Origin of the sequence: Methylotuvimicrobium buryatense 5G (assembly GCF_000341735.1) — a bacterium.
In the GTDB taxonomy this organism is placed as follows: Bacteria; Pseudomonadota; Gammaproteobacteria; order Methylococcales; family Methylomonadaceae; genus Methylotuvimicrobium; species Methylotuvimicrobium buryatense.
In genome coordinates, this window is the sequence record NZ_KB455575.1 from 4,672,844 (window position 1) to 4,784,035 (window position 111,192).

Consider the following 111,192-nt stretch of genomic DNA (forward strand, 5'->3'; position numbering starts at 1 on the left):
TCAGCTTGCTGAAGCCAATTGTCCGAGCAGTGGCCAGTCGTAGCCACTTCTGCGGGACGGGTTATTTAACCCGTCCCCAACGTTTCGGTTTGCCCTAAACATTTCGGCTGACTTCGGCCAAAATCAAAACGTTTAGGACGGGGTTGAAAACCCCGTCCTGCTAGGGATATGCTGGTTTTTTTTGGGCTTTAGCTGAAGAAACTTGCTAATCAGGAAAAAAGTTAAAATAGAGAATATATCGATAACTATCATTGTAACTATTCAGACCTCCAGAACCACTGGAGGAAATTTTGGAATCTGCCGTTCGGTCGTAATTATTCACATCCTCCTATAGTTCCCACGCAGAGTGTGGGAACTATAATTGCTGGGGGACTGAATAGTTACATCATTGGTAAAACGTTAATAAAATAAATGTTTTCTATTTCATTATCCCGTTCTTAAAAAATTTCAATCACATATACTTATCATGAGTTTACTTATCTGCACTAGGCACCTTGTCTAAACAGCAAATAAGAAAGCTTGCTCTGCAATAATTCTTTAACGCTCGGCGCATCGTGTCGAGCGTTTGTCTTTTTCTGCCGGATTGTAGTCTTGGTTTTCTTGGTGCGCTGTTGAGTGCCGTTAACTTGGATTGCTCTCCGGCATTTTTGTTTAGGAGTATTCGTGATGAGTATGCAATGTCCTATCTGCCGATCCGAGCAGGTGATTACGTTAGACCGTGCCAAGCGCATTGGTGGATTAGTGGGTACTGTCGGTGGCGCCATGAGCGGGTGGGCGGCCTCAAGATCTGCAACAATAGTGGGCGCAGAGATTGGGAGTGCTGTCGGCTTGGTTGGTGGACCGGTCGGTTCGGCTATTGGTACCGCCGGTGGCGCATTAATGGGCGCTTTGATATGGGGGGCAACCGCCGGCCTGACCGGTGCAAAGCTAGGTCAAGTCATCGATCAGAAAGTGTTACACAACTACGTGTGTCAGGACTGCGGACTGCAGTTCGGCGATATTCACACCGATCAACCATTAGACTAAATTCGGAGGTATTACGATGGCACATTTAGTTGAACAAATGGCCTATGTCGGGGCGCAACCCTGGCACGGCTTAGGTAATCTGTTAGCGCCTAAACAACCCTTAGAGGTTTGGGCGAAACAAGCCGGCATGGATTGGCAAATCAAAGAAACGCCGGTGCAATTTATGACCGATATCCCCGAATATATGGGCGGGCTTCATCGATTTGAAGAGCAAAAAGTATTGTACCGCTCAGATAACAAAAAAGCTTTGTCGGTGGTGTCCAAGCGTTACCAAGTGGTGCAACCGCAGGAGGTATTGGAGTTTTACCGGGATCTAACCGAAGTCGCAGGTTATCAGCTGGAAACCGCAGGAGTCTTGAAAGGCGGCAAAAAGTTTTGGGCGTTGGCTAAAACCGGACAGGCGACGGCGTTGAAAGGCAGCGATCTGGTCTATGGCTATTTACTGCTCGCCACCTCCTGTGATGGGACGTTGGCCACGACCGCTACGCCGACCACGATCCGAGTCGTCTGCAACAACACGCTGAGTATTGCGGTCAACGGTGCCAGCCAAGCGATCAAAGTGCCGCACAGCACCAAGTTCGATGCCCAAGCGGTCAAGCAGCAATTGGGTATAGCGGTTTCGCAATGGGATACTTTTATGTATCAGATGCGTACTTTGTCAGAACGCAAAGTGAAATCACACGAAGCGACCAACTACTTCCTTCGGGTATTGTGCGACGTCCCCGCCGCCAATGGCGAACCAGTCGTTTTGAATAACGAGCGAGCGCTAAAAAAGGTGCAAAGCTTGTACGAAGGCCAAGGTCATGGCGCCGATTTGGAATCGGCGAAAGGCACGGCTTGGGGCTTGCTCAATGCCGTGACCGAGTATGTCGATCATGAAAAGCGGGCGCGCAGTACCGACCACCGGATGGATTCGGCCTGGTTCGGTCAAGGTGCCAACCTCAAGAAAAAAGCGCTGGATGCCGCTGTGCAATTGGCGGCTTAGCCAGGTTGTTTCCCTACTGGGTTTGCGTCACGCAATCCTCTGTCACTTAATACGGCATCATTAAGCCGACACCCTACTTGTCACCCACTCACAAAACGCCTGATCGGTTCTCCGGTCGGGCGTTTTTGTGTGTGGCTACGAGTCAGGGCAGTTCGGTTATATATGCTCCCGCGATATCAATACAATCTGATGACCCTTCAGAAGGAGGTCTTATGACACTCTCGCTTGTTAAACCTAAACCCACGCGTAAAGCACCATCGGCCTTACGTTTAATCAATACCCGGAATTTACCTCACGCTGATTGGTTGGATATCCGTAAACGCGGCATCGGTAGTTCCGATGCCGCTGCTGCGGTGGGTTTAAATCCTTATCAGTCATCTCTGGAATTGTGGCTCAACAAAACCGGTCGGGACGGTAATCTGCCCAAGATCGATCCCAACGACGAAACTAGCCCGACCTATTGGGGGCATTTACTGGAGCCGATTGTCGCAGCACATTACAGTCGTCGCACCGGGCATAAAGTCCGCCGAGTCAATGCGGTATTACAACATCCTCATCCCGAATTGAGCTGGATGTTGGCTAATATCGACCGGGAAGTGGTCGGTACGGATGATGTACAGATTCTGGAGTGTAAAACCGCCGGAGTCCAAGGTGCCAAATTATGGCGGGACGGTGTGCCGGAATACGTACAACTGCAGGTACAGCATCAATTGGCCGTGACCGGCAAACACACAGCGGACGTAGCGGTATTGATCGGTGGTCAACAATTAGAGATTCATCGTATCGAACGCGATGCCGTCTTGATCGGTCGGTTAATCGAGTTAGAAAAAGCATTCTGGCGTTACGTAGAAACCGACACGCCGCCGCCGGCGGACGGTTCGGACTCTGCGGAGCTGGCTTTGCGGTGTTTGTATCCGCACGATAGCGGCCGGAGCATAGATTTTCGCGAGGACGTCAGCTTATCCGCTACTTTTGCCGATTTGGTGCAGGTGCGGCAAAGCCTGGAAACTCTCGAAAAACAAGAAGCCCGCTTTAAGCAAGCCCTACAGCAAGCTATGGGTGCCGCCAGTTTGGCTCACTTTGAATCCGGCACGGTCAGTTGGAAGAAAGCAAAAGATAGTCAAGTGTTGGATCACAAACGGTTGCTACAAGATCAGCCTGCGCTATTACAACAGTATGCCACCACCAAAACCGGCAGCCGGCGTTTCATTGTTCGGACAGCGGATTAACGAGAGCGACAAACGGTCAAGTTGTGCCCCCGTTATGTATTTCCAATAACCAAATCAACATACAACACAAAAGCCTTGAGCGGGGATACCTCCCCACTCAAGGCGCTATGCATGCAATGTAGAGTCAAAAACCCACAGGAGATCATTATGTTAAAAGGTTTAGCGATAACCCCGCCCGTCCTTGGGCGAATTTCCATCGGTAAGATCGTCGAAAAGGACGGCAAGCGCTTACCGATGAAAGAAGATCAATTCACGATAACCAGTCAATTACAGTGCCGAGACGGTTGGATATTACATCCCTTCGACAACACTTTGCGTACCGAGCAAGGAGGCAAAATCCGCAGTATACCGATTCGGTTGCTGTTCAACGAGCCGGATTTAAACTTTCGGGCCGAATACAGTTTGTTCGATCGAAAAACCGGTCGTCCAATGTGCGTCGGTAACGGTGAAACCTGCCGGCGCAAAACGGATGCGGGTATTGCCAGTCTGCCGTGCCCGGCCCCGGAAGGTTGCGGCTTGGCTCAAGCGGGGGCTTGTAAGCCTTACGGTCGTCTGAATGTGCTGATTGGCGATGACGATCCCTTAGGCAGCTTCATCTTTCGTACTACCGGTTTCAACAGTATCCGTACCTTGACCGCACGCTTGCAATACTTCAAAGCCATTTCCGGCAATCGGCTGTCGTGCATGCCATTGGAATTGAAACTGCGTGGCAAAACCACCCGACAAAGCCATGGCTCGGCAATCTTTTATGTGGATATCACCTTACGCGGCGATCAAAGCATTGAAGAGGCCATTAACGACGCTAAGCGGATCGAAGAACAACGCCAATCGGCAGGATTCGATCAAACGGCGCTGGATCAGGTCGCGCGATTAGGGTTCGGTAATGGTGCGTTTGAAGACAATGAGGATGATGGCTCGGCGGTCGTGGAGGAATTTTTTCCGGAACAGCAGAAAGAAGCCAGCGATGCTCAGCCAACGCCACCGACCTCTCTAGCTACAAAACTGGACGCGAAAGCGCGGCAATTGTCGTGGCAAGCGCCGGCTGATGCTAAGCCGGCATGAGTGACGAAAGGGAAATGCAACGCGCTAAAACAAACCGCTTCTTAGTCGCATTGGCCTAGCCAGTATCAACCTTTTCGAGGCGATGGACCGTTGCTGTGACGGCGGACGACACTGGAGGGAAACGCTGTAGACGTTTCCGTTATTTTTTAACAATCCTTCCGGGGAAATCCTTTCCCGTAAGGGGAGGGCATTGCTCCGGTTTTCATTATCACGGGAGAAAGCCCATGTTATTCATTCGAGGAACCAATAATCGTTACCGAGTGGCAAATGAAGAAGATGTGATCTTCGAGGCCATCCAGATATACAACCGATGTTTCAGCAAAGGCGAGCCCTTGACCAGTCCGGAAAAAGCGAGGGACTGTATCAAATTGAAACTGGCGCCGTTCGAATACGAAGTTTTTGCGTGCGTGTTTTTGGATAATCAACACAAAGTCATCGCCTGCGATGAGTTATTCAGAGGCACGATCGACAGCGCCAGCGTGTATCCGCGCGAAGTCGTCAAAGCCGCACTGAAATATAACGCGGCGGCGCTGATCTTGGCGCACAATCACCCGTCCGGCATCGGCGAACCCAGTCAGGCGGATAAGGCAATAACCGACAAACTCAAAGCCGCGTTGGCTTTGGTCGATATTCGAGTCCTTGATCACTTCATTATCGGCGAAACCGTCTATTCCTTCGCAGAGAATGGTTTATTGTGATGGATCACGATCACTGACTTTGGCGTTTTATTTTCAACCCATCGGGGAAAATACTCTAATAAGTATTTTCCTCTTTTAATGTATATGATTCCGCCGCGAATCAACACGGGGGGCTTATTATAAACGTTGTCAAAATCCGGCTTCGGTGAAGGCCGGAAGATACTTTATGCAACCGATCTTGATGCAAGCAAACACATCTCATCAAGATCCTATTGTCAACCCGACCGGGGAAATGGATCCCCGGCGGGATCGTTGTTTCTCCGGTTTTGAATCAGAGAAACCGTATGAAAAACCATGATCAAACCAGCAATGTTCCTATTTTAGTTTGGGATACCTGCGATATCGCGTTACAGCAAGCCCAGTTCCTGGTCGAAAGCGGTGAAGCAAGCGATCAAGACGAAGGCTTTACCGAAGCTTGTGCGGACAGCGACCTATTCACATTCGAATGGGAGGCCTTGACCGATTGTCTGACGGAAACCATGACATCGACCAATCCCGATGGTCATTGGCATGCCGAGGTCGAAAACTTCGGCTGGCGAAGGCAAAATGGAGGTAAGTATTTCAAGGCAGAAAACGGCCGCGAATTATTGCACGAGCTCTTACCAAACACCGAATGCACGTTCAAAATTTTTTTGGAAGATGGCCGACTTCGCATCCAAAACTTTCACCACGACGCGCCGACCGGAAACGAATGGTACACGGTTCGGCCTGTTGCACCGTAAGCCGGCCGTTTAAAAGGCTCAACGATTGGGATGTCATCTTTCGGGTTACCTCGTTCTGTCATGTGCCGTTAATTAACAACGCAGCCGAGCGGTTATTGCGGCATTGGGTGTATGGCACTCGCACCGAGCAAGGCTCGCGGGTATTCGCCATTTTAATCAGCGTGATCGAAACCTGCCGTAAAAGACAACAATCCCCTTGGCTTTATTTGGCTGTAATCATTGATCATCAGCGGACCGGGCGGCCGATTCCAAAATTGCCTCCAGTGGCCTGGGGGTCTGAATAGTTACGTTACACCTGATTTAGGCCCGGCCAAACACTACCATTAGACCAAACGTAGATATCTTTTTCATACGCAATATCGTCTATAGGCATCCGTCCTTCCGCTACCATAGCTTGAAAACGTAAGACTAAATTTTCGCCATCAACGAACACCATCATTCTACCCAGGTTAGGAAGAGCAACTGGTTCGTGTTTCATAAAATTTCCTACTGGTATTGGGATGAATGTCATAAAAAAATATCGTTAGAGCTGCGCGGCGCAAACGAAGGGCAGCGTAGTTTACGTCCGAACTAGCGATTTGTTAGCCATGCATTGCGATTTCAGCAATCTTCTGTGCCTTTTCTATACTGATACCTAAAAGAAGTTCGAGGCACAGCTTTGTCAGCGCAATGTTCCGGCAACGCTGTGATTTTCAAAAGCGGCTTCAGTATTATCTGGATTTTTGAAGCAAACCAAATCATTGACGACAATGAGCCAGTTTTCAGTCAGTGGCCAATGAGTGTTCTGTGGCAGTAATATGGTCTAGTTACTCAATAATAATATCATTTTGCTCGCCCAATACCTGACAGTCATCAGGGGCCTGATAGCGTTTATGATTGCACGACTAAGGTAGGCTTTCCATAGCCTTGATGCAGCGTTGGCGAAATCGAGGGTATCGGCCTTCGAATCTTCGATTCCATCGAGGCTATTTACTTAGGTCAATGCTCTGAACTTCATCAATAGCTATTGATTCTTGATCAATACATTCAGAAAATTCATCCATATTTATTTTGTCCCGATCAATAGTGATTGATACCGCTCCGGTTACAATAACTTCAAACTCATCCTCCGCTTCAAAGTAGTGATCATTATGATCCGTTACCGAAGGCCCATCATCCATACAATAGTAATCAGCCTTATATATGTAATAAATAGCACTGACCATTGTTTTCAAACTAAATGGAAATCCAAACTGACCATTTCCATAATATGCCAACTCAGTAAAATCAAACTCTATCTCATCTGCACTATCGTACCCATAAATGGTTGCTTCATTATTATCATCTGGTATAGAAGGGTCACTAATCTTCCTGCCTACTATTGCTTCGCCCACATCACTGGATATTCTTGTGGAAATATCACTGCATTCATCTTCATAGGCTTGGAGAGCGAGTTTAATTTCTTCTATATTGCCAAGTAAATCAATGTCTTTAAGTTCATTTTGAATTATTTCTGATTCAATGAAATCCGATAAATCTTTATATACGGTAACAGATTTTCTTTCAGAGAAGGCGTCTCTTACTTTCTTGTCACCAGCAACTAAATGTATGTCACCATTTTCAAGACATAATTTGTTAATGGCTTGTACGACAAAGCTGTCTGGTATGTCGTCACGAATTTTGGGTGCCTTGAATGGAGGGAAACCATGAAAATATGCTTCAAGAGCAGTATGGGCCTGATCTAAGCATAAAGGATATCGGTTTGCATCTATGCTTTCAGCCCAGTCCGCAAGCTGTTTCTCGGCGTCTAATAGAATATTTTCCGATTCAGCTTCAAGTTGAGCTTTTAATAAATTTATTATCTCTAGCACTTCTGGCGACAACTGTTTTCTTGATAGACAAGATAGACCGGATTGCGCTTTTTCTAAGTCTTTTGAGTAGATTTCGCGTTGTTGAGTTTGGAACTCGCGCTCAACCACATATGGTATATGCAGTTTGAGCCACCCAGCGTTTGCTAATTTTTCAATAGCTTGGAAATTTAGATTATTCCTGCTCGGATTACTTCTGTATATATTGGTATCCAACACTACATGAATCAAAACAATATCTCCAAAGTGCTTAACCTTACCCTTGGCTGGGCCTCATTTGTAAACACCGACCAAACAGCACGCGCGCTAATTCTTATCACGCCAGTCTCTATTGTAAAGAAGATCGTTGTGACTCAGCTTCAAGACCGTAAATTTCTTGATTAACCCTTCTGTTTGAAGGCCAAATTTCTTTGCCTCATCAAAAGATAAGAAAATTTGCTTTGACTTTGTGGAGGCCATAATTCTGAGTATTTTTTGTATAGCGGCTATTTCAATGTTCTTGTAGACCACCGAGTCATGAATAACGAAAGGTAAGCGGGTTAAAGATAGCATAGCCCTATCAAAGCCAATCAATCCAGCATAGGACTTTCCTGTTCCTGTATCACCTGGGGAAGTGAAGCTATAAGAACTTGAGCTTTTAATTCTTAACTCTGAGCTGTTTCTAGTCGGGCCGTAAACAACCTTGTTAAATCCCTTTAGCTTCAAATTAAGTCTCCCTTCAATATCAAGAAATATTTGAGAAAAAATATCATCCAGTCGACTACCTGAAATTTTTATAGCTTCCTCAATCTGTGCCTTTTTCTCAAAAAATTTATTTTCTTCACTTGCCTTATCGGTGATCTCCTTCAATTCAAATACTCGCTTAAACAAGTCATCGGGCATTCCTTTTGATTTTAATGCTGTTTGGATTTGTTGCTCTAAGGACATAATCTCGTTCGTAAGAGTAGATTCTTTCAATTGAGCTGTTGCAAGTTCGTCCTTGAGTTCCTTCTTAACGATACGCCCAATATTCTGATGAAAGGCCTCTACTTGCTCTAGTCTATCTACGTTTACGGAGGGAAAGAACTCAGTTACAAGTTTAATGTTTTCTGCAACTCGTGGCGTTATACCGGAAAGTTCCCTTTGCAATCTTTTTACTTTGCTCTGAAGCTCGCTTCTAAACTTTATAAGCTCGTTCTTTCGCTGATTCAAACTTTGTAAGTTTTTATCAAACAGAGCCTCATAAGCATTAAGTGTTCCACTAAAACCCTGTTTGAGTTGCTCAATTTGTACAGCGTTTTCTGCAATAATATTTTTGTTGGCTTTGTACTTGGTTTTATTTATATTTGGGATAATATTCTCAGTCATTGAGCCAGATATTAACTTCTTACGCTCTCTATACTTATCAATTACCTTCTTCTCAGCTGCAATTTCCCCTCTACGCTCAAAGAGATCAATCAATCGGCTAATTGCAGTTCCAGAAGGCTCTTTAAGGGCGGATATGAATGGTTGGTCAGGTTCCAAACATCCTTTCTTCCATATTCGAGCGAAAGGGCTAACAATAGAGCGAAAAGAACTTTCAAGTTTTGCTAATCCATAAAGTTCTTTAAGTGTTCTGCAATAATCCTCAACAGATACTTCATCATGCCTGACATAGCTTTCGTTACAGACGTAAACCAAATCTGAGGGATCGGTCGAGCGCGAGAAGTAATACGATTTTCCTGAAAACTCGAAGGAAAAATTATAGTGGTGATGACCAAGTGCATTAATAGCTCCAGCTTCATCTTTAAGGAAGCTACTTCCTCCGTATATGAAGTCTATAACCATCAAAGCCGTAGACTTTCCAATTGAATTCTTTGCATCATCATCACCTAATATGATGTTGAGTCCTTGGTGAAAGGTAATGCTGGAATGATTAAAAAAAGGGCAGTGAATTTCTTTAAGCATACTCAACTAAGCCAGTCTTATTATTTATATTCAGTAAACCCAGAACATACAAAACATCAAGAGCATGAATAAATTCGGAAACATCGTAGAAAGAATCCTTGGTTCTAATATATACATCAAGAACTGTTTCGACTTCATTTTTATCTGCCAGAATGCACTTCATCTTGAAAATAGTAGATTCTTCAAGCCTTGTAAATTTACTCGGTACCAGCATCAAAAACCTCACAATTCTGGACAAAAAAAGAAGTCAATACCTTTGCGGCCAAAATGGGTTTGTTGGATTTTGAGCTGATCCATTGAGCAACATAATTGAATACAAAATCTTTGTTTTCTGGATTTTGCTTATTCATAGCAAGATAGTATGAGTTGATTTGATTCTGAAGAATTCTTACTGATGCTTGGTCTTGCTGTTCTAGGATACGGATATGATCCCGTATTCGCACATAGAAACTAATTGCATACATCTTGATTTCACTTTTTTGCAGTGGGCTCATACCTGTCCTTAGTTTTTTGTCGACTGTTGAAACATCGAAATTAGTTGAGCTAAGTGACGTTTCATCAAAATCAAACGAGGCAATTGCATCTAATATTTCGTAGACTTCCTCTTGAATTGTATGCTGCGATGCCGTTTGCTTTGCCCTCGCTTCACTCAAATATCCATCCTTAATTTTCCTAAGTTTTATAAGCTCATCAAGCTTGAAATCTTTGTCATATTTGGTATGGCATGTTGGACATAATGCAATAACGTTCTCAAGAGCATTTATATCAATAGGAGTCGGATACCCGATAAGAGCAGTAGCTTGAGACGGCGTAGGATTCAATGGATAGATGTGGGCAACTTCATAGCCCTTATTTGGTTTTGTTGAACCCTGTTTTTTAAAAAGAATTGGCAGTGTGCAGAGAGGACAGCATCCGCCAGTTTCCCCGTAAAGAATGCTATGCTCGTTGTCACTGTATCCATCTCTCTTTTTTGCTGCCATATTAAAGACCTTTGACTTTATTTAAACTCACTGCTGCCATATTTTAGGGCCGTAGGCTGGGTGGAGTGGCAGCGATACCCCGCTTTAATGATTTCTAGCTGGGTTTCGTTATCATTTAACCCAGCCTACTTCTACAAACGCAGGTTTAGCTTATTATCCCTTGGCGGTCATTCTAAAGCTCAAACGACTGTCTCTCTTGGGACGGTTTAAGACGCTCAAGCTTCATCAATCTTGCCAGCAAGTGAAGTGAAGTTTAAAAATAGATCAAACGTCGAAAAATTCTTCGTCCACTTTCCGGATGTGAATCGTATCTTCAATCCTGCAACCGACGTTATACCGGATCATCAGTTTTGCAAGTTGAAGGTTGTCGATTAGCACAATTCTTTTGCTCAGGAATTCCGCTGTTTCCTTGGCGGACAGTGAAAACGTCGAGGTCGTCACAAAAAGTCCCTTTGTAGCCTTATGCCGGTCCAGACTGCCGAAGAAATCTCGAATTGCACCTGCTCCAACCGAGTTGCCTTCGGCATAGCGCTTGGCTTGAATATAAACACGGTCGAGACCGAGTGCATCTTGGTCGATGACGCCATCTACACCATTATCACCGCTCTGGCCAAGCGCTTTTCCGGCTTCGGCCTCGGTGCCACCATAGCCCATACTTAACAACAGAGTAACGATCAGTCGTTCGAAGAAATCCGGCGGGGCTTTACGAATTCGGTCCAATAAGTCTTGAGCAAGTGAAGCTTCGATCTTGCGGTATGCTTCCCGCATAATCTCATCGGGGGTTTGTTTTTGGTCGTCAAAACTGACACTCTCGCCTGAATTACCGGTTTCCGTTGAATTGGTTTTTTCCCTGAATTGATTGAATTCCTCATATTGGGACAAGAATTGATTATCAATCTGTGGCGGGTTTGATTGTAATGCCTCGCGGCCGCGCGGCGTGATCTTGAAATGGCCGCGACGGGTAATTTCAACAAGTCCAGCTTTGTTCAAATAGGTCTTGGCCCAATGGACACGATTGCTGAAAAGCGTCTGTTTTCCTGACGGCAAAAGCTCAGTTCGTTCGTCTTGGGTTAGATCCAGTTTATTGGCCAATTCATCAACAGCCTGCCCGATCCGGATTTCGCCGTTGGCGGAAATTTTAAGAACTGGGAGCATAAGGGATTGGTAATCAGGGATAGCCATGTCAAACCGCCTGTATAGTCATAGGTCCTTCCGGTTGCTTTGTGGGGATTTGGTTTTATTAAAATTCATTTAACTGTTTTGAAGTCTAAAACGGTTACCAACCCTTGCTCAGCAAACTAACAATATCCCTACGTGATAAAACTTTCTCGCAACGCTCCCAAAGATTGGCATTGGGATCAACGGTCGCGCTGTACTTTAATTCAAACGCATTTTTGGCGTCATCCCGCTCATGGATGTATTGCTCCATACGCTTTTTTAATTCTTCCTCGCTGGCTATCCAATCATCTTCAATCGTATCGGGTAAGCTGCCAAAAATATCGTAAGTATCTTTCAGTCGCTCGGACAGCACTTTATAGACCTTTTCATCCTGGGTTTCGCTATAAACCAAATTCAGCATATCAACGCCTTTTCTGGCTTGTCCAAAGCGCTTGATTCGGCCAAGCCGTTGTTCTAGCTTCGACGGATTCCAAGGTAAATCGACATTGATTAACGTACCGAGTGCTTGCAGATTTAATCCCTCACAGGCTGCATCCGTTGCGACGACTAATCTAATTTCCCGGTTTCTCACGGCTGTCTTGATGGTTTCCCGTTCAACCGCGTTAAATTGGTTATTTAAGATTAATCCGCTTTTCCCTTGTCCAGCATAGACTGCCACAATTTCATTGTTTAACGATTTCGCCAATTCCCTGGCCATCCATTCAGCCGTGTCGTAATACTGACTAAAGATGATACATCCATGCTCAAGCCACGTTTTACCATCGGTTCTAAACTCGGTTAAAAACCATTTGACCGTTTGCAACTTGGAATCCACCGCTTCGGGCCTGGACAATTGGCTTTCGATTTCCCGTAAGCAGTCCACTTCATTGGGTGACATGTTGGATAGCAAGGTCTCAACGGTTTCAGCGTTATCCTCGTCTTCGTTGGCAACCGTATGTTGCAACATTCTTTGTGCCGTCTTCTTACCGGACTCAAAACTTGAACAAATACGTTGCAGCATCAACGATTTCATGAACCCACCTGCTTTGGTTCGCGCATTTAACAGCTTGCTGAACTTTTCCGCACTCTCGTAGGCGACTTGGAACGGATGATTGGTCGGGATGCCCAGCTCAATAAACCGGGATTGATATAAACTGCTTTTGCCGGGTAATGGATGAGCACTAACACTCACTTTTTCCATCAACCCCATATCTTCAAGCTGTTTTCGTTTTCTTAAAACGGTGTGCCTTAATACCGGATTGCAGGCATTGAAAAATGAAGCATCCAGACATTCCGACAACCACATGCTCTGTACAAAATAATCCAGGTTGTCAAAGTTATGTGAACAATGAAAATCATCATTCGCCATCCCTAAATTATCCCGGATGTTCTGAACGGTAGGGTTTTCACCTGACGGCGGCAAAGGGTTGCGCAATAACGCCCAAGCCTCTCTTTCATCAATTGGCCGACTTTTTCCAGTCACCAAAGCAGTCGCCATTTCGGTGTTGTGCCACAATGACAAGGAATCGCCTAAAACGAATTCAGCACCACTATTCAGAATTTTCAGTAATTCCCACAGTTCGTCCACATGGGTCTGTATCGGTGTTGCGGTGCCCAAGATCAGATGCCGGGTTCGATGCCCCATTTCGCGCATAAAACGCAGCAGATTATTCGGTTGGTTCGCGTTCTCGCCCAAACCACCTTTGACTCTAGCTTTATGCGCCTCATCCAAAATCACGCAGCCATAGCGGTTTTTCAACAGCAAACCGGCTTCCTTGACGAACTCACCATTGTCACACTGATGCATGATCAAACCCGTCGAGAGTATGCCGATTTTATTAGGGCATTTTTTGATTGATGAGGCTTCTCCGGGCGGAGACAACATTTGGCCTTCATTGCCAAGCCAAACCTTTTTTTGCGATGACCAAACGGCGCTTGGAATCCCCAACTTATCTTGCATTTCTATTTGCCATTGCATCGTCAGGGTTGACGGTGACAAAATCAGCACCGGTCCATCATCCATTAACGCACTAACTAATGCGCTGGCGGCCATGGAAAGCGTCTTGCCGACACCGACCTCATCGGCCAACAACAATCGGGCTTTGCCGTAGATTTCCCGATGTTGTAAAAACAAGGTGACAAAAGAACGCTGCCACGGCTGTAATTGTTCACCAGCCCGATAAATGGGCGCTTCCGCCAGTGCCGCTGCGGGTATATCAGCGGGTTTTAGCGCATCGATAGTTACTTCTTGCCGGTGCGCGACCCGATGAACTTCCGCGATGACCACTTCGGGAAGTGGAATGCCTTCTTGCCATAACGCCCAAAATTCTTCTTCTACCCAATCGGCGCTATCGCTATCTTCATCTTGCCAAACCAATTCATAATTTTTGGCAAACGCGCTTTTAGAATCATTGACCGAACCGATAAAGGCTTTGCGCGTACCATCCGGGTAATGAATCGATCCCGCTTTGCCATGCAGAAATAAGCGCTCTTTGGGCACGACCCGAATTTCGACATTGCCCTTTCTGAGCAACGCATCCAGGATTTGATAGCGATCTTTGTTTAACAAGGCTTCGGAGGCCACATCCACATCGTTCCAACGCTCCTTGATGGCAATGTCTCGATGGGTTGCCACCTTAAAATCGACCCAATTCAATTCGGAATTACAGATGATTTTGACTTCAGGTATCTCGGCAATTTCTTCGCCAATCAACTCAAAGATAGAACTACGAAAATATCCCGCAATGCGGAAATATTTGCTGGCGCCTGTCAGGGCTTTGGCTAGAAACTCGCTATCCAGCGCGTGGGTTCTTGATGAAAATCGGCTCAAAGTCATGTCAACGTCCTTGCTCTGTTATCAAGCAATCGTATGGGTTAATCAAATTACACCCTTTGATTACGAATCGCTTCCGCCAAAATACGTGCCGCGCTGGCTTCTTGGTCAGGTTTAAAAGTCTTGCCGGGTTTTAGCGTTCCGCGTTTTTCTGCCAGGTAATCGGCCATTTTGGCTAATAGTTTTTTGTTCGCTAAATAATTCGGACAGTTTTCCATCAAGTGTAACAACACATCCTCCACTTCAACGTCTTTTTGAATTTCAAACAAGGCATACAGCAAAGCCCGCATCGGCGTGTTAGCCATTTCCGCGTTACCCGACATCAAATGACCTTTCATTTCCGCGCCTAACTTTAACCGTGCCGAATTGGCTTTCGATGAATCGCTCATCAGTTGGTCGAAATGATGCACTTTGAAGGCCTTGGCAAAATTTTGGTAATTATCCAAAGTCTTCAAATTCTGATGCTCCATCTCCGCCATTTTCAGGTAAAACCGTTCCACTGCCGTCATTTTTTGCCATTCGCCTTTGTCAAAACCGACCGGTACCAAAAATTGCACGGCGGTTTGCACGGCAAAATCGATCAATTCATCGACAAAGGTTTTGATTCCTTTCCGGCGCGGCTGCTCGGATTCGACCACCATATCCTTGCCGTCGATCACCGAATACGCGGTCAGCACTTTGAGCGCTGCCGCATAGCCTGCCATTTGCAGATCGGCATCGGTATACAGTCCTTCGGGATGATGGGCGCGAACCGACTGATCCAGGCCAATCAAGGATTCGACTTGCTGTTTCACTGCGTCTTCAATTTCCCAGCCTAAATCATCCCGAAAGGTCTCCAAATGCTGATGACGCTTGCGCAGAATCAAGATAATCGTGCCTTTGACATTCGCGCCCTGGCGTAAAGCCGAGTCGGTTTCGGTGACCACATACCAGGCGGCAGTCACTTGTAGACCACTCGCCCAGATAATAGTGGTCATGTCCGACCAAATCGCGCCGCTTTGATGGGTGAACATCAATACCTGAAGACCATGATCCGGCATGTGCTGCGCCATGTTCCGATACGCGGCAATCATGCCTTGCCGAAAGCCTTCGTCTTCGCCTTTGATGGCTAACGAGCGGCGGCTGTCCCAGGTCCAATGAGCAAACTCAGCGGGCGGATTTTTACGCAGCCAGGCAATGAAGAACTCGGTGATTTCTTCGTATTTGACGGCATCGCCGTATGGCGGGTCCGTTATATAAATATCATTTTCTATATTAAGATGTTGTGCCGAATGACATTTTACAGACTTTTTTGAATAAGTAGGCAACGTCGAGGAATTGGCTTTCGTCAAAAGCAAGTTCGAGATAGAACCAGTTGACCTTACTGGATAGTTATACAAGGTATTTAGAGCTTGATTATCAAATGTTGCTGCTGAGCCACCACCACCACCAGCTTGTGGGCGCCATCGTGTAAGTTTAGACATGTGATTTAACGCTTGGAAAAAATTATATTTTCCCGTTGCATCAGATAGCTCATTAACTAATTTGTGAAAAAGCAACTGCCGCGCATTAAACAAATGATGCCAATGCGTCCAGCCTCTTGTTCGGATAGGCTCATCCGTTTTATCGCCCGCTTCAATCACACTATCCGGTATAAAACCCTGTTCTTGCCAATCGGCTAACTGTTTGGCGACATAATCGATGACGATGCGTTCCCGTTTCAGGTCATCTTCGGATACCGCCCGGAATTGATATTCAAATTGCTTGCTGTTCGGTTTCGGTCTCATCCATTGCACGCAATATAAGCGTTCCTGAAAAATATCATCAGGGCGCGGCATAAAATCGGATTTTTCCCAGGGTCTTAGCCGGTTTTTATTGTCTTTGCCTTCTTTGTAATCGCCGCGAATCGTATTGATACTGACGCGATAAACCGTTTCGCCGTCCGGGGAATGAATCACCGTGCCGTCTTGAATGGTTCCCAGTTTAGCGGCTTCCACTTCTTTGTCCGTTGCAACATAAACCACATCAATGTCATAACGCTTTTCCGCCGGAATGGGTTTCAGTTTGGCGATAACTTGATAACTTTGGCCGATAATAAAAGTCGGTAATAACGGCACTGTCCAGCCGCTTTCAGGACAAATCACTTCGATGCAATACAGAAAGACTTTTGCCCGCCAGCCTTGACCATCGGTTTCAATCCCTAATTTATCGATTTCCTGTTGCACTTTTTCCGCTAGTTCTTTTTGCGCTTTGTCGATGTTACGGCGTTGTTCAGGGCTTGCGCCGACGATATTAAAAGCCCCCCAGGTCAGCATACAGGCGATGGGATTTAGATCAGAGGCATAGACATCGCACCCCAAACGCGCCGCTTCAAACGGAATTTGGCCACTGCCGCAGAATACATCCGCCACTTTAGGCCGATGCCCAAAGCGTGCGATGCCGATTTGTTCAATAAATTCGGGAAAGGAAAAGGCATTCGTTCCGTAAAACGCATTGATTCGAGGCCAGATGTGCCGATGCACTTCATCGATCAATTCTTCAGGGCGTTTGGCAATAGAGACATTGCTACGGTAGGCGTTATAGGGCAAGGCTTGCGCTTCCCAGTGCAGTTTTTGCTGTTCCGAAATAGTCGTGCGCCAGCTTAACTTAGGCGCCACCGTTTGCTTTTTATTGTTCCGCATCACTTCACACGGAAAGTCGTTGACATCAAACGGGGTTATATCGGGCACATCGGCGTGTTCCGGCGTGACTTCAAACCAGTCGGCAACGATTAAACCCGAAACGCACTGGGCAATCGCATTGGGTTTAATGCGGCCTTGGCGTATCGCCAAAGATTGACTATCCATGCCCATCAGCAATTCAAACATTTCCAAGTCTTGCAGACTATCCTCGGTGGTCGGCAATAACGCGCCTAAGATACAGGCTTTGTTGAGAATCAGCGGCTTGCGGCCTTTCCAAAATGCACCCAGCGAAACGAGATGTTGACCATGACTTGCCATCCGTTCTTTATAACTTTCAACCGATAATTTTTGTACCGGGAACAGGTGTTCGATCAGCGCGGGGCGGTCTTGCCATTCCAAAGGTTTAAGCATTTGTATCCATCCAGTGTGTTTCGTTTGCCAATTCCAAAACAGTCGAAATCAATTGTTTGCTTAAATAAATATCCGATTGATCGAGCTGACGTAATAGCGGCGCGATTTGGTCGATTAAACCTCGTTGCTTGGCGACGAGTAACACGCCTAAAGAGCCGATTGTTTCAATTTGATTCAGTGTTGCGATGTTGCGTCCACGTCGGTCATCAATCAATAATTTGTCTGCGCTGATTTGTTTATACAAAATCATGGCTTCCGTTTCACCCGCGTCAGCAAAGCCATCTAAAAAGACGTAATTTTGCATATCCACTTTGCGAATTTTGTCTTTTAAATACGTTGTGAGTTGGCTTGCTTGCTTTTTATTGGGTTGAGTGGCTTCGTTATAAACGCCTTCCGGCACAACAACCTGGCCAAAAATTTGATCTAAAAGCGCTAAACGGTCACAGATTGATAGGGCAATTAGAGCGGAACAATCGGCAACTAAAATCATAATGCATTCATACCCGCTAATTCGCCGAGTAACTCTTCTTTTGACACGTTGATAACAGGCACTTCATTTTTTTTGCATTCAGCCAGGAAATCGTAAATATCCAGTGCGGCTAATTCTGCGGCCTTGGATAGTGTCACTTTTGCATTCTTAAATAGCCATAAGGCGTAACTGAGCCGCATATCATGTTCTATTTCATTGATCGGTTGTAAGACGACAAAATCATTAGGGAGGTTTATAGCAATTTGCATGTGTTAGTCCTTAAGTTTGATGTAACTGTTGATCATATCGCGTTCCCAACGTCTTCGTTGGGAACGCATACCTTAGAAGCTCTGCTTCTTGTGTTTTTTCTTATGATTAACAAAACCAATTTTCAATTAACAAATCGGAAAAGTTTGCAAAATCATCGACATTGCGTGTGACTAAAATTAAATTATTTGTTTTCGCAACGGCTGCAATTTGCGCATCGACAAAAGGAGGGGTTTTTCCTTGTTGCTGAAGATGAGCGGCTGTTTGACCGTGCCATTTAGCGGCTTTTTCGGTATAGGGCAAAATAGGAAACTTGATCAAAACGGATTCAATATAATCGGTTGTTTTTAATCGTTTTTTAGAATCGGGCAATAACTCAGCGCCGCGCACCAATTCATAAAATACCATTGCCGCAATTGCGATTTGTGCATGATAACGTTTTATATTTTCAATGACTTGCTGATTGGGCGTCGCTTTTAATGGTTCTGAAATAGTGTTGGTATCTAGCAAATAGATCAAACTCATAGCCGAAAATCTCTATCCGCATTTGTTTTTCTGTTTTCTTCAAAAGTTTGTGTATCCACATCAATATCTTCGGTTTGATATTTATTTAAAAATTCTGTTAAAGCCATCCCTGTATTATCCTTTGGCTCTGAAAATTCATAAATAATCGCTACTTTAGCTTTACCCGCTGGGATGTCATCAGGCAACGATAAATTAAGTTGGTGATTTTTTGGAATTTCAGTCTCTATTTCATAGTAGGCTTGCATGGTTATTTCCTCGATAATCGGGTTTAAAGTCACTGTTAATCATATCTCGTTCCCAACGTCTGCGTTGGGAACGCATACCTTAGAAGCTCTGCTTCTTGTGTTTTTTCTTATGATTAACAAAACCAATTTTCAATTAACAAATCGGAAAAATTTTCAAAATCATCGACACGCTTAAATCTCGCCTTTCTCTACGAAATCGAGTAGTGATGAAGTTTCCGGCTCATCTTTTGCTTTTTTGAGTACGGGTTTCATTTTACGTTGTATTTTAATGCCTTCACCGTCCGATAAGGCGCAGTAAATCGCTTTGCGCCAACCCCTATCGGTTTGATTTGCTAAACCGGCTTCGGACGCAGTCTTTGTGTAGAACCACCAGCGTTCTTCCGGTCGTAACGCTTGCCATTTTTGGCAAATAATCGAACACTCATCTAGGCCGGCATGTTCCGCCGCCCAAGCCAACACACACAGTTCACGTCCTAAAAAACGATCCAGTTTCACTTTACCTACTGACCAGGTACCGGTATTCAGTTTTTTTGCCTTGAGGCGGGTATTAAAATCGCGCCGGGCTTCGTCGCGTATCTTGTTCCACAGTTTTCGCGCTAAATGAACCCGGCATTGCGTGGTCTCGCGCTGTGTCGCATCGCCATCGAAACCATAGTCTTCAAACACACTCACGGCTTCATTCGGGCTCGCGGGGATTGTGACATAGAAACAATGCTTGCCGAACTCAGCAGGCGCACCGAAATCCACGGTTTGACTCATTATTGAATCACCTCGTCGTTGTTGAGTTCTATCCCTAAATTTTTGGCAAATTGCTCAAGGTCGTAGCCGGTTTCCGTATGGACTTTTTTGAAACTCATGACGATAGGTGATTCAGGTGGCACCAGGCTTTGCAAATGCGCTAAGGTTTTTTCAATAAAGTCGGCATCGATTTTTATCTCCCCTAAGGACAAATTAATTGACTTCGGTCCGGAACCGATCATCAACATCACTTGCTCGAATGTGATGTTTTTTTCTTTCGCCATTTTTAAACCGTCATAGGTTTTGGCGGAATTGTTCAATTTTTTCGGCGTTGTACTGGCGAGTGATGCCGGTTTGGTTTTATCAATAATCAATTCGTCCGAGCCGACCGGGGGAAAGCGGAAGGTAGCTTTGGTCTCCACGCCGTCGCATTCGGCGAACACGTAGACCGCAGCTTCCGTATCGCTAATTTCGAAAGGACCGGTGTAATCCAGGCCATTTCTGGCTTCCGAGCCGTCTAAGGTATATTTTAGAGCTCCCTTGGGCGATACGAACAATTCAACAGTCCGCGCCTTATCGTTAAGATAGTTACGAATCGTCAGTTTGTTCTCCCACGTCGTGGGATTGCCGGTTTGATTTTTACCCGTGGGATCAATGGCTAAAAATTGAACCCGCAAGGCTTGCGTGACTAAAATATTATCCGTCAGGACCGGGCTGTTCTCTGAAACAGCGCCATCTTCTTGGTAATAGATTTTCGGACTGTTTCCGGCATTGACCGTTTCGATTTTTAAGCGCACCTCCCCCTTATCACTCTGACTGCCTTCTTCGGTGAAAATGACCTCGGTCACTTTGGGTTTCGGTTTTTTGGTGATGTAGCCATTACCTAAGTCTTCCCAAATGCCACGCTGGCAGGCTTCGACAATCAATAAATCAAAGCCTTTGGGCGGCAGCCATGGCATTTGGGTTTTTTGTCTGAGGCGGTCTAATAAATCGACTTTGCGGACCTCGTCTTGCGAGCCGAATAGCAGTTGTTCCGCTCTCGCCTTGAGTGCATCGAAATTATCTGTGATGTTGGTGTAGAGTTTGATCGGATCACTGGTCAGTGTTTTGATAACCTGTTCTTCGCCGTTATAGGGTTGGCTTGTTGAATAGGTGCTATCCAAGGCCTTGGGTCGCAGCATGTCTTTGCTTTGAGTGTTACCCGGGAATAACAATTTATCAAAGACCGTCAAAATCGTCGTTTCAAAGTCTTGCTCATACTGGATTTTTTTATCTTCCAGCTCTTTCCGCTGTGGATGAGAGTCATGCAATTCCGGTTTGGCCTTTTCCACGGCGTAAACGTGTCGCGCCGCTTTTTCTATACTGGCTATCGACGATTTATCGCCGGTCAAAACCAAGAGATTATTTTTGTGGGTTAACCCTTCAAAAAACCGGCCGATGACTTCCGGTGGCGTTTTACCGTCCGGGCTGATGATTAGCAGAACGCGACCGTTTTTCAGCGCGGCTTCGGCTTCATCCATCTCCGGCAAAGGCAATACTTTCTCATAGGCCTCTTTCGATTTTGCCTTATACATTTCTTCGAGGTGATGCTTGATTAATTCATCGACTTTGTTTTGCGGCGCTTTTTCGGCGTAGCTTTGCAGTTTTTTGGTTAGATTTTCCTGATGATCGAAATAACTGCGTCCTTCCTGGGTTTGGTGGAGATACCAGGCGGATTTATGCAGCTCTTCGAAGGCGGCACGAAAATCACTGGCTTGATGATTCGGATCAATCAGGCATTCCAGCATTTCGCTTTCCGATAAGCCCTTAACCGAATTAACCGCTGTCGATAAACTAGAGGTCAGTAGTAGTGTTCCGACCTGCTTGGCGTAGTGGTTGCCGTTATGGATGTCGATGATTTGCGCGTGGGCGCTATCGGATGAATTCCATAAGTCTTTGGCAATCACATCGCGCATTTCCGAAATATCCGCCAGTTTTTCTCTGACTTCCGGGATGGATAAATCGAAATGTTGAACGCCTATGAGATAGATATCGTCTTTACTTTCCCAAACGGATTTCAGTAAGCGGGACACCAACTCCATTAAGCCGCGTGTTTGCTTGAATTTTTCGTTTTCTTTAAAGAGCGCGACAATACTTTTAAAGCTGGGATGGAAGGGATAGGTATCCTCAATTTCGGACGCAATCGCCTCGGCGCTCCGCTCTACCGTTTTTGCCTTAGCCGCTTCGGCCAAGCGTGCGGCATACACCGCCGAGATGTCGGCGATTTCACTTTTATCGGGTAGTGAAACAAACAACCGTTTTCTGAGAATGTCATAGATTTCATTCGATTCGAGGTTGACGGGCGTAATGGCGACTTCAGCGCGTCCCAATTCTTGGGTGGCATCATCCAGGGCTTTTTGGATGAGCTTGCCTCCCGTGTCATAAGCGGCCTCTAAATCCGATACGACGATACAGACATTTTTCTTTTTTTGAGCAGCCGTGAGCATGTTGGAAAAAGCGCGGGTAATGACATCGGCGACTGTGCCATGGCCTAATACTTGGGTGCTGTAATAGTGGAAATACGGCGGCATTTCATCCAATAAAATCAGAATTGGATCATCGCCTTCGAACAGCTCAACCCAAGCCTGTTCATCAGGCGCTTTAGCGCCGGATTCCCAATATTCACGAAATAATTTTTCTTGGCCGAGTTGCCGGGCAATCTCGCCCCAAAGGTAGGTGTGCGGATTGTTTCGACCATTGAACGCAGCGATACGCGCTTGATTGAAGTCCGCTTGATAGGGCACATGCCCAATCAATTTCTTTCTCAGCTCGGCCTCTTTTGCTAATAAACCAAAACCCACCATCAAGTGGGTTTTACCGCCGCCCATTGCTTGTTTCAGATGAAACACGGTGTCATTGGATTTTCCGGCTAACCGCGCAATTCCTTTGCTCAGCAAGGTTGTCATGCCATCGGTGATAAAAGTTTTCGCAAAGTATCCTTGACCGTCAGTATCGTTAATAATCTGATCGAGCTGCTCTATCTGATCGCCAACGTTGACATCCAGAGCTTTCGGTTGAAGCGTACAGGCATTGCGGAGGGTCTTCATGACGATGTCCTTGTTGTTTTAGTCAATTCTCTAAATGTGTTAAGTGGCTAAATTAGCTATGTTTTTTCTTCGAACTTGGTGAAAATGCTTGTGGCTAACAAACTTATCCAAATATTTAAAGCCTATCAGACCATACTCTTCGGCCATGAAACACCGCCAAAACCTGAATCTGTTGACCTTGCACTCGATACGGCAAAATGTATTGGGTCCCGGTCAAAACCAACTCGCGCGTTCCTTTAACCCTGCCGGCACGACCTTACTGTGGTTGATCGATCAATACGCCGACACGCGCTTTGATCTCTGCCAAAAGAGTACGGGCGGCATTGGGGTTTCCGGTGGCGATGTATTCGAAAATATCCCGTAAATCCTGACGGGCGGGTTCGGTCCAGACGATCCTCACGCTTTGCCTTGGGCTTTCCGTTCAATCAGCTCTTCCATTTCGCGCATAACATCATCGTGTTCGACGACTTCGCCGCGATCTGCGGCGGCAATGCCTTGGTTGATCTTCTCAATTTGCCAGGCGTGATGCTGGAGATATTCCTTCAACGCCTGATTGACGATGTAATTGCGTGACCGGTCCAGCGATTCGGCGATGTTGTCGAGTTGACACAGGATATCTTGTTCGGTTCTGACGGTGAATGCTTCTGTGGAGGCCATAATAGTAATTCGGTTCAGTTCGATTCGGTTGTAATCTTAGTCCATACCTTATATATGTACCATCAGACTCTCGATGAGAACCCGATAACCCTTTTTCTTCTTAGCATCAAAAACTTTCCCAGCGGCTTCCAATGCTTCCGGTTCGGTATCGAACCAATCCTTCCGCACGGTTCCGGGCGATCCTACCCGGCCCCATTCCCGGACCAACGACCAATCGCCGTCTAAGCCGGGCGATACAAACATCTGATAGAACCGGTGCATGTTTTGGTCGGGATCGTGGCGTTCCAGGTAGATGCAGTTCATGACTCGTATTGATTTAGTTCAGACTACCCCATTTACGGTAGCGCTGATGACACCGTAACATTGCGCTTTGTGCCCTTCTCGGTTATCGCATAATCGACAACCACCCGATTATCGTTGGGGTATAACTCATCTTTGCGTTGAATCAACCCGCTCAACAGATGAAAGTAAACAACTGAATCTGGAGGATTCTCGGGGTTTGGATTGCTCATATACTCATTTAGATCATCTTCAAATTTATTTTGAGTTGAAGGCATGTTATTGAGTGTGTCCGATAACATATCATGTCGCTTTTCCTTCGGTTGAAGCGCGATATTCCAAGCCACCGCCGCCGCTGCCATCAGATTTTTGTATCCCTGCAAAGGCAAATCGTGATCGTAAGGCTTGCAAAGATTAATCAAGGCTTCGGACAATTTAACCCCACCGTATTGCTGAAGCGTGGCTGCTTGTTGTCGTTTTAAGTGTTTTTTACGGCTCGCTTTGCCCATCGTTATTTCCTAAATATCCGCCACCAGCTTACTGAGCCGCTCCTGTCCCGCATGCGTGTAAATCTGCGTCGTCGCAATACTTTCATGGACTAGCAAGGCATGAATATCCAACAGTTGAGTTACATAAGTATACCGGAGCTTATGTTGCGAAAACTTATTTTTAATACAGGTTTTTTAGGTTATCTGCTTCGATAGAACTGAGGGGGTATGTTGTGTAATCGGTCACAATTGCTTGGCTTTTTTATGACGATAAATTCATCACGGCACTTGTCCTCTTTTGATTAATCCAGAGTCCGGCCAAAAGAACGGCAATGGTACTTGCCGTTCTTTATTGCGTAAACACTTTCTTCCGAGAAAAAATCCCTAATGGTATGGAGTGTGCACACTCCATAGATTGCATTAATGAATGATTAACAACATTGATGTCCGTATTAATTTTTTGGAGCTCCAAACTATGTTCGATAACCACAATAATAACTCGGCACAAGATAAATTTGCCCACCTTAAAGCGATTGCCGCCGGTGAAGTGTCGACAGAACAGCCCATTCCCTGGCAGCATGAAGTCAATAACCCACTCATCGGCACAATCAAAGGCTTTGGTGAATTTCATCATGACCGATACGGTCCACAGAAAACGGTAATCGTGGAACGAGAAAACGGAGAGGTCGTGTCGGCTTTTATGAATACCTACATATCAAATGGCATGGAAAGGTCAAATGCGCAACCTGGCGATTTGGTGCTTATTCAATTGATAGGTAAAGGCAAAAGCCAAGATGGCAATCAGTACAATCAATTTCAGTTGTATGTAGAAAAAGCTAGCAATTAAGCGACACAACACCAGGCACTGGCTTTAGGCCGGTGCCTGGTGAATGCCTTATTGATTGCTGGCTATCGGTCGCTGTGTGTTTTTTTGAAGCCTATTTTATTACCGTGATTTTTACGTACCCATCCATTCTCAAGAAGTGCAATATACAAAACATAGCGACTACGGAACGCGTCAATTACTGCGTAATTCAGAAGAACTTCTGGTCAATAACTCGGTCCTGTGTTCAGAATATGTGTATTTTTTAATTTCTGGATTAATAGAAAATTATTTCAGGTTCTTTGATTGAGTTTCCAACTGGCGGCATACCTGCAGGTTCAGGGCAACGAATTCCTCCCAACTGTACAGGGAAGCATAGTGTTGCACATATTGCCGATCGACCCGACAAATGTCCGGGCGTTTATCATAGATGGTACACTGTCTACTGTCAGCACTGTAATGTCGACATATGCCATCACCTCGATCTAAGAACCGCGTTTCATCGGCCAAGTAAACATGCTGGCAGCATAGGCCACATTGAGTGCACGGGAATGTTGGGATTACTTGGTTAGTGAGGCTAGCCATTTTCGAGTGCTTTCAGTATTGCCCATTTCATAGGGCAGTTCGATGCCCCGTTTCGCGACTTCCTCTTTCAACAGCATGCCGCGCTGAATTTCATCGTTGCAGGCAGCCAATTCAAAAGAAAACCTCTCTAATTCATCTGCATCAAGGTTGAATTCAAGACGGCTCAATTCGATTAGATAACGATCTAGTTCCGCATTGATCGCTTGGAATTTCTTCACTGTATCGGCATGGGGCATGATGGATTCAACAAACGTCCATAGCTTTTGGGCCACACTGCTGTACAGCAGAAAATAATTCATCCCTAGCGTGACTATACCTGTTACCAGCGCGCCTAGGAAGGCAGCCAGCTCACTACCAAACGGAAAGCTGCACAAGGGTAGCATTTGTACATAAACTATCGATCCCACCACTGTGGACACTGCGACTGATAACACAGAAACTACGGCCTTGCAGAGATCAACAAAGGAAAGTTGATCTGGGTTGAAGATTATCAGCTTAATAGCCTTGACCAAATGTCCCCATATCTCCCGAATGATCTTGATACCCGCTTTCTGAGTGGTAGCAAAAATATTGAACAGCGTAGTGGTGGCACTGCCCAAAACCCCCGCAAAAGCTCCGTCCTTGAAGCTAATCAAGAAATCCTTAAAGCGAGCCTGAACTCGCCGCCATATACCTTGCAGTGTCTCTTTGACGCCTTCGATAAATTTTCCGAAATCAAAATTTTTTTTATTCTTTTCAAAGATCGCGGGGATCTGTTGACGCAGCTCAAACCAAACTTCGGCCAGCACCATACCAAGCATTTGCCGAGTACCCATCTTCAGTCCGGCTAAACTTGATGCTTTCGCTGTTTGTTTTAGGAATTTGCTGCTGGTGTAGTATTCAAAATTAATCTGCTGGTTATAGGGAGACCTGGCTGCCGCGTCTCTTTTTCGCATTTCATCTGGGTCAATGGACTCTAGCTGTTTGATAGTTTCATTATTCTTTCGGATTTTATCTTCCAGTTCACGAGCCTTTTGTTGCTGCTTGGGCGTATCGCGCTTCATACTGGTGAGAAGTTGTTGGTCTTTGGCCTGTGTTTCTTTACGCGCATTAAGAATGCCGGGCAGTTTGTTTAGATAATCGTCGATAGGTGTTGAGTTTTTAGATTTGTTGATGGTTGCATGAGTCGATTGTAGATTACTGCTTTGATTGGCCAATTCCACGCCATCCAGTTCAGCCAAAACTCGACCTGCGTCGCCATGGATTTCCTTGGCGCTGATCACGTGGTCGAGGTTGCGCTCATCATGTTTGCTCTCCATGGTACGGCCGCGATAGGAGTCGTGGAGTTTGCCTTGTCCTTGTAGTTTTTTGTCTTCCTTACCAGTATCTATATAATTTTTGTGCTCGTGATAAGCAGCTGCGACATCTTTGTCATAACCCTCTTGCTGCTCATAACGTTGCTTTTCCTGATCCGTGGACCAAACGCCTTTACGAACGTTGTGGACGGTATCAACATCGCCACCCTCTTTGTCTTTGAACAAAAGAAAATCCAATCCAAAACTGGTGGTAAGGCTGTTGACCACCGTTTTTTCAAGTTCTTCAGCCCAGGGGTATTTTATTGCTTCCGCTTGCATGAGGATATCCACAAAAAACGAGAGATTAAAAGGGGGGAATGAATCTCCCCCTTATGAAAATTAGGCGGTTTCAATTGCTTCAGCTTTAGATTCAGCCAAATTCAGGGCTTTATCTAATTCAGCAGCATTTAATATCATGGAGCCATCTGGATCCTTCTCCATTACGGGAATCCCTTCCTTGTCCTTCTTAATCTGATCATTGACCTTTTTGATTTTAAAGATAGGTGTCGTGATTACATTAACCAGAATAGATGCTAAGGCATAGCCATTTTCAATGACTCGAAAGATTGCATCATCGAACTTGGCCAATTCGGCATCCATGTCACCATTATGGCTCTTGACGTCTTGCAAGATGCCGTCGATCTCTTTAAGGCTCTTGAAGTATTGATTGAATTGGACATATATTGATGACAAGGTATGCTTGATTTTGCTTGCATACTCACCTGTTCTAATAAGCTGGTCGATGGCTCTTCCCAATTTCTCAACAGCCGCGTCTACTTCGCCATCTACCTTTCGTGCATTTCTGAGAGCCTCATCTCCATGGCTATTATAAGCCCATCCCGCAATCGCCAATACCGGTGCAGCCACCGCAGCACCTAGAATGGCCGTGCCACCAGCCATGCCCAAGCCTCCTGTGGCCAGTGAGCCACCGCCAATGGCCGCCAAGGTGGCGTTGGTAGCGGCTACGCCTGCGAGAGATGAAATAGCTGTGCCTGTGGAAGCAGCACCCAAGGCCATAACGCCGCCATAGACGGCAAACCCAGCGGCAGCACCTGTTACACCTGCCCCAGCTACGGTGCCAAGCACGCCGGTTGCCGTGTAGCTGTAGCTTTCGATTTTTTGCAGTTCGTGTTTTGGAACGTTGATCTCCAGCTTATTCTGGAGCCCTGTGTTTAATTGTTGGAGTAGCCTGTCAGCTACGATCTTGAACTCGCCAAGGTTTTTTCCAATGTCAAGCTCCTTTTCACCCAGTTTTTCAAGAGCAAGGGATGTGTCTTTCTCCTGATCGTCAAAAACGGTTTTCTTTTGGTCATAGCCATGTTGGGCACGCTTGATTATGTTGTCTGCTTCCGAGTGCTTTTGATACCCGTCATATCCTTTTATGGCTCCGTATGCGGCAGTTGCGAGGGACGCAGCGCCTAAAATTATTGGAAGTGGCATAGTTTATTCTCCATTTAGATGATGTTTTTACACATCGGTGAATTGAATGTATCATTAAGAATGATTTTCTCTGTGATCCTTTTCTACTTTTCAACTAATGGCAGTTTTTTTAGGCCGCAATTGCAATTCAATTCACATTTTGGGTCTTTTCCAGGTTAAATGTGTCCGATTTAAGCAATAGATATGCCATTGATGCAGGCTTTAGTTTGAGCGTTCTATCATTCGGGAGCGGTCCAAGGCCGGCTTGGAGGCCACGACAGCCCGAGGCAAAAAAGGCGGACGGCCGATCAAAAAGGACATTCAAGTGGCCAAGGCGATTTTGGCAGATCCGGTATCACCGTTGAGGAAGTGGCTGTGCGTTTGAAGGTGGCGCCGTCGACGCTGTACTTGCATTTGCTTGGGGGGATGTGTAGAGTTTAATTTTACAGCGGGGGCGCTGGGTTTGAATGTTAAACAAATTTAGCCTCCTGCGAACCATTGAAAAGCCTTAGCGTACTATTTCTTTCCGAATTCTGTGGTTACGCCTAATTGGTTTTTTCTGAAATACGTATCATAAGGGACGCTAACTCGCTATTCGTTCTACTGCGCCTTATACCTCAATCTCGCCAATGTATTTTTACAGTCTAGCCGGATAAGTACTCTAGAAGCGCTATCTACTGAAATCAAGGGTTCTGTGTTGATTCAGTTGTTGAAGAAGGAAGTGAGCAAGTATGGCAAATTTTTAATAAAATGAATCTCGTTTTCTAAAAGAAAACTAATAAAATCATATAAATACGCTTCCTTAAATACTGCATAGTCTTTTATATCGCTGACTTCCCACCAAACAGACCAAACCGAATGGTCTAGAAGTCCTGCTCAGAATCAAAAGACCTTGGTCTGCCAAGACGATCTGTTAATGGTGGAATATTACTGCGACCGAAGGTATGGCTGCCATCAGGCGTTAATATCCGAGCGTAATGATCAACTTTGACGAGATACTCCGCCGTTTGTTTTAAGTTCTCGATTTTTTCAAGATCACTGTAATGGATCATGCCGATACCACACTGGTTGTAATGGTTTTTATTTGCATTGCAGTTCCAATAGGTTCCTCGATTATTCGTAATTGCATTCACCCAATAATCACCAATCAACTTGGCTAACGTGACATCTTCTCTGACTTGGGATCCATCAAAGAAAAAAATCAAGTGATAGTGAAAGCCCTTGTCAGGACCGTATTCCAATTTCCAAATTTTGCCAACAACATGATTGAACAACTGGTTTTTCTTAGCGTTGTTTAAAAGACGCTCAAAATCGCACTTGGCTTCGCGGAATTTAATGGGGATATCTTCTTCGCAAGTGATGGCATTGCCTTGCTGATAACCTATATCTAGTCGGACAACTAGTAAGCGGGCATAACGTGCAATCAATGAATCAATGAGGCTTATCATCCCTTCTTGGTTTTTCTTCGATGTTCGTACAGCATTTCTGATTTTAGATTTAAATGCATCAGTGCTGACAGCTTGCCTGATTTGATTGACGTAAGTCTGAATACCTGTCATTAATTTCACCATGATTTCGTAATCAACACCTACCTGATATAGATCGTTACTTTTTCTCAGTGCATCAATCTGCTGTATGTTCTCCAAAAGATTACAATAAAGCGCCTGACGTATGAAAACATCTACGTAAGGATTAAGCTCATGGATAGGAAATTGCCCCTGCAATAGCCTAAAATGGCTTCTAAGAGTTTTAGTAATCGTATCTGCTAATCGACTCGGTATGATTTGCATAACGCCATTCCGTTGATCGACAACCGTATACAGCGGTTCATTTGGTTGATTGATGATACTGTGCATTAGTTGTTCAATTTCAGATAGTGTTGTAGATAATGAATCCATAATATATCCTCGATAGTTAAAAGAAGCTGTTATGAACTTGCACAAACAAATTATAAATTTAAATATAGGGGATTGCTTTAAACAATCCCCTATGAGATTAGATTTACTAATACTCACTGTACTAATAGTCGTTGTCAAAACCATTCAGACATGAGTGAATGATGGTTATTATATGATCTTAATGATATAGAGATCATAACTGAGATAACTTGAGTTGTAGGTGCTTAATTATATAAATTGAATTGTAACAACAGCATTCTTATGAATGCTTTAATGTTATTTATTGGAATCTATTATTGAATGGTATTGAATGCTAAAGCATGGTATTGAATGCATTTGTTAATATATTAATAACATAAAATCCCTAATCCATTTTAGATAAAAAATACCTGAAACTGTTGATGATAGACGAATGTTTTTCTCTAGGATTACAGAAAAGTCAAAATCTATTGTTTATACCTATTTAGTGCAAGCTCATACTATATGCGATTATTTTTTATTTAACTTAAATTAACTAGGATGTGTGGATTTAAGGCTACCAAACCACGAGCTTAAAATAGTTGAAGGTGAGTATTGATTGATGACGATTAACTCTATGTCAACCTATGGTTGACGTTAATGCCTATTCATTAGAGATCTTTAATGCTTATAAAATAAAACGCCTTATGACATCAAATAACCCTGCTAAAGTTGCTAAATTAGCAGATTTAGCAGGTGAATCTATATGGGTTCCATCAAAAGTTTCTGATTACGACTTTTGCTAAAAAATAATAGGTATTGAACTAGACATTGCTCTGTCTGCAGCGCTTCAGCTAATGTCGTTGGAAATACAAAAGATTTTTCGGGTTAAAGTCTCAAACTGTGTCTCAACTTGTGACACTTCCGGATTGTTCATTGAGGAGTTTCCGGATGAAATTAAGAATTTGTTCCCGTTGATGCTCATTAACCCCGACAACATTCAAATGAACTGTCCAGTAGTTTTCTGTCTGCTTTACTCGTCCAAGCTGGTTGCCATTTTCATTCAGAAGTACGTTTTCAGTGGCAGCTTGATTTATCCCATAGACTTCCTTGAGTTTCTTTTCAATAAATCGAGTTATTTGAGTTTGTTTAAGCTTCCCCCTTTTGAGTAATCTCCACGCAATTTCTAAAAATGAAAGTACTGAGTCTGAATTTTTATGTTGAACTAATATCTTTTTAATTTTATCTGCGGCAGAGCGGGATAGTAATTTTGGGTTAATATTCAGGTCGTTCAAAATGAAATCAGGTAGACTGTCGAAAGCCAAATATCGGTACATGTCGGTACGATTTAAACCAATCATAGCAGCGAGGTCTTTTTTGTTTGGGAAGTTATTCTCAATGCTTCGAATTGCTTTACCTATTTCATAATCACTTAAATCTTCTCGGGCTATATTTTCTGCTAAGGCCAAAATCGCATGACTTTGGTCGTCTACTGTCCTCACTATGGCTTCGATTTGTTTCTTATTCAGAATCAAATGAGCTCGCCACCGCCGTTCACCTGCAATGATTTGATAACGGTCTCCTGATTTTTTAACAATAATGGGATGAAGCAAGCCATTTTCCTGAATTGACTTTACGAGATTGTTCAATGATTCTTCAGGATAATGGGTGCGTGGTTGATCAGGATTCGGATCGATCAGATTCACATCAATCAGGCAATAGTGCCCCTTGAGGGCAATCTGAGATTCAAAATTGGAAAGGATTTCTTTAGCGTCTAGGTTTAGCATGTTTTGGAAAAGTAATGATTGGTGGTTATGTGTGACTTATTCCGCTAAGGTTGCCGGAATGAGCCGCTCAACTGCCGAGATTGACTAGGCAGCCACAGCTATTAAGCCGCTGACTCCGGAAAAGGCTAAACTGATGAGCCCCAGCGAAAAGCATGTATTTATTAACGCCGTTCTATAAAAAACGGCGTTTTACCTAGTTAAACTAGGTTTTTTGGCATTTTTGTAGGTGCAATGTTTTTTATCGGCGATTAGGATTTAATCGAACAGGGTTTTTAAAGTACCTGCCATTTCCGTCTTTAATAAGTACGTGGTGTTGCTCAAAATAATCAAGCGCCCGCTGAATGGCCTTTCTGGGCTCTTCAATATCCTTGAATGGCTTTACTTGTTGCAACCGTTTTTTAAGCTCTTGATCTGTGTATGAGGCGTTCTCTCCCTTGCCAACAAATACGTTAAATACAGCGGTCAGTTGCGCTACATCACTGATAAGACCTTTGCGTTCACAATAATTTCTTACGCCAAATATCAGTTCCTTAAAAATGTTTATTGCCATTACAACAAACTCATATGGTATGAATGGATCATCAAATGCATTTGCAGGCGGATTTTCTGCATTAAGTAGATACAAATTCGCTGCAATTCCCATGACTTGCATCTTCGTTTTGCCAACTACCCGTTGCAATATGGGATGGGATAGCTCACAGCCTGGACGCATCTTATATTCTAATTCTTGTTCAAAGTTTGCAATATGTCGCCAGCCGTCATTAGTGAATTTCAATGTAATTAGTGAATCATGATTTAATGCGTCATCGCCATTGATATATTTTTGAAAAAATGCACATTTTTTAGCGTACTTTCCAAGAATATGATCGCCATTTTCTTTTTCGGTAATTCTGTCACGGAAACCTATGTATGAAGGTTCACTAACCATAAGGAAACGTTCAGCTAAACCAGTATTAGTACTGGCAGATAATAGAGTTCGAATTCCACCCTCTTGGGCGAAGCTAGTGATAGCGCCACGAGTTTGACCACTATAGGATTTCCGACCAACACGATTAGTATTCACATACCCTCCTTCTCGCGAGTTAAGAAGCAAATCGTTATTATTGTGTTTTGATCCATGACGTAGCCCTAAAACTGAATTAAACAATCCATGTTCTGCTGAGGCAGCAAAGAAGAATCCATTCGTAGCAGTTAACATAGCGTCTAATGCTTCAGGTGTGGTATTAGTTATTGGCATCATGTATTGCAATCGATTAAGATTTTTATTGAGCTTCTTAATAAAATTCTTCGACCTTTCTATATTTTCCTTGTTGTCCGCTTTGTCTTTTTTAGCTGTACATCCCGCGAGAGATTCATTAAGTTTATCCAATATTCCTTCGTGTATTTCAATACACGATTTTATTTCAGAAATCTTCAGCTTAATCATATTTGACATCGGCTCAAGAAGCATTTCAAGGGCAGGCGATTTTCCAGCTCCAGAATTTTGTTCCAAAGCTACATATAATCCAACTGAAACGGTGCGTCCATCTGTATAAGAAACTTGGTAACGCTTACTCGTCATTCCACTCCATAGACCCAAAGTTAGAACAATAATTGTACCAATAGGGATGTCGGTTTTGTGGCTAATGTATACAGCCAATGATAAAATAAAGGAGTCTTTGTCGTGAATATGAGTTTCCAGGTTTAAATAATATTTTGGCGTTGAATTGTCCAACAAACAATCAATATCAATGGTTGGATTCGGATAACTGAAATAGCTTTGAATGGGAGGAAGAAGGGGAGAAGGAGTTTGGTTCGGCCATGTTTGGTATTGTTGATTTTGAATAAGTTGCTGCGGCGGCGTTTGTGATTGATGTATGTTAATTCGCGGATCAGATTCCCAATTAAGTGCATTTTTTGCACTTCCAGAGTGGTAGTAATGAACATAAAAGTCAAACGAACCTTCAAGTATAATACCTTTAGGAATTTCAATATCAATTAAACCATTTTGGCCGTTTAATTGCACATCAATTATGCCATAATTCGAACTGTAGTAACGAGAATATAGGATTCGATTTATGTAATTATATTTTACTGAATCGAGTTCTTCTATAAACCCCGCTTTTTTTATCAGAAGATGTAGATCATATATATCGTTAAAATTTTCAATCTTCTCACCGTAACTACGGTCTACTTGATTTTCGTACATGACTATTCCCCAAAAAATGATATTAAACCGATGTGTGACGAACCGAATGGTTTCTGCGAATATTTAATATTTATTGATTTATTTGGCTTGAACGATGAGGATTGCCCGTAAGTACTTGGCTTTGAAATTTGATTACTTTCGATTAATTGAGTCTTCATTTTTTTGACCTGTCAGTATTGTTAAATAACTGCTTCGAAATGGAAGCAACAATAAAATTACAAATTTGCACTGAAAGGCCAATGATCGGTTGCTTAATTGCAATCGTGTATTGACTTATTAGCTTTGATGTGGGTTAAGGAGTGATGGTTGCCGGAGAGTTGACATCAGCTATATTTTTGGCTCCCTAGGAATTGCCATGGTAGCTACTACATGTAGTAGTCTTATGCGGTTTATGTTTGCTACTGGTTGTGGGCAACCACGGGAAATCCGGAAGAGACATATTTTTCCTTCAAGCTAGAATGGGAATGACGCAAAGCTTCCAGACAATTGATCAGTTCGATCACAACGGTGGGTAAATTCTGGGTAAATCGGATATGCAAGGATGTGCACAAATAGACAAAGCAACGTGAAGGCTATTTGTTTTAATTCAATTAAATCAATAGTATATATATTGGTATAGCACTTTTAATGCGATGGTCGTGCGTTCGAATCGCACACGACCCACCATCTTAAATCTTTGATAGAAAAGGATTTTCACGGATAGAAAAGCCTTAGTAACTGTGTACTAAAACCATCGACTACAGTGATTTTATAGGTAGTCGTGTTTTTAACCTCAAACATGAGGAAACACAGATGCTAAATTTTCATATCATCAAAGTAAATCTCAAAAACGGCGAAACCCGTTACCGCACCATTCTTACCAAGTCAGGTAAGGGAATCAAAACAAAAACCTTTCGACGCAAACAAGATGCCCGTACTTGGGGTACTCGTGCCGTTATTGAATATCAAGAGTACGAAGCTAAGGGAATTCGCCCTTGTACTATTTCTTTTGATCGGCTTGCTGACGAATACATGGCTTGGTGGACTGGAAAAGACCACGACCGTGCTAGGTTGGTGAAATGGTGGACGGATCAATTCGGCAAAACGCTGTTGACTGAAATCACCCCCGACGAAATCCGCCTCAGGCTCAAGCCTAAACGCGCACAAGCCCCCGCTACCTACAATCGCTACCTTGCTGTTTTATCCTCAATTATGGATTTTGCCACTCGGCAACAAGAGGATGATTCGGTTTTAGAACAATATATCGATGAAAATCCATGCAAGAAAGTTCGTTCACAGACCGTAAACAATAAAGTCGTTCGCTATCTGTCAGACGAAGAGAAGCCTCGTTTGCTCAAAGCGGCTAAAGAGATTGGCGGCAAGTTTTATCTAAAAGTTCTAATGGCGCTTACGACGGGCATGCGTAAAGGTGAACTTGATCAATTGCGCTGGAATGACATTGACTTTGATAAAGGTTTGGCGATGTTATCCGATACCAAGAATGGAACACCACGGCATACACCGATTCCAGGCGTTATTATGGATGAACTCAAAAAGCATAGGAAAGTAGGTAACTGTTTATTATTCCCCTCAACTGTAGACCCTAATAAACCTTTTGATTATAAAAAGCAATGGGCCAATTGTCTGAAGACTGCCAATATCAAGGATTTCCGCTGGCACGATATGCGTCATGATACTGCTTCGACACTGGCCAGAGACGGTCGGACTTTAAAAGAAATTGCCGAAATTCTGGGCCATAAAAGCCTAGCCAGCACTGATCGCTATACCCACTTATCAACTGCACATAAATCCCAAGTTTTGAATGAGACGATGAGTAAATCGATTAGCTTATAATCTGTTTGACTGTGCGAACAGTGGAGTCATTATTCAATTGATCGACGATCTTAGTAATATTTTTCTTTTGATGGAACGTTTAGAGTGGCTAAAGAGTTTGATACAAGCTGGTTTGATTTAAGGAATTATGAACCATTTAAAACAATGTCTGTTGAGGCCTGGATATGGCAGCTTGAAGCAAGGGAGCATTACCACAAGGTTGTTGAGCATAAAAGAGGGATATCCCAAGATAAAGAAGATAGATTTTTATCTTCAATAGCGACAAAACTAAAGGCTGGGGTTATTCCAGACGATCCTAATTATTATTACAGGCACGAGGTAAAGGCAAGGGCAATATTAAATGACCCATTATCTACTGCTTCGGTCAATAATCTTAGCTCGTATGAAGTTTGGAGGATGGCAAATAATACTAGCATTAGCCATATATGGGATGCTTGCAAGCATGACGATGAATTTTCTTTGACAGAAAGTGAAGATAAAAATTTGTTTGACATGGCATTCAGACCACACGTTTTGAATGATAAGCAATACATTGATTATTGGAATGAGGCGCTTGTGACTATCAATTTAAACGCAACAGACGCACAGATCAAAAACGACTTTGATAAGTGGCTAACAAGTTTCCGAAAAAAAATTGGTAGTCAACACGAAAAAAAATTGCTTACTCAGGTCGATTTTGATTACTGGGTTAATTACGGCGTGATTCCGTACCTCGATTTGGTGCTTATCGCAAAAATTGAAGGAAAAAAAATAACGCAACATAAATTGGCAAGGTTAATTTTTCCTAATGAGTATGATGTGGATGTCGTTGAGAGAATACGCAAAGTAAGTAAGCCAACAGCAGAACTTTTAATTAAGAACAAAATATATGAGACGCTGATACTTCAGTTGGCTTATGAAAAAACGAACGGAATGAAAAACGCATAAAACCATTCCGGTATAAAAGCTTAGTCGAACTATACCGGCTTTAAAATCATGATATTACATCCCTCGTAAACACGGCATACACCCTTCAAAATAGCCTCACGATGTTTAACAACCCGTGAGGCTTTTTTATGACCGATACATCATCGCAAACAACCCTGGGCGACTTTTGCCCAAAAGACAGGTTTGCAACTCATCCCGACAATCCGTTGAAAGAATCTGAGTTCAACTGGTTGTTCAAAAACCGCGACGCCAATGGTTTCAAAGAGGCGTTCGTCAAAGTCAACGCCAGAAAGTTTCTGGTGCATATTCCAACGTTTACTTCCTGCTTAGCTAATCGGAGAGGCGCGTAAGTCTGGGGTTACCCGCGACCATGCGACTGGCTACCGATTCGGATAATCGGGCACAGATAGCCGGTATCGCATGGCAAATGCGGGACAAGCCTAGAAATTTCGCGGTTTCACGCGGAAAACTACAGTGATTTTATTGCTTATGCCTATTTTGCAGGCTCGAAATGGCAAAAAAAACTAAAGGGCCAAAAGTAAAGTACGACGCAAGGGGCGGCGTTATGGTCGTTTCGCGGGCCATGCTCGAATCTTGCGCTTATGAGTCGATGCCGCCTATTGCAAAGGTGCTGATGATCTTGCTACAGCTTCAATGGCGCAATGATAAGACGGTTGCTTATGGCGTTAGGGAAGCCGCTAATAAAATCGGCTGTAAGCCTGAAACAGCCGGCAAGGCATTTAAGGTCCTACAGGCGCGTGGTTTCATTGTTTGTGAAACGGAATCGCTGTTTAACAGTAAAACCGGTAGTAAAGCGCGTGAATGGCGTTTGACCTGGATGCCTTTCGAATATCGCGAACCCACCCACGATTGGGAAAAATGGCAACCGTGAAATTAAAGCAACCGTACCGAAAAGGGGTACAGAAATTTGTTTTGTATGCTCCCTTTCGGTACACAAATATTTTTTAATCTGGTTTGTGTACCGTTTCGGGGTACGCAAAAGGTAAAAATCAATGACTTGCAAAACCTTTGCATGCTCCTTTTCGGGACACACCTACTATAACCATAACTATATGGAAAAAGACGATCTACAGCAGCGTAAATGGATGAATGGATGGCATGCTGATTTAGCCAGGGTGAAAAGTAATGGCTAAACTCCAAAATCCCAATTTAGCAAAAATTCATCGAAATTATACGGTTGAAGAAGTCGCCGATTTGTTTTCTGTCCATAAAAATACCGTGCGCTTATGGATTAAAGACGGCTTGGCAACTAATGACAATAAAAGACCCTTGTTAATTTTGGGTTCGAATTTGCGTGAGTATCTTCAGGGAAAAAGAGCAAGCGCCAAGCGCAAATGCCTCCCATACGAGATTTATTGTCTTCGCTGTCGCACACCAAAACGGCCTGCTGAAAATATGGTTGATTTTGAAATCATCAATGGCAGGACTGGCCGCCTGATTGGTCTGTGTCCATGTTGCAACAACATCATCAATAAATACGTTGGAATCGATCAATTAGCGCATATTCAAAGCCAATTGGACATCGCGCTACCGAAAGCACTGAAACACATAAACGAGAGTAATAAACCCCTCGTAAACAGTGACTTTAAAAAGTGAGTTGAAATCATGACAAAACACAATCCCGATAATGAGCGGATCAAGCGTAAATACTTCATTTTTCTAAAGGAAGCCAAACGCCAAAATGAAAGCTCGGTTGATGCGGTAGCCAAGGCCATAAGCCGCTTCGAAGTCTATACAAAACACCGTGACTTCAAGGCTTTTCATTTTGAGCAAGCGGTTGGATTTAAAAATCATCTTGCCAAACAAATCAACCAGCGTACCGGCAAGCCATTAAGTAAAGCGACGATGAACTCAACCCTGGGTCAATTGAAAAGCTTTTTTCAATGGTTAGCCATGCAGCAGGGTTATAAATCGCGCATTAGCTACACCGACACCGAATATTTCAATCTATCTGAAAAAGAGGTGCGCATTGCAACGGCGAGGCGCAAGACAGCGGTACCCACGTTGGAGCAAATTAAACACGTCATTGACTCCATGCCTAGTAATACCGATATTGAATGGCGTAATCGCGCACTGATTGCTTTTACCTTATTAACTGGCGCAAGAGATAGCGCCATTGCCTCGATGAAGCTAAAGCACGTCGATGTGGTTGGAAACAGCGTCTTTCAGGATGCCAGGGAGGTGAATACGAAATTTAGCAAAACTTTTACGACTTACTTTTTTCCAGTCGGCGACGCGATACAGCAAATTGTCCATAACTGGGTTTCATATCTTAAAGAAGAATTGCTCTGGGGTAATGATGATCCTTTATTCCCCAAGACCAAAGTCATAGTCGGCGAAGACAGGATTTTTACAACGTCAGGACTCAAACAGGAGCATTGGAGCAACGCTTCACCGATACGAACAATCTTCCGTGAGGCTTTTGAATCGGCGGGGTTGCCTTATTTTAACCCGCATAGCTTTCGTAAAACCTTGGTGACACTGGGCCAACAGCTTTGCCAATCGCCCGAGGAGTTCAAAGCATGGAGCCAAAATTTAGGTCATGAAGACGTTTTGACGACTTTGTATAGCTATGGCGAGGTGCAACAACATCGGCAGGGTGAGATTATTCAGCAATTAAAATCCCCGCGTTCTCCTGTCAACCAAAATGCTGATGAAATTGCTAGAGCTGTTATTAAGGCAATGGCTGACCAAAGTTCACAAATTGGAGTTTAAGCCTGATTAATCCATGCTGTTTACGGCCATACCCGAAGCTCATTGCACCGGGATCGTGGATGGCCCTGTTGATGATGAGATGGTTCAGAACTTTAAAGTATTGTTCATGACCGCGGGTGATTCTTGATTTGATTATTGACGTCCTGTATTTTGCCGCTTACAGTTCATCGTTTAATTTGAGAATAGCTCACGATAAGAGATATGCATGGAACCTTTTGAAGATAAAGATGAGCGCTCATTGCTCACGCAACTGCTTGATGAGTCAAAGCTCTACAAAAAAGGGAAAAACTTTTTGGATCTACTCTATTTTGTCAATAAGCTACCTAACTTTGCACCCTTCAATGTCTTTTTACTGCACATTCAAAAGCCTGGATTGACATTTGCAGCCTCTGAACGAGATTGGAAGATCAGATTTAATCGATCAATAAAGGAAGGGGCTAGACCGCTTCTGATTTTATGGCCGTTTGCACCGGTCGCGTTGGTTTATGAGGTTGAAGATACTGAAGGTGACCCCTTACCAGATGATGTTGCGCAAGTATTTAGGGCGACAGGTGTAATGACGGAAGCCAAAATTGGGAATTTTATAATCAAGCTGGCAAAATTGGGCATAGATACCCAGTTGATTGAATATGGCGATGGTCATGCAGGCCATATCAAAAGGCCGGAACATGATTTTAAAATTAACCAGCAATCAATACAGGCAAAACAAAAGCCGGATTATTTGATTAGATTAAATAAGAAGCACGACCCAAATGTTCAGTTTGCCACACTTACTCATGAACTTGCCCATCTTTACCTTGGTCATTTAGGCCCGGACAAGTTTTTAAAAATAGCAGATAGAGCGAATAAATCATCTGAAACAAAAGAACTGGAAGCTGAGTCTGTTTGCTACATTGTTTGCCATCGAAATAATGTTTCGCCTAATTCAGAATCCTACTTAACGAATTATGTAGATGACAAGTTGCAAGTGGAGGATATGGACTTATACGCATTGTTAAAAGCGGCTGGCCAGATCGAAACCATTTTGGATTTAATCACACATACGAGCTTTAAAGTATAAACCGTCTGCGGTTTACTCCATTAGCACCAATAAGTAGGAAGATAGGCGGTAAAATCTTCGCCTATGGCACTGTTACCGACTCGCTTATAAAGCAATCAGCGGGAAATAAAGGATGATCGGGCAACTCGTAGAGCTGAAAAGATCAGGGCTAAACTTGATTGGGAACCCGGCATACTTAACCGTAACGGCTATAAACCCACAGGGATGCACTGAAAACCTATCATCGTCTGTCAGCAGAACATAATGATTATGCAAATCAGGCATTGCTAGGAATGCGTGCAAAAATGGAAATCATGAATAACAGACTGTTGACTTTGTGCGGTCGAAAGTGATTTGTACCCCCCTTCCGACACGCTAATTTTTCGTATTAAATACAGTGCTTCTTTAATAATTGAAAGCGGCTAATAGTGGTTAAGGAATGTAGAGTGCTGTATATTTGCACTACATTTTTACTGCGTAACTAATTTGAGGTGTTAGCACATGGCAGCCACAAAAACTATTACTTTAACGTTGCGTGTTGATCCTGTAATTAAGGAAGGTTTGCGTTTACTGGCTGAAAAAGAGCACCGTAGCCTTACCAATATGGTGGAAGTGATGATTCGCGAAAGCTGCAAGCAGCATAATGTCATTATTCCTGAGCAACAAACCCTTTTCGATAGCGAAAATCCACAGCGATAAATACCAAGGAATTAACCCTTAATGGATACTAAAGAAATCCTCGGTCGTATTTTTAAAGACCCGGCGACTCAATACGAACTCACTGAATTCGAAAATCTCGGCAAACCGATTCACGACATTCTCAACATTTATCCAAAAACAGCGGCTACCGGGCGCGAAGCGGGCAAAACCAAGTATTACTTGAAAAGTTTCATCCCATTTTCCACGGCCAACGAGGAAGTCCAGGTTTTTGTCGAAGACGGCAAAACCAGCCCGGAAGAAATCGTGCGTCAGCTTTGGGTATATAAGCTGATCAATCAATACGGTTATAAAGCCGATGAAATAGACCTGGAAAAAAGCGTGCAATTCGGCACTGAGATCGGCACCAAGGCGGCGGACATTATTGTTTACAGTGATTCCGGCAAGATCACTCCGAAAATCATCATCGAATGCAAAAAGCCCAAACGTAAAGACGGTATTGAGCAACTTAAAAGCTATATGAATGCTAAAGGCGCACCGGTTGCTGTGTGGTCCAACGGTAGTGACAGCATTATTCTTTACCGGCCTTATCCGGCGCAATTTGACGATACTTTGTTCGATATACCCAAACGCGGACAGGCACCGAAAGACGTACTGGAAGCCAAGAAAACTTTGTTGCAACTGAAAAAGGATTTTAACTTCAAAAAGATTGTACAAGCTTTGGAAGAGCTGGTACTTGCAGATATAGGCGGAGCAGATGAATTCAATGAAATTTTTAAGTTGATCTTCGCCAAAATCTGGGACGAAAAACAAGCGGAGGAAATACGTAAAGATAAAACCGTTGAATTTGGAAAGTCTACTAGCGATCCCAAAATTACTTATGACCGAATAAATAAATTATTTCACATGGCCTGTAATGAATGGCCTGGGGTATTCAAGCCAGACGAAAATATCGACTTGTTACCCGATCATCTTCATATTTGTGTTGGACCAATGGAGGGCGTTCGCTTATTAGGTTCGAATTTACGCATTATGGATGATGCTTTCGAATACCTGCTTCCCACCGAAGCCAAAAAGAAAAAAGGTCAGTTTTTTACGCCGCGTCATGTCGTGGAAATGTGTGTAAGAATGCTCAACCCCACCCGCACGGAATATGTCATGGACCCGTCCTGCGGTTCCGGCGGCTTTTTATTGCATGCAATGGATTGGTGCTACCCAGCTGATGATAATGATCTACGTTATCGTCGTAAGCATGATTATGCTGCAAAGTACTTGTGGGGAATTGACTTCGAAGCAAGAGCAGCTAAAACTTCGCGCGCCTTGATGCTTATAGCCGGAGACGGCCACACTAATATTTTTGGCCCTGATGTCAGTAGCCTGAACCCTGAAACATGGTTCAAAACAATATCGGGTAGGGAATTAATGCATGGGTTAAGGAAGGAAAACCTTACCGCTAAGCGCATACCCGATATTGATGCCTTTGGTGACGACGACAAAGCCTGGGAATATTTCGACGAACTCAAGTTCGACGTGATTCTCGCCAATCCACCCTTTGCCGGGGAAATGAAAGACCGCAAAATGCTGGCGCATTACGAATTGGCAGAACCGGCATTAAAACGGGCAGGAGACGATAAACAACCCAAGGAAGAACGCGATGTGTTGTTTATCGAACGCATCCTGAAGATGCTCAAGCCCGGTGGCCGTGCGGCGATAGTATTACCGCAGGGAAAATTCAACAATTCCTCGTTGGCGTTTATCCGCGTATGGATTTTGAAAAAAGCCCGTTTACTGGCTGTGGTAGGTTTACACCCCAACACTTTTAAACCCCATACCGGCACTAAAACCTCGGTGTTGTTTGTACAAAAATACACGTTGCAACAATTGACTGACATTGCCAAAGTCCATGATGAAATTGCTACCGCCTGCCCCGATTATGAGGCGGACATTTGGCAATTACTTAGCAACCATCCAGCCGAAATACCAGAAGAGGATATTCCCGAAGCGATAGCGGATTTATTGGCCGAAACCTTTGCTGAACCGGAAGCGGAAGACATTGCCGAAACTAACGAAAACGATGAAAGCGAAGACACAGCCGATAATCAACCCACGTTTAGCGATGAAGACCGTCTTGTGCAAGCAGAAGAAAAGCTGGAGGCATTGAAAGCTGAATTGATCCGTACCAAGCAAAAACTGTTCGATTTAGCCAGTGATACCGAAGCCTTGCTACAGCAACAACAAACTGAGCTCGCCGTGGCACAACAACAGCAACAAGAAGAGCTGGAAGCCATCCAATCCAAATGGACCGGCAAAGCGGCGGAATTGACGGCTTACAACAAACCGAAAAAAGCCGAGCATAAAAAAGCGATTCAAGACATCAAGGCGGAATATAGCGCCAAGCTTAAGATCAGCAAAGACCGGCAAAAAAAGGCGGAAAAAGCCCTTAAAGCCGAGCAGAAACGCCTGGAAAAATTGATTCCGCAAGCCGAGCGGGAGTTAAAGCTGTTGACCTTGCGCGGCAAACTGGAGCTGGTGTTAGCCGATGCCGATTTGATCGGCACCCTGAAAGAACGCTGGATAGCCGCCGAAGTCGCCAAGCGTTTGGATTACCCTATTTTTATGGCGGTCAGCGAACGCGGCGGCAAGAACAATTCCGGCGATTATGACTATGTGATCGACGATAACGGCAATCTGGTGGAAGATCACGATGGGCAACCGAAAATTAATCAGGATTTGGTTAATTACGATTTAACGGCTGACGATTTGGCCGATGCCGCTGGAATCTCCGATGAACAGCTTTGTATTGCCGAGGCGTTTGTCAGGTTTGCACAGGGGCATGAATTGGAATTTTGGAGTGCTGAGTAATGGCGGTTTGGAGTAAAACAACGACTTCTGAAATACTCGCTACTCGGCGAATTGATGCCGAATTTTCTGATCCCAAATATATTGAGGCGGAACGAAGAACTCGAAATTGCAAAACCGAAAATCTTGGAAGTTTGGGTATATTTGTACCGGGACCTTTTGGTTCAGCTTTCCGTGTGCGTAATTATGATTTTAAATCACCATTTCGTTACATTAGGGGACAGGACGTAAAACCATTTTTTATCTTAGAGGATGATAGTCGTTTTATTCCACAAGCTGATTTTATTCGGCTTCAACGTTATGCAGTCAAAAAAGACGATTTAATAATTTCGGTGGTTGGAACTCTTGGGAATGTTGCCGTGTGTACTGAGCGCGAAACTCCTGCCATGTTTAGCTGTAAAAGTACGATTTTTCGTACTAATAGAGTTGACCCTTACTATTTACTCGCTTATTTGAACTCGCATTACGGACAACTTTGTCTTCTTCGCAGGCAAAGGGGAGCAATTCAAACAGGGCTTAATATTGAAGATCTGCGGAGTATTCCTATTCCACGCATTGGCAATCTCATAGAGTTAGAAATAGCTGAAAAAATCCGTAAGGCTCATTATGAATTGATTTTATCGCGGGAATTATATCAATCTGCTCAACAACTTCTCGAAGCAGAGCTAGGGTTGGACAAGTTGAGTTTTCAAAGAACATTAGGTTATACAGCACAAGTTAGCGATGTTGTTTCCGAAAAGAGAATGAATGCGGAGTATTTTTCACCTCTTATAAAACAAATTCTTTCTAACAAAATATTTATAGATGCAAAGCCTCTAACTAACTATTTTTCAATTATTAGAGGTCAATCCACAAATAAATATTTAGATGAAGGTATTGCCGTTTTAAAGACAAAAAACATAAGAACCCCATCGATTGATTATGATCGTGTCAATGATTTTGCAGGGGCAACAGTTGGTCTAACAGCCGTCCAAGAAGGTGATCTTATTTTTGCATCAATGGGAGTTGGTTCCCTCGGTCGTATCAGTTTTACTCATAATCTGCCAAGAGAATGTGTTATAGATGGAACATTGCGATTGTTGAGGCGGAAATTTGATGCCCCAATTAATATTGAATTACCTTATTTATTGTTTTTGAGTACCAGAGCTGGCCAAGAGCTTATATACCGAGGGATTATCGGTTCGACTGGGATTATTTCTTTGCCTGATGAATATTTAGGACGAATTTTGCTTCCTAATATTCCTGATAATGTTTGTGAAAGATTAACAGAATTAGTCATCTCTTCAATGGATGCGGGAAATAAGTCAAAGGAGTTGCTAGAACAAGCCAAAAACCGCGTCGAACAACTGATCGAAGAAGCAGTTCAATCATGAGTGGAAAAAAATCAAACCCCGATCAAACGGCTTTGCCTTTCGTCGGCGATTTATTGCTTTATCAAACCGAAGACGGCCAAACCCGCATCGAGGTGCGTTTACAGGATGAATCGGTGTGGATGACGCAAGCGATGATGGCAGAGTTGTTCCAAACCACCACGCAAAATATCACGCTACACATTAAGGCAATTTATCGTGACGGTGAACTGCAAGTAGCGGCAACTTGTAAGGAATACTTACACGTTCAAACCGAAGGCAAGCGCAACATTTCCAGAGCGCGTAAGTTTTATAATCTGCCGGTTATTTTCGCCATTTCCGGCAAAACCGCCGCCGAATTGATTGCCGATCGTGCCGACGCCAGTCAGCCGAATATGGGCTTAACTGCCTGGAAAGGCGCAAAAGTCCGCAAAGGCGATGTTGCAAAATTATCTGGGGAAAAAACGATGAATTTAACGACGCAAGATCAATACGTGCTGATATTTCAAACTTTATGTCGTCAGTAATACTCGCCGATATTCGCGCTGCGGTCAATGCAGGCCGTGTCCTCTGGAAAAAACACGCATTGGAACGTATGCTGGAGCGAGGGATCGGTCGGAACCAGGTAAAAAATGCCATTTTGCAGGGCGTTATTATTGAAGATTACCCAGATGATCACCCCATCCCAAGTTTGTTGCTGGCATTGAATCAGCCGGAAGCATTGCATGTGGTTTTAGCTTATGACGCGGCAAGCGAACAGTGTCATATTATTACCGCTTATCGTCCCGATTTAACTCATTTTGAAGCTGATTTAATCACCCGGAGGCTATCATGAATACCCACAACGATCTTTGCCCGGTCTGCCACGGCGGATGTAAGCAAGCCGGTCGCACGACTTTTACTGTTGATCTTGGTTTTGGCGTGGTGGTTGTGCGCGATGTCCCCGCCCAAGTGTGCGATTTATGCGGCACTGATTGGCTGGAGGACAGTGTCGCCGAAAAACTGGAACAGATCGTTGAGCAGGCGCGTCTGAAGCACCCGGTGGTGGAAGTCGCTAACTGGCAACAGGAAATTCAATCCTTGCCATCCTGACACGAGGAAAAAACTAATGAATCTAACCACGGAAGACAAACGCTTGCTGGAAGAACTTTGCCAACAGCATAAGGTGAGTTTCGATAAGGTCGTCAAATTGTTGGACACAGTCCGCGAGTATGAATTTAAAGAGCGTCGAACCGGTGTTTATGATGCTTTGCGGGAAATTTTAAGCAGTAAAACCGGTGAAACACAATGAATCAAGGATCAGGGATTGAGAGCTATGTGAGAAATCCTCGCTTATTAGTTGATCTTATTCTTGAGGTTGTTGATCTCTTTGGCAACGGGCAAGACGAGTTGGCAACCACTGTGATGGAAACACAGTTACGCGAGGTTGCTAAAGCAATCGATAATCTTGATAAGGTGGGCATTGCTATACCCGATGCGCTTCGGGCGGAAAAAACCCGCCTAGCCGCTGCCCTTGCAATACAAGCAGAAGCGATGCAGGCATTAAGCCTTTTGACAGATGAACTGGATGAAATTGTCAGGAATTTAAAATCGAGATTGGGGAACGAAGAACAAACAACGGAGAAAAAGCCCCGTAAAAAGCGTTCAAGATCAACAAAAACTGATAACGCTACCTTGCGCCAACTTATGATTGAAGCCTTGCAACATTTGGGTGGTTCTTCGCAGAAGAATGAGGTGCTCAAGTATATGGAGCAAAAACTGCAAGGTAAGTTGTTACCCGGCGATTTAGAATGGCGAGATTCTTGTAAAAGTGCTGTTTGGGAAAACAATGCCTGTTGGGAGCGATACAAGATGATTGAGGATGGCATCTTGAAAAATGGATCGCCTCGGGGGATTTGGGAGTTAAGCGAGGAACATCAATGAAATTTACTAGGCTGGTCATTGAGAATTACAAATCTTTTCAGTTTGCGACGGAAATCCCTTTTCCGGTGGGTGCCGACGGCAAAAGTATTTTCCTGATCGGCGGCATGAACGGTGCCGGTAAAACCTCGATTATGGAAGCGGTCAGTTTTTGTTTGTATGGCACCAAGCCGGAAGTGATTTATAAAAACATCAATCGCAAGGAGTTGGCGCGCGGTAATACGTCAGTTTCTTTTGAATTGGTGGTGGAGCTGGATGACGGCTCGGAATTGATTGTGAAGCGGTCCTGGAGCGGTGGAGTCGTCAACGACGCCAAAGCAAAGGATTTGGAAGAACGTTTAGTCGTGGTGCAAGACGGCAAGCGGGTTTCAGTGCAGAACAAGCAAATGTGGCAGGATTTTATCCGCGCGACCATTCCGCCCGGCATTACCCAGTTTTTCTTTTTCGATGGCGAAAAGATTCAGGAAATCGCCGCTGACGATCATTCGGAACTTCGCTTGAAGAAGTCGCTGGAAGCAGCACTGGGCATTCAATACATCACCAAACTTTCGGAAGATGTTTTGTATATCAAGACCGAAGAGCGCAGAGGCTTTGTACAGATTTCCGACGAGGACCTGGAATTTAAGGAAAGCGAGCTGAAAAGGGAGAAAAGCAAGGTCAGCCGCACGATTCAGGAACGAAATGAGGTTAAGGCAGAACTGGATGCCTTCAAAAACCAACATCAGGAAGCCAAGGAGCGCTTTCAAGCCACTTTTAACGCCGAACCGGAAACCCGCGACAGCATCAGGGAGGCGGAAAAAGCCCGTATTCAGGCGTCTAACCGTTTGGGGCAAGTGGAAAATGAGCTTAAAACAATGTGCGAAGGTGTTTTACCGTTTGCAATTGCCGGGCGCTTGTTTGCCGATATTCGCAAACAAATCGATGCCGAGCGGGAGACTGTGCAATACGAAGCCATTCGCGACAATGCGGCTATTTTGGCCCGAAAAATTGTCCGAGTAGTAGAGGAACCGGAGCCGATTTATCGGGAAAAGTTATCGGCTGAAAAAATGGCGGAACTGGAACAGCGTATTTTTCGCTTATTGCAACAGGGCGATTCTGTTAATGACAGCATCAAGATACTGAATCTTTCCGATCGTGATGCTGCCCGTGTGTTGCAAAAAATGGAAACGTTGGAAAACAGCGATGTGTTTTTGATTCAACCGTTATTAGAAGAAAAACAGGAACTGGCTGTCCAGGTCCGGCAATTGGAAGCCGCGTTACAACCGGGTATTGCTTCCGATTCCGAGAAGGAATTGTTCGATCAATTGCAGGCGGAAATGGAAAGTTGTTTAACCCAGATTGGCCGTAAAACCGAACAATTACGCTTGTTGGAGGACGAAATCCTGGCGCTGGAAAAACGTATTCGGGACATTGAACTGGATGTGGAAAAGCTTTACGAGAAACACCATGTTTCCAAGGAGAAAGCCGGTTTTATTGAGGAATGCGACGCGATTGCCAATTTGCTGAATCAATATACGGTTCGGCTGCGCAAAAACAAGGTGCATCTATTGCAGGAAAAGACTTTTGAAATGTACCGGATGCTGTCCAGTAAAACCGGTTTAATCAAGGATATTTTGATCGATGACAAGAGTTACGAGATCAAAATGATTGACCGCAACGGCCACGAAATCAGGAAGTCGAGCCTTGCTGCGGGCGAAAAAGAGGTGTTCGCTTTGTCGCTGTTGTGGGGCCTGGCGCAAACCAGTCAGTTGCAATTGCCTATATTAATCGATACACCGCTGTCCAGGCTCGATAGCACCCATAGGGATAATATCATCAAGCATTATTTCCCCAATGCAGGTCAACAGGTGATTATTCTTTCTACCGATACTGAAATAGACAAGGATTATTACCGTAATTTACAACCTTATTTGAGCGGTGCCGCCAGCCTGGAGTTTGAACCCCGGCAGGAATTAACGACCGTTAAACAAGGCTATTTTTGGGAGCAATAGAGCATGGCGGATCGTTTATATACTTCTAGTGAAGCGGATGAGATTTTAAGTTCTTTGCGCTTTGAAACTCGCTTGGAAAAAGCCGTTCTGGCGCGTATTGCTTTCACTATATCACTGGTGCAAGACGGCAAAAATGTTGCTGAAAGTGCTAATTTTAGTGGCGGCGAATTAAAGCGCCCTACTTTTTTTGGTCCTGATGAATTATTTATTCGTAGCCTACTGGCGCATGTACACGGGAAAGGCGATATTACCGAAGATGCATTTTTTTCCAATCGCTCGCTGATCAAAAACCATATCGATCAGGGGAGTCTGGCTATGGAGCAACTGTATATTGAAAGCGGGCGCAGTGCCGAGGGCTTGATAAAGAGTCTGGTTGATCTGGTGGAGTTTCAGGGGCGTAAGGAATTACGGGGGCGTGGATTGGATATTTTTATCGGCAGAACTTTATTGCAAAAAGCCGATTTGATCATGGAGCTGAATAATACCGATAAACATGCCAACTCGCATTTGGCGATTATGGGTAAACCAGGTGTAGGTAAGACCCAGTTTTTGCTGAAAATTCTGGCGGATATTCGCATTCAGTCGAATTACCAGACCCATTTCATTTATTTTGATTACAAAGGCGATGTGGTCGATAACCAACATTTTCTGGATATTGCCAAAGTCCAGCCTTTTAGACTACTGCAAGGCAACCAACGTTTGCCGATCAATCCGTTTGTACTACCCACTTATGATGAACAAACGATCAATATTTCTGCACGAGAAAAGGCGGAAAGTTTTGCTTCTATTAACTCAAAATTGGGCGTAGTACAGAAAGGCGCATTAACCGAAGCTATCCGGGCAGGTTATGCAAAGCGAGCTGGTTCCGATGCACCCTATCCAGATTTTCAGGATATTCTGGAAATTGCTAATCTGATGTATGAAGAGGAAGACAAAAAGGACGATACCCTGATTGAAGTGCTTCGCGATTTATCCGTTTTTGAATTGTTCTGGAAGCATGGCGATGAAATCGCACCTATCGATAAGATTTCTAATCGAACCGTTCTAATTGATGTACATGCCATGCCGGTTTTGAAAGAACTGGTCGCTTACTTGGTAATCGAGCGGCTTTATAAGGAAATGTCTTTGTTGCCGGATAGCCCGGTCGAAGACGGCAAGCGGACCATACGCACGATATTAGTCATTGACGAGGCGCACAATTACTTAAGCCAGAAGAATATGTTTTTGCAGCGTATTATCCGTGAGGGACGCTCTAAAGGCATTGTTGTTTTCTTTGCGTCACAATCGCCGAATGATTATCAGCAGAAGTTCTTTAATTTTCAGGAACTACTAGAATTTGCTTATATTTTCCAATGTGATGGTGTTTCCGCAAGCTCTGTTCAGGATATTTTAGGCTGTAGCAATAAGACTGCAAAAGATTTACAGACCGAGATTGCACGGTTAGAACCCTTTCAGGTAATTAGTCGTTCGCAGGTAAAAACTGAAGAATTTGTTAAATTTGAGGCGGAAGCGTTTTATAAGAGCTATTAGGGATCACACTTATTTAATTCAATGCCCAGATAGAGAGTTTTAGCGGATATTTGGACTAAATTTTGATGAAGCATACAGTGTGGTGAATAATGATCAATGGGAGAGTATTAAAGATCACGGTCGGTAAAACGGGCTTTTTACTGCTCGAAAACTACAGTAAAAACTACAGTGGTTTATATTGCTTTATACTACTTTTAACAACTTTACACATCTTCAATTGACTGGTAAGCTGTTGATTATAGGATGTTATAAGTAGTATGCAGTTGCTTTGAAGTTGTTTAGATCGAACTTTTAATGCGATGGTCGTGCGTTCGAATCGCACACGACCCACCAACAAAAACTTAGTAAATCAACCAGTTAGCTTTCGCGGGCAACTGGTTTTTTTATGTCCAGAATTTGTCTGGGTAACTTTTGTGGTAACTACTCGCCCCATAAAATAAATCAAAAAAAGCTTGACAGATTTTTAGCGTCTAAAAATAGAAATTGTGCAGGCCTGATTTAATTGTGGTTTTTTGGGCAGTCCAGTGCGCGCAGCGTGGATTTTGCGCATTGCAAGGAGTTTAGCCTCAAAAATTCGGTTTACAGCGATCATACGCGGCCAGCGGAGGCCGAAAAAACCCATGATAGGATGAGTTTGTCGCAAACTTACCGTATCTACGTGGATGGCCAACCTTGATAAAGCCTCGGTTCGAATTGAAGTCAGTTGCTTAAAAACGGACTTCGAGAAGCTGTGTGCCGAAGGCAAAATCACCTGTGAAAGCCAGGCTATCATGACTAGCCTGTTCATGGTGGTTGGGACGCTAACTGTTGAAAACTTGGATTGAGTTCAGGGTCGTAACGACAGGCTTTAGTCACTCCGCTTTTTAAATTATCGGGGACCGGCATCACGGTTGTACCACCAAAAAATTCAAAGGCTTAGCCCTTTGGCTGCCTAACCAGTCAGGCGGACTTTGGCTCCAGGTCGCCTCGGCAAAGGTGTAATTGGAGGCCCCCAACACCGCCACAAAGATCTGCGCGGTACGTATTTCGCCGGTTGAGGCACAGACCACAGACATGGTGGGGCCGGCATAATCGATAAATAACTTGTCACCGGCACGATGGGTTTGGCGCATGGAACGTTTTTGTTTCTTCCGCCAATCGGCATAACGCGCGCAGAACTGCGAGTAGCTATAGCAACGATTGGAATATTGCTGGGCATACTCTTCCCAGAGCAATTGTTTGGTCACGCCTTTTTTCTTCAACTCCAGATGAACGTCAGTCCATACCGGCTCCTGAAATTTGGTTGAAGGCTGAGCATCCGAGCGGGGATAAAATTTCAGGGCTAAAGTTTGATCATCCCAATCTTCCGGTAGCAGCCAGGATATTTTCAGCTGTTCGGCCAGTTTTAAGATGTTTTGAATGCTGCCGACACTGATTTTGGTGCTGGCACTGATTTTTCGGATGCTAAATCCGGCGCTATAGCTAAGCCTGAGTACTTCTCGATATTTTCGCATTGCTGTTCTCTTCGCTGACATTATCTTCTCCACAAAAGGTGGGAAGGATAATCTGATTAGATAAACAATGCGTTAGGTGGGATTCTGGCAACTTGAACACCGATTCTGGAAAATCCAGAAAAGTGTTCAACTTGAATCAGAATGGGTGTTCAGATTGCTCCAGAAGGGGTGTTCAGGTTGGGCCAGAATATTCAGCCGGTGGTACCTGCGACTCACACACACCATACCTTCATAAAGTTAGCTAATTTTTGAGTATTAAAGGGAGTAGGGTTAGTGTTCATTTTACTTGCAACTTATCGTCATCAGAAACAACGGTGTATTCAGCGGTAATGCTATCGGGCTCGGATTGCCGAACCGATTGTTGCTGAGCACTTTTGATCAGCCTCCACGCTTTGAAACCAAAAATACTCAACGGGATCAACAATACGGCAAAAACCACGGACAAGACCAGCGTGCCGACGACAGCTGCTGCGATCATGGCCGGAATAGCCAGGATTTTGGCAAGGCTAGAATTGGAATCCTCTTCGACGTGATATTCAAGTCGCCGTTGAGGATCGTTTGTCGTGCCAATATGAATGGTTCGTTTGTAAATTCTAAACATGAGTCGGAGCCGAGGGGTATGCCGAAAAGGCGATTGAAAGAAACAGTAGCGAAAACCTGGGGCATAAAAATGTCGGTGAATCTGCGTGATAGCTCTACAAACTCACCGACGTTTTACTATCTCCGTAATTACGACTAGCGATGAAGGCCAGAGTTCCTTGGGTATGGGTATAGCAACCAGCCATTCCAATGTTTAAACTGCATTTTTGTCCTGATGAATACAGGGTATTGCCCTGGCTAATGCGCTTGCAGCATCGTGCCAGCCTTCACAGCTGTTGTGCCCCTTACGCCCCTTGATTAAATTCAGCAGATATTTGGCCTTGGCATAAATCATGAAAAACAGAAGAATAAGCCGCTGCTGTCTCACAGAGATGGGTTTCTGAGCGCATATCAGTTTATCTTCATAAATGCCTCCATCGATCATTCCAACGGTTCCCCAAGCATAAACTGAAATCGATGCTCCTAAAGGAAGACGCGGCCCCAGCACGACCGCATCCAAAAAATCGCCGTCCGTACCGATATAAGCCGGAATTGAGCCATAGTTGAATGGACAGGGAAACGGAGAGATGAAGTCCAGTTTTCCAGTGGAACCCCGCTTTAAAAAACTGCCGCGAGGCGTCTCAATAATGACATTAACCAAAGGGGCTTGTTCGAGAGTGTTTATAGAATGCATCTGAAATAAAAACCAATTTAACGCCTAATAACCAGGCACGGATAGAGCTAAGCCATTATCGCGGACGCTCAACTCAAGCAAAAAAGATACAGCCGTTTCGGACCAACGTTCTGCAGACGGATAATGCTTGGCCCCATCACCAAAACAGAGTTTCAGCATATCGGTATCGATAATGCCAGCAATTCCCAGTTTGAGCAGTTTCGCCGATTTTAGGGTGTGGGGTATGCCTGTCGAGGAACACCGTAAACCCATCCATGGGGGCTTGGCGGCAGCTCAAACACCAAGGATGGCGTGAATGCAGATTTTGCATTACGCCAAGGATGGCGTGTAGTAGGGCAATGCAGGAGCAATTGCCGAGGAGCAAAAATCTGCCCTGCTGCCGACATCCTCGCCAAGCATACCCCACACCCTTTTTGATCTCCAAATTGGGAATTGCTGGGTGCTTTATAGCAATTTGTGATAGAGCGGAGGGAGGTGACCGTTTTTAGTTTGAAGCGTATGGGTTAAGGCGCCGGCAAATGTAGTATCCATGCTGCTATCCAGAAATAAATCAACACCCCAGAGGCGTCGGCGAGCGTTGTGACTAAGGGCGCGCTAGCGGTGGCAGGATCCCAGCCCAATCGGTTCAAGATAAAAGGCAGACAGAGCCCCACCAGGCTTCCGATCATTACGATACAGATCATGCTCAGTGCGACCACCCAGGCAATGTCGAAGCCGCCCCGATAAGCGCCGATCAATGAAACTGCAGCGGCCATGGTTAGACCTAATCCGCTTGCGACAGCGATTTCCTTTAGCAGTAATTTACGCCAGTCGCTGATTGTGACATCGCCGGTGGCAATGCCGCGCACGACCAGTGTCGCGGCTTGCGATCCGGCATTGCCGCCGCTGCCGATGAGTAGCGGTAAAAAGAACACCAGTACGACATAAGCGGCAATTATATTTTCGTAATAAGCGATTCCGGCACCGGAAATTAAATTACCGAAGACCAAGAGCAGTAACCAGACAATACGTTTGCGGTAAAGCGTAAATAACCTCGCATCGCGAAAGTTGCCGGCCAACGGGCCGATTGTTGCGCCTTTGTGCATGTCTTCGGTCGCCTCTGCCTCGGCAACGTCCATTGCATCGTCATAGGTAATGATGCCGACCAAACGTTCGTCGTCGTCGACGACCGGTAAGCTCAGTAAATCGTAACGACTGATTAATTTGGCGGCATCTTCTTGCTTAGCCGATAGTTTAGTTTTCACCATTTCGGTAGTCATTACATCCTTGATTCGCGCTTCCGGTTTGTTCATGATTAGCTCGCGTAACGATAGCGTGCCGATTAGACGATATTGAGCGTCGACGGTATAAATTTGGTATATCAATTCGGCGTTGGGGGCGCTTTTTCGAATGACGTCGAGTGCTTTGCCAACTGTGATTTCGGCTGGTACGGTCATATAATCGCTGGTCATGATCGCGCCGGCTGTGCCTTCTTCGTAACTCGCTAGGCGTCTGAGTGCTTCGCGTTCGGCATGAGCGATCTTACGCAGCACACGGTCGTGACGGTTTTCAGGCAAAACATGGAGCAAATCGGCGCCTTCGTCGGCGTCGAGATGGCGTAGCAACTGCGATACTTCCTTATCGGTCATTGCGGTGGTTAATTGTGACTGCCAGTCGACCGGTAAATGCCCGAAAACCGACGCACGTTGCACAACCGGTAAGTACATCAACAATTCGCGGGCAGCATCGACCGGAACGGTTTGCAGCAGTTCAGCCAGGTCGACGGCTTGAAACTCTTCTAGAAATTGAAGAACGGCTTGGTAATCTTTGCGCTCAATCGCACGGCGCAAGTAGTCGTTCAGGATGGCGGTCGGCATCGGTTTGTCTCCGGTTGTTTGCGGACTCGTTTGCCCGCAGCGGAAACAAACTGAATCAATTTGTCGCTAAAGTGGCGGGCAAGGAATGCGCGTTAGACATTGTAGAGGGATTGTGTAAATCTATACTGAAATTTCGACTGGAACTTTCCATAATCGGCTCGTTAGATAGCGCTGATCAATTCAGCCTGCATAGGTTATTAAACAAGTGATAGAGTGTCAACTTTATGATTCATAATGATTATTACATCGGTTGTTTGTTTCGATATAGACTTAATAACGGTATGAAGATGATACGGATTGGATGGGTTATCGCGGAATTTTCTTGTCTCGATACTCCGAGTAATTAAGATATTACTAATATTGTCGTAATTGTCCCCTTGTCAAAGGTGAAATGAGGGGGGGCAAGTTATGTCATTCTTATTCAATTTTTCCATGTCAGGAGCATAAAATGCCAAAATTCATGAAAAAAAGTCTTTTGATTTTAATTGCTTCGGCTGCTTCGACGTGGGTCTTTGCCGACAGCCCAAAAGAGCAAATTCATTATCTGGAACAAAGTCGTGCAACAGCCCATGAATTCATGCAGTCGCTGGGTAGAAAGCTGAAATCGTTACTGGAAACGGCAGACACGGAAAACGCGATCATTGTTTGCAAACAAATTGCGCCGGCAATGGCAGCCGATTATTCGAAAGACGGATGGATTGTGAAACGGGTATCGCTTAAATCCCGCAACAAATCGATGGGAGTGCCGGATACCTGGGAGCGGCGCGAGTTGGAAGGTTTTGATAGGCATCACTTGTCTGGAGAACCTACCGACGAGCTCGAAATGTCTGCAATCGTAGATGAAGCGGATGGGCTTTGGTTTCGTTATCTGAAAGCCATACCGACTCAGCCGATGTGTTTGCAATGTCATGGTAAAGCGGAAGATATGCCTGATGGGGTAAAAGCGATATTGGCGCATGAATACCCGAATGACGACGCAATAAATTATAGTGTCGGCGAAATACGCGGTGCGATTTCGATTAAGCGCCAGATATCGGCTCATGAATAGAAAAATAAGGTGCAGAGCAGGAGCAAAAATCGACCTAACACCTCGGAGTCTCCTCAGGCACTGCCGAAATTTGAAGTGCGAAAGGTATAATTGTGATGATGAAAAGCAAATGGGCGTTAATGGCGGTTAAAACTCTCGGCTGGCGAAAGACGGCGTCAATGAAAGCCCTATTTTATTTTCGATAGTCGATTACGGCTTTTCTGACATCGGCGATCGTGAAGTGGTATTGCCTGCTTAATTGCCCAAGTTTTGCCGTCTTGTTCGTTGTCTCGGGTAAGTTCAGTCGCTCCATTAAATAATCGACCGGTACGCCGGTAATCTGCGCTATCTCCACTAAGGTCATGTTGCCTCGTATTGTTAGAGATCCGTTATTCCATGCGTGTAGTTGTTTGCCGGATGCTCCCGATATTTCAATCGGTGCGACCAGCGGCGCAGCGGCGAAAGCGATCAAAGTCAGTACGCCGACTAGGCTCAGCCCTAAGCGCAGCCCCGACCCTTCCGTGACACGTCCTGAAATGAAGCCGACAACCCAACGCCAATGCAGTAATAAGTGCAACGCCAATATCGCGAAAAAAAGCACCGACACCCAGTAATGAACGGTTCCCCATTGATGGCGGTCAAGCCCCCAAATGGTCGCGAAGTGCCCGCTACCGGGCGGTAACAGATAGCGTAACAGCACGCCGGTCGTAGTTAGAAAAACAAAACCCGCGAAGGCTACGATATCGATGATGAAATTTAATTGGCTACGTTTCATTGTCAGTTTATCCGCAAATGCTTGAACCTAAAAAGAGCAGTTGACATGTGTTGTAGACCGTTCGTGCTGAGCTAAGTCGAAGCATGAAGGGTCTACAACACTTTCACCGTCTTGGTGAAGCCTCAAACTACCGTTCACCCTTCGACGGGCTCAGGGCGAACGGTAGTTTGAGGCTCTCAACTGCTCTTTTTACTGTGAAAGTTCGTAGATTTGGACACTTTATCTAATTTTTTGATATACAAAGCTCTGTGCTGGCAATACCGCACCCTCCGCCACCAGAGAACTTTCATTTGCCGGGGCGATGGCTAGGCCTTCATGAACGTTAGGTTGAAAGGTTTCTGCTTGAGCTTTGTTCCTCAAAATCCTTAACGCGGTTCATTGTGTAGATGAAAGTAAGGCGCCAGTGTTTGAAGCCTGCTGTCTTCTAATGGCTTGCCGATCGTAAAATGATAAATGCTTTGTAGGCCGGTGTCGTTTATTCCAAGAACCTCGTGTACCGCGTCATCAAAAAAGCAGCCGATGCCGGTTCCGCGCATTCCTATGGCTTCGGCTTCAAGATATAATGCTTGGCCGACCAAGCCGCTTTCCCAAAATCGACGGCGATATTGCCACGGTTCTTTTGCCAATTCATCGCCGAACTCCGCGACCATCGCTAAACTGAAGGCGCTATCGGCGGCGATATCTTGATGGCACGATAGCGTTTTGGCTGCGCGACGGCAATCGGCGTTGAGTAAGTTGTAAAGTTTTAATGTTTCAGGCGCGCCTTCGACCTTTTGCCAAGAGAACTCGGGGCGAGTGTTGTACTTCAGCATCTGAAAACTGGCTTGATTCCGCGATAGGGCGTAGAGACCCGGTTGCAGCCCTTCGACGCGATGCACGAATAAAAATAAATGAATCTTTGCAGGCCAACGCCAAAGGTCGAAGGGGATTAGGTTTTCAGGCATCGTAGCTTGCAAGATGCGATAAAAATGATTCAGCTCGATCGGCGTTTGACCGTCGAAATGTTGAGCGCTACGCCGCTGCCGAATGATCTCGAACGCGCTTTGGGAACCGTTAGTTAGTGGTGGCGATAAGATTATCCCCGGATGTTGGTGGTTTTCTTGTGTGGCTGATTTGGCAGCTGCTTGTGCTGCCGCATCAATTAAAGGCCAATGAAAATGGTGGTAACGGCTCAAGCGATTGGCCTTGCCAAACCAATTGTCGACGCTAAGTTCGGCTAAGTAGCGATCGTTGGGATTCGTCCAAGACCCTGCATGAATTCGACATAATAAATCGGGGGCTTCGTTTTCCTCGGCAATGAATTCATCGTGTCGGTCCAGACCGAGTAGTTGAGCAATCGCTTCGTCGCCGCATTCGGCCAGCAGTTCGACCGACCAGCCCAGAACGGCTGCTGCATAGCGCAACGCGCCGAGTGCATGTCCAATGTCATGTTGGCAATAGCGAAATGCGCGTTCGCCGTATTTCCAGGCTTCCCGCCAATGGATAGAGCTCAAACCGATCAATATCCCGCTAAATGCTGGCGTCTGACGCCAATTGCCGCGCATTTCCAAGACATGGTCGTGACTTAAATAATGGTAAACACCGGCAGGAAGGTCGGTTGCCGCTGTATTGATTAAATAGGCTTCGGTCGGATGCAGATTGCCGCTGGACGGATTGCAGCGCAGGGCCCAGCGGTCATCGCCGTATTGTTTCCAGGCGGAAAGCCCGAAGCTCAATGCCATCATAAGCCCCAGATTATTGATGTTGAATGGCTGTGATGGAATTAGCTCGGGGTTTTGAAGTTCGTTATAGGTGGGTGAGGGGGTGTTTTGGGGTAAAGGTAATTTTATTCGTTCACAGCCTTCGAAACGCCTGAACGGGTCCGGTTGATCGGCCCAATCGAGTCCGTTTGGACCTTTCGCATAACGGTCCAAATGGTGTTTGGTGCGTTGGTGATATTCCAGTATGCTGGTGAGTTGGGGCGATGCCATGCTTGTTTCGGGGGTGAGTGATCGACAAACCGATTGTAAAGCAGTCTTAATGGCTCTGCCATGACGATGTAAAGAAATTTAAACATTATTTAAACTTGATTAATCCATGGAAACGCTGATTGCTCTTATTCAAACTCATATTGAACACGCTCATTTTATTATTTTCGGATCGCTGCTGTTGGCAGGCCTCAATATTCCGGTATCCGAGGATGCAATGCTGTTTATTTCAGGGGTGTTGGCAAGGCAATACCCGGATCAATTGCCTTATTTATTTGCCGCGGTCTATCTAGGTGCTTACGGTTCGGATTTGATCTGCTATAGTTTGGGGCGATTCGTCGGGCCTAAAATATTACATATTCGTTTTTTTGCTAAAATGGTGCCGCCGAAAAGAGTCGAAATGATTCACGCATATTACGAAAGTCACGGTATTGCAACGCTGATACTAGGTCGCTTTATTCCTTTTGGGGTTAGAAACGGGCTGTTTTTGTGCGCGGGGCTAGGCAAGATGAGTTTTATCAAATTTGCATTAGCGGACTTATTGGCTTGTACGATTTCGACGATTGTTTTTTTCTCGCTGTATTATCATTACGGTAAAGCCGTCGTGGTGTATGTCATGCAAGCGAATATCGTGGTATTTATCATCGCGGCAATTGCGGGAGGGTATTTGTTTTTTTATGTAAAACAAAGGCGTAGCAGGCGTTAAAATCGTTAAAATATTTAGGATTGGGTCAAAACTCATAACTTCAGGAAGTTATACCCGTCGTAGATCAAAATTCGGCGCCTGGGTGTCCGCCAAAGGACGCCGTGAATACGTCCATGTAGGCTCTATGCTGGCAAAGCCTTTGTCGGACACCCAGGCGCCTCCTCTAGCACTGCCGAAATATGAAGTGCGAAAGGTATATTTATCGCGAAATCCTACCTAATGAGATTTTTCGTTATTTTAGTGTAATTCGTGGGGAAAATGCTTTTTATTTGGGATAATGGACGTCAAGCCCGTCGGCCTATTCATATATAAGAATGTTTAACATATAACCAAAGCATGAAAAAACAGGATGCTGAAATTAAAGGCGAGCCTCGATCGCTTGAGGATTGGACAGCAGTATTGCGCGATCGGGAAATGCCGGTATTTTCAGATACCGTGCAGAGTATCAACTACATCATAGAGGACGAAAAGAAAGGCGCGATGGAACTTGCCCCTGTGATACTTCAAGACCCCAATCTAACGGCAAAACTATTAAAGCTAAGCAACAGTATCTATTACAACCCTTCGCGAAAACAGATGGTGACCGTATCTCGGGCTATTGTGATTCTCGGTATCGAGGTCATTCGAGAGCTGACACTGGCTTGCTCGCTTTTTGAAGCGATTTTGTCGCCGAACAACAGGCGCCGCGCCAATGAAGAAATCGCCAAGGCTATTCATGCGGCGGTTCAAGCCAAGGCTTTGGCGATCGCGGCGAAAGATCCTTCGCCCGAAGAGGTTTTTATCGCGGCGTTGCTCAAAAATATAGGAAGCATCACCTTTTGGTGTTTTTGCGGAGCACAGGGCGATAGAATTCAGGCTTTGCTGAAAAACGGCCTAAGCAACGAAGCGGCCGAAAAGCAAGTATTGGGCTTCAAGCTGGCTGATTTGGATATTTCATTGTGCAAAACTTGGAATTTAAAAGGCTTGATCGAAGCGGCTATTAAAAAAAGCACTAGAGACGTCGATCCGCGGGTTAAATTCGTTCGCGTCGGTTGCGAAGTCGTCGAAGCGTTACGAGAAGGAGTCGGTACGCAAAGTTATTACGCCTGTGTCGAAAAAATCGAGGCCATGACCGGACTGTCGAAACAAGCGATTGAGGCGAGTCTCCGTAAAAATACCGACATTGCGGCAAATATCGCTTGTCATTTCGGCGCAACGGAGGCTTCGAATTTAATTCAACATAATGTTCGGCAAAATTCCGAAGCGAATGCGTCGGCGCAAAATGTGGATCGAAAGATGTTGCAATTTCAAATTTTGCAAGATATCACCACAATATTGAGTGGAAGAATCGATATTAACCTGTTGCTTGAAACCGTATTGGAGGGTATTCAACGCGGAATCGGCATGGATCGAACCATTTTCGCTCTTTTGACAAAAGATAAAAATGCATTGTTGGAGAAAGTGGCTTTGGGTTGGCGTAAGGATAGTTATTTACAAAAGATTCGCTTTGAGCTTAGTCAGTCTCCGCCTAATTTGTTTTTTCAAGCGATTACCAATCACGAGGGTTATTGGGTAAACCCGAAAGAAAACGAATCTTTGTATAGCGCAAGCGATGTTAAGACGATCGGTAAACAGCCTTGTTTATTGATGGCTGTTTGTTCAGGAGATAAACCTATCGGCCTAATTTATTGCGATCGCGCCTACAGCAATTTCGAATTGACCGAGGATGATCTCAAGGCGTTTAAGCATTTTGTTCAACAGGCCAATATTGGTCTATCTCTCTACCGTATGCAAGCGAGGTAAGGATTTCGTGATAAATAACGTCCTGTAATTATGAGTTTTGTAGCGGGTTCGGTAACTCGCTTGACAGCCCGGCACCTAAATTATCCAAGACAATTAATCATGGCCAATGAGCTATGGTATTTAGGTGATGGGTTCAAGGCGTCCTTTGGCGGGCACCCCGGTGCCGAATTTTGATCTTCGATGGGTATGACTCCCTGATCGATATACTAGCCAAAAAAATCACGACACCTCCTTAAAATATGGCTCTTTCAGTTCGATAAGTATGGGATCTGCAGAACCGTAAAGGTATCGTCGATCTCCGCTGAATGGGTTCCGGCACGAGTAATGGCATGTTTGCCCATTCACAAAGGGAAGGCAAAAAAAAGAGTTGGAAAATTCTCTTTTCCAACTCTCAAAGCACGGAAGCATTAGGGGGAAATTGCTTCCTATCGGCAAGAACTTAATCTGATGGGATGGTCTCCGCAATCAGTTTTTACTTATCGAACGTCAAATTTTAGTATTGGCGTATAAAAACGCCGTGGTGTTCTGGAAATATGGCTCATGCAAAACCCGCATGTCAGCTCTCCTTGGCATTCCCTCATCTAGCGGGTCAAGCCTTTAGTTTTACGATGCCGTTTACGGACGCTGCAGTGCCTAAACGTGGTTTGCAAATTGTCTTTCGTGGCTGATGCGATTTGTTAATCGGGAGAGCTTATAAGACGATTATGGCAACAAATGCCGCGCCGAGCGAGCAACCGGAAATCATTTTAATTTTTTTACTAAACGGTAATTCCTGCCAGTTTAATGTCGCCTGTTCGCGGGTTTTAAACCACCAATCCGGAAATTCGGTTTTGGCGTTGAAATATAAGCGCTTTGAATAGCGATACAACCAATAACCGGCACCGATAAACAGACCCCACATAATGTAAAACACGATAACCTGAGTCGTGTGTCTACTGGTATGAAAAAGATGCTCGACAACTTCATCTAGTGCTAATTCAAGCACTTCAAACATGCCGATTACAATCGATTCAAGTAACCAAAAAGCGGCTCCGGGCATGATTAGGATAGCCGTCAATACGGACATAAAAATTGCGATTTTTATATTGGTCGATAATGTCATGTCTGCTTTACCGTAAAAAAGTTGATTAATCAAAATACATATCGATTTTTTCGCACTGCTTTAAAAACTAAGATTCGAAAATAAAGCGTAAGCTGTTTTTTGTATGGATAGTATTGTATCGATACTTCCTTTCATCAACCTTTCACGGAAATTGGTGGTTTATTTCAGGACAGCAATGCCCAATTTGTGGATCAAAAGCTGTGAGGTGTTCTTGCCGATGGGCAAAAATCGACCGATAGCCCCTGTGTTCTCTAATGCACTGCCGAAATTTGAAGTGTGAAAGGTATATTTCATGTTGTTGATAGCCGTTGGGCGCAGGTGAATTTGATGGTAGTTCGCCGTCTTTACATCGCCAAAGGTGTTTCGTATCTTCAAGTTGAGATGTTTTATTGAACGGTCAGGATTAATTAGCCTTTGCACATATTGAAAAGTCGCATACTATCTCTTGTTTTAATTCAATGTTTTTTGTGCCGACTGAATAAGCCGGTTACTTGATAAGATAGAGTGATTTTCATTAGTGGGTGGAAAAATAAAATGAAAGAAGACTTATCCAATACAGAGCTTTCAGTATTAAAAGCTATCGATGCTTGGCATGAGCATATTCGGCCGCTATTTGAAAATGATAAGGATTGTCCCGACTGTCCTAAACGTTTTATTTATGGATGTTTTTGTAGCTACGAACGATTGGTTATCGAGCAATCTTTAGATGGTTTGATCGGAAAAGGTATTTTATCTCAGATTCAATGCACTAAGGATTCCACGGAATATTGTTACCGGGTAATGGTGAATGTTAAGGATCAATAAGGGTAAGTATTTAGCGATTTAATGACTGCTAGTGCTTAATTGCGTTAATCAGCGAAAACTGAAAGCACTTTATAATCATGTTGTTATGATTGGTTTTTGTATCGCTTATTTGTGAAATTAAGCACTAGCGGTGAATAGTTGGCTCTGCCTTGCTCTTTCATAAAGCATCGAATTTTAAGACAGCGTTTAAGCTATTGCGGGCTATTCCAATCCCCCATACGACTACGGAGTAATTATGGGTCCACATTATCTCAGTCGATTTTTTACGCCTAAAACCGTTGCCGTCATCGGCGCTTCGGAACGCATCGAAAGCGTCGGTCATCGGATTTTAGCTAATATGCAGGAAGCCGGCTTTAGGGGCGGTCTCTATCCTGTCAATAACAAACGGAAGCAAATTTCCGGTTTGAAAGCCTATCCCAATATCGATGCGGTACCAGACAAGATCGAGCTGGCCGTTATCGCTACACCGGCATTGACCGTGCCGGACATCGTACGGCAGTGCGGCGAAAAAGGCGTGGATTCGGTGGTGATTATTACCGCGGGTTTCGGCGAACTGGGTAGTGAAGGCAAGCGTTTACAACAAGAAGTGCTTGATATTGCCCGTCGGTACGGTATCCGCATCGTCGGTCCTAACTGTCTCGGCATTATTCGTCCGAGCGGGCATTTGAATGCGACCTTCGGCAGCGGGGTGATCAAGGACGGTAATCTAGCGTTGCTTTCTCAATCCGGTGCGGTTTGCACCGCCATTTTGGATTGGTCGCAGTCGCAGGATATCGGCTTTTCAACGGTTGTCTCGATGGGGGGGGCTGCCGATGTCGATTTTGGCGAGGTATTGGATTATCTGGCGCTCGATAGCAAGACGACCGGCATTCTAATGTATGTCGAAGGTATCCGTGATGCACGGCGTTTTTTGAGCGGTTTGAAGGCTGCGGCTCGCTTGAAACCGGTGATTTTGATTAAATCGGGGCGCCATGAAAGCGGCAGCAAGGCGGCAATGTCGCATACCGGCGCGATGGTCGGCGGCGATGATGTATTCGATGCGGCGATCGAACGGGCCGGCGTGGTGAGGGCTTACAGTATTGCACAGCTTTTTTCGGCGGCGCGGGTACTGGCCAATAATTATGTCGTCAAACAGAACCGTCTAGCGATTATTACCAACGCCGGAGGCCCCGGGGTGATGAGTACCGATCGTGCAGAGGAAACCGGCGTGGCGATGGCTGGTTTGAGTGCGGCCAGTCTTGATGCGTTAAATAAGGTGTTGCCGGTGCATTGGTCTCATGCCAACCCGATCGATATTCTCGGCGATGCGACGCCGGAACGCTATAAACAGGCGCTCGATATTTGTCTGAAAGACGAGAACATCGACGGCGTGCTCTGTATTCTGACGCCGCAGGCGATGACCAATCCGACGCAAGTCGCAGAACTGGTTATTGAAGCGGCCAAAACGACACGGAAACCGGTGTTGGCGTCCTGGACCGGCGGAAAGCGCGTCGAAGAGGGGCGAGCTTTGTTCGATAATAGCACGGTAGCCCACTTCGGTACGCCTGAAGTCGCTGTCGATGCATTTTCGTTTCTGGCGCAATACACACAAAACCAAATTCTTCTCAAACAGATACCTAGTGCGGAAAATGAGCTGGCGACGCCCGATATCGACGGCGCTCGCTTGATTATCGAGCGGGTATTGGCCGAGAGCCGCGAAATTCTGACGACTCAGGAATCCAAGGCGATTCTAGCCGCTTTCAGGATTCCGGTTTCGCAGACGATTAAAGTCGATAGTCCAAAGGATGCGATGATCGCGGCCGAGACGATGGGTTTTCCGGTCGTGTTGAAAGTCAACATGTCCGAGTTTAGTCATAAGTCCGATATCGGCGGCGTTCGCTTGAATATCTCGAGTGCCAAGGATATTTCGCATCATTTTCAGGAAATGGAGAGTCTGATCAAGCAAAAGTATCCCGAGATCGACAAAGTAATGATGACGGTCGAGCCGATGCATAAGTCTTTCAATGGGCGCGAACTTATGATCGGCGTCATTCGCGATCCGGTTTTCGGACCTGCGATCAGTTTCGGTTTAGGCGGAACGATGGTTGAGATTCTGCACGATAAAGCGGTGGGTTTACCGCCCTTGAACGAATATATGGTCGAGAAGATGATTGCCAAGACTAAGGCGGCTAAGTATCTTCAGGCTTTTCGTCAATTGCCGCCGGTCAATATGAAAGCCTTGGTCAACACCTTGCTGAACGTGTCGAGCATGGTCAGCGAATTATCGGAAATAGTGGAGCTCGATATCAATCCATTGATTGTCGACGATAGAGGGGTGATGGCAGTCGATGCGCGGATCAAGGCCTGTGTTTCGCATCAGTTGAGCCCCTATAGCCATATGACGATTCATCCCTATCCGCATGAGATGATTCAGCATTATCAATTGCCGAACGGCATGAATATTTGTATTCGCCCGATTCGTCCCGAGGATGCCGAGATGGAGAAGGATTTTGTACATAAGCTATCGGAGCGCTCGAAATATTTCCGGTTCATGCAAGCGTTGCAGGAGTTGACGCCGGATATGGTGGTGCGTTTTACGCAAATCGATTATGACCGTGAAATGGCGTTTATAGCTGTGACCGAAGAACAAGACGGAAAGCCTAATGAGTTAGGCGTCGGCCGTTACATGGCTAATCCGGACGGGCATTCGGTCGAGTTTGCTGTCGTGGTCTCCGATGAGTGCCATGGAATGGGGATAGGTTCGAGGATCATGAAGACGCTGATGCAGGCAGCAAAATATAAAGGGATATCATTTTTTGAAGGCGAGGTGCTTGCGATTAACAAGCCGATGTTGTCGTTGGTTAAAAAACTCGGCTTTACGATCGAGCCCATTCACGGCGATAGTGAAGTCGTTAGAGTCGTGAAGGACTTAAGGATGTGAGATATACCCATCGTAGATGAAAATTCGGCCTCGGGATGCTCGTCAAAGGACGCCGTAAATACGTCCATGTAGGTAAAGCATTTACCGAGCACCCCGAGGCCTCCTCCGGCACTGCCGAAATTTGAATTGCGAAAGGTATAAGATTATTTGCCCTGAAGAACTTGACGGTAGTTGGGTAAATTAGATGGTTTCCGGCTCAATGGGCTTTTTGTTCTTGTTGAATGACGGCATCGTCTACCGAGTGGGCTGAAAACCAATTGTTCGCGATACGTTCGTGTAAAAAAGCCAGTTTCGTTTGTAATTGATCGAGGATATTGCGCAATTGCAATTGAGTGGTTTGCCGCGTGTCGATCGACTGCACAAAGTTTTTCAGGTCGGCGACATCTTCAGGCAGTTTATCGTGATTAGGCAATTTACCGATGGCGTCGGCCATTTCGTAAAGGCAGCAATTAATCGAGCGCGGCAGCGCGCTATCCAATATCAGGTAATTTAACACGTCGTCGCCTTTGATTCGGCTGCGTACATGGCGGCGATACATCAATAGCGCATTCAAGGACTGCAACACATTCATCCACAGCAGGCTTTCATATTGGCGCATTTCATCGCTGCGCGATTCTGACAGTAATAACGAACTCAAGTCCAATATCCGGCTAGTCATGTCGGCCCGTTCGATGTTTCTGCCGAGCAAAATGAAATGGTAAGGATGGTCGTGGCTCATATAGCCGGAAAGTAGACCGGTAAATCGCTGGCAACCTTCGAGGATTTCATTCAGAAATAAAACCCTCATGCGCCGGCTCGACACCGAATCCAGATGTTTTTTAGTATATAAGTAAAGTTCGTTGACTTGTTCCCAAGCTTCGTCGGGCAATAGCTCGCGTGTCGTGCGAATATTTTCGCGGGCAAGGCTCAGGCATGAAAAAAGGGAATTTCGATGGCCGGGATCCGTTAATAGAAAGCGTGTAACATTACGCTCTTGAGCCAGTTTGTAATGTTCATGAAAGGCCTCTTGACAACCGTTGATATGGATCAATTGTTGCCAGCCCATCTCGACCCCTTTGGGCAGGTCCATTAATAAATTCATGTGTACGCTAACTAGACGAGCAAGATTTTCGGTGCGTTCCAGATAACGGGCGAGCCAATAGAGGCGTTCGGCGGAGCGTGACAGCATTAGTCGTTCTCCCGGTTGATAATCCATGTATCTTTACTGCCGCCGCCTTGAGAGGAGTTGACGACCAGCGAGCCTTTTTTGAGCGCGACGCGGGTGAGTCCTCCTGCGGTGACAAAGGTTTTTTCGCCTTGCAGTATGAACGGGCGCAGATCGATATGGCGAGGCTCTAAAATATCCTTACATAAAGTCGGCGAAGTCGAAATAGCTAGCGTGGGTTGGGCTATATAATTGCGAGGATTTTTGAGAATGACCTTTCTAAAGGCCTCGACTTCCTTTGCGGTTGAATGAGGCCCGACCAGCATGCCGTAACCGCCGGATTCGTTAGCAGGTTTGACGACGAGTTCGGCCAGGTGTGCGAGGACATAATCGAGATGTTCGCTGTGACTGCAGAGATAGGTTTCGACATTAGGCAAAATCGGTTCTTCATTCAGGTAATAGCGTATCATTTCCGGTACATAGGCATAGACGACCTTGTCGTCGGCAACGCCGGCTCCCGGTGCATTGGCAAGTGCCACATTACCGGCTTGCCATGCGCGCATTAGGCCGGGCACGCCCAATACCGAGTCTTTGCGGAACACTTCCGGATCAAGAAAATCGTCGTCGATACGTCGGTAAATCACATCGACTTTTTCCGGTCCTTCGATCGTGCGCATGTACACGCAATCGTCATCGTCGACCATCAGGTCGCAGCCTTCGACCAATTGTGCGCCCATTTGTTGGGCCAAATAGGCGTGTTCGAAATAAGCCGAATTATAGATGCCGGGTGTTAATACCGCGATTTGAGGACGTCCGTTTTGATTCGGTGCAATCGACGATAACATTTCAAGCAGTTGTGTCGGATAGTCGTCGATCGGCAGAATATTAATGTCTTGCAATAATTCCGGAAAAACGCGCTTAGTAATGACACGGTTTTCCAGCATGTAGGAAACACCCGATGGCACTCTGAGGTTGTCTTCCAAAACATACATCATGCCGTCTCGGTCGCGCACCAAATCGGTGCCGCAAATGTTGGCCCAAACGTTATGTCTAGGCTTCATTCCGATGCATTCCTTACGAAAGTTTTTCGAGCTGTTGATGATGTCGCCGGGAATCAGGCCTTCCTTGATAAAGGACTGTTTGTCATAGACATCGCTAATAAAGTAATTGAGCGCAGATAAGCGCTGTTTAAGACCTCGTTCGATGATGTGCCATTCTTTTGCATCGATGATCCTAGGAATGATATCGAAAGGCCAAGCCCTATCGATATTGCCTTCGTCGCTATAGACGGTAAACGTAATTCCCATTTCCATGATTGCCAGTTCGGCGGCGGTTTTGCGTTTGTCGATATCTTCCTTATTGAGTGTATTCAAGTACTGGCATAGATTGTAGCTGACCGCTCGTGGTTGAAACTCCGAATGCATCAGTTCGTCGTATGCGTTTTCGGTTTTGTAGTTTTCCCAAATGCTAGGCATAAAAATTCTGTTTCTTAAAAAGGGGGGGCTAAGAAATAATAAGCATAAAAAGTGCCAGTTAATGAAAAGAAGAGGCGCTTTCCTGGTATATTTCAGAATTGAATAGTGATCAAAAAACTTACGAACCAAAGATAGGACATAGTCAATAATACACCCTTTATAATGAAATTTTGGTCTCGATTTAATAGCGTGCGCTGGCAGAGAGACATTTTTTCATTTTTAAGCACTGGCCGAATTCTATAGTTGTCTCATTATCAGTAACGGAAATTGAACTACGATCAATATGGTGGGGGCTTAATTGTCCAAAGTGATGCGTGCCAATTTATTTTTTGTCCATATTGGTGCATTCAATTCCCGTGCGTGTCAATGCGATCGCGCGAAGTAGACGTGCAAATTAGTGAACCGGTAAGCAGAATGTTACTGAACGCATTGCATTTTTTGTTAAGCGTGCATTAAGGTTGCGGGTTGGTTTTTTTATACCTTTCGCACTTCAAATTTCGGCGATGCTTAAGGAGGCGCCGGGGTGCTCGGCAAAGGCTCTATGCCAGCATGGATGCTGGCATAGAGCCTACATGGACGTATTCACGGCGTCCTTTGACGGGCACCCCGGTGCCGAATTTTGATCTACGATGATGATATAAGAAAGTTTCGGTTTGAATGAGGCGTTTGATGCAGCGGTTTTTATCCTTGTTATTCATAAGGTTATTGGGTAGAGTTTTGATGCCGGCAAAGTTGGTGTGCGGGTTTTTGCATGGATTCTTTATAGCTTTGATATGTAATGCAAAATTTCTGCATGCTGATTGTGATAATGGAAATTAGTAAACTATAAAATAGGAGAAAAATTTATGCGTAACATTAAACTGTTCGATTCGGGTGAACATAAATTCGTATTATTGAATGAAAGCGAGCCTGGCGAGGAGGAGGGAATTCGTTCCAATCAATATCTCGTCGTGCATGGTGATAATGGTGTTTTGCTTGATCCGGGCGGATTCGGAGTGATGCCGAGCGTGCTCACCGAATTGTTGCGCTACATCAAGACCGAACAAATTAAAGCGATTATTTTGTCGCATCAAGACCCCGATATCGTCGGCGGCTTGTCTACTTGGTTGGAGTTGACCGATGCTCCAGTATATGTATCCAGCATCTGGCTCCGCTTTTTGCCGCACTATGGTATTGCCAGCATGGCTCAATTTGTTGGGGTTCCGGATGCGGGAAAGCAGTGCCGCTTTGCTGAAGATTTTGTATTGCAATTGGTTCCCGCGCATTTCTTGCATTCAGAGGGTCAGATCAATGTCTACGACCCCATAGCCAAAGTGTTGTTCACCGGCGATATTGGTGCGGCGATGCTGCCTGTCGATGTCGAATATGAATTTGTCGACGATTTTGCCGCGCACTTACCTTACATAGAAGGATTTCACCGTCGCTATATGGTTTCCAACAAAGCCGCGCGTCTTTGGGTCGATGCCGTATCGGTTTTGGATATCGAGATGCTGGCTCCTCAGCATGGACCGGTTTATCGAGGACGGGCCGTAGCAGATTTTTTGAATTGGTTTAAGACGCTTCAATGCGGTGTCGATTTAATGACCAGAAGCGGGCATTTCGAGATGGAGAGCCGAAATGCGTCATGATTCTGGTAAAGGCGCGCCTGCTTATCCTGATCATATCGAGGATTTGCGTGTTCGCTTGATGAACCAGCTTTTTTCGCTTCTTGAAAGTCAAACGCGAACTCGAAGTTTCGCATCTTCAATCAGCGCTTTGGTGCGCCGTGTCCATGGCGAGATTCTAGAAAATTTTGAACAAGTCCTGGCGCGTATCGACGATCCTGTGACCGTTGGGATGTTCCGTAAAGCGATCACGGATTGTCAAAGCCTTGATATGGCCTTCGAAAAGCTGGTCGATGAAAGGCAGCGCCAATGGTATAAAAACGGAAAATATTTGAAATCGGTAGTCGACGAATTGGGTGAAACCACCTCTTATTTGGCTTCGGTGTTGGTTGAAAAGGGGTTGCTCGAACGGCAGAGCCAAGTGTTGGAAAATATTATCTTTTCGCATGAGAAAGTATCGCAATGGAAAGAGTTTGTTCAGGAGATACTGATCGGTTTTCATGAAATTTTTCCGTTTAACTTTTTCTTTATTGCGTTTGCCGAAGAGCATGGCTTGTCCTTGTATTTTTATTACATGGGGAATTACTCCGATGCGGCAAAACAAGAAGTTCGCGGCCGTCTTGCCAAAGACATGCTCAGTCAACTTGGCTTACCGGAGAATGCGTTACTCGATATCGAAGAGTATGAAATTCCCTGTGAGTTTAATTTAATCGATGTCTGCGATATCAAGATGATTACCGTGCCGGTTCCGGATCAGGCTTACGGTTTGGATGGGCTTTTAGGCATTGCCTATGCATCGGTTAATACGTTAACGGCCCAAGAACAAGCAATCGTTCGTTCTTTGTTGTCGGTAATGGTGATGGTGGTCGGGTCTAGCAAGGTATTGAGCCGAACGCTGTCCGAATTGGAATATTATTCGATACATGATCCTTTGACCGGGATTCATAATCGCCGTTATTTCAACGATATGCTGGAATACGAGATTGGGCGATCGGAAAGGCATAAGCATCAGTTTTCGGTGTTGTTGCTCGATCTTGACGATTTTAAGGATATCAACGACTCGTACGGGCATCCATTAGGCGATGAGGTGTTGAAAATAATCGCCGAATCGATTACTTCTCATATGCGCAAGGGTGATATTGCAACGCGTATGGGCGGTGATGAATTCGCAATCATTCTGCCGGAAACTTCGCCGGAAGGCGCTAAGGTCGCGGCCGAGTCGATTCGGGCCAATTTGCAAAGCATTGCGTTCAAAACGCCGACAGGAAAGGGTTTTCATATTACGACATCGGTCGGCATCATTAGTTATCCGCGCGACATGCAGACTGTCGAAGATTTAATGTCGGGCGTCGATGTGGCGTTATATAAAGCCAAGGGCTTGGGTAAGAACGAAGTTTGCGAATTCGATGCGGCCGCACATTTGACGCAAATCATGCGCGATAGCCGTTCGTTTGTCGAAGATTTACGGTTGGCGCTTCGAGAAGAACGCATCCAGCCTTATTTTCAGCCGATTGTCGATTGCAAAACCGGTGAAGTCTTTGCGTATGAGTCGGTTGCTCGTTTAATTGAAACCGATGGAAAAATTACAGCCGCCGGTCAGTTCATTGAAACGATCGAAAAATACGGTTTGGGCCGCGAATTGGACCGGATAATGGTGCGTAAGGTCGTCGAGGCCAATAAAGCGATTATGCAGACGCAGGGCCGACCGAAACGCTTGTTCATCAATTTATCGGCTCAGGAAATTCAAGGCCGCGGTATTTTAGGCTATGCGGAGGAGTTATGTGCGCAATTGGAGGTGCCGCCGAGCAGTATCGTGTTCGAAATTCTTGAACGCGACGCAATAGGCGATATTACGCATATGGGGAAATTTCTAACCAATCTACGCAAAAAGGGATTTGCATTTGCTTTGGACGATTTCGGGAGCGGTTATAACTCGTTTCATTATTTGCGCGAATTACGCTTCGAATATGTCAAGATCGACGGCGCTTTCGTGCGCAATATCGTTAATTCCAAGATCGACCGGGCGCTGGTGCGCAATTTGTCGAATTTGTGTCAGGAGCTCGATATCCTGACGATCGGCGAGTTTGTCGAGTCCGAGGAAATCTTTGATTTACTGAAAAGCATGGGGATCAATTTCGGACAAGGATTTCATATCGGTTTGCCGCTCGATAGTTTGCCGGATAGTAAAATCTGAAGCCGGGTGTTTCGATGAAACGCAGTGGGATAGAGGGAGCTGGAGTTCGAGTCGGCTCTGCCGCTATTCCGTTCCGCTTCATCGAAGTTTAAACGGCTGGCTGCTTGGTTACTGAGTATTGTCCTTTTCGACGGCTTCGTCCAAGCGCTGCATGATGTCGGGGACTGCGCTAATGACTCGGTTCCAGCTTGGCATGAATGGGGTTTCCATTGGGTTGTCGAGAAAAGAATCGCCGGCGCGCATAATATTACGAGTAAACAATTCGACGGTTTTTTCCTCCTGGTGCCGATCCAGCTTCAATCCGTTGATACAGGCATCGTTGTAGTACGCTTCGATCGCATCTAGCGCGGTTCGGTAATAAGTCGCTTTTAGGGTTCGAAACGTTTCTTTGTTAAAAATTACGCCTTGCGTTGCCAGTTTGCGGTAAATCGCCTTGGCGATGTCTGTGCTCATTCTGGATAGTCCGAGGCTGGCATCTTCCTCCGATAGCTCTTGATGTTTGTGATCGTAAGCATCGGCAATTTCCACTTGACAGATATGATTGCTGGAGTGATTTCGGTAGATTTCGGATAGTACGCCGATTTCCAGTCCCCAATCGCTCGGTATGCGGATCTCCTTGAGGCTGTCGACGCGCGTTGCGAACTCGCCGGACAAAGCATAACGAAAACTGTCCAAATAATTGAGATAATCCATATTGCCGATGACTTGTTTTAGTGCTCTGATCAGCGGCGTGACTAATAGGCGGCAGACCCGGCCGTTTAGTTTGTTATCGGCAACCCGGTAATAATAGCCTTTGCAGAATTCATAATTAAAGCTGGGGTTGGCGACCGGGTAAAACAGTCGAGCCGGCAGTTCCCGGTTATAGGTCAATATGTCGCAGTCGTGTAAGGCGACTGCTTCCGCTTGGCGCGAGGCGAGAACATAGCCGTAACAATACCATACGTTGCGCCCTTTGCCGGGTTCGATCGGCGCCAGTCCTTCTTCGGCAAGCAATCGATCGATCGCTTGCAAATTCGGTCCGTCGTTCCATAGAATTTTATGTGGCTGCGGCAGTTTGCTGAAAAATTCGCGGGCATGGTTAAATTCGCTACGGTCGGCACGGTCCAAGCCGATGACGATCTGGCTTAAATAAGGAATTTCTCGTATTTGCTCGATGATGTTATTCAGTGCCGGACCTTGTAGTTCCGAATAGAGCGAAGGCAATACTAACGCCATTGGTCTCTCTTTGGAAAAGGCCAGTAATTCATTCTCCATTTCGGCCAGTCGGTTATGTTGCAGGCGGTGTAAGGTCGTAATCGCGCCGTTTTGAAAAAAATCACTCATAGTCGGTTCCTCCGTCGATACGTTTGAAAATAGCCTCCATCGCTTCGCGCCATCCTTCGGGGGCTTGATGTTGAGTATAGATGACTTCAGCATCAGGTTTATTTACAGCAAGAGATGTGCCTGACTTTTTGCGAATGACCGCAGCCAGGTCTGCTTGCTCGAGCATGGCTCTGTCATTTTGGCTATCGCCAAGGGCGATGCTGGTAAAGTCGGTGTCATGTTTCCGATGATAGAGCTTGATCAGTTGATGCATGGCCTTGGCCTTATCGGTATCTTGTCCTTGCGCATGAAAAAATCGGCCGCCTTTCAATAGTTTTAGCCCGTTTTCTGCAAGGGCTTTTTCGAATAGTGCTAATTCAGCATTGCCGCCTTGCCAAAGCAGCGGCTCCGAGCCGGTTCTTTGTTTGGCCATCGCTGCTTTGGTCAAGGCTAAGCCGGTCAGATTGCTGACGGCTTCGAGGCTGAGGTCGGAAAATCCGGTAAAAGGAAAGTGATGCTCGGCTTTAAGCCTCTGCAGGACGGCTAAAATTTCATCGTAATCCGGGCCTAGGCGAACTTGTGTGAGAGGTGACGTGTAATCGCTAAAAAAGTTAGCCGGAATATAAATAGCAGCCCCATTTTCGACCACAAAAGGGTCGTTATTATGGAGCGCTATTCGGATGTCGAGGATTTCGGGCAGCGTTTTGCTGGAATTTAGGATAAGCGGGATTTTATGGGCTGCGATTCTTGCAAGAACGCCCTTAGACGGTGCGAATGAGTAGGAGTCATGACCCAATAAGGTGCCGTCAAGATCTGTAAAAATGAGATAAGGATACATAATGGTGCTGGGTTTTCATGGATTTCCTGTCGGAGAGGATGGGGCATCGGTTAAAAGTCGATTGATAATTCTAACCGTAGAGTTATTGATGAAAATTGTAAAGCCAGATATTGGCTTCTTGTAATGGTTGCTTTCACCCTAGAAAAAGCATTTCACCATGAAGGTCATGAAGAATTTCCTGATTCCCACGTCGGAGCGATGGGAGCGAGAAAAATTCGGCGCCGGAGTGTCCGTCAAAGGACGCCGTGCATACGTCCATGTAGGCTCTATGACAGCATCCATGCTGTTTACGACCCAATCTTTAATCCCAATCTGCGGTAATGTCGACCAATAAGATGCGGTCGTTATCTAACCGGATTGCCAGGGTTTTACACAGTTGGTCGGTATTAAAGTCCTTGTATCGGGATGAAGCGACTGGGCGAGTTGTCGTTTCCGCTTGTTCTAATGCCAGTAGTTGATAAAAATAAGGCCGCCACGACCAATTAAAGCCGATTTGCTTAGGGTCTTCGAACCATTTTCCGAGTTTGAAATTAAAGTTTGATGAAATTTGCGTGCCTTCATTGTCACATAGATAGAATCGGAGGATGCCGCTTTTTTCGAAAGGTCGTTCCGCGAGTTCATTTAAATTGAAGTCATGTTGTAGTGCGTCTTGCAATTGAGAGATTAAATCTTTTATTAGGCTAATTCGAGAGATTTTTTTACGTTCGGTCTCAACTGTTTTTTGTAGAAATTTTTTTCGTAGTGAGGCTATATGGCGACTGTATTTTTCCGTAGGGGCGAAGTCCGGCGTAGCCTCTGAAAATAGAAAGCCCTGCATGAATTGAGCTCCGCAACGTAGACCGAAAAAAAATTCGTCGTCGGTTTCGATGCCTTCGCAAACAATTTTGCAGCCGTTGAGTTTGCCGAGCCTGGATAGCAAATGAACGACATCGCTGGCGATGCCGCCTTTTACGGCCATTTTGAATAAGCGCATGTCCAATTTGATAAAGTCCGGTTTAATGGCCATGACTCTTTCGAGTTGTGAAAATCCGGTACCGAAATCGTCAATAGCCACTTTTAAGCCGTTTTTGCGGTAAATTTTCACAGTTTCGGCGAGTTTATGCAGGTCGCCTTGGGTTTCGGTAATCTCGATGATAATGCGCTGGTGATTGATTCCTAATTCATCAATCATGCGGAGTGTGGGTATGGCATGGAGGTTATCGAGTAAATCCAGCCATGCCGCTGAAATATTGATGGCAAGATAACTGTTACCGGGTAAAAGAGTGAACTTCTCGAGTGCAAGGCGTCTGACGATGCGGTCGTATTCGATGCGTTCCGTATTGGCGATTTCAGGATCGGAAAAAAGCCCTCCGGCGGACACAATTCGGCGGTTTTCGTCGCGGCGTCTGGCCAAGGCTTCGTAGCCGACTATGTTGCCGCTGGCAGCACCGAGAATGGGTTGAAAATAAGGAAATAAAGATCGATTGTAGTCCATGTCCGAATATATGAGGTTTGCAGGAAGGGGTTTTAGCAAAGCCAATATGAACAAGCAATAGTTATACCTATTTTATTAATGTGGACGGTTTTTTTATGCTTTCGAATAAAGATGCGCCATAACCGAAATGCTTTTTTGCCGATATGGTGCGTTCAACGGTGGCGATGGGCAAAAGTGGTGCGGCGAGTTGCTGCAATGAGAGGGGTTTATCAGAGTAAGCAGGAGTATTGCGGGCGGGCGTGATGTCGCGGTATGTTTATTTCAGGTATAAAAAAACCCCCCGCCTTGTGGGCGGAGGGCTTTTTTTACGTTTTATTCTACGAAAACGTTTTTAGCCGCTTTTCTTCTTTGTTCTGCGGCTTGAACTTGAGCTTCGCTTTGACCGACAGCTTTGCTTTCAAGATGCTCGGTTTCTCTGCCTTTCAGCAAGAATACGCCGATTACTGTGCCAAGAATAAGTGCGCCTATCCACAGCCAAAAAGTATCTTTTTCTTGTGCTTCTGCCATTTTATTATCCTCTTGTTATTTTAGTAGTGTTATTAATCCCCTTCTCCTCAAAGGGGGACTCTATAAAAGTCAGTTATAGAGCTTGTTCGCCGAAATTGAATTTCCACGACGGGACAATTTTTAACATGATCGAAGAAACATGTCAAAAACTATTATTAAAAACTTTTATTTTAGTAAGGGAATCAAAAGCTAGAGATTTAACGTGCCGGTATACTTCGCGCGGTCATTTTAGGGTAATGCTATTTTGTTCGGTAGTAAGGCGCGAAAACAGGGGCATAGCAAGCTATGTAATTTTTTTTGCAAAGCGTCCGCTCCTGCTCACGGCCCTTACCTACATCCAAGTTAGGTAACGCAGCTACCGGACAAAAGAGCGCGTTAGCTTACCGAAAATGTGCCCGCGCGAAGTATATACCCATCGCACTTCAAATTTCTGCATTGACGCATGGAGGCGCCGGGGTGTTCGGCAAAAGCTTTGACAGCAGGGGGGCTGTCACAGAGCCTACATGGACGTATTCACGGCGTCCTTTGACGGACCCCCGGCGCCGAAATTTGACCAGCAAAGGGTATATATGCGGTATAGGCTTTATGCGCGGCGACGATTGAAAGCGTAATAAAAATAATGCCGCTGAGTCTATGGAGCGTCGATAACGGAATTTTTTTCATTAGTGTTCGGCCGGCCAAAACCCCGAGAATCGAAGTCATGGCCAGCGCTACAGTTGAGCCTAGCCAGACTGCGGCGGGAAGGGTGGTGCTGCTTAATCCCGCAACCGCCAATTGTGTTTTATCGCCGAATTCCGCAACGGCAATTAAAAAAAAGGTCGTGAAGAAAATCCCGTGTCCACTTTTTTCTTTGATCACTTCATCGGTATCTTCTTCCTCGTTAACTCTCAGCGCATGCGCTCCGAATAGAGCAAATAAAATGGCCACGGATGCGGCCACGAGGTATTCAGGCAGCCATTTTGCGATGGCAGCGCCGAAAATGACTGCCAAAGTATTTAACAGCGCAAACGCGGCAATTGCGCCTAAAATAATTGGCAAAGCGCGATGCCGGGCAGCTAAGGTCATGCAGACTAACTGGCTTTTATCGCCGATTTCGGCGGCTGCAATCAGTACGAAAGAGGTCAATGATGCGGTGGAAAACTCGACAATATTATCGGAAAAAAGCAGGCTTGAAATTTGTTGCCACTGCAGATGAATAGAGGCCATGAGTTGATGAATAAAGTCCATGGATTTATGGAATTAATGGTTTTTAATGTGGGTAGCAGTGAATAGTGTATTAGCCGAGTAAGTTGTCCAAAATCATCATGATGATGAAACCGATCATCAAGGCAAACGTGGCGTGCCTGGATCTGCCTTCGGAATGGGTTTCGGGAATGATTTCCTCACTGATGACGAATAACATTGCACCGGCGGCGAAGCCCATCGCAATCGGTAAAACCGGCGTGAAAATCGTAACCATCGTGATGCCTAATAATCCGCCGACCGGCTCTACCAAGCCGGTTAAAGTTGCGATGCCAACCGCTTTCCATTTGTTGTAGCCCAGACCGACCAGCGGTAATGCAACGGCAAGACCTTCCGGAATGTTTTGCAGAGCAATCGCTGTGGCAAGGATGATGCCGTTTTTCATGTCGCCGGATCCGAAACTCACGCCGACCGACATACCTTCCGGAAAGTTATGTATCGTAATCGCTATGATAAACAGCCAGATTTTATTCAAGGAGTTTAGATGCTGATCGGCAATGCTATCGAAATGAATATGAGGCAGTTTGCGGTCGGCAAAATGCAAAAACAAAGCGCCGGTTATCATGCCTAACGAAGTCACCCAAAGCCCGTTGCCGGGCCAAATTTGGTTTCCGTAGTCGATGCTCGGCACCAGCAGCGAAAAGGCGGTAGCGGCAAGCATTACGCCGGCAGCCGCGCCTAAGAGGCTGTTAAATAGATTTCTCGATATTTCGGTAAAGAAAAGGGCGGGTAGGGCGCCGACGCCTGTTGCGAGACCGGCTAGAATGCTCGCGAGAAATCCGATGACAACGATTTTTCCGAAAATCAGGTAAAGGCTTCCGAAAACGACAACTTGCGAAGCGGCAAAGAGTCCGATCCATGCCCATAAACGTTGGGTATGAGGCAATGCCATGATTTTTTGATAGCGGTCGCTCGAAGTGATGGTCTCCCATTGGCGCGAAAAATAATCTTGAAGGGTCGTAGAGAATGCAGATTGTGTCATGAGTGCGGTCCGGTTGAGTGGTGTAGAGACAGTTGTAAGAATATACCTTTCGGACTTCAAATTTCGGCGATGCTTAAGAAGGCGCCGGTGTGTTCGGTCGATTTTGCTCCTGCAAAATCGACATTCAGGCCATCCATGGCGTTCGCAAAGGCTTTACCAGCAATAGAGCCTACATGGACGTATTCACGGCGTCCTTTGACGGCCAGCCTGGTGCTGAATTTTGATCTACGACGGGTATAATAGAATTATTTTAAAGAGTTTTGCGTACAAATAAATGGATATGATTTCGATTTCAATCGGATACCGAGTTAGGATCATTGACCGAACCGAGCGCAGTAAGACGCGTAACGGAGTTCAGGGTTCTTGGTTAAAGATTCGAGAGTACGTTTGAGTACCTTATTTCATTAGTCTGCGACTTTCTGGCGGGCGGCTTTTCGATGGTTAGGACCCTGTCGATGATGATAACGAGACTCCCTTTTTGATCCTCAAATTGGGAATTGCTGAACTGTAAGGCGGAATATAAAATTACTGAGAATTTTGCGTTGTTCGGCGTAATCGATAATATTTTCAACAGGAACTGCAGCAGATTCGGCGTCTATGGTGAAGCCGATGAAGTATTAGTGGGTGATTACCAAGACAGGCGTTTCGTTTCGCCGGGTATGACGAGAGCGGGTTGGATTGGAGTGAGATTATCGATATAACGATTTGATCAGGGCCGTTCGGCACATGCCTAGTTTTCAAAAAATTACAGGCAATAAAAAGCCCGCATAAAGCGGGCGTGTTCAGATTATTATTGTTATTATTTATTTGAACGTTGTTGTCGCCAAGACAACCAAGCAGTTTGCTCGTTTGTTATTGTTATAATTCAAGGCGTTGCAGCCTTGTCCTCCTCATTACCGATTATTTAATCGGGCTCACTCCGTAAGCTGGAAAGAATTTTATATCATTAATTTTAGTGATGTCCATCAAAAAAATCGATTTTATTTAAAAAATAGTTTCGGGTCGAAAACATATTTAAAAAACAATTAATTATGAATTATAAGTACTTGCTTATTTGGTAAATTGAACGGCACTGTCTGCCAGATGTAATCAGTTATTCAGGTTCTATTCAGGTTGTTTTAAAACCTACTAAAAGCCTTGGTTTTATTGGTTGCGTTTGCGCTGTTCTTCTTCACGTATAAAAAAAACCAGCCGTTCGTTGAGAATCGCCGATAAGTAATAATTGATTCCAGGAGATTTTTGAGCAAGCTTAATTTGCGTGATGGCGGCTTCGGTTTGGCCGGTTGCATAGTAATACTCGGCTAAATAGCGATGCGATTCGGATGGTTGTTTCAGATCGCTGTAGATTTGCGCCAGCAATTTAAAATAGACAGGTTGCCGTTTTGTATTCGCATCCAGCAGTTGCAAAATTTGTCTGGCTTGTTCGGATTCGCCGGCTTTCAGTAGTGCAGAGATGGTATCGAGCTTGATCGCCTGATTTCCAGGGAATTGCTGCATTGCAGCTTGATAGCGTGCTAATGCATTCGAAAAGTTTTGCGCCTCCAATGCGCATCGAGCGTAAGCTGTCGCAAACTGAGGTTGCTCAGGATATTCCTGGGTCAAGGCCTTAAAGATTTGTTCGGCTTCTTGGAAGTTTCTAGTATTCAGGTGGACAAGCCCAACTCCGTAACGAGCCACGGCTCGTTGCTGTTGTGTGCCTTGACCAAGTCGAGGTGTGAAATAGTTTAAAGCCGGTGCATAATCGTTTGCGCTGAGTACTCTGAGTTTTGCCCGTGTCAATAAATAACCCATCGAATCGGGGTATTGTTGATAAGGAAATTTCTCGGCTCGTCCACGCGTGTCGGAGATCCGAGAAGAAGTGACCGGGTGAGTCCTTAAAAATTCGGGAACACCCCGTCCGTAATAACGGCTTGATTGTTGCAGTCGCTCGAAAAAAATCGGCATGCTACGCGGGTCGAAATTGGATGCCGCAAGCATTTGCATGCCGACCCGGTCGGCTTCCTGTTCGTTATCGCGGGTAAAATCGATCTGAAACTGTATGCTGCCGGCCTGAACGGCCATTATTGCCGCTTGAGCGAGTTCCGGCGACTGTGTGCCTATTAAGATCGCTGCCAAGGTCGCCGCAGCGGTCGGTATGGATAGACGGCTGGCGGCTTCGAACGCACGGTAAAGATGGCGTTGGGTAACGTGAGCGATCTCATGCGCCATAACCGAGGCAAGTTCGCTTTCCGCCTCGGAGGTCAAAATGAGTCCTGAATTGATGCCGATATACCCGCCCGGTCCGGCGAAAGCGTTGATCGCGTTATCCATGACCACGAAAAAATGAAAAGGGTTGCCCGGTGTGTCACTGTTGGCAACTAGTTTCCGGCCGATTCCTTCGATATATTGCTGAATTTCAGCATCTTGACTGATGACGATTTGCGAATGTAGGCTTCGGTAAAATGCTTCGCCAAGTTGTTTTTCCTGAGCAGGGGAGATCAACGTGCCGGAAGAGTCGCCCATATCCGGTAATTCGATTTTGGTTATATCGGGCGCGAAAGGGCGGTTGCCTTGTAAAAATAAACTTAAAATTAAGAATAAGGCGGGTCTTTTAGTCATGCGCGATGAGACAAAAAGCTAACGGACTTGGTTCCATGTTGCGATTTCATCGAATTTAATTACTGCGCTGAAATTGAAGGGGAGGGGAATAATTTGCGATTATAATGGCCTCTTTGACATCCAAGCAAATTTTAGCAGCAATTCCCAGCTTGAGCAGTTTCGCCGATTTTAGGGTGTGGGGTATGCTTGTCGAGGAACGCCGTAAACCCGTCCATGGGGCTTGGCGACAGCTCGAACGCCAAGGAAGGCGTGAATGCGGATTTTGCATGGAGCAAAAATCTGCCCTGCTGCCGACATCCTCGCCAAGCATACCCCACACCCTTTTTGATCTCCAAATTGGGAATTGCTGAAATTTTAGAGCCGCACAGAAAAACTGTTTCGATAATACAGGCACTAGTCTTTCAAGAAAGAGCTGTGCAAACCCCGCAAACTTTTCGGATCCAAGTATAATGAAATTTTTGATGGCACAGGTTGAATGGTATGGACAGTAGCGTCGCACAATCAGAACCCTATCGCTTTCGTCCCGGAGTTCGTTTTCCACCGGGCGCGACGCCGATGGCCGGCGGTATCAACTTTTCGGTTTTCAGTCGTTATGCGAGTCGAGTTGAATTATTGCTTTATAAAGCTGCCGATAGCCCTGAACCCTTTCAAATTATTTCGCTCGACCGTAAATCCCATCGTGCTTATTTTTATTGGCATGTGTTCGTCGAAGAACTTCCTCTTGGTACGCATTATACTTGGCGGGCGGATGGTGCGAACGATACTGCCGAGAGCGGGCGCCGCTTCAATATTCGCAAGGAGCTGCTCGACCCTTGGGCCCGTGCCGTTACCAACACGGTGTGGAATCGAAGTCTAGCTTGCGATCCGAATGAAGCTGGTCATCGTTCGTTTCGAGCCGTCGTTACCGACTCCCGATTTGACTGGGAGGGTGAGCAAACCATTAAACGCGGGCTCGAGGGTGCTATTATCTATGAGTTGCATGCAGGGGGCTTCACTAAAGATAAATCTTCGAAAACCAGCCATCCGGGTACATTTTCCGCTTTAATTGAAAAAATACCGTATTTACAGGCGTTAGGTATCACGCATGTGGAATTGTTACCGGTGATGGCCTTCGACGAACAGCATGTGCCGCCCGGTGTTCAAGCAAGAGGACTCAAAAATTACTGGGGTTACAGTACGCACAGTTTTTACAGTCCGCATCCCGGTTTCTGCAAAACGCCGGAACTGGGCACGCACGAAGAAGAGTTTAAAACATTGGTCAAAGCCCTGCATGCGGCGGGTATCGGCGTTATTCTTGACGTCGTCTTCAATCATACCGCCGAAGGCGATGAAGAGGGGCCGTTAATTAATTTCAAAGGATTGGCGAACGATATTTTTTATCATCTCGATGCTGAAGACCGGAGGCGATATCTCGATTTCAGCGGTTGCGGCAATTCACTCAATTGCAACCATCCGATGGTAACGGCATTTATTGTCCATTGCCTGGAATACTGGGTCGAGCAGATGCATGTCGACGGATTTCGCTTCGATTTAGCCAGTGTGTTTGCGCGGGGGGACAATGGCGTGCCGATGGATCACCCGCCATTGCCATGGCGAATCGAGTCGTCCAGGCTGTTATCCGAATTACCCTTGATTGCCGAAGCATGGGATGCCGAGGGACTCTATCAAGTCGGTGCCTTTCCCGGAATGACTTGGTCGGAATGGAACGGCCGATACCGTGATGTGATCCGCCGCTTCGTAAGAGGCGATGCGGGTTTAATCGGTGCTGTCGCCACGAATATCGCAGGTAGCAGCGATCTCTATGCTGATGGCGATCGTTTGCCGGTCAACAGTATCAATTTTGTGACGTGTCATGACGGTTTTACATTGCACGACTGGGTCACTTATGAGCATAAGCATAACGAGGCAAATGGCGAGGGCAACAGGGACGGTACCGACGATAATTTGAGCTGGAATTGCGGCGTCGAAGGTGAAACGTTCAACCGAAAAATTATTGAGTTGCGCCGGAGACAAGCCAAAAATGTGTTGAGTCTATTGATGTTAAGTCAAGGGGTGCCGATGTTAAATGCCGGCGATGAAGTATTGCGTACTCAAGACGGTAATAATAATGCCTGGTGCCAGGATAACGAGATTTCCTGGTTCGATTGGCATCTCGTTGAAAAAAATAGCGATATGCTTCGTTTTGTCAGAGAGTTGATTGCTTTGAGGCGCCGTCATGCTAGCTTGAGCCGGAGCAGTTTTTTGACCGGCGAGATCATTCCAACGCGTAATCTTCCAGATATCATTTGGTATGATCCGGATCTCGGTGAACCTGCATGGGATGACGATCAGGCCAGGTTTTTAGCTTTTATGTTAGCGGGTTTAACTGCAGGCGAAGAAGACTTATATGTTTTATTAAACATGTCGGATCATAAAATCGCCGCACAATTACCTCCGGTTTCCGACCGGTTTTGGCATCTTGCGATCGACACTGCGCAAGCGTCGCCTTTGGATGCTGTCGAGAAGTCTCATCAATCCGTTTGGGTAGGTTTGGCTTGTGCCGTCGAGGCTCGGAGTGTTATGGTTTTTGAGGCGCGCGGTAAAATTGGGGAATAGGGAAAGGTGAAAGGTGAAAGGTGAAAGGTGAAAGGTGAAAGGTGAAAGGTGAAAGGTGAAAGCGGGGAGTAGGGAATTACTCATAGGCGCCTATATAAAGGAAAAAAGCGTCATTCCGCTAGGGATTGGCAGGGATGGCATACATAACTTCACGCCCATGCCGAGATGACGAATAATGTCGTAAATGCCCCATAGAATAGGCATTAAGTTGTCGCTTATGAGGGAAACAAATTTAAAGAGGATGTATTCTGCATTAACCTTAGTGCTAGCGGATTTATTGTCCATGTTTGTTCGATATTCGGTAGAATGCCGGACAGATAGCTTCGTCTGCTTGTATTTGCGGCTATCGGATGAAGAGCGGGTCAGAAAAAATTAAAATGCGGCCGCGCGGAGTAAAACAATAACTATTAAAAAAATAATGACTTCACAAGCCGAATTTTCTTATTACGATTTCCTCAAGGATAGTTTAAAACGGATTCTGCCTAATTCTCAGGCAATGGCGCTGCTAATAATCATTTTACTGAGTTTGATTTTGGTAGTTTCCTTATCCGATTTTCTGATGCCGGTATTTGCTGCAGTAGTGATTGCCTATTTATTGGAAGGACTGGTGCAAAAGGCTGTATCGCTCAAAATGCCACGCTTAGTTGCCGTGCATATGGTTTTTATAGGATTTATAGCGGTATTCGGATTTTTGATTTTTATCTTGATTCCGATGTTGTCGGAGCAGGCTTTTGCCTTCGTCAATCATCTTCCTGAAATCATTAAAAGAATTCAGCGTGAAATCATTAGAATGCTTGAGTTGTATCCGCAGCTATTATCTAAGGAAAGAGTCAAGGAAATCACGTTGATTATTCAAGACAAATTGTTGAGTTACGGTCAGGAGGTGGTCACAATGTCGGCCGCATCGTTGGTCGGGATCATGACGGCAATCGTTTATTTGTTTTTAGTGCCGATGATGGTGTTCTTTTTTTTAAAGGATAAATCGATCATAATCGGCTGGATCGGACAGTTTATGCCGCGGGACCGATTGTTGACTCAAAACGTGTGGATGGAAGTGAACAGTCAGATCGGCAACTATATAAGAGGTAAGTTCGCTGAAATCATCATTTTGATGTCGGCTTGTTATATTACTTTTTCATCAATGAACCTGAATTACGCCGTCTTGCTCTCCTTTCTGGTAGGACTGTCGGTGATTATTCCTTATGTCGGCGCTACCTTGGTTACTTTTCCTGTATTGGGCGTGGCTTTTTTTCAATGGGGGGTGACGACTGATGAGTTTATGTATGTTTTAATTGCCTATGCTGTCATTCAGACATTAGATGGCGTCGTGTTAGTACCTTTACTGTTTTCCGAGGCGGTTAATTTGCATCCGGTGGCGATTATCGTTGCAATCTTGTTTTTCGGCGGCTTGTGGGGGTTTTGGGGGGTATTTTTCGCCATTCCGTTGGCTACAGTAGTTAAAGCGGTGATTAGAGCTTGGCCTAAAGTCGGCGATCGCGAATTGAATACGGCTTTTTGAAAAGGAATGGAGCCCGAACCGGTTCGGGGACGCTGGAGCGTCCCTACTTAGGCTTCCATGGACAATTAACTTAAGCCCTTGGACTGCAGGCGAGGAGCGGGTTTTCAATCCGCTCCTCAAGCGCGCCAAGATTTTTCGCGAAAGCTGAAATGGGGTCCATCCGATTTCAGCAGCGAAAAATTACTTGGCGATTATTGCCTTCGGCGGCCCCGATTCGCCCTGCGTCCGTGCCACTACGCCACATCATCGTAAACTCGATGCGGCTCCGTAGCACTCCCACAAATGGCTTTACGCCGTGTCGCGATGCCTTGTATTTTGCCTCCGCCTACGCTATTCGCGCAGACTCCGGCAAAACACCCGGCGCTACGGCTATCGGGGACTAAAAATCTTCACTTCGCTATCGCTCCGTTTCCAAGATTTTCAGCGAACGTTTTGGTTTGCTTTGGGCATGGTTGAAACGTTCAGGACGTGGCTGCAAACCCGTTCTGCATATTCATGATCGTTAGGTTTAAAGAATCTCCGACGCATAATCGGCCAGGCGCGATCTTTCGCCTTGTTTCAAGGTGATGTGCGCGGCATGCGGCCAAGTCTTAAAGCGATCGACAATATAAGTAAGTCCCGATGTGGTGGCCGTTAAATAGGGTGTATCGATTTGCCCAAGGTTACCGATACAGATGATTTTAGTACCGGGACCTGCTCGGGTGATCAGCGTTTTCATTTGTTTGGATGTCAGATTTTGCGCTTCGTCGATGATCAAATAGCGGCTTAGAAAAGTGCGTCCGCGCATGAAATTGAGCGACCTGATTTTGATCCGGTTCATGACCAAATTACTGGTTGCGCCTTGTTGCCATTCGTTGTGTCCGGAGCGGCTGCCTAATAGCTCCAAATTGTCCATTAAAGCCCCCATCCACGGCGCCATTTTTTCTTCCTCGGTACCGGGCAAAAAGCCGATGTCTTCTCCGACCGGAATAGTTTCCCGAGTCATAATGATTTCGTTGTAGATTTTTTGTTCAAGAGTTAATTCAAGACCGGCCGCCAATGCCAATAGGGTTTTGCCTGTGCCTGCCGTGCCTAAAAGCGTTACGAAGTCGATTTCCGGGTCGAGCAGCACATTGAGCGCGAAATTCTGTTCGCGATTTTTGGCAGTGATTCCCCATACATTGTTATGAGGCGTTCGGTAGTCGTGCGCCAGTTCGAGTACGGCGTTTTTCCCATCGCAGCTTCTGACGATGGCTTCGAAGTCGCTGTCGTTATCCATATATAAATACTGATTCGGATGCCATTCGCTGACTAGAGGGCCTTGCAGCTTATAAAAAGTTCTGCCATTGTCCTGCCAAGATTCCATTTTACTACCGTGCACATCCCAAAAATCATTTTCGAGAATCGCCGATCCACGGTACAGCAGATCGATATCGTCGAGCGTTTGGTCGTTATGATAATCCTCGGCATGTAATCCGAGCGCCGCCGCCTTGATGCGCATGTTGATGTCTTTCGACACCAGGACGATATTGGTATCAGGGTATTTTTGCGTTAAAGCCAGCACGATGACCAAAATCGAATTGTCCGCAATATGGCCTGGCATCGAGTCGGGAAGCATGGAGGATAGCTGGCGGGTCTGGAAATAAAGACGCCCAAACTGTATCTCGCTATCGGGCGCGTGTTCGATACGTGACAGCGGAAATCCGTCTTCAATCGATTCCGACGTCGCACCCTGAATTAGTTCGTCCAAAAAACGGCTGACCTGGCGGACATTTCGGGCAACTTCCGACAGCCCTCTTTTACTATGATCGAGTTCTTCGAGAACGACCATCGGAATAAATATATTGTGTTCCTGAAAACGGAAAATCGCGGCGGGATCGTGCATCAGCACGTTAGTGTCAAGTACGAACAATTTGAGTTTTGGTGAGCTTTGAATATTCATTAAGTATACCTTTCGCTCTTCAAATTTCGGCGCATTCGCTCCCTCGCCCTTTGGAAGGTGTCTGGGGTGAGGGATTTACAAAAATCCGAAATTTGAAGCGCAATGACTAAATTATTGAGTCAAGATTTTGAGTTCTTGAAGGACTTCTGCGATATGGTTTTTGACTTTTACGCCTCGCCATTCATGTCTTAGGACGCCTTGCTCATCGATCAAAAAAGTACTTCGTTCGATGCCTCGGACTTGCTTGCCGTACATGTTCTTCATCTTAATGACGCCAAACAAGTTGCACAGGGTTTCATCTTGATCGGACAGCAAGTCGAACGGGAATGCCTGTTTGCACTTGAAGCCTTCATGAACTTTAACCGAATCTCGTGAGACGCCGAGAATGACCGTATTGAATGCGTTAAATTCGTCAATATGGTCGCGGAAAGCGATGCCTTCCTGCGTACATCCGGGCGTATTGTCTTTTGGATAAAAATAGATGACGACATTTTTTCCTAAAAAGTCGGAGAGCGTTAGGGTTTTGCCGCCGGTTGCGGCGGCTTCGAAATCGGGCACGGCAGTGCCTATGCTAAGCGTTGTCATAATAATCAATTAGCGTTTAATGGGCTCGAGAATGGCATCGAGATTCAACTGATCGCAAAATTCGAGAAAATCCTCGCGAAGTTGCAGCAAGCGCTGTTCCGATGGAATGATAATGATGAATTGCGTCGAAAAAACCGGTGTTTGAATATAGGGAGCGGGGTAGCGGTAGCCTTTGATTTCCTCTATCGCGATGTTACGTTCTAACAGAAAGGTTACGATAGATAGAATGATGTCGTTTTGATCCAGGCTCATCGCCTCCAGAGTATAGGGTAGACCGGATTTGGGTGTCCCCGTTTTTTCTTGCCTTGCTTTATGAATTTGAATTTTTAGTTGCTTTTGCAGGGTTTCGAGTAGGTTTTCGAGTTTGGCAATATGGTTCCAATTACCTTCTATCAACATATAGGCAGCTGTCGATTCGGCCAAATCGGTCGACCTTATTTCAGCGATACTACACTTACACCGGCTAACGGCGGCTAGGATAGGCTCGATATATTGAGACTGGCGTTTTCCAAGTACGGTGATTGCAAGTTGCATGGCATTATTTTTTTATTTTTCAGCACGATAGTAAAGGCCGAATAGAGAGGGTGTTGGATCCGCTTGGCTCTCGATCGGCTCATTACTTAAATGGACTTAGCGTCTGTTACGATCGACCAACATTTTGATAACGCCGTCGATAGATCCTGTTTGGGCTATTTCCCGGTTAAAAGTCGATCGGTAATTAGTGACTAGGCTGACGCCCTCTATCAGGATATCGAAAACTTTCCACTCACCGCTTCTGTTTTTCATCATTCGATAGTTAATATTGATGGGTTGCTGACCTGGTTGATGAACGGTGGTTCGGACAATCGTTCTGGTTGGATCTTCACCGCTGACCTGGGGAGAAAAAGTAATGTGCCAGTCGGTATATTCTTGAAATGCCTTAGTATAAGTTCGTACCAGTAATGTCCGGAATTCTTTTATAAATTGCTGTCTTTGAGCTGGGGTGGCTTGGCGGATATGCCGGCCTAAAACCAAAATCGCGACTCTCTCCATATCCACGAAGTCGCCGACCACGCCATCGACAAATTGGGTAGCTCTGGCAAAATCGTTGCGATAAAGAGGCTGACTGAGCGTCTGTTGGATTCTATCCGAGCTGTTTTGAATGATTTGTTGAGGCGGGCTTAGGTTGGCTGCGGCATTAAGCGGGTACAAAGTCGTGACCAAGCAAAACAAGAAAAAGAGTAGTGACAGCGGACGCCTGTTGTGCATGAAAAGTCTCCGGAAAAAAGTAAATTTAAAGCGCTATAGTATTACGAATTGCAAGCCAAGGAAAATTAGCCGTATTTTTTCAGCAATTCCCAGTTTGAGCAGTTTCGCCGATTTTAGGGTGTGGGATATGCCTGTCGAGGAACACCGTAAACCCATCCATGGGGGCTTGGCGGCAGCTCGAGCGCCAAGGATGGCGTGAATGCAGATTTTGCATTACGCCAAGGATGGCGTGTAGTAGGGCAATGCAGGAGCAATTGCCGAGGAGCAAAAATCTGCCCTGCTGCCGACATCCTCGCCAAGCATACCCCACACCCTTTTTGATCTCCAAATTGGGAATTGCTGCGTCGACGTGCCTACATGGACGTATTCACGGCGTCCTGTTGAGCGAGTGACCGCATTCTCCGTCATGTCTCGTACGTTCATTTGCCTGGCCTTCATGAACGTTAGATCTTAATTCGCATTTAATGGCAGTGATGGCTCGGTGGTTCGATGTTAATCGATTTCGGCATCTTCGGACGCATGATCCGGCGTTCGCGGTAGATTTTGAAATAGCTGACTGAAATGAGCCTGCACATTTTCGATGTTGATTTGCGCGATGCCCGAGGCAAAACCGAACCAGACATAAAGCCCGTTGAGATCCCTAAACATGGGTGGTATGTACTTTGGCTCTGCAATTAAGCCATCTAAGTAGTGTTCATAAAGAATAGGAATGTCATCCAGCGTGACCTTGCCGACGAACAGCATAGGCAAAAGTTCCGGAACGCCTTCCAGCGTTGCGCTACGGATGAAGTTGACTAATTCGATAAAGCCTCGGACATAGGATAGGTCTTTCGTGAAGCACGCGCCGCCTTCGACCATGCCGCCGCGAAACACGCGCTGAGCGATCGTATAACTGTCATGAGGGCTTACGTCTCGTTCCAAGAAGTAACGGTAAACTTCAATGAAATCGGCTCCCTGTTCAGCCAGGTCGATCGCAATGACTCTGTCGCTGATGCGGCGAGCGCGGTCCGGAAAAGAGCTGAACGTTAGGGTTTCGATCAAAACGGCCAAACCTTCTTGTGTCGCAGTGATGCGAGGTGAGCCGACGCTAAGCCAGGTGGCCCACGGTTGCAATCTTCCGTTCAATGTGGTGCCGACATGCACCCAGCCTTCATGCACCTCCAGGACTTTCAAATCGAGCTCGGAAAACCAAGCGTTATTATTGATTTTGATTTTGTCCCCGCCGGCCGAGGCATCGGAAACGATGCCGTCACTTAAAACAACGCTCAATGAGCCGTCATCGAAATGGCTTGATAGGCGTTGCCTGAGCGACACTACTGCGGTTTCGGCGTTTATTTCTTTCGGGTGAGATCGGTTAAGATGTTTGGCGCCGGGCAGCGAAAAAATAGCGCATAATCGTTCTCCAAGTTCTAGAAGAGTTTTATTGTCGCGGAGTAAATGATCGCGCGCCGAACCGTACAGTGCTTGGCTATGGATTAAAAAATCGGGAGTACCTCGGCTACGCAATAAGTCGATTACGCGCATGTATTGACAAACCGTATCTTGCAGAATCGAGCCGAGCGAGTCGTTATGTCCCAGGTTTTTAGTAATGTCTCGATTTAAGTCTTTCAACGAGGCGTATACGTTGTCTGCATCGAAGCTTAGTGCTTGTTGTTGATAGAACTTAATGTCGGCAGGCGGGAGAAATTGGGCTCCGCTGGCGAAGAATTGCTCGCGAAAGTTACGCGGCCATTTAATTGAATCGAGGATTTGAATCGGTTTTTGAATTTGAATCAGACGATTGGAAAGTGCCAGTAGGCGTTCCCGGTAGGATGAATGAGCCACGGCTGTATTCCTGATAAAGGGATGATCCCGAGCTTACTAATATTCTGATCGAAGAGCAAAGGATTATCGGCTGAAGCTGCTGGAAATGAATGTGATAGGCAAAAGAGGGTAAAAATAAATTGCCGGACGAATGATTCGTCCGGCAATTTTTTAAGATCAAGGTGGCTTATTTTTTCGCGTTGCGCTCTAAAGTTTCCTTAATGACTTCGTCCGCTACGTTTTTCGGGCACGGTAGGTAGTGCGAGAATTCCATCGAGAATTGTCCGCGTCCCGAGGTCATCGTGCGCAGGTCGCCGATATAACCGAACATTTCGCTTAACGGTGCTTCGGCCTTGATGCGAACGCCCGTTACTCCCGCCTCTTGCGACTTGATCATGCCGCGACGGCGGTTCAAATCGCCGATTACGTCGCCGACATGGTCTTCCGGTGTGAACACGTCGATTTTCATGATCGGTTCGATCAATTGCGGGCCGGCTTTAGGAATCGATTGACGATAAGCGGCTTTCGCGGCGATTTCGAATGCAATCGACGACGAGTCGACCGCATGGAACGCGCCGTCCATCAGTGTAACTTTGAAATCCAAGCAAGGGTAACCTGCCAAGACGCCTTTGACCATGCTCAATTCGAAGCCTTTTTGAACGGCCGGCCAATATTCTTTCGGCACGTTACCGCCGACGACTTTCGATTCGAACACGTAGCCGGTGCCGGGTTCGCCGGGTTCGATGACGTAATCGATCTTCGCGTATTGACCGGAACCGCCTGATTGCTTTTTGTGTGTGTAGCTATCTTCGATACGTTGTGTGATCGTTTCGCGGTAGGCGACTTGCGGTTTGCCGACAATGACGTCGACACCGTGGGTTCTGCGCAGAATATCGACCTTGATATCGAGATGCAACTCACCCATGCCTTTTAGAATCGTCTCGCCGCTGTCGATATCGGTTTCGACGCGGAACGACGGGTCTTCCTGAATCATTTTGCCGAGTGCAACGCCCAATTTTTCGGATGCGGCTTTGTCTTTCGGTGCGACCGCCATCGAAATAACCGGGTCGGGGAATACCATCGGCTCTAATGTGGCAGGGTCTTTTGGATCGCACAAAGTATGTCCGGTTTGGACGTTCTTCATGCCCAAGACCGCAACGATGTCGCCGGCTTGCGCAGAGTCGACCTCTTCGCGCGAATCGGCATGCATTTCTACGATACGGCCGATACGCTCGGTTTTACCGGTGAAGGTGTTGAGTACGGTCGTGCCTTTTTCCAATTTGCCTGAGTAAAGACGAATGAACGTCAATGCGCCGTAACGGTCGTCCATGATTTTGAACGCCAATGCACGTAGCGGACGGTTGGGATCGACGATCGCGAAATTACCGGTTTCGTTGCCTTCCAAATCGACTTCAGGTTGCGGGTTGACTTCGGTTGGGCTTGGCAAATAGTCGACGACTGCGTCCAAAACCAATTGCACGCCTTTATTTTTGAATGACGAACCGCAATAGGTCGGGAACAGGTCTAGATTGATCGTGCCTTTGCGGATGCAACGTTTCAATGTATCGATATCGGGCTCTTCGCCTTCCAGATATTTTTCCATGACCTCGTCTTCTTGCTCGACTGCTTTCTCGATCAATTCAGCGCGCCATTGTTTGACGTCTTCGAGCATGTCGGCAGGAATATCTTGAATTTCGTAATTCATCGGATCGCCGGAATTATCCCATACCCAAGCTTTTTCGGTCAGCAGGTCGACAACGCCGACAAACTGGTCTTCGGTTCCGATCGGCAGTGTCATGACGATGGGATTTGCACCTAAAACTTTTTCAACCTGTTTGACGACGCGATAGAAGTCGGCGCCGATACGGTCCAGTTTGTTGACATAAATGACACGGGCAACCTTAGAGTCGTTCGCATAACGCCAATTAGTTTCCGATTGAGGTTCCACGCCGCCGGAACCGCAAAAAACGCCCACACCGCCGTCGAGAACTTTCAATGAGCGGTAAACTTCGATCGTGAAGTCGACGTGGCCCGGGGTGTCGATGATATTGAATCGATGGTCTTTCCAGAAACAAGTAGTTGCAGCGGATTGGATCGTGATGCCGCGCTCGGCTTCTTGATCCATAAAGTCCATGGTCGATTCGCCTTCGTGAACTTCGCCTAGTTTATGGATTTTTCCGGTGAGTTTTAAAATACGCTCGGTAGTCGTGGTTTTGCCAGCATCGACGTGAGCGAAGATGCCGATGTTTCTGTAATGCGATAGGTCTGTCATGTTGTTACTCTAAAGGTTAAGGCATTAAAAATTTTTTTCGACGGACTCCCAAGATATTGTCCTGAAAGTAGGCTTTTCCCGGCAAAGATCGGCTGGAGCTCGGATATCAAAGCAAACCGAAGCCGGGCACTGATGAGATTCCGAAAGTTCCGGCGTAGTCTTTATTCTCATCCAGTTTCAAAAAACTGGCTATTCTAACCTAAAATAATGTCAAACACAGAATGAAAATATTTAGTTAAGGGAAAAAGATGAAAGGTGAAAGGTGAAAGGTGAAAGGTGAAAGGTTAAAGGTTAAAGGTGGAAGGTGGAAGGCAGTGCAATGCGGGATGGGCGAGGCCGCGAATGTTGTGTATTCCGTTGACGCTGCATACGGGCTAGGTATTACGTATCACTTGCCGCTCACTTCCTACTGTTCACTATGCACTATTCGGTTATAATCCGATCATCAAACGCGATAAGCCTTAAATTTGTTATTCAATTAATCATTTATTTATGACATTAATCCTAGAAGAGTTGGCCAAGCATTGTGATGCGGAAATTGTCGGCGGAGACAAGCAGTGTTCCATTACTTCGGCGGCCGATATCAAATCGGCTGCCGCTGGACAAATCACCATCTTGAACGATCCCAAATATGCACAATATTTTTCGAATTCCCGGGCGGCCGCTTGTTTTATTAAACGCGAAGCACTTCACGATGATCCGCCGGAGCATATGGCTCTGCTGGTTTGCAAAGATCCCGAGATTAGTTTTATCAAAGCGATTCATCTACTTTACCCGTCGACAGAGTTTCCGAAACAAATTTCGAAACATGCCTGTATAGCCGATTCGGCAATGATAGCTCATAACGTTTATATTGCGCCGTTTGTCAGTATCGGCGAAGGTTGTTTGATCGGCGAGGGTTGCGAGATCCTTAACGGCGCCTATATCGGCAAGGATGTCATGCTGGGCACTAATTGTCGTATTCACCCGAATGCCGTAATTTATGATCGCAGTCGTATCGGTAACAATGTCGTAATACATGCTGGTGCCGTGATCGGTGCGGACGGTTTCGGTTATAAGCAGCGCAATGAGCAGCATATTAAAGTGCCGCATGTCGGCAATATCATTATCGAGGACGATGTCGAAATCGGTGCGAACACCTGTATCGACCGTGGCACATTAGGTTCTACCGTGATCGGTTCGGGGTCGAAGATCGATAATCTGGTGCAAATCGGTCATAACAACACGATCGGCAATAATGTAATTATCTGCGGACAGACCGGTATTTCGGGTTCGTGCACTATCGAAGATAATGCGATTCTGGCAGGCAGCGCAGGTATCGCCGATCATGTCAAAATCGGTCATCACGCTGTCGTGATGGCGCGCTCCGGCGTATCGAACGATATTGCACCGGCTACGCAGGTATTCGGCAGTCCCGCGAAAGATAGAAAAGTCGCTTGGAAAGAGCTGGCTGCATTGACTAAATTGCCGGAATTGCTGAAAAAAATCAAGGATATCGAAATCAGACTCGGCAAACTTGAACAATAAAGCTATCTTGTGAGCGAATTGGAAGCGTTTTTTACCAGCGGCGGGCCGTTATCGAAAGTTATTCCCGGTTATTTGCCGCGTGCGGCGCAGGTTGAAATGGCTTGTGCGGTTAGTGATGCGATCGAGCAAGAGCGCCATTTGATCGCCGAAGCCGGCACCGGCACCGGCAAAACTTTCGCTTATCTAGTGCCCGCGATTCTGTCGGGACGCAAAGCGATCGTATCGACCGGTACCAAAAATCTCCAGGATCAATTGTTCAACAACGACATTCCTGTCATTCGCAAAGCGATGAGCGTGCCGTTCGCGGCCGCTTTGCTGAAAGGCCGTAGCAATTATCTGTGTATTTATCGGCTCGGCAACGCACTCAACTCGTCCTTGGGTTTCAGTAAAGAAGATGCGGCGTCGCTGACTAAAATCAAATCGTGGTCCAACCGAACGAAATCGGGCGATGTCGCCGAAATGCCGGATGTGCCGGAAAGCGACCCGGTGTGGTTTCAGGCAACTTCGACCGCCGATAATTGTCTCGGCCAGGACTGTCCCGATTACGAAAAATGTTTTCTGGTCAAGGCGCGAAAAAAAGCCCAGGAAGCCGATATACTGGTTATCAATCACCATTTGTTGTGCGCGGATTGGTCGATTCGCGAAATCGGCTTCGGTGAGTTGCTGCCCGATGCCGAAATTGTGATCATCGATGAGGCGCATCAATTGGCCGATACCGCCTCGAACTTTTTGGGTATCACGGTCGGCGCCCGGCAATTGAGCGATTTGGCTAAGGATGCCTTGGTTGAATATTTCAAGGATGCGACCGATTTACCCGAATTACGCACCGCCTGCGATGATCTGGAGCATCAGATCAAAGATTTACGCTTGGCATTCGGCATCGAACTAAAAAGAGGCGAGTGGCGCGAAATCGAGACTCATCCGAAAATTTCCTCGGGCCTGTCCGAATTGCAGGAACAACTTCAACGTCTGACCGTGCAATTGGAGTTGGCGTCGGTCAAGACCAAGGGATTGGAATCTTGTTTCAAACGCGCCGAAGAACTAGGGCATCAACTACGGGCCATTCTCGAAGAGAACGACGGCAAATGGATACGCTGGTACGAAACCCATAAGAAGACCTTTACGCTCAGCCGGACGCCTATCGACATTGCCTCCGAATTTCGTGCCTTTATGCAGCAGCATAAAGCAACCTGGATATTTACCTCGGCGACTTTGAGTGTTGCGAATAAATTCGAGCATTTCGCGAAAAGTTTGGGGCTTGCGAATGCCGAGGGGCTCAGTTGGGAAAGTCCGTTCGATTATGCCGAGCAGTCGCTATTTTATCATCCCAAGGGGCTGCCTAAACCTTCCGATCCGGATTTTACGCGCACGATCGTCGAATTTGCGTTGCCGGTGCTCGAAGCCAGTCGGGGACGTGCGTTTTTTCTGTTTACGAGTCATCGTGCCTTGAAGGAAGCGGAGTCGTTGCTTAGGTCAAAAATCAAATATCCGTTGCTTGTGCAAGGCAGCCGTCCGAAAGCGATCTTGTTGGATGAATTCAAACGGGCCGGTAATGCGATTTTACTGGGCACGGCCAGTTTTTGGGAGGGCGTCGATGTGCGCGGCGAGGCTTTGTCGTGCGTGATCATCGATAAATTGCCGTTCGCATCTCCGAGCGATCCGGTGTTGAAGGCGCGACTCGGCGCGATGGAGCGGCAAGGTTTGAATCCCTTTTTCGAATACCAGATTCCGGCCGCGGTGATTGCGTTGAGACAAGGCGTCGGCCGCTTGATTCGAGATGTCAGCGATCGCGGCGTCTTGCTGGTCTGCGATCCGCGTTTGTTGAAGCGCGCATACGGGCAAATGTTTCTCGATAGTGTGCCGCCGATGCGTCGAACTCGCGATATCGAGGATGTCCGAGCCTTTTTTCAAAACGAGCAAAATGCATGAAGTTATTGGCAGTGGATACCGCGACCGAAGCCTGTTCGGCCGCTTTATATATCGATGGCGAAATCTTGGAGCGCTTCGAATTGGCGCCGCGAACGCATACGCAACTGATCTTGCCGATGATCGATTCGCTGATGGCCGAGGCGGGGCTTGCGCCTCACGATTTAGAAGGGCTCGCATTCGGACGGGGTCCCGGTTCTTTTACCGGTGTTAGAATCGCGACCGGCGTGATTCAAGGTGTCGCACTAGGTTTGGACTTGCCGATCGTGCCGGTTTCGACGTTGGCTGCCTTGGCTCAGGACTATTTTGGACGCGCAACCGAAGAGGTGGTTTTCGCGGGAATGGATGCGCGCATGGGGGAGGTGTTTTGGGGCGTTTACCGTAAAAACGATCAGGGTTTTGCCGAAGTGCTCGGCTCCGAGTCGGTAGGACCCGCTGAAAACGTCGTTTTCCCCGAATTGAAAGGCTACGGCATCGGTAGCGGCTGGAAAACCTACCGTGATGCATTGGGCGAGCGCATGAATGGTTGGCTTGCCGGCGTCGACGATACGCCTTTGCCGAAAGCCTCGGCGATAGCGCTGCTCGGCGCGCGAAGCTTCAACTTGGGTCAAGCCGTGCCGGTTGAACAGGCGATGCCGGTATATTTACGCGATAAAGTCGCAAAAAAAGAATCGGAGCGATAATCGGGTATAATGGCCGAATTTATTTCAGACACGCATACTATGGCGCAATTTTTTCAAATCCATCCCGAGAATCCGCAGCAACGATTGATCAATCGAGCAGTCGAGATCTTACAGAATGGTGGTGTGATCGCCTATCCGAACGACTCATCCTATGCGATCGCTTGTCAAATGGACGATAAGCAGGCGCTGGACAAAATTCGTAGAATCAGGCAATTGGACGATAAACACAATTTTACCTTGATCTGTCAGGATCTAACGCAGGTGTCGAATTTCGCCAAAATCGATAACGACGCCTATCGACTGATCAAGGCATTGACGCCAGGGCCGTTCACTTTTATCCTGAATGCCACGCGTGAAGTGCCGCGACGCTTGCAACATCCGAAGAAAAAAACCATAGGCATTCGGGTGCCTGATCACGCGATCGCTTCGTTGTTAGTGGAGACTATCGGCGAGCCGTTGTTTAGCTCGACGTTGGTCTTGCCGGGTGAATCGTCGGCCTTGACCGATCCTTATGAAATTCGGGATAGGCTCGAGCATGAACTCGATCTGGTGATCGATGCAGGTATCGTGCTGGACGAGCCGACTACAATTATTGAATGTTCGGGAAAAAATCTCGAAATTATCAGGCAGGGAAAAGGCCAAGCACCGATGTTGGACTAACCGAGAAATTCCTTATGATGAACGAATTGTCTTTAATTCAGCGTATTATCGTCTGGGTTATTCCGGTAGTTTTTGCGATTACCGTGCACGAAGCCGCTCATGGCTGGGTTGCCAAAAAATACGGCGACAATACCGCTAAAATGCTCGGTCGATTGACCTTGAACCCGTTGAAACATATCGACCCGGTCGGCACGATTCTACTACCCGGTATTTTGTTATTGACCGGAACCGGTTTCATTTTCGGCTGGGCCAGGCCGGTGCCGGTCGATGCGCGAAATTTTAAGAACCCGCGGCAGGATATGGCCATCGTCGCATTGGCGGGCCCGGTATCGAATTTACTGATGGCTGTGGGGTGGGCGTTGATCGCTCGAGTGGGTGTCATGATCAATGTCGAATTCATGACGCTGCCGATGATATATTGGGGCATTGCGGGTATATCGATTAATCTGGTGCTGGCGTTGATTAATCTGATACCGATACCGCCTCTGGACGGGAGTCGCGTCGTGTCGGGCATTTTGCCGAATCGATGGGCTTGGCAGTACAACAAATTAGAGCGTTACGGTTTTTTGATATTGTTGCTGATGCTATTCACCGGCACGTTGAATGTCTTACTGGGTTATCCGATGTTTTTGGCGCAAAATATGTTTTTTTCATTAGCCGGCTTGGGATAAGGCTTTTGAGTAGTTTTCGGTTAAGGTAATCCATTGACGATGCAAGTAGCGCAAGCGGATGTTTTGCCCCCGGTTGAGGAAGTCTTGGCTATTGTTCAGGGCGCGCCGTTCATGGCGTTCCCCGAGGATCTTTACATACCGCCCGATGCCTTGCGCGTCTTTCTCGATACCTTTGAAGGGCCGCTGGATTTGTTGCTCTATCTGATTCGTAGACAGAATCTCGATATCCTGAATATTCCGATCGCTCAGATTACTCGGCAGTACATCGGTTACATTGATATGATGACCGAGCTTAGGCTCGAGTTGGCCGCAGAATATCTGGTCATGGCGGCATTGCTGGCCGAGATCAAATCGCGCATGTTGCTGCCTAGGCAGGTCGCCGAAGAAGAGGATGACGAAGACCCGAGGGCCTTATTGATTCGCAGATTGCAGGAATATGAGGTCATTAAAAAGGCGGCCGAGGACATCGATGGCATGCCGAGACTGGAGCGTGATTTGTTCATTGTCAAGGCCGACGTATCGATGATTGAAATCGAACGCCCCTTGCCGGATATTCAGTTGCGAGAACTGTTATTGGCTTTGCAAGACGTATTAAAGCGTGCGGACCAATTAAGTCATCATCAGATTGTTAAGGAGCCTTTATCGGTTCGGGAGCGTATGTCGAGCGTTTTGGAGAGACTCAAAGGCGGGGAGGGGATCGTTTTCAATCGATTGTTTCTAACTCAAGAAGGACGCCATGGTGTCGTTGTGACTTTTTTGGCGATTCTCGAGCTCAGTAAGGAAGGATTGATCGAAATCATTCAACACGAACCTTTGACCGAAATCGTGGTCAGAGCGGTTGCTGCAAGTGCTTAAGTTTTAATAAGATTCTCGCGCAAAGGCGCAGAGGAATTTTGCTGTTACCCAAGTTCCAGCTTGGGTAACCTGATCAGGAAGCTCTAGCTTCCCGACAAACAAAGAAGATTGAACGAGAAGGTCGGGGTTGATTAAGAATGTGCGGAGCTTGTGTCGGTCTCATGAAGCTGGAGCTTCCGGAGTGTCTTTCCCAAGCTGGAGCTTAGGAAAGAGCGAGATATGGGGTGGCCGTTTTTAGCTTGATGCGTATGGGTTGCAACCCCGTCTTAAATGTTTCGACCCTGCTAAAGCAATCCAAGATATTTGGGGACAAACCGAAACGTTGGGGACGGGGTAAATAATTCGTCCCGCAGAAGGGGGTGAATTACCGAATTCGTAAAACCACCTCTACGCCCTTTCGCATCTGCGCGAGAAAAAATTTAACAATACGTATTGTCTTAAAAAAAGCAACTTTCTAGCAACTCTCGTGGATATCAAACGAATCGTCGAAGCCCTGTTATTCGCATCGGATAAACCGATGACGGTCAAACAACTCCAACAAACCTTTCCCGAACTCGAACAGCCAGAACTCGACACGATACAGCAAGCCGTTGACGAGATTGCAGGAGAATACGCACAACGGCCAATTGCATTGAAAAAAGTAGCCAGCGGTTACCGTTTTCAAGTCAGACCGGAATTGTCATTTTGGGTCGGCCGCTTATTCGAAGAAAAACCGCCTAAATATTCCAGAGCCTTGTTGGAGACGCTGGCGATCATTGCTTACCGTCAACCGGTTACGAGAGGCGATATCGAAGATATTCGCGGCGTTGCGGTTAGCTCGAATATCATTCGTACGCTTCTCGAACGCGAATGGATTAGGGTCGTTGCGCATAAAGAAGTGCCGGGACGTCCCGCGCTATACGGTACGACCAAACAATTTTTGGACTATTTCGATTTATCTTCCTTGCATGAGCTTCCGACATTGCAGGAAATCAAAGAATTGGATTTATCGGTAGCCAGTAATCAGCAACTAATGCAGGAACAGAGTGAGCAGCAAGAAACCAACCGATCAGAAGTCACCGAACAAGGACAGGAAGCCGAACTCAAAGCAGAAGTCGAGTCCTCCGTCCACGATACGAAAGAGGTCGTTCAATGAAGCAGGGGGCCCCGTCGCAATGAAAAAAACATTGACCAAGCCTCAGGATGAAACCGGCGAACGTATACAAAAAATACTGGCGCGCGGCGGTATGGGTTCGAGGCGCGAAGTCGAGCGCTGGATAGAAGAAGGGCGTGTCAGGCTTAACGGCGTGCAGGCAAAACTCGGTGATAGAATCCAAAACGGCGACCATCTACAGCTTAATGGCCGAGTCGTCCATTGGGAAAAATTTGCGCACCAAACTACCCGGGTATTGATTTATCACAAACCGGTCGGAGAGGTCGTGACAAGGCAAGACCCGGAAGGCCGGCCGGTCGTTTTCACGCAATTGCCTAAGTTACAAGTAGGCCGCTGGATTTCGGTCGGGCGTCTCGATATCAATACTTCAGGTTTGCTGTTGTTGACCAATAACGGCGAATTGGCTAATCGATTGATGCATCCATCGATGCAAGTCGACCGAGAATATGCTGTGCGGATTTTAGGCGAGGTTTCCGATGAGGTACTCGAACGATTAAAACAAGGCGTTGAACTTGACGATGGGCCGGCAAAATTCGACGATATTCAATTTCACGGCGGTGAAGGTGCCAATAAATGGTATCACGTCGTCGTTAGCGAAGGGCGCAATCGTTTGGTTCGGCGGTTATGGGAATCTCAAGGGGTAACCGTCAGTCGCTTGATGCGCGTGCGCTATGGCTTGCTGACGATGCCGGAAGGATTAAAATCTCATGCTTTCCACGAACTGGAATCGAAAGCATTGGATGTGTTGCTCGAATCGGTTGGCTTGCCTAAGGAAAAACCATTGGCACCCGGTAAACAGGGTGTCAAGAAGCACGGATTCTATAAAAAAACCAAGGAGTGAGTTTTTAATTGGTAAGCAGTGAGCAGTGAGAGGTAAGCAGGGAATGGTGGCGTTTGCTTCAATTTGTGGTTGAATTTCGCGCATACCCAAGCTCTTTGCTTGGGTATGCGGTACGAGAAGCTCCAGCTTCTCGAAACTGGTGAGCAAGAGCTTGCGTGAAGGGTTTCTAAAACCGGAGATTGGGAAGTTGTGTAGGGGATTCGAATACTTACCTTTGGGATGTTTTTAGGCACGCGAAGTATATATATCAAGCTATTCTTTAGTCGCTTGGCTTATCCTAATGATTTATGTTTTTAGGAAAGAGTAGGCATTTTTTGATAAGCTAAAAACGACCTAATAGCGCGTTCCGCTTCTTTATGGTGATTTAACTTTATGATTATGAATAAAAATTATGATGAAACGAGATGTTAGCATAAGCCTTTTCATTGTGTTGGTCATGTTAAGTCCTTTCAGTCGAGCCAGCGCTTATTTAGAAGATCAAAAAATTATCGCAGGATGGGTGGAAGACATTATTCTATCTCCGGCACAAATACGTTTTCGGGCAAAATTGGATACCGGCGCTAAAACTTCTTCGATCCATGCAAAAAATGTTGAGGAGTTTGAGCGGGACGGGCAAAGTTGGGTACGTTTTACCTTACCGAAAGGCCTCGAAAAAAAATCTCAAGCTAGGACGGTGGAGTTGCCGGTTGCTCGCGAAACGTTGATCAAAAGACACAAACTGGATTCGGCAAGGCGCTATGTTGTAGAGTTGGGATTTTGCATGAATTCCAATTATTACGAGACGGAGTTCACGTTGGCCGACCGAGACAACTATATTTATCCGGTTCTGTTAGGTCGTCGATTTCTGGAAAACAAGGTCATTGTCGATCCAGGCGTGACCCATAAACATTCGAAAAAATTAAAAAATATCATTTGCTACCCTGGTTTTCCGGAGCCGGTTTTGGAAGAATAATTCGGCATTATTCCTTTCGGATCTTAAACCCCCATAACAACAATTATTTAATACGGCAATCGTTTTGAAAAACCTTCATGTCAATGTTTTGGCGTTTATCCTGGTCGGATTGAGCGTCGCTGTTTCATATTACAAAGTTACTGAACTTAATCTACCCTTGCTACCGGTCGAGGATGAGATTATTTGGGCTGTGGAAGCCAAGGTTAGCTATAAACCTTCTTCCGGCCCTTCCAAAGTCGATTTGATGTTGCCGAAACAAATTCCCGGATATATGTTTTTGGATGAAAACTTTGTTTCCGGTCGATATGGCCTAACTCTTGAAAGCGTCAATCAAAATCGAATCGCTCAATGGGCGGTTCGGCGCCCTGCTGGTGAACAGACGCTGTATTATCGGATGCAGATTGTTCCGGGGGATAAAGAAACCTTTATCGATAAAAAAGTTCCTTATCCTGAAGAACCCGAGTATCCGGAGATCATGCAGACGGCCGTTTCGGCATTGCTGGACGATGTCAGAAGCAAATCGGCGGATATTAAATCCTTCACGCAAGAGTTATTGAGAAGGTTGAATGCGCCAAATCCCGACGACAATGTAAAAATCATTAAAAAAGACGCGACCAGCTCTGAAGCGTGGATGAAGCGAGTTATCGATATTTTGCATGGCGCTAGGATTCCGACTCGTCAAGTCAACATTCTGATGCTCAAGGATGGGGCTAGGCATAGTAAGTTAGTGCCTTGGCTTCAGGTGCACAACGGTGAGCAATGGTTAACTTTTGACCCTCATTCGGGGATATCGGGTTTTCCTGAGAATTCAATCATTTGGTATTACGGAAGCTCGCCTTTACTGACAGTGACGGGAGGGAAATCGGAGAAAATCGACTTTTCGGTCTATAAGCAATCGCTCGGTTTGGCGGCGGTAACCCAGAAGCGAATCGGTAAAATCGATTCGCCGATTATGGAATTCTCGCTATTCCATTTGCCGATTCAAACACAAAATGTTTACCGGATTTTATTGATGATGCCGATTGGTGCCTTGCTGATCGTTGTTCTGAGAAATGTCGTTGGCTTTAAAACATTCGGTACGTTCATGCCGATTTTGATCGGGATGGCGTTTCGAGAGACCGGTTTGTCTTGGGGGCTTTTTTTATTTGGTTTGCTCATCGCATTCGGTTTAATGCTGCGTTTTTATCTGGAATATTTACGTTTGCTGCTGGTACCAAGACTCGCGAGTGTGCTGATCATCGTTGTGATATTGATGACGTTGCTAAGCTTGATGAGCCATAAAATGGGTATCGATCGCGGCTTGTCCGTGGCCTTGTTCCCAATGGTTATTATTTCGATGACGATTGAACGAATGTCCTTGGTTTGGGAAGAGCACGGGCCTTCAGAGGCGCTACAGCAATGCATCGGCAGCTTATTCATTGCGTCAATAGGATATTTGCTAATGTCGCATCCCGTGCTCGAGCATCTTATTTTTGTATTTCCCGAATTATTATTGACATTTTTGGCGTTCACCTTACTGTTAGGTCGCTATACCGGCTATCGCTTAACTGAACTATGGCGGTTTCGTTCCGTCATAAAAGGGTAGTCGCATGTCTTGGAAAAACTATTTGCGCCCCTCGAAGCGTTTGCGAGAAGCTGGCTTGTTGGGGATGAATCAGCGTAATGGCGACTATATACTGCGTTACAATCCGCGAAAATACTATCCGCTGGTCGACGACAAGCTGCGAACCAAAAAGCTCGCGCAAGCTTCAGGTATTGCCGTTCCCGAACTCTATGCTGTGGTCGATGCGGAATATCAAATCGCCGATTTACCCGAAAAGCTCAAGCCATACGACGAGTTTGCAATCAAGCCTGCACATGGCAGCGGAGGCGAAGGGATTATCGTTGTCAATGGCCGCAGCAAGAATTGTTATCGCAAACTGAACGGCACCTTGTTGACCGAAGAGGAAATCGGCCATCACATCTCCAATATACTGAGCGGTATGTACAGTTTGGGCGGCCAGCCGGATGTCGCTTTGATCGAATATCGGGTGGATTTTGACCCGGTTTTCGATCGAGTGAGTTATCAAGGCGTTCCCGATATCAGGACGATTATTTTTATGGGAGTTCCGGTGATGTCAATGTTGCGTTTGCCGACTCGGCTTTCCGACGGTAAGGCCAATCTGCATCAAGGCGCGATTGGTGTGGGTATCGATATCGAACAAGGCGTCACCACGACTGGCGTATGGCAAAACGATATGATTGATGCGCATCCTGATTCAGGAAATACGATTACAGGATTAAGCTTGCCGAATTGGGAGGACATCCTGCTGTTGTCGGCGGGTTGCAAGGAGTTGGTTTCGCTCGGTTATATCGGCGTCGATATCGTATTGGATTCGAAACTTGGTCCGCTGATGTTGGAAATCAATGCTCGCCCCGGTTTAAGCATTCAATTAGCCAACAAAAAAGGGCTATTACCCCGATTGGAAGCCGTCGAGAAGCTCAAAAAAATTCCTGAAACGGCTGCGGAACGCGTAGAACTCGCCAAAAAACTTTACCGGACACAATAAGTCCGGCATGTGTCCCGCGCGGATCAAAATTCGGCACTCCTTGGCAGGACGGGGGGTGCAAGCCCGTCCTAAGCGTTTCGATCGTGGCCGAAGCAAATCAAAACGTTCGGGGCGGGTTGAATAACCCGCCCCGCGCACCATTTCGCAAGTCATCCGTAGTTACTCAGCCTAAACTAAAAAAGGCACGCGAGGCTTACTCTGCGAGACTGTCGATCACCGCGAGGCTAAAGCTTTGCACCGTAATGTGATGATTCGATTTCATTGCTTGTCTGATGAAACCGTGTCTGCTACTGTCCGGTTTTATCGGTCGGGTTGGGAGAAAAAGCATGTCAAGTAGAGTCGATTTTACGATGGGATTTAATACCCGGGGCTTAGCATCTAAAAAAGCACACGCTAACGGTTATCGAATTTATGTGTTGGGTGATTTTTCCGGACGGCGTGATGCAGAGTGGAGTCAACGCAACATTAAAAGAATCGACAGCGATACTTTTGAGCAGGTAATGACTCAAATCAGGCCGACGCTCGATCTTGACTCGGGTGTGACATTGCATTTTGAATCGATCGAAGACTTTCATCCGGATGCCTGGTTTAACAAAATCCGGATTTTGGCTGACTTGCTCGAATTAAAAAAAGCGTTGAGTAACCCGAAAACGGCGGCGCAGGCTGCGGCGAAAATTCAATCGTTCAATCAAACCGACCCTAATCAAAACATTTCGCCCCAAACGCAGCAAGTCGATGTCGAGACCGAAGCGGATACCTTGCAACGTTTGTTGGGCAAAGCGCCGGAGCCCAAGACCGATAAAGCCGACACGGTGGAAAGGTTGATCGAACGGGTCGTGTCGCCTTATATAACCAAGGATGTTAGTTCGCAGTATCAGGCTTTGATTGATGTGATCGAAAAGACGGTCAGCCAATTTTTGCGAACCCTACTGCAACGACAGGATTTTAAAAGCCTCGAGTCCCTTTGGCGAGCCACCGAAGCGCTAGTCAATGAAGAGTACGCGGACGAGCAGTGCTTCTTTTTAGTCGATATCAGCCAAGCCGAATTAATGGCCGCTGTCAATGAAGGGGGCAGCGAGTTTAAACAGCGTTTATTGGCGCATGTTCAATTGGACGACGAAGGGCGGGATGTATTGTTGGTCGGCGATTTTAGCTTTGCCGGCAGTGCTGAAGATGCTGAATTGCTTAAGTTTTTGAGTGCTACGGCAAAAGCTTGCGGCGGCTGTTTTCTTGGTGCTGCGGGTCAGTCATTGATCGATAGCGCGATCTTAGGGGAGTCTAAAAAAGACGGCGATTGGACTCGATACCTTAGCGAGATTAATGCCGATAGCGTGGTGCTGGCATATCCTCGCTACTTATTGAGATTACCCTACGGATTCAAGCGTGACCCGATTGAAACATTGGCTTTTGAGGAATGTTCGGAGGTCCCCGCCCAGAGTGAGCTACTTTGGGGAAATCCGGCCCTGTTATGCGCTCGGGCGCTGATAAGAATGACTCAAGAAGACAGTGCGGACGATGCAGTATTGATGAGCGATGTGCCGGTATTTAGTTATACCTTGGATGATGAGCCCGTTTTGCAGCCCGGCACCGAAACATTATTGATCGAGGCTCAAGTCAATGCTTTGTTATCGAAAGGCATCACGACCTTGATTGGGTTTCGTCAGCGTCAAGGCGTTCAGTTTCCGATAATTACGACGTTGGCGGATCGTTGAGTTAAATCGGTCAAGCCCCCGCTTTGCGCTCATCGTTATATACCCGTCGTAGATCAAAATTCGGCACCTGGGTGTCCGCTAAAGGACGCCGTGAATACGTCCATGTAGTCTCTGTGCCAGCTCCATGCTGGCAAAGCCTTTATGAGCGCCATGGATGGCGTGAATGTCGATTTTGCAGGAGCGAAAATCGACCGGACACCCCGGCGCCTCCTCGGGCACTGCCGAAATTTCAAGTGCGAAAGGTATAACAACGAGCGAAGAACCTTGGGAAACAGAATAAATTGACGGATTTTCCAGAATTAAATTGACAATGCTAATAATCGGCCTACAATGAGTTCCAGCTAGAAAACTAGATTTACCTTTGTTTACCATTTCGATGTCTCTTCAGTAGTTATTCGTCCTGTTTTTCATATAGTAATTCCATCGTTATCAGCTTTACCCGCCTTTCTTAAGGCTTTTAATTTAAAATTTTATAGGACTTACTATGAATACTGCAGCAATGACTACCGGCACCGTTAAATGGTTTAATTCAGATAAAGGTTTCGGTTTTATCGAACAACAACAAGGTCCGGACGTTTTCGTCCATTTCCGGAATATCCTGAGCGGCACCAGCAGCTACAAATCACTGGATGAAGGCCAACACGTTCAGTTTAAAATTACTCGCGGTCCAAAAGGCCCGCAAGCCGAAGAAGTCACGGTTATCTAAACCGATTTAAAAAACCCGCGCTCATGAACTGAGCGCGGGTTTTTTTATGCCTGAAAAAAGGCTGCGTATTTTGCGAGTTAGTTGTGCGAAGTTCGAAAACGAGAAAAGATGACTCCTTTGCGGGGCGGGTTATTTAACCCGTCCCGCAGAAGGTGCCCAACGTTTTGTTTCTGCCAAGAAATTTGAAGTGTGAAAGGTATAATAGGTAAATGTTAAAGCAGGATTAACATTATGGTTGAGCTATGAGTAACGAGAAACAAAATATCTTTGAATTATTAGCAAAAGAGTTCGAACTTAAACCTTCGGATTACTATTTCCTAGATCTGATCCCGTTAATTGAAATGATATGGGCCGACGGCGAAAATCAACCAGCCGAGCTGGCATTGCTGTATCACTTTACGATAGAACACATTGCGCACCTTGACCGCGCGGCGGGAATTCCATTGATAACGACCGAGGATGCCAATGATTTTTTGGAGCGCTTCGCGCACCGGCGACCGCCGCAAAGACTACTTGACGCACTGAGCGAATTGGTCCTCGATTCTGCGTCATCGGCCGATTCCGAGCGAAATCGAAGCATTCTGAAATATTGCATGGACATTGCCGCTGCTTGTACGACACAGTACCCCTATGCCTTGCGGGGCCGTATCGTCGATAGCGAAAAGGTTTTGCTCGATAAACTCTTTGCCGCGTTTCAAAATAGGCATTACTTCGACGCGAACTGAGGACTGAGACGCTATCTTAGGCTTTTAATTTCATCGTTCCCACAAAAGGGTTCCGAACTCTGTGGGAGCGATCCCCTGATCGCGATTTCGAAGCCGGGAAGGTTAGGTGATAATAAATGGTATCGAGGCCGCATGCGCTATGATGGCATGACGGTAATACACGATTTATGTATAACGATGAGTGCTCTCCGTGGGCACCAGAAAACCGAATACCAATAACGAGAATATCCATGGAAACCTTTGAAAATGTTGTTGCGACTTTGTCAGGCTGGGTCTGGGGCGCGCCGATGCTTATTTTACTAGTCGGTACCGGACTGTATTTGACGATTCTGTTGCGCGGCTTGCAATTCCGCGCGCTCGGGCACGCTTTGAAATTAATTTTCGATAAGGATCATCAGGGCGTCGGCGATATCAGTCATTTTGCGGCCTTGACCACGGCATTGGCGGCTACGGTCGGAATCGGCAACATCGTCGGCGTGGCAACCGCGATTACGCTAGGTGGGCCCGGAGCGGTCTTTTGGATGTGGATGACCGGCATCGTCGGCATGGCGACAAAGTATGCCGAGGCGGTCTTGGCGGTTAAATATCGCGAGCAAGGCAAGCATGGCATGCGCGGTGGGCCGATGTATTACATTGCGAAGGGTGCGGGGCTCCCTTGGCTGGGCTGGCTGTTTGCGCTGTTTACGGCCTGTGCGGCGTTCGGCATCGGCAACATGACGCAAGCCAATTCGGTCGCGGTTATGTTGGGCAATATCTTCGGCGTTGAAGCCTGGGTGACCGGCGTTGTTTTGATGTCGTTGACCGGCTTCGTGCTAATCGGCGGTATTCGCTCGATCGGCCGATTTACCTCGATGCTGGTGCCGTTCATGATCGTGCTTTATATCGGCGCCGCGTTGACCGTGATCGCTATTAACATCAATCAAGTGCCGGAAGCATTGCGGCTGATTTTTTATCATGCCTTCAACCCGATCGCGGCGGGCGGCGGATTTGCCGGCGCAACTATCGCCTCCGCTATCCGTTTTGGAGTCGCGCGCGGGGTGTTTTCCAACGAGTCGGGGCTCGGCTCGGCGCCGATCGCCGCCGCGGCGGCTCGTACTTGCGATCCAGTCAAGCAAGCGCTGGTATCGATGACGCAGACCTTCATCGATACCTTGCTGGTTTGTACCATTACAGCGCTGGTTATTCTAACCGCAACACCATGGGCCGATGGCGTTAGCGCCGGCGTGCTGACCAGCTTAAGTTTTGCCGAAACGTTAGGTAGTACCGGCACGTTGATCGTCGCGCTGGCGACAGTATTGTTCGCGTTTTCGACCTTGATCGGTTGGAGTTATTACGGCGAGAAAGCGATCGAATATTTGCTCGGTGCGAGAGTCGTCGTTCTTTATCGTGTCGCCTTCGTGGCCGTCATTCCGGTCGGAGCGATGCTGCAGCTGGACTTGGTGTGGAATTTCTCGGATCTGATGAACGGTTTGATGGCCGTCCCTAATCTGATAGGGCTGTTGTTGTTGTCCAAAGTCGTGCGGGATGAAACGCGGCGTTATTTTAACGCGCGTTCGAATGACGCGGGGCATCGGCTGAAAAACCGAGTAACTCGCTAAGGAATAAATTGACAGGTCATGGGGTTGGCTGTTAGACTTTTTGTCCTTTATTGTCAAAGCCTTGGCAGGGAATTCTATCGTTTTCCCTGTGAGAATCGACTCGGCTAACTGACCTGTACCTTTGGCAATCCGAACCGATTGTTCGGCACGAAATCAAGGCGCTTTCGTTTAGGAAACTGTAAGTTAATACCAGCAGTTCTCAATTTAGCCCATGCTGGTAAACTGGGCTGATTTTTTCATATCCGTACACGGACGATGGCTTACCCTTTTAAAGAAACAGAACAATTCACGCAAGCTCGCTTGATCGAGCGAATCAGGCAAGTCTTCGAAACCTTGCCCGACGGTCGCAGTGGGACTGGTGTTTACCAGAAATACAGTATGGTCGATGCAGCACTGAGCGCCTTTTCGGTGTTTTTTATGCAATCACCCTCGTTTCTGGATCATCAGCGGACGATGCAAAAAGAGCGCGGCAAGAATAACGCACAGAGTTTGTTTGGAGTCT

Annotated in this window: 94 protein-coding genes and 4 pseudogenes; 51 read left to right on the plus strand and 47 right to left on the minus strand. The window is 46.0% G+C overall.

The genetic code is table 11. The features are described 5' to 3' along the window. Nucleotides 1–666 precede the first annotated feature (666 nt). The 7 genes and pseudogenes from METBU_RS0121155 to METBU_RS0121185 all read left to right on the plus strand — a co-directional run. Nucleotides 667–1,026 carry a hypothetical protein gene (locus METBU_RS0121155; RefSeq protein ID WP_017842513.1) on the plus strand — a complete coding sequence of 120 codons (360 nt, stop codon included), beginning with the start codon at nt 667–669 and terminating at the stop codon, nt 1,024–1,026. Between the two features lie 16 nt (nt 1,027–1,042). Next, a complete protein-coding gene (locus METBU_RS0121160) occupies nt 1,043–2,011 on the plus strand; it encodes a DUF932 domain-containing protein (RefSeq protein WP_017842514.1) in 969 nt (322 codons plus the stop codon). A 212-nt stretch (nt 2,012–2,223) separates the two neighbouring features. Then, complete coding sequence (locus METBU_RS0121165; RefSeq protein ID WP_017842515.1) at nt 2,224–3,240, plus strand: YqaJ viral recombinase family nuclease; 1,017 nt, start codon at nt 2,224–2,226, stop codon at nt 3,238–3,240. Between the two features lie 147 nt (nt 3,241–3,387). After that, complete coding sequence (locus METBU_RS0121170; protein ID WP_017842516.1) at nt 3,388–4,302, plus strand: recombination directionality factor; 915 nt, start codon at nt 3,388–3,390, stop codon at nt 4,300–4,302. Between the two features lie 224 nt (nt 4,303–4,526). After that, a complete protein-coding gene (gene radC / locus METBU_RS0121175) occupies nt 4,527–5,000 on the plus strand; it encodes a RadC family protein (RefSeq protein ID WP_017842517.1) in 474 nt (157 codons plus the stop codon). A 284-nt stretch (nt 5,001–5,284) separates the two neighbouring features. Continuing rightward, nucleotides 5,285–5,722 (plus strand): hypothetical protein, encoded by a 438-nt coding sequence (locus METBU_RS0121180; protein WP_017842518.1) that lies wholly within the window; start codon nt 5,285–5,287, stop codon nt 5,720–5,722. Between the two features lie 17 nt (nt 5,723–5,739). Continuing rightward, nucleotides 5,740–6,006, plus strand: a pseudogene (locus METBU_RS0121185) (IS66 family transposase); the annotation flags it as partial. A 5-nt stretch (nt 6,007–6,011) separates the two neighbouring features. Here METBU_RS0121185 and METBU_RS0121190 read toward each other — a convergent pair. The 18 genes and pseudogenes from METBU_RS0121190 to METBU_RS0121285 form a co-directional block, all read right to left on the minus strand. After that, nucleotides 6,012–6,200: a hypothetical protein gene (locus METBU_RS0121190; RefSeq protein WP_017842520.1), complete on the minus strand. Its 189-nt coding sequence runs from the start codon at nt 6,198–6,200 to the stop codon at nt 6,012–6,014. 487 nt (nt 6,201–6,687) lie between these two features. Continuing rightward, nucleotides 6,688–7,800, minus strand: coding sequence for a PIN domain-containing protein (locus METBU_RS0121195; RefSeq protein WP_017842521.1), 1,113 nt, complete (start codon nt 7,798–7,800; stop codon nt 6,688–6,690). 75 nt (nt 7,801–7,875) lie between these two features. After that, a complete protein-coding gene (locus METBU_RS0121200) occupies nt 7,876–9,495 on the minus strand; it encodes a DUF2326 domain-containing protein (protein ID WP_017842522.1) in 1,620 nt (539 codons plus the stop codon). Then, a complete protein-coding gene (locus METBU_RS29285) occupies nt 9,488–9,709 on the minus strand; it encodes an ABC-three component system middle component 7 (RefSeq protein ID WP_017842523.1) in 222 nt (73 codons plus the stop codon). The genes METBU_RS0121200 and METBU_RS29285 overlap by 8 nt, the downstream gene beginning before the upstream one ends. Beyond that, nucleotides 9,693–10,475 (minus strand): ABC-three component system protein, encoded by a 783-nt coding sequence (locus METBU_RS0121210; protein ID WP_017842524.1) that lies wholly within the window; start codon nt 10,473–10,475, stop codon nt 9,693–9,695. The genes METBU_RS29285 and METBU_RS0121210 overlap by 17 nt, the downstream gene beginning before the upstream one ends. A 264-nt stretch (nt 10,476–10,739) precedes the next feature. Then, complete coding sequence (locus METBU_RS0121215) at nt 10,740–11,630, minus strand: restriction endonuclease (protein ID WP_017842525.1); 891 nt, start codon at nt 11,628–11,630, stop codon at nt 10,740–10,742. A 121-nt stretch (nt 11,631–11,751) separates the two neighbouring features. Further along, nucleotides 11,752–14,469, minus strand: coding sequence for a phospholipase D-like domain-containing anti-phage protein (locus METBU_RS0121220; protein WP_017842526.1), 2,718 nt, complete (start codon nt 14,467–14,469; stop codon nt 11,752–11,754). Nucleotides 14,470–14,516: 47 nt separating this feature from the next. Then, a complete protein-coding gene (locus METBU_RS0121225; protein WP_017842527.1) occupies nt 14,517–17,537 on the minus strand; it encodes an anti-phage-associated DUF1156 domain-containing protein in 3,021 nt (1,006 codons plus the stop codon). Continuing rightward, entirely contained in the window at nt 17,530–18,027 is a 498-nt protein-coding gene (locus METBU_RS0121230; protein ID WP_017842528.1) for a DUF3368 domain-containing protein, read from the minus strand. Before METBU_RS0121230 ends, METBU_RS0121225 begins: the two co-directional genes overlap by 8 nt. Continuing rightward, a complete protein-coding gene (locus METBU_RS0121235; protein WP_017842529.1) occupies nt 18,024–18,275 on the minus strand; it encodes a UPF0175 family protein in 252 nt (83 codons plus the stop codon). Before METBU_RS0121235 ends, METBU_RS0121230 begins: the two co-directional genes overlap by 4 nt. Before the next feature lie 106 nt (nt 18,276–18,381). Then, nucleotides 18,382–18,798: a type II toxin-antitoxin system VapC family toxin gene (locus METBU_RS0121240; protein ID WP_017842530.1), complete on the minus strand. Its 417-nt coding sequence runs from the start codon at nt 18,796–18,798 to the stop codon at nt 18,382–18,384. Continuing rightward, a complete protein-coding gene (locus METBU_RS0121245) occupies nt 18,795–19,043 on the minus strand; it encodes a hypothetical protein (protein ID WP_017842531.1) in 249 nt (82 codons plus the stop codon). The genes METBU_RS0121240 and METBU_RS0121245 overlap by 4 nt, the downstream gene beginning before the upstream one ends. A gap of 171 nt (nt 19,044–19,214) precedes the next feature. Continuing rightward, entirely contained in the window at nt 19,215–19,802 is a 588-nt protein-coding gene (locus tag METBU_RS0121255) for an anti-phage-associated DUF3780 domain-containing protein (protein WP_017842533.1), read from the minus strand. Continuing rightward, nucleotides 19,802–22,867, minus strand: coding sequence for an anti-phage-associated DUF499 domain-containing protein (locus tag METBU_RS0121260; protein ID WP_017842534.1), 3,066 nt, complete (start codon nt 22,865–22,867; stop codon nt 19,802–19,804). The genes METBU_RS0121255 and METBU_RS0121260 overlap by 1 nt, the downstream gene beginning before the upstream one ends. Before the next feature lie 115 nt (nt 22,868–22,982). Beyond that, nucleotides 22,983–23,267 (minus strand): annotated as a pseudogene (locus METBU_RS29165) (type II toxin-antitoxin system RelE/ParE family toxin). Then, the gene (locus METBU_RS0121275; RefSeq protein ID WP_017842537.1) at nt 23,264–23,524 is read right to left on the minus strand and encodes a CopG family ribbon-helix-helix protein; all 261 of its coding nucleotides are present in this window, start codon (nt 23,522–23,524) and stop codon (nt 23,264–23,266) included. The pseudogene METBU_RS29165 and the gene METBU_RS0121275 overlap by 4 nt, the downstream one beginning before the upstream one ends. Nucleotides 23,525–23,572: 48 nt before the next feature. Continuing rightward, nucleotides 23,573–23,827, minus strand: coding sequence for a WGR domain-containing protein (locus METBU_RS0121280; protein WP_017842538.1), 255 nt, complete (start codon nt 23,825–23,827; stop codon nt 23,573–23,575). Nucleotides 23,828–23,859: 32 nt separating this feature from the next. Then, nucleotides 23,860–24,312 carry a hypothetical protein gene (locus METBU_RS0121285; RefSeq protein WP_017842539.1) on the minus strand — a complete coding sequence of 151 codons (453 nt, stop codon included), beginning with the start codon at nt 24,310–24,312 and terminating at the stop codon, nt 23,860–23,862. 406 nt (nt 24,313–24,718) lie between these two features. On the opposite strand from METBU_RS0121285, the gene METBU_RS0121290 reads away from it, so the two are divergent. Further along, on the plus strand, nt 24,719–25,138 hold the full coding sequence (locus METBU_RS0121290) for a hypothetical protein (RefSeq protein WP_017842540.1): 420 nt from the start codon (nt 24,719–24,721) through the stop codon (nt 25,136–25,138). A 264-nt stretch (nt 25,139–25,402) separates the two neighbouring features. Here METBU_RS0121290 and METBU_RS29290 read toward each other — a convergent pair whose 3' ends face one another. The 4 genes from METBU_RS29290 to METBU_RS24915 all read right to left on the minus strand — a co-directional run bounded on the left by METBU_RS29290 (nt 25,403) and on the right by METBU_RS24915 (nt 30,350). Beyond that, nucleotides 25,403–25,699 (minus strand): YkgJ family cysteine cluster protein, encoded by a 297-nt coding sequence (locus METBU_RS29290; RefSeq protein ID WP_083877809.1) that lies wholly within the window; start codon nt 25,697–25,699, stop codon nt 25,403–25,405. Continuing rightward, nucleotides 25,675–27,312: a hypothetical protein gene (locus METBU_RS0121295; protein ID WP_017842541.1), complete on the minus strand. Its 1,638-nt coding sequence runs from the start codon at nt 27,310–27,312 to the stop codon at nt 25,675–25,677. Before METBU_RS0121295 ends, METBU_RS29290 begins: the two co-directional genes overlap by 25 nt. 60 nt (nt 27,313–27,372) lie before the next feature. After that, complete coding sequence (locus tag METBU_RS0121300) at nt 27,373–28,473, minus strand: hypothetical protein (protein ID WP_017842542.1); 1,101 nt, start codon at nt 28,471–28,473, stop codon at nt 27,373–27,375. A gap of 842 nt (nt 28,474–29,315) precedes the next feature. Further along, entirely contained in the window at nt 29,316–30,350 is a 1,035-nt protein-coding gene (locus METBU_RS24915; RefSeq protein WP_017842543.1) for a YagK/YfjJ domain-containing protein, read from the minus strand. A gap of 605 nt (nt 30,351–30,955) precedes the next feature. On the opposite strand from METBU_RS24915, the gene METBU_RS28320 reads away from it, so the two are divergent. After that, a complete protein-coding gene (locus tag METBU_RS28320; protein WP_175421698.1) occupies nt 30,956–31,114 on the plus strand; it encodes a hypothetical protein in 159 nt (52 codons plus the stop codon). Between the two features lie 102 nt (nt 31,115–31,216). Here the strand turns inward: METBU_RS28320 and METBU_RS24920 are convergent, their stop codons facing one another. Both METBU_RS24920 and METBU_RS0121315 read right to left on the minus strand, forming a co-directional pair. After that, nucleotides 31,217–32,095, minus strand: a complete 879-nt coding sequence (locus METBU_RS24920; protein WP_017842544.1) for a ParB/RepB/Spo0J family partition protein — start codon at nt 32,093–32,095, stop codon at nt 31,217–31,219. A 238-nt stretch (nt 32,096–32,333) separates the two neighbouring features. Beyond that, a complete protein-coding gene (locus METBU_RS0121315) occupies nt 32,334–34,283 on the minus strand; it encodes a DUF3987 domain-containing protein (protein ID WP_017842545.1) in 1,950 nt (649 codons plus the stop codon). A 792-nt stretch (nt 34,284–35,075) separates the two neighbouring features. On the opposite strand from METBU_RS0121315, the gene METBU_RS0121320 reads away from it, so the two are divergent. The 17 genes from METBU_RS0121320 to METBU_RS0121410 all read left to right on the plus strand — a co-directional run bounded on the left by METBU_RS0121320 (nt 35,076) and on the right by METBU_RS0121410 (nt 51,124). Beyond that, entirely contained in the window at nt 35,076–36,116 is a 1,041-nt protein-coding gene (locus METBU_RS0121320; RefSeq protein WP_017842546.1) for a tyrosine-type recombinase/integrase, read from the plus strand. Between the two features lie 84 nt (nt 36,117–36,200). After that, the gene (locus tag METBU_RS0121325) at nt 36,201–37,043 is read left to right on the plus strand and encodes a DUF6387 family protein (RefSeq protein ID WP_040575375.1); all 843 of its coding nucleotides are present in this window, start codon (nt 36,201–36,203) and stop codon (nt 37,041–37,043) included. Nucleotides 37,044–37,171: 128 nt separating this feature from the next. After that, nucleotides 37,172–37,393, plus strand: a complete 222-nt coding sequence (locus tag METBU_RS0121330; RefSeq protein ID WP_017842548.1) for a hypothetical protein — start codon at nt 37,172–37,174, stop codon at nt 37,391–37,393. 161 nt (nt 37,394–37,554) lie between these two features. After that, entirely contained in the window at nt 37,555–37,935 is a 381-nt protein-coding gene (locus METBU_RS0121340) for a hypothetical protein (protein ID WP_138767202.1), read from the plus strand. 254 nt (nt 37,936–38,189) lie between these two features. Then, the gene (locus METBU_RS0121345) at nt 38,190–38,660 is read left to right on the plus strand and encodes a helix-turn-helix domain-containing protein (RefSeq protein ID WP_017842551.1); all 471 of its coding nucleotides are present in this window, start codon (nt 38,190–38,192) and stop codon (nt 38,658–38,660) included. Between the two features lie 9 nt (nt 38,661–38,669). Then, complete coding sequence (locus METBU_RS0121350) at nt 38,670–39,779, plus strand: tyrosine-type recombinase/integrase (RefSeq protein WP_017842552.1); 1,110 nt, start codon at nt 38,670–38,672, stop codon at nt 39,777–39,779. Between the two features lie 205 nt (nt 39,780–39,984). Next, nucleotides 39,985–40,839, plus strand: a complete 855-nt coding sequence (locus METBU_RS0121360) for an ImmA/IrrE family metallo-endopeptidase (protein WP_017842554.1) — start codon at nt 39,985–39,987, stop codon at nt 40,837–40,839. Between the two features lie 480 nt (nt 40,840–41,319). Further along, the gene (locus METBU_RS0121365; protein ID WP_017842555.1) at nt 41,320–41,517 is read left to right on the plus strand and encodes a type II toxin-antitoxin system antitoxin; all 198 of its coding nucleotides are present in this window, start codon (nt 41,320–41,322) and stop codon (nt 41,515–41,517) included. Nucleotides 41,518–41,538: 21 nt separating this feature from the next. Continuing rightward, on the plus strand, nt 41,539–44,337 hold the full coding sequence (locus tag METBU_RS0121370) for an N-6 DNA methylase (protein ID WP_017842556.1): 2,799 nt from the start codon (nt 41,539–41,541) through the stop codon (nt 44,335–44,337). After that, entirely contained in the window at nt 44,337–45,707 is a 1,371-nt protein-coding gene (locus METBU_RS0121375) for a restriction endonuclease subunit S domain-containing protein (RefSeq protein WP_017842557.1), read from the plus strand. Before METBU_RS0121370 ends, METBU_RS0121375 begins: the two co-directional genes overlap by 1 nt. Then, the gene (gene rhuM, locus METBU_RS0121380; RefSeq protein WP_017842558.1) at nt 45,704–46,210 is read left to right on the plus strand and encodes a RhuM family protein; all 507 of its coding nucleotides are present in this window, start codon (nt 45,704–45,706) and stop codon (nt 46,208–46,210) included. Before METBU_RS0121375 ends, rhuM begins: the two co-directional genes overlap by 4 nt. Beyond that, nucleotides 46,198–46,518, plus strand: coding sequence for a DUF4258 domain-containing protein (locus METBU_RS0121385; protein ID WP_017842559.1), 321 nt, complete (start codon nt 46,198–46,200; stop codon nt 46,516–46,518). Before rhuM ends, METBU_RS0121385 begins: the two co-directional genes overlap by 13 nt. Beyond that, nucleotides 46,515–46,775, plus strand: coding sequence for a type II toxin-antitoxin system MqsA family antitoxin (locus tag METBU_RS0121390; RefSeq protein WP_017842560.1), 261 nt, complete (start codon nt 46,515–46,517; stop codon nt 46,773–46,775). Before METBU_RS0121385 ends, METBU_RS0121390 begins: the two co-directional genes overlap by 4 nt. A gap of 16 nt (nt 46,776–46,791) precedes the next feature. Beyond that, nucleotides 46,792–46,974 (plus strand): DNA modification system-associated small protein, encoded by a 183-nt coding sequence (locus tag METBU_RS0121395; RefSeq protein ID WP_017842561.1) that lies wholly within the window; start codon nt 46,792–46,794, stop codon nt 46,972–46,974. Beyond that, nucleotides 46,971–47,606: a hypothetical protein gene (locus tag METBU_RS0121400; protein ID WP_017842562.1), complete on the plus strand. Its 636-nt coding sequence runs from the start codon at nt 46,971–46,973 to the stop codon at nt 47,604–47,606. The genes METBU_RS0121395 and METBU_RS0121400 overlap by 4 nt, the downstream gene beginning before the upstream one ends. Next, nucleotides 47,603–49,594 carry a DNA sulfur modification protein DndD gene (gene dndD / locus METBU_RS0121405; RefSeq protein WP_017842563.1) on the plus strand — a complete coding sequence of 664 codons (1,992 nt, stop codon included), beginning with the start codon at nt 47,603–47,605 and terminating at the stop codon, nt 49,592–49,594. The genes METBU_RS0121400 and dndD overlap by 4 nt, the downstream gene beginning before the upstream one ends. A gap of 3 nt (nt 49,595–49,597) precedes the next feature. Continuing rightward, the gene (locus METBU_RS0121410) at nt 49,598–51,124 is read left to right on the plus strand and encodes a DndE family protein (RefSeq protein ID WP_017842564.1); all 1,527 of its coding nucleotides are present in this window, start codon (nt 49,598–49,600) and stop codon (nt 51,122–51,124) included. A 798-nt stretch (nt 51,125–51,922) separates the two neighbouring features. On the opposite strand, the pseudogene istA reads toward METBU_RS0121410, so the two are convergent. The 4 genes and pseudogenes from istA to mgtE all read right to left on the minus strand — a co-directional run. Continuing rightward, nucleotides 51,923–52,638, minus strand: a pseudogene (gene istA, locus METBU_RS24925) (IS21 family transposase); the annotation flags it as partial. Between the two features lie 256 nt (nt 52,639–52,894). Beyond that, nucleotides 52,895–53,218: a hypothetical protein gene (locus tag METBU_RS0121430; protein WP_017842566.1), complete on the minus strand. Its 324-nt coding sequence runs from the start codon at nt 53,216–53,218 to the stop codon at nt 52,895–52,897. 192 nt (nt 53,219–53,410) lie between these two features. After that, nucleotides 53,411–53,857, minus strand: a complete 447-nt coding sequence (locus METBU_RS0121435; RefSeq protein ID WP_235726435.1) for an inorganic diphosphatase — start codon at nt 53,855–53,857, stop codon at nt 53,411–53,413. Between the two features lie 536 nt (nt 53,858–54,393). Beyond that, nucleotides 54,394–55,746 carry a magnesium transporter gene (mgtE, locus tag METBU_RS0121440; protein WP_017842568.1) on the minus strand — a complete coding sequence of 451 codons (1,353 nt, stop codon included), beginning with the start codon at nt 55,744–55,746 and terminating at the stop codon, nt 54,394–54,396. A 460-nt stretch (nt 55,747–56,206) separates the two neighbouring features. Between mgtE and METBU_RS0121445 the strand changes: the two genes are divergently transcribed. Beyond that, the gene (locus METBU_RS0121445; protein WP_235726436.1) at nt 56,207–56,794 is read left to right on the plus strand and encodes a Tll0287-like domain-containing protein; all 588 of its coding nucleotides are present in this window, start codon (nt 56,207–56,209) and stop codon (nt 56,792–56,794) included. A gap of 172 nt (nt 56,795–56,966) precedes the next feature. Here METBU_RS0121445 and METBU_RS0121450 read toward each other — a convergent pair whose 3' ends face one another. Further along, nucleotides 56,967–57,548, minus strand: coding sequence for a DUF4405 domain-containing protein (locus METBU_RS0121450; protein ID WP_017842570.1), 582 nt, complete (start codon nt 57,546–57,548; stop codon nt 56,967–56,969). 365 nt (nt 57,549–57,913) lie between these two features. Next, nucleotides 57,914–59,518 (minus strand): SagB/ThcOx family dehydrogenase, encoded by a 1,605-nt coding sequence (locus tag METBU_RS0121455; protein ID WP_017842571.1) that lies wholly within the window; start codon nt 59,516–59,518, stop codon nt 57,914–57,916. A 106-nt stretch (nt 59,519–59,624) separates the two neighbouring features. Here METBU_RS0121455 and METBU_RS0121460 point away from each other — a divergent pair, with 106 nt between their 5' ends. Together METBU_RS0121460 and METBU_RS0121465 are read left to right on the plus strand one after the other, a co-directional pair. Then, nucleotides 59,625–60,221, plus strand: coding sequence for a DedA family protein (locus METBU_RS0121460; RefSeq protein ID WP_017842572.1), 597 nt, complete (start codon nt 59,625–59,627; stop codon nt 60,219–60,221). A gap of 336 nt (nt 60,222–60,557) precedes the next feature. Continuing rightward, a complete protein-coding gene (locus METBU_RS0121465; protein WP_017842573.1) occupies nt 60,558–62,003 on the plus strand; it encodes an HDOD domain-containing protein in 1,446 nt (481 codons plus the stop codon). Nucleotides 62,004–62,694: 691 nt separating this feature from the next. Here the strand turns inward: METBU_RS0121465 and METBU_RS0121470 are convergent. Together METBU_RS0121470 and METBU_RS24930 are read right to left on the minus strand one after the other, a co-directional pair. Then, complete coding sequence (locus METBU_RS0121470) at nt 62,695–63,105, minus strand: hypothetical protein (protein WP_138767200.1); 411 nt, start codon at nt 63,103–63,105, stop codon at nt 62,695–62,697. Between the two features lie 159 nt (nt 63,106–63,264). After that, nucleotides 63,265–63,480, minus strand: coding sequence for a hypothetical protein (locus METBU_RS24930; protein ID WP_138767199.1), 216 nt, complete (start codon nt 63,478–63,480; stop codon nt 63,265–63,267). 159 nt (nt 63,481–63,639) lie between these two features. Between METBU_RS24930 and METBU_RS0121475 the strand changes: the two genes are divergently transcribed. Further along, nucleotides 63,640–63,909 carry a hypothetical protein gene (locus tag METBU_RS0121475; RefSeq protein WP_017842576.1) on the plus strand — a complete coding sequence of 90 codons (270 nt, stop codon included), beginning with the start codon at nt 63,640–63,642 and terminating at the stop codon, nt 63,907–63,909. 235 nt (nt 63,910–64,144) lie between these two features. Beyond that, nucleotides 64,145–66,829 (plus strand): bifunctional acetate--CoA ligase family protein/GNAT family N-acetyltransferase, encoded by a 2,685-nt coding sequence (locus METBU_RS0121480; protein ID WP_017842577.1) that lies wholly within the window; start codon nt 64,145–64,147, stop codon nt 66,827–66,829. Nucleotides 66,830–67,025: 196 nt separating this feature from the next. Here METBU_RS0121480 and METBU_RS24935 read toward each other — a convergent pair whose 3' ends face one another. Continuing rightward, on the minus strand, nt 67,026–67,997 hold the full coding sequence (locus tag METBU_RS24935; RefSeq protein WP_014147594.1) for an alpha-E domain-containing protein: 972 nt from the start codon (nt 67,995–67,997) through the stop codon (nt 67,026–67,028). After that, nucleotides 67,997–69,448 (minus strand): circularly permuted type 2 ATP-grasp protein, encoded by a 1,452-nt coding sequence (locus METBU_RS0121490; RefSeq protein ID WP_017842579.1) that lies wholly within the window; start codon nt 69,446–69,448, stop codon nt 67,997–67,999. The genes METBU_RS24935 and METBU_RS0121490 overlap by 1 nt, the downstream gene beginning before the upstream one ends. Nucleotides 69,449–70,293: 845 nt before the next feature. Here METBU_RS0121490 and METBU_RS0121495 point away from each other — a divergent pair. After that, complete coding sequence (locus METBU_RS0121495; protein ID WP_014147596.1) at nt 70,294–71,076, plus strand: oxygen-binding di-iron domain-containing protein; 783 nt, start codon at nt 70,294–70,296, stop codon at nt 71,074–71,076. Continuing rightward, the gene (locus METBU_RS0121500; protein ID WP_017842580.1) at nt 71,066–73,246 is read left to right on the plus strand and encodes a putative bifunctional diguanylate cyclase/phosphodiesterase; all 2,181 of its coding nucleotides are present in this window, start codon (nt 71,066–71,068) and stop codon (nt 73,244–73,246) included. The genes METBU_RS0121495 and METBU_RS0121500 overlap by 11 nt, the downstream gene beginning before the upstream one ends. 108 nt (nt 73,247–73,354) lie before the next feature. Here the strand turns inward: METBU_RS0121500 and METBU_RS0121505 are convergent, their stop codons facing one another. The 7 genes from METBU_RS0121505 to METBU_RS0121545 all read right to left on the minus strand — a co-directional run bounded on the left by METBU_RS0121505 (nt 73,355) and on the right by METBU_RS0121545 (nt 82,189). Further along, nucleotides 73,355–74,569: a glycosyltransferase family protein gene (locus METBU_RS0121505; protein WP_017842581.1), complete on the minus strand. Its 1,215-nt coding sequence runs from the start codon at nt 74,567–74,569 to the stop codon at nt 73,355–73,357. Beyond that, nucleotides 74,562–75,386: an HAD-IIB family hydrolase gene (locus METBU_RS0121510; RefSeq protein ID WP_017842582.1), complete on the minus strand. Its 825-nt coding sequence runs from the start codon at nt 75,384–75,386 to the stop codon at nt 74,562–74,564. Before METBU_RS0121510 ends, METBU_RS0121505 begins: the two co-directional genes overlap by 8 nt. A 301-nt stretch (nt 75,387–75,687) precedes the next feature. Continuing rightward, complete coding sequence (locus METBU_RS0121520) at nt 75,688–76,860, minus strand: EAL domain-containing protein (protein WP_017842584.1); 1,173 nt, start codon at nt 76,858–76,860, stop codon at nt 75,688–75,690. A 312-nt stretch (nt 76,861–77,172) separates the two neighbouring features. After that, complete coding sequence (locus METBU_RS0121525; RefSeq protein WP_017842585.1) at nt 77,173–77,367, minus strand: hypothetical protein; 195 nt, start codon at nt 77,365–77,367, stop codon at nt 77,173–77,175. A gap of 513 nt (nt 77,368–77,880) precedes the next feature. After that, nucleotides 77,881–78,573: a TMEM165/GDT1 family protein gene (locus METBU_RS0121530; RefSeq protein WP_138767198.1), complete on the minus strand. Its 693-nt coding sequence runs from the start codon at nt 78,571–78,573 to the stop codon at nt 77,881–77,883. Nucleotides 78,574–78,643: 70 nt separating this feature from the next. After that, nucleotides 78,644–79,591, minus strand: coding sequence for a ZIP family metal transporter (locus METBU_RS0121535; RefSeq protein WP_017842587.1), 948 nt, complete (start codon nt 79,589–79,591; stop codon nt 78,644–78,646). A 1,143-nt stretch (nt 79,592–80,734) separates the two neighbouring features. Then, on the minus strand, nt 80,735–82,189 hold the full coding sequence (locus tag METBU_RS0121545) for a M48 family metalloprotease (protein WP_017842588.1): 1,455 nt from the start codon (nt 82,187–82,189) through the stop codon (nt 80,735–80,737). Between the two features lie 480 nt (nt 82,190–82,669). Here METBU_RS0121545 and glgX point away from each other — a divergent pair, with 480 nt between their 5' ends. Both glgX and METBU_RS0121560 read left to right on the plus strand, forming a co-directional pair. Beyond that, nucleotides 82,670–84,784: a glycogen debranching protein GlgX gene (gene glgX / locus METBU_RS0121550; RefSeq protein WP_017842589.1), complete on the plus strand. Its 2,115-nt coding sequence runs from the start codon at nt 82,670–82,672 to the stop codon at nt 84,782–84,784. Nucleotides 84,785–85,202: 418 nt separating this feature from the next. Beyond that, nucleotides 85,203–86,303 (plus strand): AI-2E family transporter, encoded by a 1,101-nt coding sequence (locus METBU_RS0121560; protein ID WP_017842591.1) that lies wholly within the window; start codon nt 85,203–85,205, stop codon nt 86,301–86,303. Nucleotides 86,304–86,811: 508 nt separating this feature from the next. On the opposite strand, the gene METBU_RS0121565 is transcribed toward METBU_RS0121560, so the two are convergent. The 6 genes from METBU_RS0121565 to fusA form a co-directional block, all read right to left on the minus strand. Then, entirely contained in the window at nt 86,812–88,224 is a 1,413-nt protein-coding gene (locus tag METBU_RS0121565) for a PhoH family protein (protein ID WP_017842592.1), read from the minus strand. A gap of 111 nt (nt 88,225–88,335) precedes the next feature. After that, complete coding sequence (locus tag METBU_RS0121570) at nt 88,336–88,809, minus strand: peroxiredoxin (protein WP_017842593.1); 474 nt, start codon at nt 88,807–88,809, stop codon at nt 88,336–88,338. Between the two features lie 9 nt (nt 88,810–88,818). Then, nucleotides 88,819–89,343, minus strand: coding sequence for a glycine cleavage system transcriptional repressor (locus METBU_RS0121575; RefSeq protein ID WP_017842594.1), 525 nt, complete (start codon nt 89,341–89,343; stop codon nt 88,819–88,821). A 96-nt stretch (nt 89,344–89,439) separates the two neighbouring features. Next, nucleotides 89,440–90,057: an MlaC/ttg2D family ABC transporter substrate-binding protein gene (locus tag METBU_RS0121580; RefSeq protein ID WP_017842595.1), complete on the minus strand. Its 618-nt coding sequence runs from the start codon at nt 90,055–90,057 to the stop codon at nt 89,440–89,442. A 492-nt stretch (nt 90,058–90,549) separates the two neighbouring features. Further along, nucleotides 90,550–91,881: a flavohemoglobin expression-modulating QEGLA motif protein gene (locus METBU_RS0121585; protein WP_017842596.1), complete on the minus strand. Its 1,332-nt coding sequence runs from the start codon at nt 91,879–91,881 to the stop codon at nt 90,550–90,552. Nucleotides 91,882–92,047: 166 nt separating this feature from the next. Then, the gene (gene fusA / locus METBU_RS0121590; RefSeq protein WP_017842597.1) at nt 92,048–94,132 is read right to left on the minus strand and encodes an elongation factor G; all 2,085 of its coding nucleotides are present in this window, start codon (nt 94,130–94,132) and stop codon (nt 92,048–92,050) included. A gap of 492 nt (nt 94,133–94,624) precedes the next feature. Here fusA and lpxD point away from each other — a divergent pair, with 492 nt between their 5' ends. From lpxD to METBU_RS24945, 16 genes and pseudogenes are all read left to right on the plus strand, one after another. Further along, nucleotides 94,625–95,659, plus strand: coding sequence for a UDP-3-O-(3-hydroxymyristoyl)glucosamine N-acyltransferase (gene lpxD, locus METBU_RS0121595; RefSeq protein ID WP_017842598.1), 1,035 nt, complete (start codon nt 94,625–94,627; stop codon nt 95,657–95,659). Between the two features lie 9 nt (nt 95,660–95,668). Continuing rightward, entirely contained in the window at nt 95,669–97,588 is a 1,920-nt protein-coding gene (locus METBU_RS0121600) for an ATP-dependent DNA helicase (protein WP_017842599.1), read from the plus strand. Beyond that, nucleotides 97,585–98,268: a tRNA (adenosine(37)-N6)-threonylcarbamoyltransferase complex dimerization subunit type 1 TsaB gene (gene tsaB / locus METBU_RS0121605; protein ID WP_017842600.1), complete on the plus strand. Its 684-nt coding sequence runs from the start codon at nt 97,585–97,587 to the stop codon at nt 98,266–98,268. The genes METBU_RS0121600 and tsaB overlap by 4 nt, the downstream gene beginning before the upstream one ends. A 39-nt stretch (nt 98,269–98,307) precedes the next feature. Further along, entirely contained in the window at nt 98,308–98,928 is a 621-nt protein-coding gene (locus METBU_RS0121610; protein WP_051056291.1) for an L-threonylcarbamoyladenylate synthase, read from the plus strand. A 14-nt stretch (nt 98,929–98,942) separates the two neighbouring features. Beyond that, nucleotides 98,943–99,599: a site-2 protease family protein gene (locus METBU_RS0121615; protein ID WP_017842602.1), complete on the plus strand. Its 657-nt coding sequence runs from the start codon at nt 98,943–98,945 to the stop codon at nt 99,597–99,599. A gap of 39 nt (nt 99,600–99,638) precedes the next feature. Continuing rightward, a complete protein-coding gene (locus tag METBU_RS0121620; RefSeq protein WP_017842603.1) occupies nt 99,639–100,454 on the plus strand; it encodes a segregation and condensation protein A in 816 nt (271 codons plus the stop codon). Nucleotides 100,455–100,920: 466 nt separating this feature from the next. Next, nucleotides 100,921–101,589, plus strand: coding sequence for an SMC-Scp complex subunit ScpB (scpB, locus tag METBU_RS0121625; protein ID WP_017842604.1), 669 nt, complete (start codon nt 100,921–100,923; stop codon nt 101,587–101,589). 19 nt (nt 101,590–101,608) lie between these two features. Beyond that, nucleotides 101,609–102,448 (plus strand): 23S rRNA pseudouridine(2605) synthase RluB, encoded by an 840-nt coding sequence (gene rluB, locus METBU_RS0121630; protein ID WP_017842605.1) that lies wholly within the window; start codon nt 101,609–101,611, stop codon nt 102,446–102,448. A 391-nt stretch (nt 102,449–102,839) separates the two neighbouring features. Continuing rightward, entirely contained in the window at nt 102,840–103,400 is a 561-nt protein-coding gene (locus METBU_RS24940) for an ATP-dependent zinc protease family protein (RefSeq protein WP_083877811.1), read from the plus strand. Between the two features lie 64 nt (nt 103,401–103,464). Next, entirely contained in the window at nt 103,465–104,985 is a 1,521-nt protein-coding gene (locus METBU_RS0121640; RefSeq protein WP_017842607.1) for an inactive transglutaminase family protein, read from the plus strand. 4 nt (nt 104,986–104,989) lie between these two features. Then, complete coding sequence (locus METBU_RS0121645; protein ID WP_017842608.1) at nt 104,990–105,949, plus strand: alpha-L-glutamate ligase-like protein; 960 nt, start codon at nt 104,990–104,992, stop codon at nt 105,947–105,949. A gap of 326 nt (nt 105,950–106,275) precedes the next feature. Next, complete coding sequence (locus tag METBU_RS0121650) at nt 106,276–107,661, plus strand: type VI secretion system contractile sheath domain-containing protein (protein ID WP_026130374.1); 1,386 nt, start codon at nt 106,276–106,278, stop codon at nt 107,659–107,661. 499 nt (nt 107,662–108,160) lie between these two features. After that, nucleotides 108,161–108,367, plus strand: a complete 207-nt coding sequence (locus METBU_RS0121660; RefSeq protein WP_026130375.1) for a cold-shock protein — start codon at nt 108,161–108,163, stop codon at nt 108,365–108,367. A gap of 242 nt (nt 108,368–108,609) precedes the next feature. Continuing rightward, nucleotides 108,610–109,092 carry a hypothetical protein gene (locus METBU_RS0121665; RefSeq protein WP_017842611.1) on the plus strand — a complete coding sequence of 161 codons (483 nt, stop codon included), beginning with the start codon at nt 108,610–108,612 and terminating at the stop codon, nt 109,090–109,092. Nucleotides 109,093–109,322: 230 nt separating this feature from the next. Beyond that, nucleotides 109,323–110,690, plus strand: a complete 1,368-nt coding sequence (locus METBU_RS0121670) for an alanine/glycine:cation symporter family protein (RefSeq protein WP_017842612.1) — start codon at nt 109,323–109,325, stop codon at nt 110,688–110,690. A 255-nt stretch (nt 110,691–110,945) separates the two neighbouring features. Then, nucleotides 110,946–111,192, plus strand: a pseudogene (locus tag METBU_RS24945) (ISNCY family transposase); the annotation flags it as partial.

What these genes read in the sequence shown, in the direction of transcription:
- METBU_RS0121155 (WP_017842513.1), top strand. Translation starts at nt 667, where the DNA reads ATGAGTATGCAATGTCCTATCTGCCGATCCGAGCAGGTGATTACGTTA.
- METBU_RS0121160 (WP_017842514.1), top strand. Translation starts at nt 1,043, where the DNA reads ATGGCACATTTAGTTGAACAAATGGCCTATGTCGGGGCGCAACCCTGG.
- METBU_RS0121165 (WP_017842515.1), top strand. Translation starts at nt 2,224, where the DNA reads ATGACACTCTCGCTTGTTAAACCTAAACCCACGCGTAAAGCACCATCG.
- METBU_RS0121170 (WP_017842516.1), top strand. Translation starts at nt 3,388, where the DNA reads ATGTTAAAAGGTTTAGCGATAACCCCGCCCGTCCTTGGGCGAATTTCC.
- radC (WP_017842517.1), top strand. Translation starts at nt 4,527, where the DNA reads ATGTTATTCATTCGAGGAACCAATAATCGTTACCGAGTGGCAAATGAA.
- METBU_RS0121180 (WP_017842518.1), top strand. Translation starts at nt 5,285, where the DNA reads ATGAAAAACCATGATCAAACCAGCAATGTTCCTATTTTAGTTTGGGAT.
- METBU_RS0121190 (WP_017842520.1), bottom strand. Translation starts at nt 6,200, where the DNA reads ATGAAACACGAACCAGTTGCTCTTCCTAACCTGGGTAGAATGATGGTG.
- METBU_RS0121200 (WP_017842522.1), bottom strand. Translation starts at nt 9,495, where the DNA reads ATGCTTAAAGAAATTCACTGCCCTTTTTTTAATCATTCCAGCATTACC.
- METBU_RS29285 (WP_017842523.1), bottom strand. Translation starts at nt 9,709, where the DNA reads ATGCTGGTACCGAGTAAATTTACAAGGCTTGAAGAATCTACTATTTTC.
- METBU_RS0121210 (WP_017842524.1), bottom strand. Translation starts at nt 10,475, where the DNA reads ATGGCAGCAAAAAAGAGAGATGGATACAGTGACAACGAGCATAGCATT.
- METBU_RS0121215 (WP_017842525.1), bottom strand. Translation starts at nt 11,630, where the DNA reads ATGCTCCCAGTTCTTAAAATTTCCGCCAACGGCGAAATCCGGATCGGG.
- METBU_RS0121220 (WP_017842526.1), bottom strand. Translation starts at nt 14,469, where the DNA reads ATGACTTTGAGCCGATTTTCATCAAGAACCCACGCGCTGGATAGCGAG.
- METBU_RS0121225 (WP_017842527.1), bottom strand. Translation starts at nt 17,537, where the DNA reads ATGCTTAAACCTTTGGAATGGCAAGACCGCCCCGCGCTGATCGAACAC.
- METBU_RS0121230 (WP_017842528.1), bottom strand. Translation starts at nt 18,027, where the DNA reads ATGATTTTAGTTGCCGATTGTTCCGCTCTAATTGCCCTATCAATCTGT.
- METBU_RS0121235 (WP_017842529.1), bottom strand. Translation starts at nt 18,275, where the DNA reads ATGCAAATTGCTATAAACCTCCCTAATGATTTTGTCGTCTTACAACCG.
- METBU_RS0121240 (WP_017842530.1), bottom strand. Translation starts at nt 18,798, where the DNA reads ATGAGTTTGATCTATTTGCTAGATACCAACACTATTTCAGAACCATTA.
- METBU_RS0121245 (WP_017842531.1), bottom strand. Translation starts at nt 19,043, where the DNA reads ATGCAAGCCTACTATGAAATAGAGACTGAAATTCCAAAAAATCACCAA.
- METBU_RS0121255 (WP_017842533.1), bottom strand. Translation starts at nt 19,802, where the DNA reads ATGAGTCAAACCGTGGATTTCGGTGCGCCTGCTGAGTTCGGCAAGCAT.
- METBU_RS0121260 (WP_017842534.1), bottom strand. Translation starts at nt 22,867, where the DNA reads ATGAAGACCCTCCGCAATGCCTGTACGCTTCAACCGAAAGCTCTGGAT.
- METBU_RS0121275 (WP_017842537.1), bottom strand. Translation starts at nt 23,524, where the DNA reads ATGGCCTCCACAGAAGCATTCACCGTCAGAACCGAACAAGATATCCTG.
- METBU_RS0121280 (WP_017842538.1), bottom strand. Translation starts at nt 23,827, where the DNA reads ATGAACTGCATCTACCTGGAACGCCACGATCCCGACCAAAACATGCAC.
- METBU_RS0121285 (WP_017842539.1), bottom strand. Translation starts at nt 24,312, where the DNA reads ATGGGCAAAGCGAGCCGTAAAAAACACTTAAAACGACAACAAGCAGCC.
- METBU_RS0121290 (WP_017842540.1), top strand. Translation starts at nt 24,719, where the DNA reads ATGATTAACAACATTGATGTCCGTATTAATTTTTTGGAGCTCCAAACT.
- METBU_RS29290 (WP_083877809.1), bottom strand. Translation starts at nt 25,699, where the DNA reads ATGGCTAGCCTCACTAACCAAGTAATCCCAACATTCCCGTGCACTCAA.
- METBU_RS0121295 (WP_017842541.1), bottom strand. Translation starts at nt 27,312, where the DNA reads ATGCAAGCGGAAGCAATAAAATACCCCTGGGCTGAAGAACTTGAAAAA.
- METBU_RS0121300 (WP_017842542.1), bottom strand. Translation starts at nt 28,473, where the DNA reads ATGCCACTTCCAATAATTTTAGGCGCTGCGTCCCTCGCAACTGCCGCA.
- METBU_RS24915 (WP_017842543.1), bottom strand. Translation starts at nt 30,350, where the DNA reads ATGGATTCATTATCTACAACACTATCTGAAATTGAACAACTAATGCAC.
- METBU_RS28320 (WP_175421698.1), top strand. Translation starts at nt 30,956, where the DNA reads ATGGTTGACGTTAATGCCTATTCATTAGAGATCTTTAATGCTTATAAA.
- METBU_RS24920 (WP_017842544.1), bottom strand. Translation starts at nt 32,095, where the DNA reads ATGCTAAACCTAGACGCTAAAGAAATCCTTTCCAATTTTGAATCTCAG.
- METBU_RS0121315 (WP_017842545.1), bottom strand. Translation starts at nt 34,283, where the DNA reads ATGTACGAAAATCAAGTAGACCGTAGTTACGGTGAGAAGATTGAAAAT.
- METBU_RS0121320 (WP_017842546.1), top strand. Translation starts at nt 35,076, where the DNA reads ATGCTAAATTTTCATATCATCAAAGTAAATCTCAAAAACGGCGAAACC.
- METBU_RS0121330 (WP_017842548.1), top strand. Translation starts at nt 37,172, where the DNA reads ATGACCGATACATCATCGCAAACAACCCTGGGCGACTTTTGCCCAAAA.
- METBU_RS0121340 (WP_138767202.1), top strand. Translation starts at nt 37,555, where the DNA reads ATGGCAAAAAAAACTAAAGGGCCAAAAGTAAAGTACGACGCAAGGGGC.
- METBU_RS0121345 (WP_017842551.1), top strand. Translation starts at nt 38,190, where the DNA reads ATGGCTAAACTCCAAAATCCCAATTTAGCAAAAATTCATCGAAATTAT.
- METBU_RS0121350 (WP_017842552.1), top strand. Translation starts at nt 38,670, where the DNA reads ATGACAAAACACAATCCCGATAATGAGCGGATCAAGCGTAAATACTTC.
- METBU_RS0121360 (WP_017842554.1), top strand. Translation starts at nt 39,985, where the DNA reads ATGGAACCTTTTGAAGATAAAGATGAGCGCTCATTGCTCACGCAACTG.
- METBU_RS0121365 (WP_017842555.1), top strand. Translation starts at nt 41,320, where the DNA reads ATGGCAGCCACAAAAACTATTACTTTAACGTTGCGTGTTGATCCTGTA.
- METBU_RS0121370 (WP_017842556.1), top strand. Translation starts at nt 41,539, where the DNA reads ATGGATACTAAAGAAATCCTCGGTCGTATTTTTAAAGACCCGGCGACT.
- METBU_RS0121375 (WP_017842557.1), top strand. Translation starts at nt 44,337, where the DNA reads ATGGCGGTTTGGAGTAAAACAACGACTTCTGAAATACTCGCTACTCGG.
- rhuM (WP_017842558.1), top strand. Translation starts at nt 45,704, where the DNA reads ATGAGTGGAAAAAAATCAAACCCCGATCAAACGGCTTTGCCTTTCGTC.
- METBU_RS0121385 (WP_017842559.1), top strand. Translation starts at nt 46,198, where the DNA reads ATGTCGTCAGTAATACTCGCCGATATTCGCGCTGCGGTCAATGCAGGC.
- METBU_RS0121390 (WP_017842560.1), top strand. Translation starts at nt 46,515, where the DNA reads ATGAATACCCACAACGATCTTTGCCCGGTCTGCCACGGCGGATGTAAG.
- METBU_RS0121395 (WP_017842561.1), top strand. Translation starts at nt 46,792, where the DNA reads ATGAATCTAACCACGGAAGACAAACGCTTGCTGGAAGAACTTTGCCAA.
- METBU_RS0121400 (WP_017842562.1), top strand. Translation starts at nt 46,971, where the DNA reads ATGAATCAAGGATCAGGGATTGAGAGCTATGTGAGAAATCCTCGCTTA.
- dndD (WP_017842563.1), top strand. Translation starts at nt 47,603, where the DNA reads ATGAAATTTACTAGGCTGGTCATTGAGAATTACAAATCTTTTCAGTTT.
- METBU_RS0121410 (WP_017842564.1), top strand. Translation starts at nt 49,598, where the DNA reads ATGGCGGATCGTTTATATACTTCTAGTGAAGCGGATGAGATTTTAAGT.
- METBU_RS0121430 (WP_017842566.1), bottom strand. Translation starts at nt 53,218, where the DNA reads ATGTTTAGAATTTACAAACGAACCATTCATATTGGCACGACAAACGAT.
- mgtE (WP_017842568.1), bottom strand. Translation starts at nt 55,746, where the DNA reads ATGCCGACCGCCATCCTGAACGACTACTTGCGCCGTGCGATTGAGCGC.
- METBU_RS0121445 (WP_235726436.1), top strand. Translation starts at nt 56,207, where the DNA reads ATGAAAAAAAGTCTTTTGATTTTAATTGCTTCGGCTGCTTCGACGTGG.
- METBU_RS0121450 (WP_017842570.1), bottom strand. Translation starts at nt 57,548, where the DNA reads ATGAAACGTAGCCAATTAAATTTCATCATCGATATCGTAGCCTTCGCG.
- METBU_RS0121455 (WP_017842571.1), bottom strand. Translation starts at nt 59,518, where the DNA reads ATGGCATCGCCCCAACTCACCAGCATACTGGAATATCACCAACGCACC.
- METBU_RS0121460 (WP_017842572.1), top strand. Translation starts at nt 59,625, where the DNA reads ATGGAAACGCTGATTGCTCTTATTCAAACTCATATTGAACACGCTCAT.
- METBU_RS0121465 (WP_017842573.1), top strand. Translation starts at nt 60,558, where the DNA reads ATGAAAAAACAGGATGCTGAAATTAAAGGCGAGCCTCGATCGCTTGAG.
- METBU_RS0121470 (WP_138767200.1), bottom strand. Translation starts at nt 63,105, where the DNA reads ATGACATTATCGACCAATATAAAAATCGCAATTTTTATGTCCGTATTG.
- METBU_RS0121475 (WP_017842576.1), top strand. Translation starts at nt 63,640, where the DNA reads ATGAAAGAAGACTTATCCAATACAGAGCTTTCAGTATTAAAAGCTATC.
- METBU_RS0121480 (WP_017842577.1), top strand. Translation starts at nt 64,145, where the DNA reads ATGGGTCCACATTATCTCAGTCGATTTTTTACGCCTAAAACCGTTGCC.
- METBU_RS24935 (WP_014147594.1), bottom strand. Translation starts at nt 67,997, where the DNA reads ATGCTGTCACGCTCCGCCGAACGCCTCTATTGGCTCGCCCGTTATCTG.
- METBU_RS0121490 (WP_017842579.1), bottom strand. Translation starts at nt 69,448, where the DNA reads ATGCCTAGCATTTGGGAAAACTACAAAACCGAAAACGCATACGACGAA.
- METBU_RS0121495 (WP_014147596.1), top strand. Translation starts at nt 70,294, where the DNA reads ATGCGTAACATTAAACTGTTCGATTCGGGTGAACATAAATTCGTATTA.
- METBU_RS0121500 (WP_017842580.1), top strand. Translation starts at nt 71,066, where the DNA reads ATGCGTCATGATTCTGGTAAAGGCGCGCCTGCTTATCCTGATCATATC.
- METBU_RS0121505 (WP_017842581.1), bottom strand. Translation starts at nt 74,569, where the DNA reads ATGAGTGATTTTTTTCAAAACGGCGCGATTACGACCTTACACCGCCTG.
- METBU_RS0121510 (WP_017842582.1), bottom strand. Translation starts at nt 75,386, where the DNA reads ATGTATCCTTATCTCATTTTTACAGATCTTGACGGCACCTTATTGGGT.
- METBU_RS0121520 (WP_017842584.1), bottom strand. Translation starts at nt 76,860, where the DNA reads ATGGACTACAATCGATCTTTATTTCCTTATTTTCAACCCATTCTCGGT.
- METBU_RS0121525 (WP_017842585.1), bottom strand. Translation starts at nt 77,367, where the DNA reads ATGGCAGAAGCACAAGAAAAAGATACTTTTTGGCTGTGGATAGGCGCA.
- METBU_RS0121530 (WP_138767198.1), bottom strand. Translation starts at nt 78,573, where the DNA reads ATGGCCTCTATTCATCTGCAGTGGCAACAAATTTCAAGCCTGCTTTTT.
- METBU_RS0121535 (WP_017842587.1), bottom strand. Translation starts at nt 79,591, where the DNA reads ATGACACAATCTGCATTCTCTACGACCCTTCAAGATTATTTTTCGCGC.
- METBU_RS0121545 (WP_017842588.1), bottom strand. Translation starts at nt 82,189, where the DNA reads ATGACTAAAAGACCCGCCTTATTCTTAATTTTAAGTTTATTTTTACAA.
- glgX (WP_017842589.1), top strand. Translation starts at nt 82,670, where the DNA reads ATGGACAGTAGCGTCGCACAATCAGAACCCTATCGCTTTCGTCCCGGA.
- METBU_RS0121560 (WP_017842591.1), top strand. Translation starts at nt 85,203, where the DNA reads ATGACTTCACAAGCCGAATTTTCTTATTACGATTTCCTCAAGGATAGT.
- METBU_RS0121565 (WP_017842592.1), bottom strand. Translation starts at nt 88,224, where the DNA reads ATGAATATTCAAAGCTCACCAAAACTCAAATTGTTCGTACTTGACACT.
- METBU_RS0121570 (WP_017842593.1), bottom strand. Translation starts at nt 88,809, where the DNA reads ATGACAACGCTTAGCATAGGCACTGCCGTGCCCGATTTCGAAGCCGCC.
- METBU_RS0121575 (WP_017842594.1), bottom strand. Translation starts at nt 89,343, where the DNA reads ATGCAACTTGCAATCACCGTACTTGGAAAACGCCAGTCTCAATATATC.
- METBU_RS0121580 (WP_017842595.1), bottom strand. Translation starts at nt 90,057, where the DNA reads ATGCACAACAGGCGTCCGCTGTCACTACTCTTTTTCTTGTTTTGCTTG.
- fusA (WP_017842597.1), bottom strand. Translation starts at nt 94,132, where the DNA reads ATGACAGACCTATCGCATTACAGAAACATCGGCATCTTCGCTCACGTC.
- lpxD (WP_017842598.1), top strand. Translation starts at nt 94,625, where the DNA reads ATGACATTAATCCTAGAAGAGTTGGCCAAGCATTGTGATGCGGAAATT.
- tsaB (WP_017842600.1), top strand. Translation starts at nt 97,585, where the DNA reads ATGAAGTTATTGGCAGTGGATACCGCGACCGAAGCCTGTTCGGCCGCT.
- METBU_RS0121610 (WP_051056291.1), top strand. Translation starts at nt 98,308, where the DNA reads ATGGCGCAATTTTTTCAAATCCATCCCGAGAATCCGCAGCAACGATTG.
- METBU_RS0121615 (WP_017842602.1), top strand. Translation starts at nt 98,943, where the DNA reads ATGATGAACGAATTGTCTTTAATTCAGCGTATTATCGTCTGGGTTATT.
- METBU_RS0121620 (WP_017842603.1), top strand. Translation starts at nt 99,639, where the DNA reads ATGCAAGTAGCGCAAGCGGATGTTTTGCCCCCGGTTGAGGAAGTCTTG.
- rluB (WP_017842605.1), top strand. Translation starts at nt 101,609, where the DNA reads ATGAAAAAAACATTGACCAAGCCTCAGGATGAAACCGGCGAACGTATA.
- METBU_RS24940 (WP_083877811.1), top strand. Translation starts at nt 102,840, where the DNA reads ATGATGAAACGAGATGTTAGCATAAGCCTTTTCATTGTGTTGGTCATG.
- METBU_RS0121645 (WP_017842608.1), top strand. Translation starts at nt 104,990, where the DNA reads ATGTCTTGGAAAAACTATTTGCGCCCCTCGAAGCGTTTGCGAGAAGCT.
- METBU_RS0121650 (WP_026130374.1), top strand. Translation starts at nt 106,276, where the DNA reads ATGTCAAGTAGAGTCGATTTTACGATGGGATTTAATACCCGGGGCTTA.
- METBU_RS0121660 (WP_026130375.1), top strand. Translation starts at nt 108,161, where the DNA reads ATGACTACCGGCACCGTTAAATGGTTTAATTCAGATAAAGGTTTCGGT.
- METBU_RS0121665 (WP_017842611.1), top strand. Translation starts at nt 108,610, where the DNA reads ATGAGTAACGAGAAACAAAATATCTTTGAATTATTAGCAAAAGAGTTC.
- METBU_RS0121670 (WP_017842612.1), top strand. Translation starts at nt 109,323, where the DNA reads ATGGAAACCTTTGAAAATGTTGTTGCGACTTTGTCAGGCTGGGTCTGG.